The 114,505-nt window shown below is 53.2% G+C and carries 106 protein-coding genes, 3 tRNA genes, 4 pseudogenes and 1 riboswitch (1 of these 114 cut by a window edge); of the genes and pseudogenes, 66 read left to right on the top strand and 47 right to left on the bottom strand.

Translation table 11 applies throughout. From position 1 onward, the window contains the following. Positions 1-1,007 carry the 3' portion of a glutamine synthetase family protein gene (locus tag AC2FC2_RS18295; protein WP_490659684.1) on the top strand. Its footprint begins 412 nt before the window's first position, so only the last 1,007 of its 1,419 coding nucleotides appear in the window; the start codon falls outside the window, past its left edge; the stop codon is at positions 1,005-1,007. Between the two features lie 534 nt (positions 1,008-1,541). After that, complete coding sequence (locus tag AC2FC2_RS18290) at positions 1,542-2,909, top strand: APC family permease (protein WP_209636036.1); 1,368 nt, start codon at positions 1,542-1,544, stop codon at positions 2,907-2,909. Positions 2,910-3,035: 126 nt separating this feature from the next. On the opposite strand, the gene sbcB is transcribed toward AC2FC2_RS18290, so the two are convergent. The 3 genes from sbcB to AC2FC2_RS18275 all read right to left on the bottom strand — a co-directional run bounded on the left by sbcB (position 3,036) and on the right by AC2FC2_RS18275 (position 5,028). Further along, positions 3,036-4,463, bottom strand: coding sequence for an exodeoxyribonuclease I (gene sbcB / locus AC2FC2_RS18285; RefSeq protein WP_490659683.1), 1,428 nt, complete (start codon positions 4,461-4,463; stop codon positions 3,036-3,038). A 91-nt stretch (positions 4,464-4,554) separates the two neighbouring features. Next, the gene (locus tag AC2FC2_RS18280) at positions 4,555-4,743 is read right to left on the bottom strand and encodes a DNA polymerase III subunit theta (protein ID WP_265556558.1); all 189 of its coding nucleotides are present in this window, start codon (positions 4,741-4,743) and stop codon (positions 4,555-4,557) included. Positions 4,744-4,818: 75 nt separating this feature from the next. Beyond that, positions 4,819-5,028 (bottom strand): hypothetical protein, encoded by a 210-nt coding sequence (locus tag AC2FC2_RS18275; protein ID WP_209636030.1) that lies wholly within the window; start codon positions 5,026-5,028, stop codon positions 4,819-4,821. Positions 5,029-5,285: 257 nt separating this feature from the next. Here AC2FC2_RS18275 and AC2FC2_RS18270 point away from each other — a divergent pair, with 257 nt between their 5' ends. After that, entirely contained in the window at positions 5,286-6,395 is a 1,110-nt protein-coding gene (locus tag AC2FC2_RS18270; protein ID WP_130381403.1) for an SDR family oxidoreductase, read from the top strand. Positions 6,396-6,437: 42 nt separating this feature from the next. On the opposite strand, the gene AC2FC2_RS18265 is transcribed toward AC2FC2_RS18270, so the two are convergent. Further along, the gene (locus AC2FC2_RS18265; RefSeq protein WP_209636028.1) at positions 6,438-7,184 is read right to left on the bottom strand and encodes a LexA family transcriptional regulator; all 747 of its coding nucleotides are present in this window, start codon (positions 7,182-7,184) and stop codon (positions 6,438-6,440) included. Between the two features lie 215 nt (positions 7,185-7,399). On the opposite strand from AC2FC2_RS18265, the gene AC2FC2_RS18260 reads away from it, so the two are divergent. The 3 genes from AC2FC2_RS18260 (at position 7,400) to tmaR (ending at position 9,813) form a co-directional block, all read left to right on the top strand. Next, entirely contained in the window at positions 7,400-8,167 is a 768-nt protein-coding gene (locus AC2FC2_RS18260; protein ID WP_209636026.1) for an N-acetylmuramoyl-L-alanine amidase, read from the top strand. 99 nt (positions 8,168-8,266) lie between these two features. Next, the gene (locus tag AC2FC2_RS18255) at positions 8,267-9,334 is read left to right on the top strand and encodes an FUSC family protein (protein ID WP_265556557.1); all 1,068 of its coding nucleotides are present in this window, start codon (positions 8,267-8,269) and stop codon (positions 9,332-9,334) included. 161 nt (positions 9,335-9,495) lie between these two features. Then, a complete protein-coding gene (gene tmaR, locus AC2FC2_RS18250; RefSeq protein ID WP_209636023.1) occupies positions 9,496-9,813 on the top strand; it encodes a PTS system regulator TmaR in 318 nt (105 codons plus the stop codon). Positions 9,814-9,875: 62 nt separating this feature from the next. On the opposite strand, the gene AC2FC2_RS18245 is transcribed toward tmaR, so the two are convergent. Both AC2FC2_RS18245 and AC2FC2_RS18240 read right to left on the bottom strand, forming a co-directional pair. Then, on the bottom strand, positions 9,876-10,664 hold the full coding sequence (locus tag AC2FC2_RS18245; RefSeq protein WP_209636021.1) for an ABC transporter substrate-binding protein: 789 nt from the start codon (positions 10,662-10,664) through the stop codon (positions 9,876-9,878). A 36-nt stretch (positions 10,665-10,700) separates the two neighbouring features. Continuing rightward, the gene (locus AC2FC2_RS18240; protein ID WP_265556555.1) at positions 10,701-11,870 is read right to left on the bottom strand and encodes a M20 aminoacylase family protein; all 1,170 of its coding nucleotides are present in this window, start codon (positions 11,868-11,870) and stop codon (positions 10,701-10,703) included. Between the two features lie 140 nt (positions 11,871-12,010). Between AC2FC2_RS18240 and AC2FC2_RS18235 the strand changes: the two genes are divergently transcribed. Then, positions 12,011-12,964 (top strand): LysR family transcriptional regulator, encoded by a 954-nt coding sequence (locus AC2FC2_RS18235; protein WP_265556554.1) that lies wholly within the window; start codon positions 12,011-12,013, stop codon positions 12,962-12,964. A gap of 110 nt (positions 12,965-13,074) precedes the next feature. Here the strand turns inward: AC2FC2_RS18235 and AC2FC2_RS18230 are convergent, their stop codons facing one another. Then, entirely contained in the window at positions 13,075-14,049 is a 975-nt protein-coding gene (locus tag AC2FC2_RS18230) for an AraC family transcriptional regulator (RefSeq protein WP_490659682.1), read from the bottom strand. Between the two features lie 133 nt (positions 14,050-14,182). Here AC2FC2_RS18230 and AC2FC2_RS18225 point away from each other — a divergent pair, with 133 nt between their 5' ends. The 4 genes from AC2FC2_RS18225 (at position 14,183) to AC2FC2_RS18210 (ending at position 17,494) form a co-directional block, all read left to right on the top strand. Beyond that, entirely contained in the window at positions 14,183-14,929 is a 747-nt protein-coding gene (locus AC2FC2_RS18225) for an SDR family oxidoreductase (RefSeq protein ID WP_245209873.1), read from the top strand. A 246-nt stretch (positions 14,930-15,175) separates the two neighbouring features. Further along, complete coding sequence (locus AC2FC2_RS18220) at positions 15,176-15,880, top strand: GNAT family N-acetyltransferase (protein ID WP_490659681.1); 705 nt, start codon at positions 15,176-15,178, stop codon at positions 15,878-15,880. Between the two features lie 357 nt (positions 15,881-16,237). Next, entirely contained in the window at positions 16,238-17,056 is an 819-nt protein-coding gene (locus tag AC2FC2_RS18215) for an AraC family transcriptional regulator (RefSeq protein ID WP_490659680.1), read from the top strand. A gap of 75 nt (positions 17,057-17,131) precedes the next feature. Next, complete coding sequence (locus AC2FC2_RS18210) at positions 17,132-17,494, top strand: cupin domain-containing protein (RefSeq protein WP_490659679.1); 363 nt, start codon at positions 17,132-17,134, stop codon at positions 17,492-17,494. A gap of 322 nt (positions 17,495-17,816) precedes the next feature. Here the strand turns inward: AC2FC2_RS18210 and AC2FC2_RS18205 are convergent, their stop codons facing one another. After that, the gene (locus AC2FC2_RS18205; RefSeq protein ID WP_490659678.1) at positions 17,817-18,515 is read right to left on the bottom strand and encodes an RluA family pseudouridine synthase; all 699 of its coding nucleotides are present in this window, start codon (positions 18,513-18,515) and stop codon (positions 17,817-17,819) included. A 121-nt stretch (positions 18,516-18,636) separates the two neighbouring features. Beyond that, positions 18,637-18,819, bottom strand: a complete 183-nt coding sequence (locus AC2FC2_RS18200; protein ID WP_490659677.1) for a hypothetical protein — start codon at positions 18,817-18,819, stop codon at positions 18,637-18,639. A 150-nt stretch (positions 18,820-18,969) separates the two neighbouring features. On the opposite strand from AC2FC2_RS18200, the gene AC2FC2_RS18195 reads away from it, so the two are divergent. After that, entirely contained in the window at positions 18,970-19,185 is a 216-nt protein-coding gene (locus AC2FC2_RS18195) for a DUF1737 domain-containing protein (RefSeq protein ID WP_490659676.1), read from the top strand. 332 nt (positions 19,186-19,517) lie between these two features. Here the strand turns inward: AC2FC2_RS18195 and AC2FC2_RS18190 are convergent, their stop codons facing one another. Next, positions 19,518-19,925: a RidA family protein gene (locus AC2FC2_RS18190; RefSeq protein ID WP_209635998.1), complete on the bottom strand. Its 408-nt coding sequence runs from the start codon at positions 19,923-19,925 to the stop codon at positions 19,518-19,520. 144 nt (positions 19,926-20,069) lie between these two features. Between AC2FC2_RS18190 and AC2FC2_RS18185 the strand changes: the two genes are divergently transcribed. Both AC2FC2_RS18185 and AC2FC2_RS18180 read left to right on the top strand, forming a co-directional pair. Beyond that, positions 20,070-20,672: a TetR/AcrR family transcriptional regulator gene (locus AC2FC2_RS18185; RefSeq protein WP_490659675.1), complete on the top strand. Its 603-nt coding sequence runs from the start codon at positions 20,070-20,072 to the stop codon at positions 20,670-20,672. Positions 20,673-20,873: 201 nt separating this feature from the next. Next, positions 20,874-21,011, top strand: coding sequence for an HNH endonuclease (locus AC2FC2_RS18180; protein WP_490659703.1), 138 nt, complete (start codon positions 20,874-20,876; stop codon positions 21,009-21,011). 109 nt (positions 21,012-21,120) lie between these two features. Here the strand turns inward: AC2FC2_RS18180 and AC2FC2_RS18175 are convergent, their stop codons facing one another. After that, positions 21,121-22,329, bottom strand: a complete 1,209-nt coding sequence (locus AC2FC2_RS18175; protein WP_490659674.1) for an MFS transporter — start codon at positions 22,327-22,329, stop codon at positions 21,121-21,123. A gap of 103 nt (positions 22,330-22,432) precedes the next feature. On the opposite strand from AC2FC2_RS18175, the gene AC2FC2_RS18170 reads away from it, so the two are divergent. Beyond that, complete coding sequence (locus AC2FC2_RS18170) at positions 22,433-23,350, top strand: LysR family transcriptional regulator (RefSeq protein ID WP_490308807.1); 918 nt, start codon at positions 22,433-22,435, stop codon at positions 23,348-23,350. A 113-nt stretch (positions 23,351-23,463) separates the two neighbouring features. Here AC2FC2_RS18170 and AC2FC2_RS18165 read toward each other — a convergent pair whose 3' ends face one another. Continuing rightward, positions 23,464-24,078: a TetR/AcrR family transcriptional regulator gene (locus AC2FC2_RS18165; protein ID WP_490659673.1), complete on the bottom strand. Its 615-nt coding sequence runs from the start codon at positions 24,076-24,078 to the stop codon at positions 23,464-23,466. 58 nt (positions 24,079-24,136) lie between these two features. Between AC2FC2_RS18165 and AC2FC2_RS18160 the strand changes: the two genes are divergently transcribed. Further along, positions 24,137-25,171: an MDR family NADP-dependent oxidoreductase gene (locus AC2FC2_RS18160; protein ID WP_490659672.1), complete on the top strand. Its 1,035-nt coding sequence runs from the start codon at positions 24,137-24,139 to the stop codon at positions 25,169-25,171. Positions 25,172-25,387: 216 nt separating this feature from the next. Continuing rightward, entirely contained in the window at positions 25,388-26,050 is a 663-nt protein-coding gene (locus tag AC2FC2_RS18155; RefSeq protein ID WP_209635987.1) for a dTMP kinase, read from the top strand. Positions 26,051-26,557: 507 nt separating this feature from the next. Here the strand turns inward: AC2FC2_RS18155 and AC2FC2_RS18150 are convergent. Then, a tRNA-Asn gene (locus AC2FC2_RS18150) sits at positions 26,558-26,633 on the bottom strand. A 546-nt stretch (positions 26,634-27,179) separates the two neighbouring features. On the opposite strand from AC2FC2_RS18150, the gene AC2FC2_RS18145 reads away from it, so the two are divergent. The 5 genes from AC2FC2_RS18145 (at position 27,180) to AC2FC2_RS18125 (ending at position 32,314) form a co-directional block, all read left to right on the top strand. After that, positions 27,180-28,298 carry a branched-chain amino acid ABC transporter substrate-binding protein gene (locus AC2FC2_RS18145; RefSeq protein ID WP_490659671.1) on the top strand — a complete coding sequence of 373 codons (1,119 nt, stop codon included), beginning with the start codon at positions 27,180-27,182 and terminating at the stop codon, positions 28,296-28,298. A 219-nt stretch (positions 28,299-28,517) separates the two neighbouring features. After that, positions 28,518-29,432 carry an ABC transporter permease subunit gene (locus AC2FC2_RS18140; RefSeq protein WP_044552474.1) on the top strand — a complete coding sequence of 305 codons (915 nt, stop codon included), beginning with the start codon at positions 28,518-28,520 and terminating at the stop codon, positions 29,430-29,432. A gap of 10 nt (positions 29,433-29,442) precedes the next feature. Beyond that, complete coding sequence (livM, locus tag AC2FC2_RS18135) at positions 29,443-30,729, top strand: high-affinity branched-chain amino acid ABC transporter permease LivM (RefSeq protein ID WP_209635982.1); 1,287 nt, start codon at positions 29,443-29,445, stop codon at positions 30,727-30,729. Then, complete coding sequence (locus tag AC2FC2_RS18130) at positions 30,726-31,601, top strand: ABC transporter ATP-binding protein (protein ID WP_209635980.1); 876 nt, start codon at positions 30,726-30,728, stop codon at positions 31,599-31,601. The genes livM and AC2FC2_RS18130 overlap by 4 nt, the downstream gene beginning before the upstream one ends. Continuing rightward, entirely contained in the window at positions 31,598-32,314 is a 717-nt protein-coding gene (locus AC2FC2_RS18125) for an ABC transporter ATP-binding protein (RefSeq protein WP_209635978.1), read from the top strand. Before AC2FC2_RS18130 ends, AC2FC2_RS18125 begins: the two co-directional genes overlap by 4 nt. On the opposite strand, the gene AC2FC2_RS18120 is transcribed toward AC2FC2_RS18125, so the two are convergent. Beyond that, entirely contained in the window at positions 32,311-32,997 is a 687-nt protein-coding gene (locus tag AC2FC2_RS18120; protein ID WP_490659670.1) for an aspartyl/asparaginyl beta-hydroxylase domain-containing protein, read from the bottom strand. The genes AC2FC2_RS18125 and AC2FC2_RS18120 overlap by 4 nt on opposite strands. 249 nt (positions 32,998-33,246) lie before the next feature. On the opposite strand from AC2FC2_RS18120, the pseudogene AC2FC2_RS18115 reads away from it, so the two are divergent. The 3 genes and pseudogenes from AC2FC2_RS18115 to AC2FC2_RS18105 all read left to right on the top strand — a co-directional run bounded on the left by AC2FC2_RS18115 (position 33,247) and on the right by AC2FC2_RS18105 (position 36,765). Continuing rightward, a pseudogene (locus tag AC2FC2_RS18115) lies at positions 33,247-34,432 on the top strand (sugar transporter). Positions 34,433-34,721: 289 nt separating this feature from the next. Next, entirely contained in the window at positions 34,722-35,150 is a 429-nt protein-coding gene (locus AC2FC2_RS18110) for a DoxX family protein (protein ID WP_209635972.1), read from the top strand. Next, positions 35,143-36,765, top strand: coding sequence for an MFS transporter (locus AC2FC2_RS18105; RefSeq protein ID WP_490659669.1), 1,623 nt, complete (start codon positions 35,143-35,145; stop codon positions 36,763-36,765). Before AC2FC2_RS18110 ends, AC2FC2_RS18105 begins: the two co-directional genes overlap by 8 nt. A gap of 23 nt (positions 36,766-36,788) precedes the next feature. Here AC2FC2_RS18105 and AC2FC2_RS18100 read toward each other — a convergent pair whose 3' ends face one another. Further along, entirely contained in the window at positions 36,789-38,318 is a 1,530-nt protein-coding gene (locus tag AC2FC2_RS18100) for an MFS transporter (RefSeq protein ID WP_209635969.1), read from the bottom strand. 174 nt (positions 38,319-38,492) lie between these two features. On the opposite strand from AC2FC2_RS18100, the gene AC2FC2_RS18095 reads away from it, so the two are divergent. Then, a complete protein-coding gene (locus AC2FC2_RS18095; protein WP_209635966.1) occupies positions 38,493-39,380 on the top strand; it encodes a LysR family transcriptional regulator in 888 nt (295 codons plus the stop codon). Positions 39,381-39,429: 49 nt separating this feature from the next. Here AC2FC2_RS18095 and katG read toward each other — a convergent pair whose 3' ends face one another. From katG to amiA, 3 genes are all read right to left on the bottom strand, one after another. Next, complete coding sequence (gene katG, locus AC2FC2_RS18090) at positions 39,430-41,628, bottom strand: catalase/peroxidase HPI (RefSeq protein WP_490659668.1); 2,199 nt, start codon at positions 41,626-41,628, stop codon at positions 39,430-39,432. A 321-nt stretch (positions 41,629-41,949) separates the two neighbouring features. Beyond that, positions 41,950-43,002, bottom strand: coding sequence for a porin (locus AC2FC2_RS18085; RefSeq protein WP_490659667.1), 1,053 nt, complete (start codon positions 43,000-43,002; stop codon positions 41,950-41,952). 169 nt (positions 43,003-43,171) lie between these two features. After that, positions 43,172-44,020, bottom strand: coding sequence for an N-acetylmuramoyl-L-alanine amidase AmiA (amiA, locus tag AC2FC2_RS18080; RefSeq protein ID WP_209635960.1), 849 nt, complete (start codon positions 44,018-44,020; stop codon positions 43,172-43,174). A gap of 340 nt (positions 44,021-44,360) precedes the next feature. Here amiA and AC2FC2_RS18075 point away from each other — a divergent pair, with 340 nt between their 5' ends. The 8 genes from AC2FC2_RS18075 to AC2FC2_RS18040 all read left to right on the top strand — a co-directional run bounded on the left by AC2FC2_RS18075 (position 44,361) and on the right by AC2FC2_RS18040 (position 51,428). After that, a complete protein-coding gene (locus tag AC2FC2_RS18075) occupies positions 44,361-45,716 on the top strand; it encodes an MFS transporter (protein ID WP_490659666.1) in 1,356 nt (451 codons plus the stop codon). Between the two features lie 27 nt (positions 45,717-45,743). Next, positions 45,744-46,145, top strand: coding sequence for a hypothetical protein (locus tag AC2FC2_RS18070; protein ID WP_490659665.1), 402 nt, complete (start codon positions 45,744-45,746; stop codon positions 46,143-46,145). Positions 46,146-46,199: 54 nt separating this feature from the next. Next, positions 46,200-47,279, top strand: coding sequence for an ABC transporter substrate-binding protein (locus AC2FC2_RS18065; protein ID WP_490659664.1), 1,080 nt, complete (start codon positions 46,200-46,202; stop codon positions 47,277-47,279). A 63-nt stretch (positions 47,280-47,342) separates the two neighbouring features. Continuing rightward, a complete protein-coding gene (locus AC2FC2_RS18060; protein ID WP_209635955.1) occupies positions 47,343-48,353 on the top strand; it encodes a FecCD family ABC transporter permease in 1,011 nt (336 codons plus the stop codon). Beyond that, positions 48,340-49,107: an ABC transporter ATP-binding protein gene (locus AC2FC2_RS18055; RefSeq protein ID WP_490308844.1), complete on the top strand. Its 768-nt coding sequence runs from the start codon at positions 48,340-48,342 to the stop codon at positions 49,105-49,107. Before AC2FC2_RS18060 ends, AC2FC2_RS18055 begins: the two co-directional genes overlap by 14 nt. 115 nt (positions 49,108-49,222) lie before the next feature. Further along, on the top strand, positions 49,223-50,098 hold the full coding sequence (gene hchA / locus AC2FC2_RS18050; protein WP_490659663.1) for a glyoxalase III HchA: 876 nt from the start codon (positions 49,223-49,225) through the stop codon (positions 50,096-50,098). Next, entirely contained in the window at positions 50,095-50,814 is a 720-nt protein-coding gene (locus AC2FC2_RS18045) for a PA1136 family autoinducer-binding transcriptional regulator (RefSeq protein WP_490659662.1), read from the top strand. The genes hchA and AC2FC2_RS18045 overlap by 4 nt, the downstream gene beginning before the upstream one ends. 167 nt (positions 50,815-50,981) lie before the next feature. Continuing rightward, positions 50,982-51,428: a universal stress protein gene (locus tag AC2FC2_RS18040; RefSeq protein WP_265557180.1), complete on the top strand. Its 447-nt coding sequence runs from the start codon at positions 50,982-50,984 to the stop codon at positions 51,426-51,428. Between the two features lie 221 nt (positions 51,429-51,649). Here AC2FC2_RS18040 and AC2FC2_RS18035 read toward each other — a convergent pair whose 3' ends face one another. Next, positions 51,650-52,129, bottom strand: a complete 480-nt coding sequence (locus AC2FC2_RS18035; RefSeq protein ID WP_490659661.1) for a hypothetical protein — start codon at positions 52,127-52,129, stop codon at positions 51,650-51,652. 661 nt (positions 52,130-52,790) lie between these two features. Continuing rightward, positions 52,791-54,494 (bottom strand): protein YfjW, encoded by a 1,704-nt coding sequence (gene yfjW, locus AC2FC2_RS18030; protein ID WP_265716957.1) that lies wholly within the window; start codon positions 54,492-54,494, stop codon positions 52,791-52,793. Between the two features lie 135 nt (positions 54,495-54,629). Between yfjW and AC2FC2_RS18025 the strand changes: the two are divergent. Together AC2FC2_RS18025 and AC2FC2_RS18020 are read left to right on the top strand one after the other, a co-directional pair. Next, a pseudogene (locus AC2FC2_RS18025) lies at positions 54,630-55,397 on the top strand (ArsB/NhaD family transporter); the annotation flags it as partial. A gap of 105 nt (positions 55,398-55,502) precedes the next feature. Beyond that, on the top strand, positions 55,503-55,868 hold the full coding sequence (locus AC2FC2_RS18020) for an ArsC/Spx/MgsR family protein (RefSeq protein WP_265554165.1): 366 nt from the start codon (positions 55,503-55,505) through the stop codon (positions 55,866-55,868). Between the two features lie 127 nt (positions 55,869-55,995). Here AC2FC2_RS18020 and AC2FC2_RS18015 read toward each other — a convergent pair. From AC2FC2_RS18015 to dpiA, 3 genes are all read right to left on the bottom strand, one after another. Continuing rightward, positions 55,996-56,071: transfer RNA gene (locus AC2FC2_RS18015), tRNA-Asn, on the bottom strand. A gap of 119 nt (positions 56,072-56,190) precedes the next feature. Next, the gene (locus tag AC2FC2_RS18010; protein ID WP_490659660.1) at positions 56,191-59,274 is read right to left on the bottom strand and encodes a beta-galactosidase; all 3,084 of its coding nucleotides are present in this window, start codon (positions 59,272-59,274) and stop codon (positions 56,191-56,193) included. A gap of 113 nt (positions 59,275-59,387) precedes the next feature. Then, the gene (gene dpiA / locus AC2FC2_RS18005) at positions 59,388-60,074 is read right to left on the bottom strand and encodes a two-component response regulator DpiA (RefSeq protein ID WP_209635947.1); all 687 of its coding nucleotides are present in this window, start codon (positions 60,072-60,074) and stop codon (positions 59,388-59,390) included. Positions 60,075-60,387: 313 nt separating this feature from the next. On the opposite strand from dpiA, the gene citC reads away from it, so the two are divergent. From citC to AC2FC2_RS17960, 9 genes are all read left to right on the top strand, one after another. After that, positions 60,388-61,461, top strand: a complete 1,074-nt coding sequence (gene citC / locus AC2FC2_RS18000) for a [citrate (pro-3S)-lyase] ligase (RefSeq protein WP_209635946.1) — start codon at positions 60,388-60,390, stop codon at positions 61,459-61,461. Beyond that, entirely contained in the window at positions 61,458-61,766 is a 309-nt protein-coding gene (gene citD, locus AC2FC2_RS17995) for a citrate lyase acyl carrier protein (protein WP_209635944.1), read from the top strand. The genes citC and citD overlap by 4 nt, the downstream gene beginning before the upstream one ends. Beyond that, complete coding sequence (locus AC2FC2_RS17990) at positions 61,750-62,670, top strand: aldolase/citrate lyase family protein (RefSeq protein WP_490659659.1); 921 nt, start codon at positions 61,750-61,752, stop codon at positions 62,668-62,670. The genes citD and AC2FC2_RS17990 overlap by 17 nt, the downstream gene beginning before the upstream one ends. Continuing rightward, positions 62,670-64,175 carry a citrate lyase subunit alpha gene (citF, locus tag AC2FC2_RS17985; RefSeq protein ID WP_490659658.1) on the top strand — a complete coding sequence of 502 codons (1,506 nt, stop codon included), beginning with the start codon at positions 62,670-62,672 and terminating at the stop codon, positions 64,173-64,175. Before AC2FC2_RS17990 ends, citF begins: the two co-directional genes overlap by 1 nt. Before the next feature lie 4 nt (positions 64,176-64,179). After that, complete coding sequence (gene citX / locus AC2FC2_RS17980; protein WP_265554155.1) at positions 64,180-64,728, top strand: citrate lyase holo-[acyl-carrier protein] synthase; 549 nt, start codon at positions 64,180-64,182, stop codon at positions 64,726-64,728. Beyond that, positions 64,709-65,590, top strand: a complete 882-nt coding sequence (gene citG, locus AC2FC2_RS17975; RefSeq protein WP_490659702.1) for a triphosphoribosyl-dephospho-CoA synthase CitG — start codon at positions 64,709-64,711, stop codon at positions 65,588-65,590. The genes citX and citG overlap by 20 nt, the downstream gene beginning before the upstream one ends. Before the next feature lie 29 nt (positions 65,591-65,619). Beyond that, positions 65,620-67,083, top strand: coding sequence for an anion permease (locus AC2FC2_RS17970; protein WP_209635936.1), 1,464 nt, complete (start codon positions 65,620-65,622; stop codon positions 67,081-67,083). Between the two features lie 150 nt (positions 67,084-67,233). Then, a complete protein-coding gene (agp, locus tag AC2FC2_RS17965; RefSeq protein ID WP_490659657.1) occupies positions 67,234-68,463 on the top strand; it encodes a bifunctional glucose-1-phosphatase/inositol phosphatase in 1,230 nt (409 codons plus the stop codon). Positions 68,464-68,567: 104 nt separating this feature from the next. Continuing rightward, a complete protein-coding gene (locus AC2FC2_RS17960; RefSeq protein ID WP_490659656.1) occupies positions 68,568-69,263 on the top strand; it encodes a 4'-phosphopantetheinyl transferase family protein in 696 nt (231 codons plus the stop codon). 49 nt (positions 69,264-69,312) lie between these two features. On the opposite strand, the gene rarD is transcribed toward AC2FC2_RS17960, so the two are convergent. Further along, positions 69,313-70,194 (bottom strand): EamA family transporter RarD, encoded by an 882-nt coding sequence (gene rarD / locus AC2FC2_RS17955; RefSeq protein WP_209635930.1) that lies wholly within the window; start codon positions 70,192-70,194, stop codon positions 69,313-69,315. Between the two features lie 138 nt (positions 70,195-70,332). On the opposite strand from rarD, the gene alkB reads away from it, so the two are divergent. Then, on the top strand, positions 70,333-70,980 hold the full coding sequence (gene alkB, locus AC2FC2_RS17950) for a DNA oxidative demethylase AlkB (protein WP_209635927.1): 648 nt from the start codon (positions 70,333-70,335) through the stop codon (positions 70,978-70,980). Here alkB and AC2FC2_RS17945 read toward each other — a convergent pair. After that, the gene (locus tag AC2FC2_RS17945; protein WP_490659655.1) at positions 70,963-71,898 is read right to left on the bottom strand and encodes a LysR family transcriptional regulator; all 936 of its coding nucleotides are present in this window, start codon (positions 71,896-71,898) and stop codon (positions 70,963-70,965) included. The two genes, alkB and AC2FC2_RS17945, sit on opposite strands and share 18 nt — an antisense overlap. A gap of 84 nt (positions 71,899-71,982) precedes the next feature. Here AC2FC2_RS17945 and AC2FC2_RS17940 point away from each other — a divergent pair, with 84 nt between their 5' ends. Beyond that, on the top strand, positions 71,983-72,612 hold the full coding sequence (locus tag AC2FC2_RS17940) for an alanyl-tRNA editing protein (protein ID WP_209635923.1): 630 nt from the start codon (positions 71,983-71,985) through the stop codon (positions 72,610-72,612). Between the two features lie 16 nt (positions 72,613-72,628). On the opposite strand, the gene AC2FC2_RS17935 is transcribed toward AC2FC2_RS17940, so the two are convergent. Next, positions 72,629-72,877, bottom strand: a complete 249-nt coding sequence (locus AC2FC2_RS17935; protein WP_490659654.1) for a hypothetical protein — start codon at positions 72,875-72,877, stop codon at positions 72,629-72,631. Positions 72,878-73,118: 241 nt separating this feature from the next. On the opposite strand from AC2FC2_RS17935, the gene AC2FC2_RS17930 reads away from it, so the two are divergent. The 8 genes from AC2FC2_RS17930 to AC2FC2_RS17895 all read left to right on the top strand — a co-directional run bounded on the left by AC2FC2_RS17930 (position 73,119) and on the right by AC2FC2_RS17895 (position 82,657). Next, a complete protein-coding gene (locus AC2FC2_RS17930; protein WP_490659701.1) occupies positions 73,119-74,678 on the top strand; it encodes a TIGR04028 family ABC transporter substrate-binding protein in 1,560 nt (519 codons plus the stop codon). A gap of 10 nt (positions 74,679-74,688) precedes the next feature. Beyond that, entirely contained in the window at positions 74,689-75,633 is a 945-nt protein-coding gene (locus AC2FC2_RS17925; protein ID WP_209635917.1) for an ABC transporter permease, read from the top strand. Continuing rightward, complete coding sequence (locus AC2FC2_RS17920; protein ID WP_404759289.1) at positions 75,630-76,520, top strand: ABC transporter permease; 891 nt, start codon at positions 75,630-75,632, stop codon at positions 76,518-76,520. The genes AC2FC2_RS17925 and AC2FC2_RS17920 overlap by 4 nt, the downstream gene beginning before the upstream one ends. Then, positions 76,517-78,175, top strand: a complete 1,659-nt coding sequence (locus AC2FC2_RS17915; protein WP_490659653.1) for a dipeptide ABC transporter ATP-binding protein — start codon at positions 76,517-76,519, stop codon at positions 78,173-78,175. Before AC2FC2_RS17920 ends, AC2FC2_RS17915 begins: the two co-directional genes overlap by 4 nt. Further along, complete coding sequence (locus tag AC2FC2_RS17910; protein ID WP_209635911.1) at positions 78,165-79,211, top strand: putative FMN-dependent luciferase-like monooxygenase; 1,047 nt, start codon at positions 78,165-78,167, stop codon at positions 79,209-79,211. Before AC2FC2_RS17915 ends, AC2FC2_RS17910 begins: the two co-directional genes overlap by 11 nt. Continuing rightward, on the top strand, positions 79,208-80,329 hold the full coding sequence (locus AC2FC2_RS17905; protein WP_490659652.1) for an alkylhydroperoxidase domain protein: 1,122 nt from the start codon (positions 79,208-79,210) through the stop codon (positions 80,327-80,329). Before AC2FC2_RS17910 ends, AC2FC2_RS17905 begins: the two co-directional genes overlap by 4 nt. Positions 80,330-80,589: 260 nt before the next feature. Continuing rightward, positions 80,590-81,498 carry a sugar glycosyltransferase gene (locus AC2FC2_RS17900; protein ID WP_265554198.1) on the top strand — a complete coding sequence of 303 codons (909 nt, stop codon included), beginning with the start codon at positions 80,590-80,592 and terminating at the stop codon, positions 81,496-81,498. Continuing rightward, complete coding sequence (locus AC2FC2_RS17895) at positions 81,476-82,657, top strand: O-antigen ligase family protein (protein ID WP_490659651.1); 1,182 nt, start codon at positions 81,476-81,478, stop codon at positions 82,655-82,657. The genes AC2FC2_RS17900 and AC2FC2_RS17895 overlap by 23 nt, the downstream gene beginning before the upstream one ends. Here AC2FC2_RS17895 and AC2FC2_RS17890 read toward each other — a convergent pair. After that, positions 82,643-83,737 carry a glycosyltransferase family 9 protein gene (locus AC2FC2_RS17890; protein WP_490659650.1) on the bottom strand — a complete coding sequence of 365 codons (1,095 nt, stop codon included), beginning with the start codon at positions 83,735-83,737 and terminating at the stop codon, positions 82,643-82,645. The two genes, AC2FC2_RS17895 and AC2FC2_RS17890, sit on opposite strands and share 15 nt — an antisense overlap. 318 nt (positions 83,738-84,055) lie before the next feature. Between AC2FC2_RS17890 and AC2FC2_RS17885 the strand changes: the two genes are divergently transcribed. Both AC2FC2_RS17885 and AC2FC2_RS17880 read left to right on the top strand, forming a co-directional pair. Then, complete coding sequence (locus AC2FC2_RS17885; protein ID WP_490659649.1) at positions 84,056-84,643, top strand: nitroreductase family protein; 588 nt, start codon at positions 84,056-84,058, stop codon at positions 84,641-84,643. A 154-nt stretch (positions 84,644-84,797) separates the two neighbouring features. Continuing rightward, positions 84,798-85,091: a DUF2623 family protein gene (locus AC2FC2_RS17880; protein ID WP_209635900.1), complete on the top strand. Its 294-nt coding sequence runs from the start codon at positions 84,798-84,800 to the stop codon at positions 85,089-85,091. Positions 85,092-85,118: 27 nt separating this feature from the next. Here AC2FC2_RS17880 and AC2FC2_RS17875 read toward each other — a convergent pair whose 3' ends face one another. Beyond that, complete coding sequence (locus tag AC2FC2_RS17875) at positions 85,119-85,688, bottom strand: helix-turn-helix domain-containing protein (protein WP_209635898.1); 570 nt, start codon at positions 85,686-85,688, stop codon at positions 85,119-85,121. 39 nt (positions 85,689-85,727) lie between these two features. Here AC2FC2_RS17875 and AC2FC2_RS17870 point away from each other — a divergent pair, with 39 nt between their 5' ends. Continuing rightward, a complete protein-coding gene (locus AC2FC2_RS17870; protein ID WP_209635896.1) occupies positions 85,728-86,246 on the top strand; it encodes a GNAT family N-acetyltransferase in 519 nt (172 codons plus the stop codon). 18 nt (positions 86,247-86,264) lie between these two features. Further along, complete coding sequence (locus AC2FC2_RS17865) at positions 86,265-86,714, top strand: DMT family transporter (RefSeq protein WP_490659700.1); 450 nt, start codon at positions 86,265-86,267, stop codon at positions 86,712-86,714. A 48-nt stretch (positions 86,715-86,762) separates the two neighbouring features. Here AC2FC2_RS17865 and AC2FC2_RS17860 read toward each other — a convergent pair whose 3' ends face one another. After that, positions 86,763-87,650 (bottom strand): SDR family oxidoreductase, encoded by an 888-nt coding sequence (locus AC2FC2_RS17860; protein ID WP_245209868.1) that lies wholly within the window; start codon positions 87,648-87,650, stop codon positions 86,763-86,765. 140 nt (positions 87,651-87,790) lie between these two features. Here AC2FC2_RS17860 and AC2FC2_RS17855 point away from each other — a divergent pair, with 140 nt between their 5' ends. Next, on the top strand, positions 87,791-88,723 hold the full coding sequence (locus AC2FC2_RS17855; protein WP_265554114.1) for a LysR family transcriptional regulator: 933 nt from the start codon (positions 87,791-87,793) through the stop codon (positions 88,721-88,723). Positions 88,724-89,045: 322 nt separating this feature from the next. Here the strand turns inward: AC2FC2_RS17855 and AC2FC2_RS17850 are convergent, their stop codons facing one another. The 4 genes and pseudogenes from AC2FC2_RS17850 to AC2FC2_RS17835 all read right to left on the bottom strand — a co-directional run bounded on the left by AC2FC2_RS17850 (position 89,046) and on the right by AC2FC2_RS17835 (position 91,950). After that, positions 89,046-90,077, bottom strand: coding sequence for a methionine synthase (locus AC2FC2_RS17850; protein WP_404759297.1), 1,032 nt, complete (start codon positions 90,075-90,077; stop codon positions 89,046-89,048). 27 nt (positions 90,078-90,104) lie between these two features. After that, entirely contained in the window at positions 90,105-91,082 is a 978-nt protein-coding gene (locus AC2FC2_RS17845; RefSeq protein ID WP_490659648.1) for a DUF1852 domain-containing protein, read from the bottom strand. 333 nt (positions 91,083-91,415) lie between these two features. After that, positions 91,416-91,773, bottom strand: a pseudogene (locus AC2FC2_RS17840) (pseudouridine synthase); the annotation flags it as partial. Positions 91,774-91,874: 101 nt separating this feature from the next. After that, positions 91,875-91,950, bottom strand: a tRNA-Asn gene (locus tag AC2FC2_RS17835). Positions 91,951-92,299: 349 nt separating this feature from the next. Here AC2FC2_RS17835 and nac point away from each other — a divergent pair. Further along, positions 92,300-93,223: a nitrogen assimilation transcriptional regulator NAC gene (gene nac, locus AC2FC2_RS17830; RefSeq protein WP_209635883.1), complete on the top strand. Its 924-nt coding sequence runs from the start codon at positions 92,300-92,302 to the stop codon at positions 93,221-93,223. Between the two features lie 71 nt (positions 93,224-93,294). On the opposite strand, the gene AC2FC2_RS17825 is transcribed toward nac, so the two are convergent. The 7 genes from AC2FC2_RS17825 to tenA all read right to left on the bottom strand — a co-directional run bounded on the left by AC2FC2_RS17825 (position 93,295) and on the right by tenA (position 102,050). Further along, positions 93,295-94,212 (bottom strand): bestrophin family protein, encoded by a 918-nt coding sequence (locus AC2FC2_RS17825; RefSeq protein WP_209636133.1) that lies wholly within the window; start codon positions 94,210-94,212, stop codon positions 93,295-93,297. 465 nt (positions 94,213-94,677) lie between these two features. Next, on the bottom strand, positions 94,678-96,138 hold the full coding sequence (locus tag AC2FC2_RS17820) for an AMP nucleosidase (protein WP_209635881.1): 1,461 nt from the start codon (positions 96,136-96,138) through the stop codon (positions 94,678-94,680). 211 nt (positions 96,139-96,349) lie between these two features. Beyond that, positions 96,350-98,653 (bottom strand): phosphatidylglycerol--membrane-oligosaccharide glycerophosphotransferase, encoded by a 2,304-nt coding sequence (gene opgB, locus AC2FC2_RS17815; protein ID WP_490659647.1) that lies wholly within the window; start codon positions 98,651-98,653, stop codon positions 96,350-96,352. A 248-nt stretch (positions 98,654-98,901) separates the two neighbouring features. Continuing rightward, complete coding sequence (locus tag AC2FC2_RS17810; RefSeq protein ID WP_209635878.1) at positions 98,902-99,837, bottom strand: ABC transporter substrate-binding protein; 936 nt, start codon at positions 99,835-99,837, stop codon at positions 98,902-98,904. A 16-nt stretch (positions 99,838-99,853) separates the two neighbouring features. After that, a complete protein-coding gene (locus tag AC2FC2_RS17805; RefSeq protein WP_490659646.1) occupies positions 99,854-100,621 on the bottom strand; it encodes an ABC transporter permease in 768 nt (255 codons plus the stop codon). Further along, positions 100,618-101,373 (bottom strand): ABC transporter ATP-binding protein, encoded by a 756-nt coding sequence (locus AC2FC2_RS17800; RefSeq protein ID WP_490308870.1) that lies wholly within the window; start codon positions 101,371-101,373, stop codon positions 100,618-100,620. Before AC2FC2_RS17800 ends, AC2FC2_RS17805 begins: the two co-directional genes overlap by 4 nt. Then, positions 101,370-102,050: a thiaminase II gene (gene tenA, locus AC2FC2_RS17795; RefSeq protein ID WP_490659645.1), complete on the bottom strand. Its 681-nt coding sequence runs from the start codon at positions 102,048-102,050 to the stop codon at positions 101,370-101,372. Before tenA ends, AC2FC2_RS17800 begins: the two co-directional genes overlap by 4 nt. A gap of 62 nt (positions 102,051-102,112) precedes the next feature. Further along, a riboswitch (TPP riboswitch) is annotated at positions 102,113-102,215 on the bottom strand. 180 nt (positions 102,216-102,395) lie between these two features. On the opposite strand from tenA, the gene AC2FC2_RS17790 reads away from it, so the two are divergent. The 3 genes from AC2FC2_RS17790 (at position 102,396) to gap (ending at position 105,549) form a co-directional block, all read left to right on the top strand. Then, a complete protein-coding gene (locus tag AC2FC2_RS17790; protein WP_209635868.1) occupies positions 102,396-103,418 on the top strand; it encodes an LLM class flavin-dependent oxidoreductase in 1,023 nt (340 codons plus the stop codon). Positions 103,419-103,485: 67 nt separating this feature from the next. Then, positions 103,486-104,460, top strand: coding sequence for a GlxA family transcriptional regulator (locus AC2FC2_RS17785; RefSeq protein WP_265554098.1), 975 nt, complete (start codon positions 103,486-103,488; stop codon positions 104,458-104,460). 78 nt (positions 104,461-104,538) lie between these two features. Next, positions 104,539-105,549, top strand: coding sequence for a type I glyceraldehyde-3-phosphate dehydrogenase (gap, locus tag AC2FC2_RS17780; RefSeq protein ID WP_490659644.1), 1,011 nt, complete (start codon positions 104,539-104,541; stop codon positions 105,547-105,549). A gap of 114 nt (positions 105,550-105,663) precedes the next feature. Here the strand turns inward: gap and AC2FC2_RS17775 are convergent, their stop codons facing one another. The 4 genes from AC2FC2_RS17775 to AC2FC2_RS17760 all read right to left on the bottom strand — a co-directional run bounded on the left by AC2FC2_RS17775 (position 105,664) and on the right by AC2FC2_RS17760 (position 110,899). Continuing rightward, positions 105,664-106,452 (bottom strand): inositol monophosphatase family protein, encoded by a 789-nt coding sequence (locus tag AC2FC2_RS17775; protein WP_404759305.1) that lies wholly within the window; start codon positions 106,450-106,452, stop codon positions 105,664-105,666. A 24-nt stretch (positions 106,453-106,476) separates the two neighbouring features. Then, positions 106,477-107,538: an ABC transporter ATP-binding protein gene (locus AC2FC2_RS17770; RefSeq protein WP_490659643.1), complete on the bottom strand. Its 1,062-nt coding sequence runs from the start codon at positions 107,536-107,538 to the stop codon at positions 106,477-106,479. Beyond that, positions 107,535-109,763: an ABC transporter permease gene (locus tag AC2FC2_RS17765; RefSeq protein ID WP_490659642.1), complete on the bottom strand. Its 2,229-nt coding sequence runs from the start codon at positions 109,761-109,763 to the stop codon at positions 107,535-107,537. The genes AC2FC2_RS17770 and AC2FC2_RS17765 overlap by 4 nt, the downstream gene beginning before the upstream one ends. Positions 109,764-109,870: 107 nt before the next feature. Continuing rightward, positions 109,871-110,899 carry an ABC transporter substrate-binding protein gene (locus AC2FC2_RS17760; RefSeq protein ID WP_490659641.1) on the bottom strand — a complete coding sequence of 343 codons (1,029 nt, stop codon included), beginning with the start codon at positions 110,897-110,899 and terminating at the stop codon, positions 109,871-109,873. A 218-nt stretch (positions 110,900-111,117) separates the two neighbouring features. On the opposite strand from AC2FC2_RS17760, the gene AC2FC2_RS17755 reads away from it, so the two are divergent. Beyond that, the gene (locus tag AC2FC2_RS17755) at positions 111,118-112,158 is read left to right on the top strand and encodes a LacI family DNA-binding transcriptional regulator (RefSeq protein ID WP_490659640.1); all 1,041 of its coding nucleotides are present in this window, start codon (positions 111,118-111,120) and stop codon (positions 112,156-112,158) included. Between the two features lie 42 nt (positions 112,159-112,200). On the opposite strand, the gene AC2FC2_RS17750 is transcribed toward AC2FC2_RS17755, so the two are convergent. From AC2FC2_RS17750 to AC2FC2_RS17740, 3 genes are read right to left on the bottom strand one after another with little or no spacing between them, the layout of a single operon-like run. Then, entirely contained in the window at positions 112,201-112,539 is a 339-nt protein-coding gene (locus AC2FC2_RS17750; RefSeq protein ID WP_209635852.1) for a DUF6616 family protein, read from the bottom strand. Between the two features lie 13 nt (positions 112,540-112,552). Further along, positions 112,553-113,329: a DNA alkylation repair protein gene (locus AC2FC2_RS17745; protein ID WP_490659639.1), complete on the bottom strand. Its 777-nt coding sequence runs from the start codon at positions 113,327-113,329 to the stop codon at positions 112,553-112,555. Then, on the bottom strand, positions 113,326-113,832 hold the full coding sequence (locus AC2FC2_RS17740) for a MarR family winged helix-turn-helix transcriptional regulator (RefSeq protein ID WP_490659638.1): 507 nt from the start codon (positions 113,830-113,832) through the stop codon (positions 113,326-113,328). Before AC2FC2_RS17740 ends, AC2FC2_RS17745 begins: the two co-directional genes overlap by 4 nt. Positions 113,833-114,152: 320 nt before the next feature. Here AC2FC2_RS17740 and AC2FC2_RS17735 point away from each other — a divergent pair. Continuing rightward, a pseudogene (locus AC2FC2_RS17735) lies at positions 114,153-114,505 on the top strand (LacI family transcriptional regulator); the annotation flags it as partial.

Below are 114,505 nucleotides of genomic sequence, written 5' to 3'. Positions count from 1 at the left end.
ATGTTCTGAACCGAGTGTGGCAGGCGTTGCGCCAGCGAGGCATGTTCCCGGTGGTAGCGGTAGAGTTGGAGTTCTATCTCATTGATCGACAGCGAGATTCTGAAGGCTACCTACAACCTCCTTGCGCACCCGGTACCCAGGAGCGCAACGTGCAAAGCCAGGTTTACTCGCTGGATAACCTGAATCATTTTGCTGAAGTGCTGAACGACATCGATAACCTGGCTCAGATGCAGGGGCTACCGGCGGACGGCGCGGTGGCAGAGGCGTCGCCTGGCCAGTTTGAGGTCAACCTAAAGCATACCGATAACGTGCTGCTGGCTTGTGATCATGCGCTGGGGCTAAAACGCCTGGTACGGATGGTGGCGGAAAATCACCATCTGCACGCGACCTTTATGGCCAAACCTTATGAAGAATACGCCGGTAGCGGCATGCATGTGCATATCAGCATGCTCGACGGTAACGGTAACAACCTGTTCGCCCAAGCAGACGGCGAAGACTCTGCGTTACTGCACCGTGCGCTGGCGGGTATGATCACCTTAATGCCGGCTTCAATGGCACTGTTAGCACCCAATGTTAATGCTTTCCGTCGTTTCCAGCCGGGCATGTATGTCCCCACACAAGCCTCCTGGGGTCACAACAATCGCACCGTTGCGCTGCGTATTCCCTGCGGTGAGCCCGAGAACCATCGGGTGGAATACCGTGTCGCAGGCGCGGATGCCAATCCCTATCTGGTGGTTGCGGCGATCCTCTCCGGGATTTTGTATGGGTTGGACAATGCGCTGCCGTTGCCTGAACCCGTGACCGGTAATGGGCTCGAACAAGAAGGGTTACCGTTCCCCATCCGCCAAAGCGATGCGCTATACGAATTTGAGCATCAGCAAGCGCTGACCCAGTACCTGGGAGAACGTTTTGCGCATGTTTATCATGCCTGCAAGATGGATGAATTGATGCAGTTTGAGCGCTTAGTGACGGAAACAGAGATCGACTGGATGTTGAAAAATGCCTGAGGGGGCGTAAACTAAGGGGCAATAACGGAGTAAGCGACGGTGAGGATTGCGGATTAATTCAACCGTAAGGGCGGTTTTCCGAACAATCGCGAAAAGAATTTGCTTAAGATGCCTTCCTGATCTTGTCATCAGGAGGGTTTCTGGTGCAAAATATCTCTAATGCAGATAGCCGACGTTTTAACGCGTCGGTTATTTTTTTTGCATTTGTGTTTTACAAACTGTGCGTTTCATACACCAAGCGAGGCCGGACACCGATCCGGATAGATAAATAGTTTCGTGCGCGATCAAACAAAACTTTATGGTCGTGACTCATGAGGATAAGAAAGATGGGGCAATTTTTCACTTTAGCACCGGTGCCCGCCGGTTTCCGCTGTGGTCGCAGCGATTATGGAGCAGCCAAGGTAGCCTTGACTCGTTATCCAGCTTCCAATCCCCTTCTTTTTGAATTCAGTCGCACGTTGCGAAGTTTCCCCGCAACCTTAAGTCTTGGCGTGTCTACGCTCCGCAAGGCAGAAGGTAAGGGGGGGCTGCGCAATGTCCGATAACATCTCCAGCACCATTCCGGCGCCACGCGCACAGCTGCGTAAAACCCTGACTTTAGTTCCGGTAGTGATGATGGGGCTGGCTTACCTGCAGCCAATGACCATCTTCGATACCTTTGGCATCGTATCCGGCCTGACCGATGGTCACGTCGCCACTGCGTACGCCTTTGCTCTGCTGGCGGTGCTGTTTACCGCATTGAGCTACGGCAAACTGGTACGGAAATTCCCGTCCGCCGGTTCTGCCTATACCTACGCCCAGAAGGCCATTAGCCCGCACGTTGGCTTTATGGTGGGCTGGTCATCGCTGCTGGACTACCTGTTCATGCCGATGATCAACATCCTGTTGGCCAAAATTTACCTGGAAGCTATCTTCCCGGGCGTGCCTTCGTGGATCTTCGTGGCGGCGCTGGTCGCGCTGATGACGCTCTTTAACCTGCGCGGCATTAAGCTGGTGGCAAACCTGAACTCCATTATCGTGGTGGTGCAGGTGGCTATCATGATCGTGTTCCTGTTCCTGGTGGTTAACGGCCTTTCGCATGGCGAAGGGGCAGGTACGCTGGTTAGCAGCCGCCCATTCTGGTCTGAGAATGCGCATGTAGTGCCGATGATTACCGGTGCGACTATTTTGTGCTTCTCGTTCCTCGGTTTTGACGGCATCAGCTCGCTGTCCGAAGAAACCAAAGATGCAGAGAACGTGATCCCGAAAGCGATCTTCCTGACGGCGCTGATCGGCGGCATCATCTTTATCGTGGTGTCCTACTTCGTGCAGTTGTACTTCCCGGACATCTCGCGCTTTAAAGATCCTGATGCGTCCCAACCGGAAATCATGCTGTACGTTGCCGGTAAGTTCTTCCAGTCGGTGATCCTGGTGTTCTCTTGCGTGACCGTACTGGCTTCAGGTATGGCGTCGCACGCCGGTGTTTCGCGTCTGATGTACGTGATGGGCCGTGACGGTGTATTCCCAGAGCGTTTCTTTGGTTATGTACACCCGAAATGGCGTACCCCGGCATTGAACGTACTGCTGGTCGGCGTGATTGCCTTGTCTGCGGTGTCGTTCGATCTGGTTACGGCGACGGCATTGATTAACTTCGGTGCGCTGGTGGCGTTCACCTTTGTGAACCTGTCGGTAATCTCGCAGTTCTATATTCGCGACAAGATGAACCGTACCGTTAAAGATACCTTCAACTATCTGATTTTGCCGGTATTGGGGGCGTTAACTGTTGGCGCACTGTGGATCAACCTGGAAGCCAGTTCGATGACGCTGGGCCTGGTTTGGGCCGCGATTGGTCTGATTTATCTGGCCTTCGTCACCCGCAGCTTCCGTCTGCCGGTTCCACAGGCTAGCGAAGACGTTGCATAAGCCTTAACAGGTCGGGGCCGAACAGGTTCGGCCCGCGATTTAATGCTTTGATGATGTCATTGGGCGCGGCATACAGCGCCTCTGCCATTAAGTCGTAGGGCGCTTTTAGCGCCCTACGTTTTTCTGTTAGCCTACCAATTCTTTACCGTACTCAAACAGCGCTTTCAGCAGCGCGGTCTTTTCTTTATCGCCTTCGTACAAGTTATACAACGACTCCAGTTGCAGTACGTAACTCTGTACCCGTTCAGCGCTCAGAACTTCCTGACGATGCTGTAACCAGCGGCGTTGCTCGCTGTCATCCAGCGTGTTGGGGTAGTTGCGGGCCCGGAAACGGAACAGCAGTTCCTTCATGCGGTCATCGCTGAAGGTCAGATCCAGTGCCGGCAAGTTTTGCGGTTTGGTTTGCTGGATAATCTTCATTGCTGCTTTATCAGCATCGCTGAAGAAACCGTCGTACAGCCGGGCGTCGACGTCATCAGAGCCTTTAAAAGGTTCGGCTTCAGCAAATAACGCCACCACTTTTTCGCGCACCTGCGGGTGCTGGCGCAGCAGCTGCAGATTTTGCAGGCAGGCTTGGCGATCGATCCCCAAGCGTTCCGCGTTTTCCGGCAATAGGGTCTTGGCGGGTGCCAGTACCGGACATTTGTTGATATGGACCAGCTTGATTGGCACCGGTGATTGGTCAGGTGCCAGCTCGTCTCTGCGGGTATACAGCCGTTCGCGCAATTCGTCGGCGCTCAGCGTGAGCAGTGGCGTCATATCACCGGCTAAATCACACATGATGACCGCATTTTTGTTATCAGGGTGCCATGCCAGCGGCGATACCCAGCTGGTATTGCCACGTGCAGCGCCGAACATACCGGAAACGTGCACCAACGGCGTCATTTCTGCGATATCGATCAGGGCATTGAGCTTATGCTTGTTGCGGTGTTGCAGCAGGAAGTCAAACAGCCGGGGTTGCGTTTGTTTGACCAACTTGGCCATGGCGATGGTCGCGTAAACATCCGACATGGCGTCATGAGCGTGTTCGTGTTCGACGCCGTTGGCGCGAGTCAGGTGTTCCAAACGGAAACTGGGGAACCCATCTTCGTTTTCCGGCCAGACGATACCGTCCGGGCGCAGCGCATAGCAGGCACGCATCACGTCGAGCAGATCCCAGCGGGAATTGCCGTTTTGCCAGCTGTAAGCGTAGGGATCGTAAAAGCTGCGGTAGAAGATATTACGGCTCACTTCATCATCGAAGCGGATATTGTTGTAACCCAGAATGCAGGTGCCAGGCACACTGAATGCCTGATGGATCTGGCGTGCGAACTCGGCTTCGTTGACACCTTTAGCCAGTGCCAATTGCGGCGTGATACCGGTGATCATCACCGCTTCAGGATCGGGCAAGTAGTCGTCGGCCGGGGTGCAATAGATGACCAGTGGCTCTTCGATGATATTGAAATCCATATCGGTACGCACTCCGGCAAACTGCGCCGGGCGGTCCATGGATGGGCTTTTACCGAAGGTCTCGTAGTCGTGAATATAGAATGTGGCCGGTGCCTTGCTGCTCAAAATCGCATCTCTCACGTGGCGTTGGGAATATCTTCCTATTGTAACGGCGAGACGTACGAGTCGTTAGCGTTAATCACTGAAATGCGCGGTATTACGCACTGCGGTAGTAGCTTAGGCGCAGATGAAAGTAGGAACGTAAATAATCAGGCACCTGTTTTTCGGCATGGGCAGCATTGGTGTCAATGCCATAACGTTCGTTATAAATGACGCTGAGCGCGAGCAAGTCGGCTTCAATTTTCTCACGTTCTGCTTGCGGCAAGCGATCCAGCTTTCGACCCATATTATTCTCCCTATGAACCAAGGGGCATCATAAGATCGTTAGGCGTGCTTGTCCCTACCCATTCAGGGGGGCATATCAGGATGTTGGCGTTCGCGCCTGGAGGCTATGGTTCGCTGTTGCAGTGCCATGATAATGCTGAGAGTATCGCGTTGTGAAATCCTGCTGACTTTGCAGGCTTGTGCGCTCGTAGGCTTCATGGACCGAGAAAATACCGCCGATCACCGCCAGCCAGAAGACACTGCACAGGACCAGGATGCCCAACCAAACTTTTTGGTTATAGCTCATAAATACTCCTGATGAAAAAATGTAATAATATTCACCAGTAAATTAAATCAGAGCCTGCATCAATGGCCCGTCAACGGCCGCATTTATTATGGTTTCTTTCTTATTAATGTGTTACCAAATGCCTCACTGATGTTTCAAAACATTCCTTAAGATAATATTAAGAAAAGATAAACAGCTGCCACTGAGTTCCATTTAATATTTGTTTAATTATCTCCGCATACAATCAGCATCATTCAATGCCAATGTGGGTGCATATTATGAAAACTCTGCTGTTGACCGGCGCTACTGGCTTTCTCGGTGGTGCAGTGCTCGAAAAATTACTGAATGAAAATCAGGAAATTAACTATCTTCTGTTAGTGCGAGCTGAAAATGCGCAGCAGGGGCTGGAACGTATTCGGATTAATATGGAGAAGTTTAATATTGAATCCGATTTATTCTCCAAAATCACGATAGAAAATATATTGTTGGGTGATTTAAGTGAGCCTGCTAATTTTTTAGCGGACACACGTATTAACAATGTAACGCACGTTATCAATTGTGCTGCGGTTGCTTCATTCGGCAATAACCCGCTTATTTGGAAGGTTAATGTTGAAGGTACACTGGCCTTTGCCGAAAGAATGGCGCAGGTACCGGGATTGAAACGTTTTCTGCATGTGGGTACCGCAATGTCGTGTGCCCCAGAACCGGGCTCGCTGGTGGCAGAAAGTGGTGAGTTTGAAGAAACGGCTGAGCATCTGGTGGAATACACCCGCTCTAAATCCACGATTGAACAGTTAATGCGTCAACACTGCCCGCAATTGCCGCTGGTGATTGCACGTCCTTCTATCGTTGTTGGGCACACGCGTTTAGGGTGCCAGCCATCCAGCAGCATTTTCTGGGTGTTCAGCATGGCGCTAATGTTGCGTAAATTCATGTGTTCACTGCAGGACAATATCGACGTTATCCCGGTCGATTACTGCGCTGATGCAATGGTGATGTTGCTGAACAGCGAAACGCTGGATAATGACGTTTATCATATTTCTGCCGGTGAAGAGAGCAGCGTCAGCTTCGCGGATATTGATCGCGCCATTGCTGCCGCGTTGGAAAAACCGCCGCTTGGCGACCATTACGCGCAGGTCAGTTACGAAGCACTGCTGAAAATGCGCAAGCAACTGAAAGATATCTTCGGGCCGTGCAACGAAAGACTGATGCTGAAGGCGATGCGTTTGTATGGATCTTTCGCCATGCTTAACGTGCGTTTCAGCAACGACAAAATTCTCAAGCTGGGCATGCCTAAACCGCCGCGCTTTACCGACTACATCGCCCGTTGCGTGCAGTCTACCCGTGGTTTGTCTATCCAGCAGCAGATGGTCGTGGATTTCAAATAACAGGAGGGTGCCGCCAAGCGGCACCCGATTGTGTCCCGGCCATTACCAGGACGAAGACGACCAGAAAACGCGGCCCAACACCACCAGTTGGTCTTTACGCTGCGGATAACTCAGGTGTTCGTCCTGGTATTCTTCCCGGTTCAGGGAGCGAATAGTGACACCGCCGTCAGGCTGTTCGATCAACACTTTTACCCGCAGTAAATTACCGTGGCGAATCGCGTAGGTTTTGCCTTCGCGGATGCGTGTGTCATCGGTATTGATACCCACCACGTCGCCGTCTTGCAGGCGTGGTTCCATGCTGGAGCCGGAAATGCGGATGATACGTGCCGCATTGACCGCCACCCCCATCTTGTGCAGATAGTAGCGACGAAAAATCAGCGAAAACTCTTCACGATCAACGATTTCATAACAGCCATCGCCGGCAGAAAAATTAATGTCCAGCAGGGGAATTTCCACAAACTCTTCCTTGTCCTGTTCGGTATCTTCCCACACTACCGGCTTCAGGCGGGCAGGTTGGAAATCCGATTCTGCCGCCACGTTATCGAACGGGCGCACCAGCTGTTTTTCATGGAAAACGTCGAACCAGCCTTTGGGCAGATCCAGCTTGGCCTCAATCCGCCTGGCGAGGTTATCGCCAAGGTTGCGGGAGGATTTTTCACCGGTAATCTGGCTGAGCGTTGGCGAGGAGGATTCAACCAGCACGGCAAAATCGTTCTGGTTGATGCCCTGTCGGGCGTAGCTGGCCATCAGCTCGCGCAAATTATTGCGTCTTATTTCTTTGGTTTCCATCCTTGGATGATCGCATTCTTTAGCAAAAAGGTAAATATCGTTTTTGCTAAATTTATCTTGCTTTAAATTTAGCAATTAGCTAAACATTAAAGGGTGGACAAGAGCCACGAAGGCATTGTAGGGTCACTGCATGCAGCGACCGCGTGACGCGGGACGAATATCTTTGTCCCCTACGGTGAAAGAGGCACGCGAGTTTAACTAACAAGGAATCTACGATGTTCAGTATTGATTACAATAGCTACCGTTCGGTAGCCAGCTTTGGCCACCGGGTACGCTTTTTGGTGCTGCATTACACGGCGCAGAATTTTGCCGATTCCGTGCAGTCACTGACAGGTAAATCGGTCAGCGCCCATTACCTGGTGCCGGATCCGGAAGATCAAACCTATCAGGCGGCCGGTTTCAGCGGTGTACGCATTTTTAACTTGGTGGATGAAGATGAACGAGCCTGGCATGCCGGTGCAAGCCAATGGGGTAATCGTTCTAATCTCAACGATACGGCGATTGGCATTGAGATCGTCAATCTGGCGAGTGGCGATGGTGAAGACATTACTTTCCCACCGTTTAATCCGCAGCAAATTGCGGCGGTGACTCAACTGGCGCAAAACATCCTGCAGCGCTATCCGGATATCACTCCCGTTAACGTGGTGGCGCATTCCGATATCGCGCCGGGCCGAAAGAGCGATCCAGGTCCGCAGTTCCCGTGGCATCAGCTGTATCAGGCCGGGGTGGGCGCCTGGTATGACGACGCGGTGAAACAGCGACATCAGCATGCATATCAATGCCATGGTCTGCCTGCACAGTCTGATGTGTTGGCGTTGTTCGCCAAATATGGCTACGACACCTCGGCAGCGGTTGACGCTGAAGGTTATCGCCAACTGGTGCGTGCCTTCCAGCTGCATTTCCGTCAACGGCAGTATGATGGGGTGATGGATGTAGAAACCGCCGCCATTTTGCAGGCGTTGGTGGATAAATATGCCGCTTAAGGACTGACTGCGGGTGAGGGACGCCTTATCCGCCTTTTCTCCGCTGCTCTTCCTCCGCTAAACTAATGGACTTTCTCGCCATTCATAACGGGATGCATTGTGCGCCTCGACAGAAAAATATCGTCGTTTGAACGTTTGACTTATCGTCATTACCGCATTGTGCACGGTGTGCGCATTGGGCTGGCGTTTATCCTGACCTTCTTGCTGATTCGCTTGCTAGACGTCCCTGAAGGGACCTGGCCGCTCATTACCTTGGTGGTGGTGATGGGGCCGATTTCGTTCTGGGGGAATGTGTTGCAACGCGCGTTGCAGCGTATCGCCGGTACGGTATTTGGCGCAGCCTCGGGCCTGATTGCCCTGTATCTTGAGCTCTACTCGCTACCGCTGATGTTAGCGTGGTGCGGAGTAGTGATGTTTTTCTGCGGTTATCTGACGCTCGGTAAGCGTCCCTATATGGCACTGTTAGTGGGGATTACACTGGCGGTGGTGTGTGGCGCGGGGGCAGGTGACATGCATACTGCGCTGTGGCGTAGTGGGGACGTTATTTTTGGTTCGTTGCTGGCGCTGTTGTTCACCAGCATTTATCCACAGCGTGCCTACATTCTGTGGCGTATGCAGATGGCGGATTGCTTGCAAAGCGCGAGTAAAATCTACGGTGCTTATCTGTCGCCGAACATGATCGAACGGCCGCGACTGGAACCCCAGTTGAAAGATCTCTTGAATCAGGTCGTCAAATTGCGCGGCCTGATTGTTCCCAGCAGTAAAGAAACCCATATCCCTCTGGCGGTATTTGAAGCGGTACAAACACTGAGCCGCAATCTGGTCTGTACTCTGGAACTGCTGGCCGACGCGTATTGGGCCTCGCGTGAAACCCATTTTATTATGCTGAATGCGAAAACGCTGCGCAGCGCACAATTGCTGACGCTGCGGTCGCTTGAATCATTGGCAGACATGATGCATAACGGCCCGCAAACGCAACAATCCGTAATGGCAGGGCAACTGAGCGAAATCGCCGCCGAACTGAAAACCCTGATGCAGGAGGCGAGCGTCAGTCAACACGGCGAGGCACCTATTTATGGTTATGTTTGGCTGAGCATGGAACTGACGCAGCAGTTGGAAGAACTGGGCGACCTGCTCAAGGTCTGTACTGCTACCGGGCGCGAATAGGGGGTCAGATCATGAAGCGGGCGCTTCTAGTTTTTGTCCAGGCAGCAAAGTGGGTAAGATAGGGCGATGAGTGTTGTGCCTGACCGCCACAAACCTGTATCTTGGTACCATTGTGGCCGTAAGCAAATGAATCTGTGTATTACTAAAGCAAGGGTATGAAGATGGATAATGCAAATAAGCCGAGTTTCCAGGACGTTCTGGAGTTTGTGCGTATGTTCCGCCGTAAAAATAAGCTGCAACGCGAAATTATCGACAACGAAAAGAAAGTTCGTGATAACCAAAAGCGTGTGCTGCTGCTCGACAACCTGAGTGAGTACATCAAACCAGGTATGAGCATTGAAGATGTTCAGGGCATCATTAGCAACATGCGCAGCGACTATGAAGATCGCGTTGATGACTACATCATCAAAAATGCCGATCTGTCTAAAGAACGCCGTGAGCTGTCCAAAAAGCTAAAGGCTATGGGCGAAGTGAAGTAACCCTTTTTATCGGGCCAGGCATTTGCCTGGCCCTTTTATTTTTTGTTTCCCGCCAATCGCCGTTATTGCGCTGTACCGTATACGTCAAAATCAAAGTATTTATCGTTCACTTTCTTGTAGGTGCCGTTGGCAATGATCGCTTTGAGCGCGGCATTGAACGCATTGAGCAACGCGGTATCTTCTTTACGCAACCCAATGCCGTCGCCGATACCGAAATACTTGCTGTCATTAAGCTCGGCACCGGTAAAGGCAAAATCCTTTCCGGCAGGCGTATGGAAAAACTCACTGGCGCTGACGCTGGCTAACAGCGACGCATCCAGGCGCCCGTTGACCAAATCTTCATTGGCCTCCTGTTGGCTCTGGTAGGACACCACGTTAACCCCGGCTGGCCGCCATAGAGCGTTGGCATAAGTTTCCTGGCTGGAGCCCTGTTGCACGCCAATGGATTTACCTTTTAGCGAAGCCGCGGTAGGTTGCAGATCGCTCCCTTTACGGGCCACTAACCGTGCTGGGGCATTGGACACTTTATCCGAGAAGGCAATTTGTGCCTGGCGCTGTGGCGTAATGGTCATTGACGAGGCGATGGCATCGAACTTTTTCGCCTGTAATCCGGGGATCATCCCATCCCAACTGCTTTCGACCCAAACGCATTTGGCCTGCATTTGCTCGCACATTGCCTGTGCAATGTCGACACCGAATCCGGTCAGAGCACCCTGCGGCGTCTTGTATTCCAACGGCGGATAGGTAGGGTCGACGCCCAGCTTAATGACTTTGCCGCTGAACTCCCCACCAATGGCCGCGAAACTCAACGCCAGCGGCAGCAATAAAATCAGGCTACTTTTTGTTTTCATTTCATTTTCCTCAGTGTTGTGGTGTTCAAAAGGGCATTAAGCCAAAAAGCGTTCAACCAACTTGACCCAATACGTCGCGCCGATCGGCAAGCACGCGTCGTTGAAATCGTAACTGGCGTTATGCAGTGAATTGCCGGGCGTACTTTCACCGTTGCCAATCGAGATGTAGCTGCCGGGGCATTGCTCCAGCATAAAGGCGAAGTCTTCGCTGGCGGTAAATGGCCGCAGCGAGGGGATCAACTGCTGTTCACCCGCCCAGTCCAGTGCCACTTCACGCGCCAGATCGGTTTCCGCTGCGTGGTTCACCAGCACAGGGTAACCCTGCTGATAGTCAATCTCCGCACGGGCACCAAAGCTGGCAGCTTGCGCTTCAACCAGCGCGATAATGCGGTTTTCTAGGCGTTGACGTACCCCGGCATTCAGGGCGCGCACGCTCAGCGTCATGGTGGCGGTAGCGGGGATCACATTGCTGGCAAGCCCTGCCTGGATCGCGCCTACGGTGATAATCGCCGTTTCCTGTGGGTCTATATTGCGGGATACGATGGTTTGCAGGCTCATCACAATGGCAGCGCAGACCACAACCGGATCGACCGTGTGTTGTGGGACTGCACCATGGCCACCGTGGCCGTGCAGGATGATATTGACCGTATCGGCCGAGCACATGAAAGGACCACTGGCAAAACCGAGTAGACCCGCCGGGAAGCCGGGTACGTTATGCATGGCAAACACCGCGTCGCAAGGGAAGCGCTCAAACAGGCCATCTTCCATCATCACTCTGGCTCCGCCACCGCCTTCTTCTGCCGGTTGAAAAATCAGGTGCAGAGTACCGGTAAAGTCAGAATGCTGTGCCAGATAGCGCGCTGCCGCCAACAACATCGTTGTGTGGCCATCATGACCGCAGGCGTGCATCACGCCGCTGTGGGTGCTGGTATAGGGCAACCCGCTGGTTTCCTCAATGGGCAGCGCGTCCATATCGGCACGTAAACCGAGAGTTTTCCCTGTGCCACGTTGAAGGGTGGCGACAACCCCGGTTTGTCCTATGTTGCGTGTGACTTGATAGCCCCATTCGGTCAGCAATTTTGCGACCAAATCACTCGTAGCGAACTCGTTGAATCCCAATTCAGGGTGCGCATGAATATGGTGGCGGATAGCGACCATTTCATGCTGAACGGCGGCTATTTCAGGTAAAATAAGCAAATTTTCCATTGTGGCATCCCGATTGAATGTTCAATCCCCGACGCGAAGGGACGCCGGAAACCAGGTTATTCCGAGACTAGCAAACAACCTTTTGGCCGGGGAGCCGTCGTTCAGTTATGCTGACAACAACAGGTTGTCATGGAGGTGTAATGAAACTGCATCAGTTACAGGCTTTGGTTGCCAGTGCCGACGGTGGCAGCATTCGCGCCGCAGCGCGGCAATTGGGCCTTTCACAGGCCGCAGTGACACGGGCCTTACGCGAGTTGGAACAGCAACAGGCGCTGCCTTTGCTGATCCGCACGCCCGCCGGGTTGGGTTTCACGCCCTATGGGAAGACGCTGTTGGCGCATGCCCGCTTGGTGTTGAACCAACTGGAACAGGCCAGCAATGAGATGGCGGGCCTGCGCGGGCTGGCGCAAGAGCAGGTTAAAGTGGCGATCACGCCATGGCTGATGTTGACGGTGTTGCCAACGGCAGTAGTGGCCTTTCGTAAAAAGATGCCGAAGGTGAAACTGGAGCTGTTTGAAAGCCTGATGGCCAACGCGCAATCTCAACTGCGAGAGGGCACGATGGATTTTGCCATCACGCCGCTGCCGGCATCGATGGCACCGCAGGAGTTTCATTGCGAGCCGCTGCTGGATTATGAAACGGCGGTGATGGTGCGGCATGGGCATCCGTTAAGCCAAAGTACCTCGATCCATCAGTTGCTGGATCAAGACTGGGTGCTGAACTATACCCCAGACAATTATGGCGATCTCATCCACCACCTGTTCAGCCGACACGGTGCCCAGCTCGATCCTAACCGCATCATTCATGCGCATTCACTTGGCATGTTGCAGGCAATGGTAGAGTCGGCGGATATGTGTACCTGGAGCCCGGCTCCGTTGCTTGGGTTACCGCAATTTGCCGGACGTCTGCAACCGCTGGCGCTACGGGAGGGTTGCGATCTGGCGCGGTTGAACATCGTTACCCGGCGCAATAGCATTCTCAGCACCGCTGCCCATGCCCTGATTGATAACCTGGTGCGCGCCCTGCGTCAGCACGCCCGCTCCGCACGGCAGGAAGACCGGCTGATTTATGATCGGGTACGGCTGTTGATCTAGCTGGGGCAGCACGTTGGGATTGATGCGGTAGAGCCGATCGTTAACGGACACTTTTAGTGTTGGGTTCTTTTGAATGCGTCGTTTGTATCACGGGTTTATAACCAATAAACCTACTCCGTTTGCTGTGACGCAGACGCCTGCTCATTCTCGCACGCCCGAAATGCCCGGGGGGTATGGCCGCTCCATTTTTTAAATGCCTTGCTGAAAGCCACGTCAGATTCATATCCATACTGCCCGGCCAGTTGACTAAGGCGGATCTGCGAATGCCGTAGCTGCTCTGCAGCCAGATACATTCGCCATTCTGTCAGGTAGTGCATGGGGGTCTGGCCTATCAGCATCTTAAATCTTTCAGCAAAACGTGAGCGAGACATGCCAATCGCATGGCCGAGCCCCTCGATACTCCAGGATTCACCGGGGCTCTGGTGCATCAGCGCGAGGGATTTTGCTATCTGTGGATCGGTCAAGCCATTGAGCCACCCAGCGTTGAAGTGGTGACGCTGGGAAAGAGCGTGGCGGATTGCCTGCACAAATAAAATATCGGCCAGACGAACGGCAATCGTGCTCATACCGGGGAGCTCTGAATCTAATTCTTCGCTCAACAGCGTCAATGAAGGAGGGAGCCAGGGATTGTCCTCCGCGCTGAGATGAAGATAATCCGGCAGCGCAGTAACCAGCGGGTTACGCAGGGATTCGCCAAAGTTAAATATGCCGGTCACCAGTTTTGTTTGGTCTTCTCCGGGCTGGCCGACTGCAATACGGGTTGCATGGAAACGGGCATTTGAACCAGCACAGGTATGCCCGTGGCTTGCCAGCAACTGCGTAAACTCTACCGTCCTGGCATCTGGTTTGCTCAATAGGTCATGTCGATGCCCTGCGGGGATCATCACCATGTCTCCTTCCCTGAGGTGAATAAGTTGTTGTTCCCCAGGCAAACGCAACCAGGCGCCCCCCGACAATAGCAGGTGAAATGGAGCGCCATGCGGATGCGGCGCTTTGGCTACCCCCCAATGACCATTAAGCGTCAACTGGCAGAATATTGAGCTCTTGAGCTTTAACTGTTCCAACAGGTAATCGAGTGTATTCATGGTCTTAATTCCTGGACGATATGTCTGTTATTTTGGATTTTTAGTGATAAATAATCCAGTCATTGTTTCTATAATCTGACTCGCACAGTTTCACGGGCACCAGCTATTCACTCAAAACACAGCGAGATTCAACATGATGAAATTAAGCGGGAATACCATTCTGGTCACGGGGGGTGGCAGCGGCATAGGGCGAGGTCTGGCTGAAGCGCTCTTTCGCTCTGATAATTCAGTGATTATCGCCGGGCGACGCGAGTCAGCGCTAAAACGGGTGTGCGAGGCAAACCCGGGTATGCAATACCAGGTAATGGATATCAGTGAGGTGGACAACCTGGCTGAGGTGACTCAACATTTGGTGACCCGTTTCCCTGAACTGAATGTTCTTATTAATAATGCCGGTGTGCAGTTTGCCGAGGATCTCACCCACCTGGAACCGTTAACGATGCTGTCATCAATCGCCACGAACATGACGGGGCCGATGATACTGACCAGCACACTATTGCCCCATCTACTGACACAGTCAGAAAGTGCTGTCATAAACGTCACGTCTGATTTGGCATTTATGCCCTATACACGGGTGCCGTCATACTGTGCCGCCAAGGCCGGGCTTCATTCTTGGACTGAATCTTTACGCTTCCAGTTGCGTGAATCTCGTATTCACGTCATTGAAATTACTCCGCCGATGGTACAAACCGATCTGCACGGCAGTAAAGACAGCCAGATAGCAATGCCTCTGGATGACTTCATCGAGGAGGTCATGGTTTTGCTTCAGTCCGACAGTCAGTCAAAAGAAATCAACGTTGAACGCAGTAAATTGTTCCGCTTCGCTGAACGAAACGGGAAATACGATGAGATTTTTCTGGCGTTGAATAGTCACCAGTAAAGCTCCGCGCCTAAGCACATTCCGTGCAGCGATACCGCGCGGAATTTATCTGACGCAAAGCATACGGCACCCGCATCCCCGATTTATCGTGGTGATCGGCTTGGTGACGGAAGCGGACGTACAAACCTCCGTGAAAATATCGTAGTATCCTAAGCCATGGAAGGCTTGGCTTCTGTCAGCTATTGCAACGTCGACCCTTGCTTCACTATCTTCTTATACGCTTTCAGACACCGCGGGTAACTCATTTTGAATATCAATAAGTATGGTCAACCTGTAGGTTTCCCGCTGCCAGACTGGCAGCCTCTTGCCTTTCCTCCACGGACTCAGCTAAGTGGCCGTCACTGTAACCTTTTACCTCTGGAAACCCGTCATGGCGAGGCACTGTTTCAGGCATATTCGCTGACCGAAGATGACAGGGACTGGACCTGGCTTGGCGCCGAAAAGCCCGCGAGTCTGGAAGAAATGATGTTATGGATTACCGGCAAAGTTAACGATTTCAGCCTGGTTTCATGGGTCGTGGCAGATATAAAAAACAACCGCCCGGTGGGTGTGGTCTGCTACAGCAACGTTGATCCCGTAAACGGAGCGATTGAGATCGGACATGTTACCTGGTCGCCGTTGATGCAAAAAACCAGCATGGGAACGGAGGCTCTCTTTCTGCTGATGAAAAATGCCTTTACCTTGGGCTACCGGCGGATTGCATGGCGTTGCGACTCACTCAATCAGGCATCAAGGAACGCAGCCGAAAGAGTCGGGTTTACGTTTGAAGGGCGTTTTCGTCAGGCCATGACACGTAAGCAGCGCAATCGTGACACTGACTGGCTTTCCGTCATTGACACAGATTGGGCGAATATTGAAAGAGCGCTTGAGGGCTGGTTGTCGCTGGAAAATTTCAACCAGAACGGTGCACAAAAGCGCAGGCTGGAAACCTTCTTTCTGGATAGCCGATAACAGTGAGGAGCCGGATCGGCATACCTGGACTGGACAAAATCTGGCTGCTCAAAAACGTTGTGTTCGCCTGCATATGCGTCAGGAGGCCTGTTTTACAACGTTTATCGCGTTTATAACGGAAGAGGGTGAAAAGAAAGACGAGGATACCTTTGTCTACGCACTTCTCAAACAAGAGTGGGAGTCAAAGGTGTCGCAGTAGTAGATGTATGCCTGCCGCTTGCTCGCCGCTGGCCTCGATTATCGTTATCGGTGATGTGGGCCAAAAGAAAGTGAACATGCATGAGTAACCCTGCGGCTTAATGAAATTCAAAAGATTTTTGCCCGCTATCTTTCATCGTTCAGAATGGGGTTTCAGAAATGGACAGAGAAAAACTCAAAAAAGACTGGGTGAAAATCGCGCCGCCTTCTGCCAAAGTTGAACGCATCGAAGCATATTTTAGCGGCCACGGCTATGAACCTCATCGCCATGACACCTATGCTATTGGCAGGACATTATCAGGCGTACAAAGTTTTAATTATCGCGGCAGTAAACGACATAGCTTACCCGGTAATATTATGGTTTTACATCCGGACGAAATTCACGATGGCGAAGCAGGAACGCTGGATGGGTTCCAATATCGGATGATTTATCTCGACCCATCATTAATTCAGAACATACTGGGTGGGAGACCTTTGCCTTTCATTGCCGGTGGGGTTACTGCTGATCCACGTCTTTTTTCTGCTACCGCATCGTTGTTAACAGCGGTAGAGGATTCTTTTGACATGCTTGAAGAGGATGATGCCCTCTATGATTTGGCCCAAACATTGGCCATTGTCAGCGGGCAGGGTTATCACAGGCGGGCATTTGACTATAAGGCAGCAGAAATTGCGCGCCAATATATACACTCTGCATTTAGTGAAAATATAACGCTGGATACGTTATCGAAAGTCAGCGACAGAGACCGCTGGAGTTTAAGCCGAGATTTTCGAGTGCTTTTCGGCACCAGTCCTTATCGATATGTCACCATGCGCCGCCTGGAATACTGCAGACGCCTTATGGTCACGAGCCTATCTCTTGCAGAGGTCGCTGTGGAATCCGGATTTTCAGATCAAAGTCATATGACACGGCAATTTATCAAAACATTCGGAATTTCACCGGGGCGGTGGCTGAAAATCATCAATAAAGGCAGCGGTTAAGTTGCACAATCATTCAAGACTGCTCAAATCCACATGATCTACAGTGTTCTCTCCTTGACCATATGGAGAGTAAAAATGCATTCCCCTATTAATCTGGAAAATAAATTTTCTCTGTTCGATGAACACTGGAAACCGAAAGTCATTACGGAGATGAATGACTACCAATTTAAAATCGTCAAAATACAAGGGGATTTTGTCTGGCACTCGCATACCGATACTGATGAGGCATTTATCGTTATCGATGGTGTTTTGCGCATCGACTTTCGGGATGGGCATGTGCTGGTTAAGTCAGGGGAGATATATGTGGTTTCTAAAGGTGTCGAGCATAAAACCTCTGCCGAGTCGGAAGTTAAACTTATGATGATAGAACCGCGAGGCGTATTGAATACGGGGCATGAGGGGGGCGAACGCACCGCGGAGAACGACGTTTGGATTTAATGAATTAATGTGGCTGTATTATTGCGATGCCTGTAAAACCAGAGGTTAAATTCTGGTTTTATATTTTTGGTTTTCTTGAGAATATATTTGAATTCAATAAATAATGATTCCTTACTGAATTATTCAATGGGAATCTACTTTGGTTGAGTCATTGAGCGTCCACTGTATGATTTTAGGTGCGCTGATGACGGGCCCAGAATAGTTGCCGATAGCCGAGGACCAAAAGCTGACACAACGCCAGGGGCATCGATCCTCAGGATGCCGGTCAACCTCAACGAGCACCTGTAATCACGAGAAGTGAGCAGGTTCCAGCGACAGGTTTTCAGAACGGGCTGGCATGACGGGCTCTGATCCACTCTTCGCCAATAGGATGTACAAAATGCAGTTCACTGGCATGTAGCATCAGCCGCGGAGCCTGTTCGGTTCCTGGCAGCAGGCGGCCGCCATACAGGTCGCAGCCCAAAATAGGGTGGCCAAGTTGCTGACAGTGAATGCGGAGCTGATGCGTGCGCCCGGTTTCCGGGGTGAGCTGTACCCGCGTTAATGGCAATAACGTCCCGTCTTCCAGCGTATGTTCAACGCGTTCAACGACCTGATAATGGGAACGGGCGGGCTTACCGCGGATTGCGCAAATCGACATTAGCGGAAACAGTGCCGGGTCTTTGGCAATGGCTGCGTCTATCACCCCGTGGTTATCGTCAAGATGTCCGCAAAGCAGTGCGCTATACACTTTGGTTACGGCGCGCTGGCTGAACTGTTGGCACAGGGCGGCATTGATCGTTTTATTGAGGGCGATCACCATCAGCCCGGATGTACCGAAATCTAATCGATGGACGAGGGTGCAACCGGGGAAGATCTGTACCAGCCGGTGATGCACCGAATCCAGATTTTGCGGGTTTTTCCCCGACAGGCTAAGCAACCCGGCAGGCTTATTGATAAGCGCCAGGTGCTCGTCCTGATAGAGAATCTCTATCTTGTTGTGGCAGGGTGGGGCAATAAAGGTATCGATAATTGTAGACATCAGGCTGCCCGGATGGAGTGTGGGGGCGGATAATAACCAATTTTAAGACGGCTGACGAATGGTGGCCGCTTTTCGCCATCAATCGAAAATGACGCAAAGCAAAACGCCCGCTTAAGTTTCCTTAAGAGGGCTTCTCTGATTTGGCTCCTCTGACGGGGATCGCCTTTGCCAGTAACTGGCTAATAAATAATCCAATTCCGAGTTCCTCTCTTGTCAAGACCACCACAATGACCACCAATCGAAGCTGGTTATATAAAACTGATTTGAGTTGTCTCGTGCATGTGGTGATCGTAACTATGATCATATCTAGAAGGGCAGTCTGCTCTTGCGGAGCGGACGTTGTTATGTCTCTCTATGGTGAACTGGTTAGGAGTATTGTAAGGTTTAATGGCTTTCGGCCGATGAGAATCGCGACAATGACAAAAATGCAATATCTTAGACAGGGTCACTTATTATGATAAATCCGGAAATAAAAAATGGTGGCATACATGTACCTCCTGATGGCCTCCCTCGTTATCGCCTTCTGACTGGCAAGGACGACGCTAAATTTTGTCATCGTGTTTCAGAGGCGCTAGCCCTTGGTTATCAACTATATGGCTCCCCCGCCGCGACGTTTAATGGCCAGGATGTTATTGTCGCACAGGCCATCATATGGCCAGAAATACAGTAGAGTTAGGTTTGAAAACGTTGACCTTCATAAGTTAACTGACAGTGTCCGGAACCCAGCCCGGCGCTGTTCCAAACTACCGATAGGTGCTGAACGAAAATCCCATCACTAGCCTCAACAAGTTTTTTGTTCACGCGAGGCTTTCTCCTGCCCGGAGTGAGAATGTCGCTCCTCGTCGTATTTGTCAGTAACTTCCGTTCCTCGCTCATAGCAGTCTGTCCACGCCCTTCGGGCGGCTTTGTGCCAGAAGCGGACGTTATGTCGGTTCTGAAACAACGCTTTTTATGGTGACGTCCTCATCTCGTTGATGAAGACGTCACTAACATTGCGGCCTGTCAATCTGCAGAGGTTGATGTTGGAATTCGGGCAATGACCTTAATTTCAAAATCGAATCCCGCAAGCCAGGTCACTCCAACGGCTGTCCAGTTCGGGTAAGGGGGCTGCGGGAAAATAGACTGTTTCACCTGCATAATTGTCGGAAATTGATTTTCCGGGTCGGTATGAAAGGTGGTGACATCAAGCAGGTCGTCAAACGTACAACCCGCTGCTGCAAGAGTCGCTGCCAGGTTATCAAACGCAAGTCGTACCTGCGCGGCAAAATCCGGCTCCGGCGTACCGTCGGCGCGGCTGCCAACCTGGCCGGAAACGAACAACATATCGCCAGAGCGGATCGCGGCAGAATACCCGTGTTCTTCATAGAGGGCATGGCGGTTAGCAGGAAAAATAGGCTCACGCTGGATCATGGAATTTCCTTTCTTAAGTCAATGTGTGATGCGGGATGCGCGGTATGCAAAATTGATTTAATATACGCGGCGTATGTTAAATTAATCACACATACGCCGCGTATGTCAAATGACATCCGTTCTGTATGTCTAAAAGGAGATCGTATGGCCGCCAAACGCCGCGCCGAAACAATGGAAGAGAACCGAGCCAAATTGATTACGGCAGCGCGGAAGTCCTTTGCCGAAAATGGTTTTGCTGCCGTATCGATGGATGAACTAACCGCCAGCGTTGGCCTGACACGGGGGGCGCTATACCACAACTTTGGTGATAAAAAGGGGCTGCTTGCCGCTGTTGTTGCTCAAGTAGACGGCGAAATGGCACAGCGAGCCAAAGCCGCTGCCGCGAATGCCGGTGGCGACTGGGAAAGGCTGCTGGCTGAAGGGATTGCCTATATTAAGATGGCGCTGGACACAGAAGTACGGCGTATCGTTCTGCTTGATGGCCCGGCTTTCCTTGGGGATCCAGCGCAATGGCCGAGCCAGAATAGTTGCCTCGAGTCTACCCGTCAGATCGTCATAAATTTGATCGAACGCGGCGTACTTAAATCGGTTGACGCGGATGCCGCTGCACATCTGTTAAACAGTGCCGCGCTGAATTCCGCACTTTGGATTGCTGCGAGCGACGATCCGCAGCGGGCGCTGCCAAAAATTATAGAGGTGTTTACTCAACTGGCAAGCGGCTTACGGAATAGTTCCAATAAACTATGATGAGACATTTATAGGGGGAGTGAGCTAAAATCTTTCAGTACGCACGGGGAGTTTAAAGCCACGACTTCTTCATCTCATCAGACAAAATACTAAACAACGAAGGCGTCAGGAAACAGATCTCTTCTATCGCTCATCAGAATGGCGCTCATTAAGAAACCTGCATGCTGCGCTTGTTGTGGTCGCTCACCTAGAGCGCATTGAATTGTATTATCTGTTGATCATATTTTTCCTCATTCAAAGTTTCCGCATTTTGCATTAGACAAATCAAAGTTGCAGGTACTGTGTGATGACTGCAACTTGGCGAAATCGAATGCCACTTTTGATGATTGGCGAGAATGAACGCTATCCTGAATCAGGATAGCGTTGCATCGGCCCGTTGAACGCATAGCTTAAAGCGTTCCTTAAGCTCAGTGAACCTGTGTACCTCGTGCCAAGGGCGGACGCTATGCTAATCAATGGCGAGGTAGTCAGGCTGGATAGGACGTTTAGCCAGTTTCTTTTGGAGTATTATGACCATTACGGGAAATCCAAATGCGGCTAATGCACTTACAACCAGCAGTATGTTTAGATTTTGCGTTGTTATTCCCAGGCCAGGGAGTAATAAGGAAGACAGAAAGAATGCGAGAGTTGTTACCAGGTGCATAATTGCTGTCTGTAGTGAAGAAAAACTGGCTCGTTGTTCATCTTTAGGATAGTGGATAATAACCGACGAAGCGGACACAAGTCGGCTATATGAGGCTCCAAGAAATAAGGTTATAAATAAAAATGTATTATGATAGCCCACCGCAGGAATCAGTAGACTTGCTACGAATAACAGCGTTGAAATTGTTGCCAGCATCAGGGCAGATAAACGTGATGTCAGGATGCCTGTTATTTTTGTAGACAGATAACCTACAACTCCTCCACTTAAAAATAATAAGGGTAAAAGGTTTTGTTGTGTTCCCATATACTGCGTCATTAACGGAGTCAAAATGGGAATAATGAGCATTGGACTAAATTGAACCAGTGCAGTACAAGAGGCGAAAAGTAAGGTTTGCATGTCAATAGACAGATTGACCTTTACGCGTGATGGGGCCGTATCCTTTGGAAGGAAAAATACTATCAACGGTAAAGACACCAGACAAAGGGAACTGATTAACCACAGCGCAGTATGCCAACCATAGTGTGTGCACAAAAATAATATAGCGGGCATTCCGACGATACTGACCATCGAAAATGATGCAATCACCGTTGCCAGTATTTTTCCACGTAAGTTTGCTGGGGCATAATTTATCAAAATACTCATACCCACGCCCATAGTCGTACCACCAACCAATCCTGCGCAAAATCGTATTGCCAGAAGAGTGTGAAAATGAGTAGTGAGTGTTGACAAAAAGGTGAGTGCTCCGAGCAGTAACATATTCTTGATTAAGAATTGTTTTTTATTAAACAGGTCGATCCAATAAAACGCAGCAACTCCAGAGAGAACAGCACCCAGTGTGTACATACCCGAGACATAGCCAGAAAATGATACAGGAACCGCGAACCCGTCTGCCATAAAAGCAAAAACAGGCGTTAATGCCATATATTCCAATGCATTAGTGAACTGGACAAAAGCGATTACAATAGCTATCTGCATGAGGGATTTATGCTTAAACGTCGGTGTGACCAGTGGCATAGCAGGCAACCTATGGATGAAAGATATCCGAGTTTAACCGCTATCAATGGTGTGCATTAGATGGTAAAAATGGCACTTATTATTATCATATATGGGATAGTTGATGCGTCCGGCTCTTGATTTTAATACCCTGAAAGTGTTCATTGCAGTGGTTGAAAGCGAAAGCTTTGTTGGGGCATCGAAAGTCCTTGAAATGCCGACATCAAATGTTAGTCGTTGTATTTCTCAGTTAGAAGACAGGCTGAATCTTCAGCTCATCGAGCGCAGTACCCGACATATGAAGCTCACCCAGGCGGGGCAGCTACTCTATACCCGAGCGAAGCCATTACTGGAGGCGCTTGAGCAAACTGAGACAGAATTAACGTTGCGGCAAATGCAGCTCAAGGGCCCATTACGTATCTGTATTCCCAATGAAATAGGCCCTGCATTGCTGGGTTCTGTTGTTGCCGATTTCGCCTGTCAGCACCCGGATCTGGAGATAAGCTGTGTCACAAATTTGTCAGGTTTCGAATCCCTGCGGGACGATCTGGATTTAGCTGTTATTATTACCCGTGGTCAGATGGATGACAGTGACTACATCGCCCGCCATCTGGTGACTATCCCATGTACTATTGTTGCAGCCCCCTCCGTTATTCAGCGTTATGGCACCCCTTTGCATATCCAACAATTTGAAAAACTACCCTGTATTACAACGGTAAGCGCACTGAAAGGTGCTCCCTGGCAGTTTGTCAATACAAAGGGGAGATTCGAGACGGTCAAGGTTAAAGGGCATTACCGGGTAAACAGCGGAGAGATGGCAGGGCGAGCTGCGGTAGCAGGCGTCGGTTTTGCAATTCTGTCGAAACAAGCCTGCCAACCCTACATTAACGATGGACGGTTAATCGAGGTTGAATTTGAACAATCGCCAGCCCCATTGCAATTGTTTGCACTTTATTCAGATCGGCGTTACCTACCCGCTAAAACAAGAGCACTCATTGATTTCATGCATCAGAAATTGAGCAATATATCCTTCGCAACCTAAAGCAGCGTTGAATCATCGCAGAGAGTCCAGTTGGCACAATGAATCTCTACAGCGTCCGCTTCTCGCTGTGAGTTAAACGGGTCGATGCAACGCAATCCTAAATCAAGGTGAAATTAACCCGTCAGATAACGGGTCACCAACAAAATCAATTCACATTTTATATCTGATGACATTAATTGGCCGCGCCGCGATGCATCGTGTACGACACCTTCAATTGCTGAAGCCAGCACATGGCTGGCGACCTGTGCCCGCGCCGAACCTAGCTGACGGGCAGTAAAAGCAGCATAGTATTCAGCATAGCGACGTTCAAACTCCTGATGTGCATCACGTCCGGAGAGCGGCACTTCATCAAGCAAAACGCGATGCAAACGCGGATTAATTAAATGCGCAGCGATGATGCCATCAATCATTCGCTCAACCTCCACTGTTAATGAGTCAGCCTGCGTCGACCCGTTAGCATTGACGGTTTCAAAAACCCGCAATATAGACTCGAGATGTTGCTGGCGTATCGCTTCTGCCAGAGCCAACTTATTGGGAAAATACTGGTAAAGCGAGCCAATACTGACCCCAGCGATGCGCGCCACTTCATTGGTATTAAATTTTGCCCATCCTTTTTCAGCCAATATGCGAGTAGCAACATCCAGGATGATGCCGACCAAAAATCGTGAGCGGCTTTGCTGCGGCTTTTTGCGCATGTTTCGCTTTGCATCTGGAACACGAGTATTCACGTGGTGGCTCTCCGATTGATAATGCGAGCATTAACTCACATATCAAAAAGGAAATAAAATGGCCCTTACAGCGCAGTACAACAGAAAAATTAATTTGCTTAAACGCTCTTCTGGCATGCCAGGACCCGATAATTTTGAGATTGTTGAGCATCCTGACATGGCGTGCAGTGACAATGAGGTATTGGTTCGCAATTGTTGGTTTCGGGTCTCAATTTCTACCCGCCTGATGATGAGTGAAGAGGCCGGAAGTGTAAAAGGCATTCCGTTTCCTCCCATCAACGTTGGCGATACGCTGGCAGATGCGGCCATTGGTCAGATTGTGTCTGCGCCTGCGCCTGCGGCTAGCGGTTTGCAACCGGGTGAATTCGTACTTCATCCGTTTGGATGGCGAGAATATGCTGTTGTCGGCATAGAACTCTGTACGCGATTAGGCGACAAGCTGTTGAATCCAGCCGCCTATTTGGGACATGGCTGGACGGCGTATGCCGCTCTGACGCGTGCGACTCAGGTTAAACCTGACGATGTGGTTTTTGTTTCTAGCGGAGCGGGGGCGATTGGCTCCATGGCAGGACAAATTGCCCGTAAGCTTGGCGCCAAACGAATCATTGGCAGTACTGGAACGCCAGAAAAAGCGTCTTGGATGAAGCGGGAATTGGGTTATGACGAGGTCATCATTCGCGGTGACGGTAATATCAGCGAGCAACTGCACCGCTATGCCCCCGACGGCATTGATTTATTTATTGATATTGTGGGCGGTGAGCAATTGGAGGCCGCAGTTTCTCACTCTCGGGAAGGTGCGAGGCTTGTTCTGCTTGGGGCATTATCCGCTGAACTTGCAGATGCAAAGTCGACCAAATATGCCCCTGTGGAAATAGATGCTTTCGCTATTATCGTCAAGGGCGTTAGGATACGCGGATACAGCGCTGACGAAAATCCGGAAGTATTTGCCGAATGGCTTTCCTGTTTGTCACAACCTTTATGGGCAGACATCGCGTTTCCCATGACCCGGTTTAAAGGACTGGAATCAGCACCATTGGCACTGAAAGAAACGTGCTCCGGTAAGGCGCGCGGTCTGGTACTCGTTGAGCTTTAAACAACATTTAAGGCCAGATTGTATTGGCTTAAAGGCTGACGCGAGTTCAACCGAAATCTAGAGGTCACAAGAGAAAAGACGGCTATATTCGGTTCGCGCTGGTGCGCCAAGCGGCCCCAACGAACGAAGCGCGGGCAGCTATTCATACGAAGGAAGTAAGATGCTTTTGCCAGATTCAAGCTTTATAAAAACCCTTTATCAATCGTCATGTGAAGAATGAGTCGTCCGCTATTTGTTTCTCTGGATGGGCCCAAGGGAGCCGGTAAAACCACACTGTTGGAAGCCATCACGAAAGTACTAAGGGCAGAGAACAAGAAGGTGATCCGGCTTTGCGAGAAGAAAAGCGATCCCTACAGGGGGGAAACAATGGCCCTTGTTAACAAACTCGTCAGAAACCCCACCCTGGAGTTGGAACTGGAGGTTTGTGAGCGCTTTGCTGATAGCCGTGCTTGGATTTCCCAGCACGTGCTGACTAAACAGCCACCGGACAGCATTATCTTGATGGATCGCTGGTACCCGTCGGATGCCGCATTTCGCCGGATGGTTCCATTTGCAGAGATTTTACAGCTTAACATTGCACGAAACGTGCGAACGCCAGACCTGCATGTCGGGGTTGTTACAGCGCCTGATATTTCATGGGCGAGGGCTGCGGCCCGATCGCGTGGGCTAAGTAGTACTGTGATTCATAAGCTGGAAGAACATGTCGCTTGTACCAAAGCGTTCGAGCGAGAAATTGCAAATCACGGCTGGGTTCTATGCCGCAATGAAGGAACCATCGAAGACGCAACGATGCAGGTGATTTCTGAGATCTACAGAGTGCTTGCATGCCCCATAGGCATCGATTTTGCGGACAGAACCTCCGCTGCAGGCCGCCAGTAATTACGGTAACCTTATTGTGTCACTCTCTACCCAGTGTGAACCTCCGATGGGTGTTGCGTCTAGAGAATCGAAACCACTCAGTATTTTCAGTCTTTGACACGGAGAAAATATTGTCGGTGAGCCCAGCTTTTTGTGACCAAAAGGGTTAGCCGGCATTTTCTTTGGGGCAAGTTCAGGAGGTTGCGTTATGTTTTTGGGCAGCCAGTAGCAGGAACACCGACGTCATCAGCAGAGGTAAAGTCACCTTGGTCGATGTTGGGAGCACTAAAATCCCTTCGTTATTATTGTGTCAGGCAGTATCCATGCTGCCCGTATTGATCCTCTGCGGCAACATTGTTCAGGTTTGAAATAAAAACCTCACTCTGCCTGGATTGATTGAGTCTCCACGTTCGATCCGCTGAGACCAGGAATGAGTTTTTTTGTTCTAACTGCTGATCTTCGTCACCGTCCAACAAACTGAAAAAGCAAAACGCCCGCTTAAGTTTCCTTAAGCGGGCGTCTCTAATATGGCTCCTCTGACTGGACTCGAACCAGTGACATACGGATTAACAGTCCGCCGTTCTACCGACTGAACTACAGAGGAATCGTGTGAACGGGGCGAATAATAACGGGGTGGTGCGGCTTTGTCAAAGCACTAAACTGCGAAAAAAGTGCGTTTGCTGTCGTAATGAGCATGTTGCGTTGTTTTTCGGCACTCATCTTGTTTATTCGCGCGGTTTATCATCCAACATTGCTGTCGTCGTTATTGCACCGATCATTGCACGTTTAAGGTGCGAGAGGCGGTATACGCGTGAACGCGCGGTGAAAACGATAGCGATGTTTACCCTGAAATCCCCACTGGAAACCTCCTGAGGGTGCTGAAACCTCGCATTTTCCCTCCGATATGTAGGATGAATGAACAGAAAATATGTATTGGCCGTCACAATGGCTAGATTTTTGCTTGTTTAAATGCGTGGAATGCGACTGCGCTCTCGCGCAAATTATTTTCGCCGTCTACACATAAAGTGACTGGTGCACGCCCCTGGGCGTTCCGCTATACCCGTCAGACTTGAAGCCGTATCGGTGTTATCGCCGCTTTGATACAGCGCCAATTATTTGGGGTCTAAAAACAGTGCTGAGGAAAACAACAATGTCATCTAAATTGATTAAAAGTCCGCTCGCTGCTCTGCTTATCGGTTGTTTAGGTTCTGCTTTTTATGCTCAGGCCGATATCGTTATCGGCGTCGCCGGGCCGTTCTCTGGGCCGAATGCGACCTATGGCGATCAGTACTGGCGTGGTGCTTCGCAAGCGGCAGCGGATATTAACGCCGCCGGCGGGATTAAAGGGGAAAAAATTAAACTGGTTCAGGGGGATGATGCCTGCGAACCCAAACAGGCGGTCGCCGTTGCCAACCGCTTGGTGGATCAGGACAAGGTCGCTGCGGTAGTGGGCCACTTCTGCTCATCCTCCACCATGCCCGCCTCCGAGGTGTATGACGAGGCAGGCATCATCGCCATCACGCCCGGGTCCACCAACCCGCAAATTACCGAACGCGGCATGGCCAACATGTTCCGCATGTGCGGGCGTGACGATCAGCAAGGGGTGATCGCCACCAACTACATGCTGAACACCCTGAAGGCCAAACGCATTGCGGTCATCCACGACAAAGACACCTACGGCCAGGGGCTGGCGGATGCCGCCAGGGCGGAGATGAATAAGCGCGGCGTGAAGGAAGTGCTGTATGAGGGGCTGTCGCGCGGCGAAAAAGACTTCAACGCGCTGGTGACCAAGATTGCGTCGGTCAAACCTGACGTGGTCTATTTTGGCGGTTGCCACCCAGAGGCAGGGCCATTGGTGCGCCAGATGCGTGAACAGGGCGTGACCGCCAAGTTCTTCTCCGGTGACTGCATCGTGACTGAAGAGCTGGTGACCGCTGCCGGTGGGCCGCAGTACACCAACGGTGTGCTGATGACCTTCGGTAACGATCCGCGTCAGATCCCGGAAGGCAAAACGGTGATCGCCAAGTTCCGCGCCAGCGGTTTTGAACCTGAAGGTTACACCCTCTACTCCTACGCTTCTATTCAGGCGATCGCTGCGGCGTTCAACGCGACCGGAGGCAAAGACAGCGCCAAGGCCAGCGAATGGCTGAAGTCGCATGATGTGGATACCGTGATGGGTAAAAAGGCCTGGGACAAGAAGGGCGACCTGAAGGTATCGGATTACGTGGTCTATCAGTGGGATGATAAAGGCAAATATCACCAACTTTAAAATCCTCTGCGTCTTTCAAGCCACAGCGTTGTTGGCTGCATACGTTCACCCCAGTCACTTAGTGGACCTAAGTTTCTGGGGATTCACGTACTTGCCGCCTAACTGTAACTTGAAATCCATTGAGGATTAACGCATAAGCGGATCCGCGGATCCGCGCCGATACTTCCCTTGGGCCGCGTCTGCATGTGCTTGCGGTCCCACCAGGCGAGACTGCTCATTATGGATGTTTTCTTTCTGCAACAGTTGATCAACGGCCTGACGCTCGGCGCAGTTTACGGCCTGATCGCCATCGGCTACACCATGGTTTACGGCATTATCGGCATGATTAACTTCGCCCACGGCGAGGTCTATATGATCTCCGCCTATCTGTGTGCCATCGGGCTGGCACTGTTGTCATTCTTTGGTCTGCAATCCTTCCCATTACTGATCCTCGGCACGCTGGTGTTTACCATTGTGATCACCGGGGTATATGGCTGGGTGATCGAGCGTATCGCCTACAAACCTTTGCGCAACTCTACGCGTCTGGCGCCGTTGATCTCCGCTATCGGTATGTCGCTGATCCTGCAAAACTACGCGCAAATCAGCCAAGGGCCACGCCAGCAGGGGATTCCGACATTGCTGGATGGCGTATTCCGCCTCAACTTTGACGGCGGGGTGATCCAAATCACCTACACCAAGGTGTTTATCCTGGTCGCCTCACTGTTGGGCATGGCCATCCTCACGTACATCATTCAGCACACCCGCCTGGGGCGTATTTGCCGTGCGACCCAGCAGGATCGCAAGATGGCGTCCATTTTGGGTATCAATACCGATCGGGTCATCTCCCTGGTGTTCGTGATTGGCGCTGCGATGGCCGGTTTGGCCGGGGTGCTGATTACCATGAACTACGGCACCTTTGACTTCTACGTCGGCTTTATCATCGGTATTAAAGCCTTTACCGCCGCGGTGTTGGGGGGTATCGGTTCGCTGCCCGGCGCCATGCTGGGGGGCTTGCTGCTGGGCGTCGCGGAGGCGCAATTTGCCGGCATGGTGAACTCAGATTACAAAGACGTATTTTCCTTCGGCCTGCTGGTGGTGATCCTGATTTTCCGCCCTCAGGGCCTGCTCGGACGCCCCATGGTTGCTAAGGTTTGAGGGATAAATTATGTCGCAATCTAGGGTTCACCAAGGGCTGAACGTTAAACGCAGCCTGCTGGATGCCGTATTGGCAGGGCTGATCGCCCTGATCGTGTTCGGGCCGATCGTCGGTATTGTTCTGAACGGTTACAGCTTTAACTTTGAGCCACGCCGGCTGGTGTGGATTATCGCGGCGGTGATGGCTGGGCGGCTGTTGCTCAGCCTGTTTTTGCAAACCGCGCCGGGGCGCAAGCTATTAACGCGCTTTGACGGCGGTAATGACGGTGTCTATGTCCGGCCGATTGGGGCCAAAACCAGCCTGCGTTGGATCATCCCGTTAATGGCGGTGATCGCGCTATTGTTCCCGTTTGTAGCCACTAAATATCTGCTGACGGTAGCGATACTGGGACTGATTTACGTGTTGCTTGGGCTGGGGTTGAACATCGTTGTTGGCCTGGCTGGGCTGCTTGATCTGGGCTATGTGGCATTCTACGCCATTGGCGCCTATGGATTGGCGCTGGGCTACCAGTATCTCGGGTTGGGGTTCTGGGCGATGTTGCCGCTGGGGGCATTGATGGCGGCGTTGGCCGGTGCGCTGCTGGGGTTCCCGGTATTGCGCATGCACGGCGACTACCTGGCGATCGTCACGCTGGGATTCGGGGAAATTATCCGCCTGGTGCTGAATAACTGGATGTCGTTGACCGGTGGGCCAAACGGTGTCTCGGTACCGGCTCCAACGATTTTTGGTCTGGAGTTTGGGCGGCGGGCGAAGGACGGCGGCGTGCCGATCCACGAATTCCTCGGCATTGCCTATAACCCTAATCTGAAGTTTATTTTTATCTATGCCGTGCTGTTCCTTGTGGTGCTGTTGGTGCTGTACATCAAGCACCGGCTGACGCGCATGCCGATCGGTCGCGCCTGGGAGGCATTGCGCGAGGATGAAATTGCCTGTCGATCGCTCGGGCTCAACCACGTATTGGTGAAGCTGTCGGCCTTTATGATGGGGGCGTCCACCGCCGGGCTGGCCGGGGTATTTTTCGCCACCTATCAGGGCTTCGTTAACCCAACTTCATTCACCTTCTTTGAATCGGCGTTGATTCTGGCAATCGTGGTGCTGGGGGGCATGGGATCGACGATCGGTGTGGTGCTGGCCGCGTTCGTGCTCACGGTGGCGCCGGAGCTGTTGCGGAGCTTCGCCGAATACCGGGTACTGCTGTTTGGCGTGCTGATGGTGGCGATGATGATCTGGCGGCCGCGTGGGTTGGTGCGTATCAGCCGTACCAGCTTTGCACCGCGCAAGGGGGTGGAGCCATGAGCGATCCTATCTTGCAGGTTGAGCATCTGATGATGCATTTCGGCGGCATAAAGGCGCTGAACGACGTGAATCTGGCGGTGGAGCGCGGTTCGATTACCGCATTGATCGGCCCTAACGGCGCAGGTAAAACCACGGTGTTCAACTGCCTGACCGGTTTTTACCGCGCGACCGGCGGGGCGATTCTGCTTAATACGCACAAGCGGCCGACCGACGTGATCCAGGTGCTGGGGCAGAAATTCCATGCGGGTGATTGGATTAACCCGAAGCGGCTGGGCTCGCGTGTGTACTACAAAATGTTCGGCGGCACCCATTTGGTCAACCGCGCCGGGCTGGCACGCACCTTCCAAAACATCCGCTTGTTCCGCGAAATGTCGGTGGTCGAGAACCTGCTTGTCGCGCAGCACATGTTGAGCAACCGCAACCTGATCGCCGGTGTGCTCAATACGCCGGGTTACCGCCGGGCGGAAAGCCAGGCACTGGATCGTGCCTTTTACTGGCTGGAGGTGGTGGAGCTGGTGGATTGCGCCAACCGGCTGGCGGGCGAGATGTCCTACGGCCAGCAGCGGCGGCTGGAGATTGCCCGGGCAATGTGCACCACGCCGGAAATGATCTGCCTTGACGAGCCTGCCGCCGGGTTGAACCCGGTAGAAACGGCAACGCTGAGTCGCATTATCCGTTTTCTGCGTCAGCATCACGGCATCACGGTGCTGTTGATCGAACATGATATGGGCATGGTGATGGAGATCTCCGATCGGGTGATCGTGCTCGATCACGGCGATGTGATCGCCGAAGGTACGCCGAAAGAGATCCAGCATAACGATTCGGTGATCGCCGCTTACCTTGGTGCGGATGAAGAGGAGCTGGCGGGATGAGCAATGTGATGTTGGAGTTTCGCAACGTGGACGTGTTTTACGGCCCGATCCAGGCGTTGCAGCAGGTCTCGTTACAGGTGAACGAAGGGGAAACGGTGGCGCTTATTGGCGCCAACGGGGCGGGTAAGTCGACGTTGCTGATGTCGATCTTCGGCCAGCCACGTATCAGCGGCGGGCAGATCCTGTTCCGTGGCGAAGATATCAGCCAGCGCTCTACCCACTACGTTGCCAGCAGCGGTATTGCTCAGGCACCCGAGGGGCGACGAATTTTCCCGGACATGAGCGTGGAGGAAAACCTGCTGATGGGTACCATCACCATTGGCAATCGCTATGTGGACGAAGATTTGCTCCGTATGTTCGATCTGTTCCCCCGCCTGAAAGAGCGGCGTAACCAGCGGGCGATGACCATGTCCGGTGGCGAGCAGCAAATGCTGGCGATTGCCCGGGCTCTGATGAGCCGGCCAAAACTGCTGTTGCTGGACGAACCGAGCCTGGGGCTGGCACCGATCATCGTTAAACAGATTTTCAGCATTTTGCAGGAATTAACCCGCGGCGGCATGACCCTGTTTCTGGTGGAACAGAATGCCAACCATGCGCTGAAGCTGTCCGATCGCGGCTATGTGATGGTCAACGGGCAAATCCGCCTGACCGGCAGCGGCGCAGAGCTGTTAAACGACCCTGAGGTGAGGAAAGCCTACCTGGGCGGTGCTTAGAACTGGCGCTGGATCCAGCGCACGTTCAGCCGCACCAGTGCAATGATGCCACTGGACAGGATCCGCAGCCCGGTGGATAAATCGCGGCGGCGGATATCCAGCAGCAGCACGGTACGCACCTTATCGCTGTCGTTCCATACCTCGTGTTCGAAGGTATCGTCCCACAGCATAAATTCTCCTTCGTTCAGCCGGTATTCTTGCCCGTCCACTTTTAACACGGCGGCAGGCAGGCCATTGGCACCTTTAGGCATCGATAACACCAGATAGCCACGCAGAATGCCCCGGAACGGGCCACGGTGTGCCGGCACCTGTTTGCCGGGCGCCAGGAAGGACAGCGAAGCGGAAAGAACGTCGGGGGATGAGGCAATCAGACCCGCCAGCGTTGGGCAGCGTGCAAGATTACGCGTAATCGGCTGGCCATAGGCTTTCATGATAAACATCCGCCAGTCGCGTGCATCGTTGTCGGAGATCGACGCCTGTTCGATCATAATCTCGTGAAATCGCGGGATATTACGCAGATCTTCCGCCACGGTCAGCGCCTCTTCACGGATCTGTGGCCACTGGTCGGTAAAGCGTTGTGCATCAGGAAACAGGCGTGTGATGTCGAGCACGGGAGCGCCCTTGATGCGACGATCGTAAATACGGCGTAATGACAACACGGACCAATCATAGATAGCTGACATAGTGACCTCAATAGAGTAACCAGATTTCTCGCCGTCTCTTGATATTATTATTGTTTAATATGCGCCTGCCGGATGATTAATTCTTCGGTATAACACGTTTGTCCGCTAAAGGCTTGCCGACCAATAGGCCATAAGTGGCAAAAAGCAGTTGAAAAAAACACCCCAATAAAAGTGTGACGCGTATCGCATTTACCCCACCAATTGGTTAAAATATCGCTACTTCCCGCACCTGCCCGGATCCCGTTTAACATGGAACACACTCAGGTCTCTCGCTCAACCGCCTGGTTGCGCGTGGTCATTCTTGCCGTGTCGGCCTTTATCTTCAATACCACCGAGTTTATTCCGGTAGGGTTACTGAGCGATATCGCCCAAAGCTTTTCGATGCAGACCGAGCAGGTGGGGTTGATCATCACGATTTATGCCTGGATTGTTGCTGCCTTCTCACTGGTGTGCATGCTGCTGACCAGCAAGATTGAACGGCGCAAGCTGTTGATCGGCGTGTTCATTCTGTTTATCGCCAGCCATGTGTTGACCGCCGTTGCATGGAACTTCACCACGCTGGTGATCTCCCGTGCCGGTGTCGCCTTGGCCCACGCCGTATTCTGGTCGATCACCGCTTCACTGGCGATCCGCGTCGCACCCGCAGGCAAGAAAGCACAGGCGCTGAGCTTGCTGGCGGGCGGTACCGCACTGGCGATGGTACTTGGCCTGCCACTGGGGCGTATCGTTGGCCAGATCCTGGGCTGGCGTATGACTTTTATCGGTATCGCCGTTTGTGCCACCCTGGCGTTGGTGCTGTTGTGGCGTCTGTTGCCGGTGCTGAAGAGCGAACATTCTGGCTCACTGGCCAGCGTCCCCATGTTGTTTAAGCGCCCGGCGCTGGTCAGCCTGTATATGTTGACCATTATTGTGGTGACGGCGAATTTCACCGCTTACAGCTATATCGAACCCTTTATTCAGACCGTGGCTGGGCTGTCAGAAAACTTCACGACGCTGATGCTGCTACTGTTCGGTGCCGCCGGTATCATCGGCAGCCTGCTGTTTAGCCGCTTTAGCGAACGTTTCCCGTCGGGCTTTTTCATCGGTGCCATCGCGTTGCTGATGTTGAGTCTGCTGTTGCTGTTGCCGGCCTCCGGCAATGAAAACCATCTGACGCTGCTGTTTGCCGGGTATGGCAATCATGGCGATTGGCCTGTCGATGCAGGCCAAGGTATTGAACCTGGCACCGGACGCGACCGATGTCGCTATGTCTATCTACTCGGGGCTGTACAACTTCGGTATCGGCGGCGGCGCGCTGCTGGGTAACCAGGTCAGCCTGCATCTGGGTATGGGCAACATTGGCTTTGTCGCAGCTCCGCTGGCGTTGATTGCTCTGGGCTGGTGTCTGCTAAACTTCTATCGCAGTGAGCGGTTCCAACACCATCACATCCGTTAATGGCCTTCTTGCTGATAGTGGCCCTGTGACGCTTTATCGCATTGCTGGCGCTTATCGTTGCCAGCATGCAGATTGTGATGGTGCTCATTGGGGTATTCGGTCCCAAAACACGCAGCAGCGATCTGGAAAATATCTGACGGGCTTAACCGGCGTTGTGCACTGAGACAAGGCCGGTATCTTCAGTAAAAAAACTGGCGATCATGCGAAAATAATTCCGTTATCACGGCTTTCTCTCCTGCCTTAATCTTGACCCGGAAAATGTACTCATACCACGACTGGGAGACGATCTATGAGCCCGCCGACCACGCAAGATGGCACCCGAATTTCCTTTCTTAATACCCCCTTTATCCGCGGCTTAATACTCGCGGCAATTTGTGCCGCCTACATTCAGGGCGGTTTGGTCAAAGTGCTGGATTTTAACGGGGCGATGGCGGAGATGGCCCATTTTGGCCTGCAGCCGGCGGCGTTGTTTGCCAGCCTGGTGATTGTGCTTGAATTGGGGGCCTCGGCACTGATCCTGACGGGTTTTTACCGCTGGCTGGGCGCGTTGGCGCTGGCCGGATTCACCTTGGCCGCCACGCTGATGGCCAATCGTTTTTGGGAAATGAGCCCGCCGGAGCGCTTTACCGGAATGAACGGATTTTTTGAACACATTGGGCTGGCGGGCGCATTGCTGCTGGTGGCACTTTACGACCTCAAGGAGCATAACGATGGCTGAACCGGTTGAGAGCAAAGCAGCACCCGGCGGTTTCGCGCCGCTGAAGATCCCGGTATTTGCGGTGCTATGGGGGGCCACGGTATTGGGCAACGTTGGCAGCTTTATGCGTGACGTCGCCAGTTCCTGGCTGGTGACGGATTTATCCTCTAATCCGTCGGCAGTAGCGTTGATGCAAACGGCTGCCACGCTGCCCGTATTCCTGCTGGCGATCCCGGCTGGGGTGCTATCAGACATTCTCGACCGTCGTCGTTTCCTTATTTTTGTCCAGATTCTACTGGCCTGCGTCAGTGGCACCTTATTACTGCTGTCGCAAAGTGGTGCGCTGACCGTTGAGTATTTGTTGGTGCTGACCTTTATCGGCGGTATTGGTGGGGCACTGATGGGGCCGACCTGGCAATCTATCGTGCCCGAGCTGGTGCCGCGTGCCGATCTCAGAAATGCGGTTGCACTGAACTCGCTCGGGATTAACATCGCCCGTGCCATTGGTCCGGCGGCGGGGGGCTTGTTGCTGGCGAGCTTTGGCGCTGGCGCGGCCTACGGCGCGGACGTGCTTAGCTATGTGTTTGTCGTCGCTGCCCTGTTGTGGTGGCGCAGACCCAAGGTCGAAGATAACGGCCTTTCCGAGCATTTCTTTGGCGCTTTCCGCGCCGGCATACGTTATGCCCGCGCCAGCCGTGAGCTGCATGTGGTGCTGTTACGGGCGGCGGTGTTCTTTGTGTTCTCCAGTTCGGTTTGGGCGCTGTTGCCATTAGTGGCGCGCCAGATGCTGGGTGGTACCGCCGGTTTCTACGGCATCCTGTTGGGTGCCGTGGGGGCCGGTGCGATAGGCGGTGCGGTGTTGTTGCCGCGGCTGCGCCAGCGGTTGAATGCCGATGGCTTGGTGCTGTTGGCGGCGGTGATTACTGCGGCGGTGATGGCACTGTTGTCATTAGCCCCTCCACAGTGGCTGGCGGTCTTGCTGCTGTTGGCGTTGGGCGCGGGCTGGATTATCGCGTTGACCTCACTGAATGGGGCCGCGCAGGGGGTATTGCCAAACTGGGTACGTGGGCGTGGGCTGGCGATTTATCTGATGGTGTTTAACGGTGCGATGGCTGCCGGTAGTTTGCTGTGGGGGTTAATTGCTCAAGAGATCGGCGTGGCCGCCACGCTGCTGACGGGCGGCATTGGATTGTTGGTGATTTCAGTGGCATTTCACCGTATTCGTTTGCCGGAGGGCGAAGCCGATCTGCAACCGTCCAACCATTGGCCGGAACCCTTGCTCAACACGCCGGTAGAGAACGATCGCGGGCCAGTGATGATCCAGATAGAGTACCGCGTGCGGATGGAAGATCGTCCACAGTTCCTGCGGACGCTACAGCAGCTTTCACGTGTGCGCCGTCGCGACGGTGCCTATGCCTGGGGCCTGACCGAGCATACCGCCGATCCTCTGTGTGTTATGGAGTGGTTTATGGTGGAGTCCTGGGCTGAGCACCTGCGTCAGCATCAGCGGGTTTCACATGCTGATGCTGATTTACAACAAGCGGCATTACAGTTCCATATCGGTCCGGAAAAACCGCAGGTCCATCATTTCTTGTCACTCGACTTGCGGCACCTGGCGCAGCAAACGGCGAAGTAATCAACGGCTGCGGCGGGGGCTATTTACTCCGCCGCACCGTCGTGGGCATGTAAGCGCCCCAGGAGCATAAAGATCAAGAGTGCCGTTGCGGCAGAGGCGATCGCCAGTATATACAGCAAGTGACGGAAGGCCTGATCGTAGATTTGCAGCGTTAATTGGCGCTGTCCAGGTAGCAGGGTGGCTGCGCTGTTCAAGTCGCCGAGGGCGGCGCGGTTAGCCGCCTCTATCATCTGTTGGGTGTCGGTAACGCCGGGGAGTGCAGCAAACAAGCCGCCCTGAATAAGTATGGCAAGCACCGCGCCGGTGATTGCAATGGCGATGCCGTCAGCCGAAACCCGCACTGCGTTGAAAATGCCGGTCGCCATACCTGCCCGTTCTTTTTCCACCACGCTGACGGCCATTGCATCCATCAATCCCCAGGGCAGGCCAATACCGATACCAATCAACAGCATTGGTGCTATCAAGTCATGGCTGCCATTTGCCGCCAACGCATGGCCCAACCAGCCCAGCCCGGCAGCGGCCAGCAGCAGTCCAATCCCTGAAAGTACGCCGGAAGTAAAACGGTGTGCCAGTAGTGCGGCAAGGAAGGGCACGAACAGCAGGGGAGCCGCCAGCGCAATCATGTTTTTACCGGCTTCGAGGGCACTCTGCCCATCAATGCCAATAAAACGCCCGGGCAACAGGACGATCAACACCACAAAAAAGAAGGCCGGTGTGGTTGCCAGCACCTGAACCCCAATAAAGCGGGTACTGCGGAACAACGTCAGATCGAGCATCGGCCGTGCGACTCGCCGTTCAATCAACACAAAAGCGATAAAAATCCCCAGCGACAGCAACAGTGAACCGGCCACCGACAGGCTGCCCCAACCGTTTTCAGGGGCGAGCAGGATCGCGTAGGTGAACAAGGCCAAGGCAGCGGTAAAACTGACGGCACCGGGCCAGTCCAGCCCTGCCGCATTGGGATCGCGGGACTCTGTTGCACTGAATGCCACTAATACCAACCCCGCCACAGCAATCAGTGCCGTAGCGAAAAACACCCATTGCCAGCCTGCCGTCACCACTAACCAACCCGATGCTAACGGCCCGAAAGCCAGACCAATGCCGAATGTGGTGCCCAACAGGCTGAAGACCCGGGTGCGCACCGCGCCATGAAACGTCTGCGCCAGTGACGACATCGCCCCGGCAAAAGCCCCCGCGCCTGCCAGACCTTGCGCCAGCCGTAAAATATCGATTCCCACCACCGAAGGGGCTAGGGGGATCATCATCGTCAGAAGGCCGAATGCAGCCAACCCGAAGAGCCAGACGCGTTTACGGCCATAAATGTCGGTCAGGCTGCCGGCGGCCATCATTGCGCTGCCATAAGTGAGGATATAACCATTTACGACCCAGCTCAGCTGCACGGCGCTGCCACCCAGTGAATGACTGATGGAGGGCAACACCACGGCGGGGCCGGTGAAGCTCAGGGGAATAAGGATACCTGTCAGGCAGGCGGCCAATAATTGTAGCCATGCCCGAATCTCAGTGTGCTCTGCGGTGGAGGTTATTTGCGTCATGGTGCTCATCTGCATGGAGTAGGAAAGCCCGCAAGCGGGAGTTGTGCAGTGTCAGGGGCCGTGTCACGGCGGTGACTGCGTTGCCATCAAGGTAATCTCTCCCGCATCGAAGAAAAATAGGCTAAATTTCCATAGATATCGGACAAAAATGTCCTGAATAAGGAAGCGTATGTGATGGACAGTCTTAATGGCATTCAGGCGTTTGTGCAGGTCGCAGAAACGCGCAGTTTTTCCGATGCAGGGCGGCAGTTAGGCGTATCGTCATCCGCGGTGGGCAAGAGTGTGGCGCGTATGGAGCAACGGCTGGCGGTGCGTCTTTTCCACCGGAGTACACGTAGCGTGACGCTGACGGCAGAAGGCGCGCTGTTTCTTGAGCGTTGCCGCCGGATCCTGGCAGAGATGGCCGCAGCCGAACTCGAACTGGCCGACAGCCGTGGCACACCCAGCGGCAAGCTGCGTGTCAGTTTGCCGCTGGTCAGTGGGCTGATGATGCCGGTGCTGACCGATTTTATGCACCAGTACCCGGACATTGCGCTGGATGTCGACTTTTCCGATCGCATGGTGGATATCGTTGAAGAAGGATTTGACGCGGTAGTACGTACCGGTGAGCCGACGGATTCGCGGTTGGTGTCGCGGCGGCTTGGCGGCTTTCAGTTAGTGCTTGTGGCGTCGCCAGCGTATTTAAAACAACGCGGTCAGCCGGAGAAGCCGGCAGATTTGCTCAATCATGCCTGCTTGCAGCACAAGTTCCCTACTACAGGGCGGCTTGAGCCCTGGCCACTGCGGGATCTTGCCTTGTCTGAGCTGCCGGCGACCATGATCTGCAATACCTCAGAAGCGTTGCTGCCGGTGGTGCAAGCCGGGTTGGGCATCGCTTGCCTGCCGGATTTTATGGTGAAGGTGGCGTTGCAACGTGGTGAACTGCAAAAGGTGTTGGAAGGTTTCGTTGAGCATCAGGGATCTTTCCGGGTCATCTGGCCCTCCAGCAAATACCTGGCCCCCAAACTGCGCGTTTTTATCGATTTTCTTAGTGAACGGTTATTCCCGGTAAAAAAGGAATAAAAAGCCCGCCTAAGTGACCTTAAGCGGGCGACGTTACTGCGGTGTGAGCTTAGGCGAGGTCGAAACGATCGAGGTTCATCACCTTATTCCAGGCGGCAACAAAGTCCCGCACAAAACTCGCTTGGGCATCTGCGCTGCCATAGACTTCCGCCAGTGCTCTCAGTTGAGAGTGCGAACCGAAGATCAGGTCTGCGCGGGTTGCCGTCCACTTGAGCGCTCCCGTTTTGCTGTCGCGGCCTTCGAACACGCCTTCCTCGCCCACCGGTTTCCAGGTGGTGTTCATATCGAGCAGGTTGACGAAGAAATCGTTAGTCAGCGCCTGTGGCCGTTGGGTGAATACGCCATGCTGGCTTTGGCCCACGTTGGCATTCAAGACCCGCAGGCCGCCCAGCAGGACCGACATCTCCGGTGCCGTTAGCGTCAGCAGTTGCGCTTTATCGACCAGTAATGCTTCGGCCGGCACGTTGAATTGACGCTGCAGGTAGTTACGGAACCCATCTGCGACGGGTTCCATCGCTTCAAAGGAGTCGACATCGGTCTGTTCCTGCGTGGCATCCATACGGCCCGGGGTGAAGGGCACGCTGACAGGATGGCCGGCGTTGATCGCCGCCTGTTCCACGCCTGCCACACCGGCCAGTACGATCAGATCCGCCAGAGAAACACGTTTATTGTCCGACTGTGCGTGATTAAACGCCTGCTGGATCCCTTCCAGCTTGGCCAGCGTTTGCGCCAGTTGAGCGGGTTGGTTGATGGCCCAGTCTTTCTGCGGTGCCAGACGAATGCGTGCACCGTTGGCTCCGCCGCGCTTGTCGGAACCGCGGAAAGTGGACGCTGAAGCCCAGGCGGTGGATACCAGTACGGAGATCGGCAAACCGGAAGCCAGAATCTGGGTTTTGAGCGCGGCGATATCCTGATCGTTGATCAACGGATGATCGACTTCGGGGATGGGATCTTGCCAAATCAGCTCTTCTGCCGGCACTTCTGGACCGAGATAACGCGCACGCGGCCCCATGTCGCGGTGGGTCAATTTATACCAGGCGCGAGCGAACGCATCGGCAAGCTGCTCAGGGTGTTCATAGAAGCGGCGTGAGATTTTCTCGTACGCGGGATCGAAGCGCAGCGAGAGGTCGGTCGTCAGCATGGTGGGGCGCTGTTTTTTGGCGGGATCAAACGCATCGGGAATGGTGTCCCCGACGTCTTTGGCTACCCATTGATGGGCGCCTGCCGGGCTTTGCGTCAGCTCCCATTCGTATTCAAACAGGTGTCTAAAGAAGTCGTGGTTCCACTGGGTAGGGGTGGTTGTCCAGGTCACTTCCAAACCGCTGGTGATCGCGTCTTTCCCCTTGCCGGTGCCGAAGCTGCTCTGCCAGCCGAGCCCTTGCAGCTCTAAGCCCGCAGATTCTGGATCGTCGCCGACATGTGATGCCGGGCCTGCGCCATGGGTCTTGCCGAAGGTGTGACCACCGGCGATCAATGCCACGGTTTCTTCGTCGTTCATCGCCATACGGGCGAAGGTTTCGCGGATATCGTGGGCGGCGGCAACGGGATCAGGGTTGCCGTCCGGTCCTTCTGGGTTGACGTAGATCAGACCCATCTGCACGGCTGCCAGCGGGTTTTCAAGGTCGCGATCGCCGGAATAACGGCTGTTAGCGCCGCCGCTCAGTTCCAGCCAGATTTTTTCCGATCCCCAATAAACGTCATCCGGTTCCCAGGTGTCAGCGCGTCCCCCCGCATAGCCAAAGGTTTTAAAGCCCATGGATTCGAGAGCCACATTACCCGTCAGGATGATCAGATCAGCCCAGGAGATTTTGCGTCCGTATTTCTGTTTGATGGGCCACAGTAAGCGACGGGCTTTGTCGAGACTGACGTTGTCAGGCCAGCTGTTGAGTGGGGCGAAGCGTTGCTGACCTTCACCTGCACCGCCCCGGCCGTCACCGATACGGTAAGTCCCGGCGCTGTGCCAAGCCATACGGATGAACAGGCCGCCATAGTGGCCAAAGTCTGCCGGCCACCAGTCTTGCGAATCGGTCATAAGGGCATGCAAATCTTGTTTGACGGCGGCCAAATCCAGGCTGTTGAAGGCTTTGGCGTAATCGAAGTCAGGGTCCATCGGATCGGAAAGGGGGGAATGCTGGTGCAGTGGCTTTAGGCTAAGTTGGTTTGGCCACCAGTCCTGATTGGAAGGGCCGCGACGTGGTGCATTCAGTTTACCGCCGCCGGAAAACGGGCATTTACTTTCAGTTGTCATGGTGCGCTCTCTGCTTCTGTAGGTTCGCTCGTCAGGCCCTGTCTGTCCTATACCTGAGGAGCGGTTAACGTGACATCGCGGGCCAATGCACGCGTCGGGTGTTGCGCTAAATAACATAACCTCATTGAATACATTGGATTTTCATCTTCTGAGCCGGTAAAGAGCGAAGAAACACTCATGGATAAGCTTAGTCAGCGGCTGCGGATAGATAAAATAGGTATAGTTGAATGTTGTGATAGTCCCTGACTATTCATTACCCGAGCATTGATAGCCATGAATGCGTTTGAAACAGGACGCTGACCCTAAGCTGTTGTTCTTCACTTACCAGTGATAGCTTATGCCCACCTCGAATTTGTCAGACACATCGACGTCGGCGCCGTTTTTACTCATGTTATTGAATTCATAATTGATAAATGCCTGCATGTTCTTATTAAAGAGCCAACTGAAACCGATTTCTTCGTAATTCAATACACTCTCGTGTTTTCCCGAGGAGTTTTGTATAAGGCGCGTATAGCCAACGTTGGGCTGGAACTTGTCCGTCAGCCGGTATTTAGCGAGGATTTCATAGCTGGAAGATGAGCCACAATTATCGGATGTTTGTGGTTTTATGGCACTATCGCTTTGTGTAAACACGGCAGCGAGATAGGTTCTTTTTTTTGCATATTTCACCCCTTCTGCCAGAGTATTTATTTTTCTTCCGTAATCGGCATTATTATTCTGCTGCTGAGTAGATAAGGATGATGATGCTGCAAAAATAGTGGTGATCGCCGGCGTCAGTGCGTAACTGAAGGAGGCGGCGATACCATTACCATTCTGCTTACTTATTGTCTGTTCATCACTATTGCTTTTGAATTGATACTGGAGTGCGATAGCGGCGTTACGCTGTAAAATTTTTAATTTTTTACGGTAAGTCAGTAGGTTGAGTGCTCGGCCACGCATAAAATTGTCTATATAGTTGTAAGACATTTCTCTGAATAATGGTGAACGGTCAGTAAGGGAGGTTACGTCATATAAGGCGCCCCAATTCCTACCTATATTTATACTGCCCAATGCTGGGTTTTCCATACCTAAGTAGGCGAGTCTGGTGCTGTTCCTGCTGGCGTCGGCAAAACTGACGGTATATTCCCAGTGCGCATAGGCTCTCCAGTGCTGGCCGAGATTTCTTTTTCCTAACAGACCAAAGTAGATATAACTACGGTCACCATCGTTGCGAACATTACTGCTGGAATAACGTCTGGCAATAATGGTGCCGTAAAAATCCAACCGCTCCTGACCATTGTCTTTGAGTGTAATCGCAAAGGTGTTTGAGCAAAAAAATATCGATAGTGCACAAAGGCACTCGGCTAACTGGCGGGGATAAATGCGTACTAACATCAGCGGAAAAATCCTTTATCTTCAGAAGTTGAAGTGAGGAAATTGAGTGAATAGCATTTTTTGCTATCGTAAGTGAACGCTCAATTCCCCTCTTATTTTTTTGCTCAACATATTGCTTCTGAAAGTAAAAGTATTTTAGGGTGGGGTGATATTTTATTATTGTATTTTATCAAGCATTTTGTATATGAGTGAAGTAACTCAAGATGCCGTTGGTAATCGCTGTGGCGATTTTATGTCTGAATACCGCCGTTCCAAGCAGTTTTTCCTCTTGAGGATTGGTAATGAACGAGGTTTCAACGAGCACAGAGGGAATATAGGGCGATTTCAATACCACAAATGCCGCCTGTTCCGTGTTTTTGGAATGCAGATGATGCATTGGCGCAATGTGTTTAATGATGTGAGAACCCAGGAGAAGGCTTTCTTTTACTGTTTCCGTCTGTTCCAAATCGAAAAGTATTTCTTGTAAATAATGATCTTTTTTAATGACCGCAGGGCTGGCGAGATCGTCGGCCGCATTTTCACTGTTCGATAAGTACTTTGCCATCGCACTGCTGGCGCCTTTATTAGATAGCGCGAAAACGGAAGCACCGCAGGCGGAAGGACAGGTGAAGCCGTCCGCATGGATTGACATAAAAAGATCGGCATTGTGTTGATGGGCAATTTTTACGCGGTCATAAAGCGGAATAAAAACATCGTCGGTACGTGTTAGGTGAGCATTAATTCCATGCTGAATGAGCAAGGCACGAACGTTTTTTGCAATATCCAACACCACATGCTTTTCCTGAGAACCCGCGTGTCCAATGGCGCCCGAATCAATACCTCCATGACCCGGATCAAGCACGACCAGATATTTCTTGTGTGGTTTTTTAGCGTCTGGAGCCATCGGTACTTTCCTTGCATGCTGCAGGCCCTGTGCATGAGCTTGCGAAATCTTGATATTTGATGCCAAGACCGCCAGACCGGCCAAAATAACCGTGCGTCTGGATGCTGTGATTTGTAATGATTTTTTCTTATTCATTGGGCCACCGTAGAGGATATAAGTTGATATAACGTTATAACATAACAATTTTAGCGGCTCGACTTATCGACTGTTAGCACCCGTTAATTTCTATTTCATTTCATGAATTTCCCTAGTCTTATAATCCGTATTTTTCTGTTTAATTGGTGTTGTTATCTGTGTTTTTTATGTTTTTAAATTGTTAATTTCAAATTTGAAACATTATGCAATCAATTATTTCAAATGATAATTTTTATCATTTGAAAATGTTATGTTATAACGTATAAATCAAGGGTGATCCTCAGCAAGGAGCAACGATTGTCTTTGGCATAAATGCAGTTTCTCTTCCAGGGGAGGTAAAATGAATATAAAACCCTATAAAAAAGACAAATTGAATGTTGTGGCTGTGCTTGCCGTATCCCTGAGCACCGTCATCGCCATGCTCGATAGCACTATCGCAAATGTGGCGCTCCCTATCATCGCAAAAGATTTTGCCGTGTCGGAAGCGGCTTCAATATTGATCATCAATGCATATCAATTTGCGGTTATTGCTTCTCTATTGCCATTTGCCGCATTGGGGAGAACTATTGGTAATAAAAACATCTTCATGGCCGGCGTAATTCTATTTGCATGCTCTTCTATGGGATGCGCGTTGTCAGAAACGCTAGATACGTTGACGCTATTCAGAGTTGTGCAAGGCTTTGGCGCAGCGGCTATTCTCAGCGTCAATGCGGCACTGATTAAGGAGATCTATCCGGACAAATTATTGGGCCGGGGGCTGGGGATAAACGTCATGGTAGTTTCCGTATCCGCAGCGGCAGGGCCATCGATCGCCTCAACAATATTGTCTCTGGCCAATTGGAACTGGTTATTCACTATTAATGTTCCTATTGCTTGCCTTTCACTGTTGCTGAGTGTTATCTCCTTAGCCCCTAAGCCCCAGCGCAATGTAAAGTTTGATACAGGAGGCGCTCTTTTAGTTTTCGCGCTGTTTATTTTTTTCTCGTCATTTACGTTGAGCATGACGAAGAGTTCTTTCTTGTCGGCAGCAGCTAGCTTTGTAGTTTTCGTTGCATTGGCAGTACTGCTTTACCTGAATCAACGGCGGAAACAAGCTGCGGCGATGATTCCAGTGACGATATTTCGTAACGCTACGCTGACGCTGTCACTATTGATGTCGATGTTTTCTTACAGCACACAGTTGCTGGCCTACGTGTCGCTGCCTTTTTATTTTCATAGCATATTGCAAAGAAACGTAGTGGAAATCGGTTTACTGCTGACTGCATGGCCATTAGCGACTATGGTGACATCCTTGATTTCTGGCGATCTTATCAAAAAATATGATCCCAATATTATTGCAGTAGCAGGACTATTTTTCTTGCTTATGGGCATGGTGTTGATGGTTTATCTGCCAGATGTTCCTTCAAATACGGCGATCGTTTGGCGTGTAGCGATTTGCGGCATCGGTTTCGGGTTGTTTCAGTCACCCAATAATTTCTTGATCATGACGGCGGTATCACACGAGAACAGCGGTATTGCCAGTGGATTATTGGGCAGTTCGCGGTTAGTGGGGCAAATCGTCGGTTCCGCCATGGTAGCAATATTCTTTAATTTTTATGGCTGTCAGGCAACGAGCATAAGTTTGGTTTCGGGCGCTGTTTTTTCATTTCTTTCCCTAATGGTTAGCTATATGCGTTTTAAATCAATACGCTCTTAATCATGCATAAATAAGTTAGAGGTTTCAATGAAATTGGCAAATTTGGCTCCATTTATCCTCGGATTGGTGATGATGTCGCTTTGCGGTTGTACCACATACAACCCAGTAGCCTTACAGCAAAAGGCTATTGGACAAGAGGGGGATTATTACCATCTTCAGCCACAGGTCTATATTGGTGACCACCTGAAGTATGGATTAAAGGATGGCAGTGGTGGCGAGATGAACGTGGCGAAAATTGAACCCCATGCCATTATTGCCGATACGGGGGAAATAATACCTTTTACACAGATTTCTTTCCTTGAACGGCAGGATATTTCTAAAGGCAAGACGGCTGCGCTGGTTGGCGGTGGGGCTGTCGCCACAACCGCAATTGTTATTGTGGCCGGATTAACCATTCTGGCAGCGGGCATCACTGCTTCGGTAGCCTAATGACGCTGAAGAGGCTAAAACAAAAAATTGTATCAATGAGACAATGCGAGGGGAATGATGATCAGTAAAATAAAACTACTTGCTACCATCTTGTTGGCGGCATTTTCATTACCGACGACTAGCAGCGCCAACGGAGATATTACGACAAAAATTGCCGGAAAAGACACTGAAGTATTGCATCCGGTTTCTGATAAATATAACCGTATTGTTATCACCGGCAATTGTCCATTTGGTGTGATATTGGCTAATGATTCAGCCTATAAACATGTCATCGGCGTTGGCCCTTGGGCTTTTACGCATTCCGACATGAATGTACTGAAAGATATGAAACCGGATATCGGCAGGATCACCACAGACTTTATCAATAATGACTATACGGTCAATATGGAATCGTTGATGAGCCTTAAACCGGATATTATTTATTACTATGGTAAAAGTCAGGATGATCACTTGGAGCGGGCAGGGGTGCCCGTCATTAATCTCGACGCTGGCGGGAAAACCAAGTATGAACCGATGGTAACCCAGGTTTATTGGGAGAATAAGTTTGCGGAAACGCTTGGATTACCCCATACGCATAAATTCAAAAGCGCTTGGGAAAACATGTTGACAATGATCCAACCTTATGCTGCTGATATCAGGCAGCAACATGTCAAAGCATTGTATCTTGAAGAAAGCGATGGCAAACAGCTCAAGGTGAGTGGCCCTCACACCTATGGCGATACCTACCTAAAAATGGCAGGAATGGAGAATGTTGCTGGTAGTTTACAGGTCAGCGGTGATGCTGGGCGTTACATAAATGTCTCGATGGAGCAGATAATGCAATGGGATCCTGACGTGATTTTTGTTGTCTTCGGCAGTGCCAACGCTCTGTTGGAAGGTAAAATCCCAGGTCAGGACTGGAAAGATCTCCGAGCAGTAAAAAACGGCAAGGTTTACTCAACGCCGGTAGGGATACATAACTGGGGGGGACTCTCTGCAGAAACATCGCTGTTGCCATTATTTATGATCAGTAAATACAATCCAGAATATATTAGTGCTGAAAAGCTGAAGGATATAACACGAGATTATTATGAAAAGATGTTCTCTTACGCCATACCGGAACGTTTATTGAATGAGGTTTTGGCTCAGAGATAATTCGCGTAAATTATTTTATGGTGAAAAATATAATAATTAAACCTCTCTATGGAAGTAATGGTTATGCCTGATAGAAAAAAATATGCCGCCATAATGGCTGGGCTATCTGTGGTTTTATGCCTTGTTGCCGTCGCCTCATTATTTGTCGGTAGATACTCTTTGTCGGTTGACGAAATAATGCAGGTTTTATTACATGCGAAATTGTCTGCAAAGGATGAAGCCAACTACTCCGTTATTTTTAGTTTGCGTATGCCAAGAGTCATCGCGGTGATGATGGTCGGTGGGGGATTATCGGTTGCTGGTGCCACTTTTCAAGCCGTGTTGAAAAATTCACTGGCTAGCCCGGATGTGCTGGGAACCTCCTCGGCCTCTGCTTTTGGCGCAGCTCTTGGCATACTGTTTAGTTTTCCTTTTGCGTTGAGTTCGTTATGTTCATTATTTTTTGGCATATTGAGTCTAGTGCTTGTGTTTGGTATCTGCCATTTAAAAAAACGGCAGGATGAACTTACCACTATTCTGTCAGGAATTATCATCGCTTCGGTATTCGTGTCTTTTATATCAATAATTAAGTATGTGGCCGATCCACAGGATACATTGCCGGCCATCGTTTTTTGGCTGATGGGCAGTTTTGCGTCAGTGCTTAAAGAGCAAGTTTACTGGCTTATTCCACTGTATGCGATCAGTTATTTTGCAATCTATACGTTAAGGTGGAAAATGAATATTATCTCGTTGGGGGATGATGAAGCAAAAATCGCGGGTCTTAATCCGCAGCGGATAAAAGTAGCATTACTTTTTTTATCCGCAGTATTGGTCTCTGCTTCAGTCACTATTGCTGGTGTTGTCGGTTGGGTTGGGCTGGTTATCCCTCATCTGATTCGAAGCGTGCTCGGTTGTAACCACGGTAGGCTGATTCCTGCTTCGGCGCTTGGTGGGGCATTATTTCTGTTGATTATTGATAATATTGCCAGGAGCGCCACTTATGCGGAGATCCCTATCGGAATTTTGACCGCGCTCATTGGGGCTCCGTTATTTGCACTGCTTTTCATTATGAGTCGTAGATATGATAACAGTTGAACAATTGTCCTTTGGTTTTAAAGGCTCAAGAAAAGTTATAAACAATATTAGCTTCCATCTTGAAAAAGGAGACATCCTTTGTGTGATGGGGCCAAATGGCGCAGGGAAAACGACACTGTTGAAAAGTCTATCGGGTATCTATCAACCGGTATCCGGTGCCTGCGTGATTGAGGATATTGATAACAGAAAAGCACGGCTCGCTTACGTTCCTCAGGCGAAGAAATTACATTTCTCTTACAGCGTTCTCGATTTTGTTTCTTTTGGTTGCTCACAGCGAAAAGGTTTTTTTTCGAAACCAGGTAAAGAGGATTTTGATAGATCCTCAGAAATTTTGAATAGGCTTGATGTTGGTAGGCTCAGAGGGAAATGTATTAATCAGATCAGCGGCGGTGAGTTGCAAATGTGCTATTTTGCTAAAGCGTTAGTTGCGGAACCTGATGTGATTGTTCTTGATGAGCCAGAATCTAATTTGGATTTTCAAAACCAAGCGAAAGTTATTGATATGCTGTGGGCGTTATCAAGAGAGAGAAAGGTAACTGTAATTTTTAACACGCATTTTATCAACTACGCGGAGAGTATTTCTGATAAATGCTTATTAATGGATAAAGAACACTATATATTTGGTGAAAAAAATGCTCTTCTTCAAGAGGAGTATCTGGAAGAATATTTCCAGGTGCCCGTAAGAAAATATCGTTATGAGGGCGAAGGAGGGCCTGATGAAGCGTTTGTCATCAGGCCACATAAGTTGAACTGACATGTGATATCAAGGTCGAAAAGTTTTATTAAGGGATATCCCTCATTGCGGTTCGGGTTTCTCTTAATTAAGCTGAAACAGCAGCACAAATCGTAACCCAAATAAGGAGATAATCATGACTGATTTACCCTCTGCGGATCGTAATCCAACCCCTGATATCGCGGAAGAAAATGCTTTCTTCCCATCACCTTACTCACTGTCGCAGTACACGTCGTCAAAAACTGATTTTGACGGTGCCAGCTACCCCAACGCGTATCGGGGGGGAAAATGGAAGGTATTGATGATCGCCTCGCAGGAGCGTTATTTGATGATGCAAAACGGCAAATTCTTTTCTACCGGCAACCATCCGGTCGAAATGTTGTTGCCGATGTACCACATGGATCTTGCCGGTTTTGAGATAGATATCGCCACGCCGTCGGGCGATCCGGTCAAACTGGAAATGTGGGCCTTCCCTGGTGAAGATGAAGCGGTCAAAGCCACATATGAAAAATACCGTAGCCAGCTCAAGCAACCAAAAAAACTCTCTGATGTGGTGAAGGACTTGGACGCCGGCAATTATATTGCCGTCTTTATTCCGGGTGGTCACGGGGTGCTTAATGATATCCCCTTCAGTGAAGACGTTAAGAAAACCCTGTTCTGGGCGCACGACAATGATCGTTACGTTATTTCGCTTTGCCACGGCCCGGCCGGTTTACTGGCTGCTGGGCTTGGTGAGGGCAAAGACGATTTCTTGTACCGTGGGTACGAAATGTGCGTGTTTCCTGATGCGCTCGATACCGGCGCTAATATTGATATCGGCTATATCCCAGGCCCGATGCCTTGGCTGGTGGGCGAGCGATTGCGTGAATTGGGCGTTTCAATCCTTAATACCAATATCACCGGTATGGTGCATAAAGATCGGCGGCTGTTGACCGGTGACAGCCCACTGGCTTCCAACAATCTCGGCAAGCTGGCTGCACAGACGCTGTTGGCCGATGTCGCTGGGCGATGAGCGTGGACATTGCTCAAGAGGCCTTTCTCACTGCACTGGCTATTGAGCGTGCGGACACCCTCTCTGTCATTCAGGAGAGGGTTCGCGCCTTCGCAGCTCCGCAGGGTTTTGATCGCTTCGTGTTATTTTCTACTGCCGCCAGGGAAGATGAGGGGGTTGATCGCATCTACTGGGTCGAAGGCAATTGGTTCGGCGATGGCGAAGCGGTGGATGCCGTAACCTATCTTCGGCACTGTCCGGTAACCCGGCATATGCTGCAGGCAACAGAACCTTTTTTCTGGAGCAAGGCGCAGACGGAAAAGGGGAGCTGCTATCAGATTGTTCGCACGCCTCGCGGCCGAGGCGTTCATGGAGTGCAGATCCCGATATTCGGCCCGTCCGGGTTGGAAGGTGCGGTCAGTTTCGGCGGCGAGTGCATTGAAAGCTCTCCGCCAATTCGGTTGGCGATGCTAATCGTGGGCACGGCGGCTTTTGTCTCTGCGCGCAGGTTACTTGAGTTGCCAACAGAGGCCACGCTTGGCAAGTTGTCGGCGCGTGAGCGTGAAGTGTTGGCATGGACGGCTGCCGGGCGGCGCCAGGCCGACATCGCTGCCACGTTGGGGCTGTCGGAGCGAACGGTGGAAAACCACCTGCGCCGAATACGCCGGCGGCTCGGCGCAACCACGACCGCTCAGGCGATCGGTGTAGCGATCCGCAACGGTGAGATTGAAATGTGATGCCAGGCCAAAAAACCAGTTGGGTTTATCCCGGTGGATTTTTCTGAGCATTAAATACGCGTTTATACTTGTAAGGCGTAAGTGTATTAAGGATTGCCGGTTTTGACTGGCAGACATCTGGAGGGTAAAGACGCAACTGCCGGAGTGATGCTGTTGAGAGGTGATGTATGCACATTTACAAGCATGCGTTGTTGTTGATCCAAAATGAGACGGACGGTCAGCTCATGTTGGCGCATGCCGAACGTCTTGCGAAAGAAATGGGCACCTGTATCACGTTAGGGCATATCAGCGAAGATTATAGAGAGTTGGATTACACCAGCGATGCCTTAACCAAGGATCGTCAATCACATGAAGTGATTGAAGCTAAGGCGATGCTTAGCCGTCTGGCTGGGTCTGCCACTTTTGGCGTCAAGGTAAAGTCGATCGTCAGTATCCATAGATTCAAAGACGTTCAGGCAGTGATCGACAGTGAAGGGATAGATCTGGTTATGCTGGGTCATGAAAACCGCTTTTTGGGTGTTTACACCTCCTTTTCTTTCGAATTCATCAACCGTTTAACCGTTGATGTGCTGATTGTTCATGTTCCCCCCGAGCCAATAATTTCATCGCCTTGAGGGCGCGGGTGAGCAGGTGGGTCTTATCTGTATGTGAGGATAAGCGGCAGACAGAGTCACGCCGCACCAGGCTTTTGCCACCGTGTTTCAGATAGACTTAAAATAATGTCTGCTTTTTGCTCCTGGGTAACCTGATGCGTTTGTATGCAGAGAATGGGGTAAATACCCGGCGCGTAACGGTGTCGAGTATTTTTGCACCTAAAATGAAGGTTTAGCTATCTTCAAGGCTGGCTGTCCGTCAGCATGATGGAATAGTGAATCCCCTGTGGCAGATTGATTGAGAATGGCTTATTGAGTGTCAGTGGGATGATCTGTGGCGCAACCGGTATTGTCTTGACACTGTCACCTACTAGGCGGCCATTTACGTATCGCTCGAGATGATAGTAATTTATCTCACCACTGATCTCAGCCGTTCTGTTTCCTTTACCTGGAGACAAATCGATATACATCGTCGCTGCGGCAAATTTTCTGTCCAACTCAGAGGCGAATGCTTTTCCAGACAACGGACGGAGTGCGTACGTCATCAAATGACGGGTATTTTCTTTTTTCAGAAGGCTTTCTGCGGTTACGGTTACTGTGGTTGGCTCTGAAACTGGCGACTGCATTTCCGTTCTTAGGTACTGGGTTTTGTTTTCTGAGGGCACAGAACTACATCCCATCAGCACTAAACATAAAACAGCGACTCCTGTCATTCTGTTCAATTCAAATTTCCTTTTTCATTATCAATAAATGATGGTTGTGCTGTCAGTATCGGCAGGGTTCAGAAATAGTTGATACTGTTATGCCCTAAGGGTATGAAAAGGGAAAAATATCTTGCTCATGAGATAAATGTTGCTAGTCGCCACTGCGTTGGTAGTTATCATTTACGTTGGCTACTCTGCCCCTTAACGATTGATGACAAAGTGCAATTTCTGCTTTTAGCTTAGAGGAGACTACGAGTCGTTCAGCCGTCTGCTTGGTGCCAAAAGCGGAAGTTGGAGTGCCAGACGCCCTCTAAAAATAATGGTTCGTTTTGTAGGGACATTTACAGTAGCTATTCACCACTAAATGTTAGATACAAGAGAAGGGATGGGATAGACAGAACCTTTCAGTACGGAAGCCGGCTACGGCGCCATTTGCCTACGGTACTCTATTCAACAGCTGCTGGCGCCTCCATGCCGCTGACGCGGCATAATTCTGGCTTTTCAACCGCTCAGTTCTGGCAGTTAAACAACAGAAAATATAGGTATGGGTAACGACAAAAACGCCAGTTTAAAGCAGGTATGAGTGTCCGCTTCACGCTCAAGCCTGCTTTAAAAACAGGCTTAACGTAGGATATTTTAATAAATAGTCATAAAAAGGCTCCAATTGGAGCTAAATGCGTTACAAGAATAAATTTTCATTCACATCATTCTTAAAGTAAGAATGAATAAACTTTATAGAAATTGCTAGCAGACCCAAACCAAATATATACTTTAATATATCCATAATAGAAGAACCAAAAATTTCCAGCTTAGATTGCAAATAAGTTATTTTACGAAGGTTCATTATCTTGTTATCAACAAAAACAAGATCTGCCGTGCCATATATTTTAATTTTTTTGCTTTTATTAACTAGTCCATACAAACTCCCTTCAGAAATAATAATCTCCGATTCTGGCCTTAACGACAAATTTTTCCCGTTGATACTAAACTGGGAGATACCTGTTGCTCTCAGTGAAGATAATTTCCCATTGCTTATGTCATCATATATTTTATCAAGCTTCTGGTATATTTTTTTATAGAAAGCAAAATCAGTCTTGAGTAGTACGGAAGGGCTATTGTTGTAATTAATAATATCATCTGGTTTTAGGACGAGTAAAAAACCCGTTAAGTAATTTGCATTAATGCTATAAGTATTTTTCAAATCCGATATTTGCTGGTATTCACACTTCATCTTCTTATTTTTATCAAGACTAGATAGAGGTGCAACATGATTTTCAATTTTATATTTTTTATCATTTATTATTATATCGTATGTATAATCATGTAAAATACCATTCGTTGTTATTGGCATAAATGCGAAAGCAACCATCAATTGTGCATTGTTTGATTCAAATTTTATTTGAGAGTCAGTAACACTTGAGGCTAGCATAAATTCATCATCTTGCTTGCTCAAACTTAACCTTGATGCTGCTTTAGGCATCACATCCGCGGATTCACCTTGTATGAACCCCATCATTGGAAGTTTCTGTGTGATTTCTAGCTTTTTTACATTCAGAAAAGATTTTTTAGCATCAAGCGGTACATTGCGAAGTAAATCTGGAAGGGCATAACAACCGGAGACAATATAAATATCAGCACCACTTAAACCCTTTATATCATTATATATCAAACTGCCATTTTTAATTACATCCAGATACGTTGGCGTGTCTGTTTTTTTATCATTTAAAAACCCAAATGATTTCTCTTTATCTTTTACACCTACATAGGTGATGTCTGAACCTTCAGATATATCCATCTCAATCTCTACCGCCTGCCGGGCAAACAATAAATATATAATGGCGGTTATAAGTACGGCTATTATTATTGCGGAAATTAATGGGATCATTGCCGATAAAATCATTGGAATATGTTTTATCTTATTAAGATGGAAAAGGAGGGAATTTGATAAACACATAAACAGCGACAATAAAATCGCCCCAAAAAGATTATATAGTATATTTAACAAAATATTATTCATAGCTATATCGTCTAATGTGTGTATTAACACCACATCTGTTATTGTTAGTACGATCCATGTAATAGCTAACAATGTTAAATAACCTTTAATTCTATGCTGTATAAAAACAGATGCAATAAATACTGCAACAGCAGATATGAGGTACCATGCGCTTTCCAGTGAAAAATAAAATTGTTTTATGTAATCAAGTTTCATTGAGCATTCATAACAATTACCTTTTGTGAAGGCAGCGGTAAAATATTGAAATAGAACGCCACTACAAAGAAGAAAAAAAATCGAGGAAATATAGAAAAATGCCAAGATCGTAAAGTCAATTTTTTTGCTAAATATCTTTCTTACAATTTCTCTTTCTGATACAAAAGCCATAGCAAATCCATATATAAAGCCTTTAAGGTTGATTTTTAATCATACGCAACAAACCATCGACTTTCTAGCAACCAATTTCATTACTCGATACAGTGTTGATGGCTGAAGACTCTATCTACGACAAAGTTCCTGCCTAGAGCGCTGTTCACCTTGATAGTCTTGCTCGGTGCCGCTGTTGCTGCGTTGTTTGCCAATGACGGCGCCGCGCTGATCCTGACGCCGATTGTGATTGCGATGCTGCTCGCATTGGGGTTCAGCCAGGGCACGACACTGGCCTTTGTCATGGCTGCAGGATTTATTGCAGATACGGCCAGCCTGCCGCTCATTGTTTCTAACCTGGTGAATATCGTCTCGGCGGACTTCTTCTGTCAGGGCTTTGCGCAGTACGCCTCCGTTATGATCCCCGTAGATGCGGCAGCGATTGCGGCCACGCTGATCATGCTGCATCTCTTCTTCCGCAGGGATATTCCGGCAACGTATTAAGTTTCGCTGCTGAAGACGCCTACCAGTGCGATCAAGGATCCGGCAACCTTCAGGGCGGGCTGGATTGTCCTGTTATTGCTGCTTGTTGGTTTCTTTGTTCTGGAGCCGCTGGGAATCCTGATCAGTGCGATAGCGGCGGCTGGCGCAGCAGTGCTGTTTGTGGTGGCGAAAAGAGGTCATTCCATCAACACCGGAAAAGTCCTGCGCGGTGCGCCATGGCAGATCGTTATTTTCTCACTGGGCATGTACCTCGTGGTCTATGGCCTGCGCAATGCAGGGTTCACGGAGTACCTGTCTGGCGTGCTGAATCTGCTGGCAGACAAGGGGTTATGGGCAGCGATGTTCGGCACCGGCTTCTTGACGGCATTTCTCTCATCAGTGATGAACAATATGCCGACGGTGCTGTTTGTCACTCTGGCCGCGCTGGCGTGGCGGCTCTCTGTCACTTTGTAATGAGATACTAATATGAGCAACATTACCATCTATCACAACCCGGCCTGTGGCACCTCACGCAACACGCTGTAGATGATCCGTAACAACGGCAACGAACCGACGATAATTTATTATCTCGATATGCCACCGACCTGTGATGAGCTGATTAAACTTATTTCAGATATGGGAACTACGGTGCGTGTATTACTGCGTAAGAATGTTGAGTCTTATGAACACTTGGGTCTTGATGAAGAGAAATTTAGTGATGAGCAGTTGATTGATTTCATGCTTCAACATCCGATCCTGATTAATCGGCCGGTTGTCGTTACGCCGCTTGGCACTCGTCTTTGCCGCCCTTCAGAAATAGTGCTGGATATTCTACCGGAAGGCCAGAAAGGAGCGTTTACCAAAGAGGATGGCGAGAAGGTCATTGACGAATCGGGGAAGCGGGTTAATTAATCTGCCCACTTCAAAATATCGGACGCCTGTTTACGCTATGCGGGCGTCCGCTTCTCGCTCAAAGCTGCCATTCAAAAAAACAAAAGCAAAAAGCCCGCTTAGTTTTCTAAGCGGGCTTCTCTAAATTTGGCTCCTCTGACTGGACTCGAACCAGTGACATACGGATTAACAGTCCGCCGTTCTACCGACTGAACTACAGAGGAATCGTGTGAACGGCCGGAATCATAACGGGGTGTCGGCAGCATGTCAAAGGTGGATTACGCATTCTGTGACTGTTTGCTTACAGAATGCGCAACCCGTTGAGGTTTTAGCAGATTTAGCCCTATTCTGCGCGTTTTAGACGCAGTTGATAGTGGTAATGGCTGCGGTCAAGCAGGTAATCGGCATTGACACTCGGGCTCCAGGAATCGTCGCCGCCAACCCCCATATGAACGCCGTCCAGATTCAGCCAGGTACCGGCTTCCGGCTTTAGCAGGTGCTGGTGGCTGCACGCCATCAACTGGCGCAGGCCATAGCGGCTGAGAGAGAAGTGGAACAGCCCATCAATCTGCCAGTTGCCATACTGCAGGTTACGGGTGTCACAGCGCATGCCGTTTTCACCGGGGAAGATGTATGGCGTGTGCAGGTCTGCCAGCGGCAGTTGCCAACGGCCAAACTGCGCGGCGAGGCGACGATCCGGGTAGTTCTCATGTGGCCCAAGGCCCAACCATTGTGCCTGCGGGTGGATGTCTGCCAGTTGGCAATTCAGGCCAATACGTGCCGGTGGTGGCAGGCTGGCGGCGATATCGACGTCGACACTGACGCTGAGCACGCCTTGGCTGTCGAACAGCCACTGCTTGCGGCTGCATAACAGCGTTTGCCCATCAACCCCAAACCGATGTTCGCTCACCACGCGCACGCTGTCACTCAAGCGATCGGCCTGTAGCAGCGTGCAGTGCTCCTCCAGACGGTACATTCCCGCCAGCTTCCAACGTTCGACCCAGGCGTTGGGATCAATACGTTCGACTTCGCTGATGCCGATGTCATTATCCAGCGGTGCGCGGATAAAATTATCGCGCAGCGGGGTCAGCAATAGTGGGCTGCCGTGTTGCCACCACTGGGTTAAACAGCCGTTGTCGCGTGTAAACTGCCAGCGTTGGCTGCCATGGCTGATGTCGATCGTCTGGTCATTTTGGCTGAGCTGTGGGGCTACGCCGTTCGGTGCGACCGGTGGAATATGCAATGTGCGGGGGACCAACCATTGATCCCAGGCGCAGCGGTGGTTCGCTTCGGACCAGTCGGTAGCTTGCGGTTGCACCACTTCCACATTCAGCCACAGTTCACCGGGTTGATGAAGCATCGGCAAACGGTCGATCAGGTGAATGCTGGCGCTGCCCTGCGGGGGTAAGGAGAGATCAAGGCTGCCGCTGGCACGCTCTGTGCCATCCAGCTCCAGCCGCCAGTTCAGGCGTTCATTATCGGTATGGCGGAACAGATACTCGCTGCTGACGGTCAGCGTCAGCGTATTGGCGTCGAAGGTAAATTGGAAAAATTGCTGCGCCCGTTGCGCTTCAAACAGCGCAGGGTGTGGTGTGCGATCGGGGAATACCAGCCCATTAAGGCAGAATTGTCGATCGTTCGGCGTATCGCCAAAGTCGCCGCCGTAAGCCCAGTATTCCTCACCGTTTTCATCACGGCGAGTGAGCGCCTGATCGACCCAATCCCAAACGAAGCCCCCTTGTAAACGCGGATACTGACGGAACGCCTGCCAGTAGCGGTCAAAACCGCCGAAACTGTTGCCCATCGCATGGGCGTATTCACACAGGATCAAAGGACGGTGTTCATCCGGCAGGCCGATCCACTTCTTGATCGACCATTTGGGTACGGCAGGGAAAGGTTGATCCTGATCCACGCGGGCATACATTGGGCAGAGAATATCTGTTGCGGCACTGTTGGCTCCGCCACCTTCGTATTGTACCGGGCGGGTGGGATCCTGGCTTTTCACCCAGCGGTAGAGCGCGTCATGGTTGCTGCCGTGCCCAGACTCGTTGCCCAGCGACCAGATAATGATGCAAGGGTGGTTACGATCCCGCTGCACCATACGCGTTACACGTTCGCTCATTGCCGGTAGCCACAGCGGATCGTCAGACAACCGGTTCATTGGCTGCATGCCGTGGGTTTCAATATTGGCTTCGTCAACCACATACAACCCATAGCGGTCGCACAAGCGGTACCAAAGCGGGTGGTTCGGGTAGTGTGAACAACGCACCGCATTGAAATTGTGCTGTTTCATTAACAGAATGTCATGGCGCATCAATGCCTCATCCATGACCTGACCGTGCTGCGGATGATGTTCATGGCGATTGGTTCCGCGGATCAATAACGGCTGCCCGTTAAGTTTCAGCAGGCCATTGCTGATGTCTACCTGACGGAAGCCGACGTCGTAAGCTTCTACCTCGATGATTTCCCCTTCCGCCGACAGCAGAGCAAGCGTTGCACGGTACAGCGTGGGGCTTTCCGCGCTCCATAACGCCGGTTGTTCTACCGGCAAGCGCAGAGTGGTGCGATCGTCATAGGCACCCCGTTCGTCGATAATCTCGCTGCCGAACGCCTGGGTTTTCTCCCCCACGAGCTGGCCATTGCGCCATAGCTGCAACTGCACCCGGTGCTGCGTGGGTCGATTGACCTGTACTTCTGCCACCAGTTCGCCACGGCGAAAACTGTCGTAAAGCGGGGTGGTAATGCGAATATCGCTCAGATGCGTGGCCGGCTTATGCAGCAGGGTAACGTCGCGGAAAATCCCGCTCATGCGCCACATGTCCTGATCTTCCAAATAGCTACCGTCGCACCAGCGCAACACCATCACCGCTAGCCGGTTTTCGCCCGCCTGCAGCCAGGGGCTGAGGTCAAACTCGGCGGGCAGGCGGCTGTCTTGTGAATAACCAACCCAATGGCCGTTGCACCACAGATAAAACGCCGAGTTAACGCCGTCAAAAACTATGCGCGTTTGTCCTTCAGCCAACCAAGCGGGTTCAACCGTAAAGAGCCTGGAATAGCAGCCAGTCGGGTTCTGTTCCGGCACTAGCGGCGGATTAACCGGAATGGGATAACGCACGTTGGTATAGATTGGCGCGTCATAACCGGCAAGCTGCCAGTTGGATGGGACGTTAATCCGGTCAGCGTTGCTCAGATCCTGCCGCAGCCAGGCTTCGGGCACCGCCTGTGGGCGGGTGAAATAGCTAAAGTGCCAGGCGCCGTTCAGCGTTTTCTGGCTGTTGCTGGGGCTATCGTCACGCGCCGCGTTCAGATCGCGCCAGCTCGCAAAAGGCGGGTGCGCAGCCAGCCGTTGATAATGGGTGCAGGCCGGATTTTGCCAGTCACGGCGGGCAATAAGGTCTTTCAGGGAAGGCGGGGGCAGTGCACTCATCGGCGATCGTCCTGTCGGCGGTTTAGAGGGACATCATGCCAAATAAGATGCTGAGGAGTACCAAAAAAGTAAAGCGGTTACATTCAAGCTTGCAGGGCCGATCAAATAACCGCTTATTCAGGGGGCGGCAAACGGTAAATCCGCTGTGGGCGGCCCACCTTGCCGTAAATGATTTCTGCGCGTAGCTGCTGTCTGGCGGTGCAAAACTCCAGATAGCGGCGTGCAGTTGTGCGGCTTAACCCCATTTTTTGCGCAACGCTTTCAGCCGTGTGGCTCTCCGAAGGCGTCTCAAACAAGGCGCGGATTTTAACCAGCGTCAACTCATCGATGCCCGCCGGCAATGCCGTCTGAGGCTCACCACGGGCATAGGTATTGAACATCTGATCGATACGACGTTGATTAAGGCGTGCCTTATCCTTCAGCGCCTGATGCCGCTGGCTAAAGCGTACCAGCGTGTGGGTCAGACGATCATAGGCCAGCGGTTTGATCAGGTAGTCAAACACCCCATGGCGTAATGCTTCGGCGACGGTGTCCATATCGCTGGCGGCGGTGATAAATACGATACCGCCGGTATACCCGTTCAGCGTCAGTTCGCGCAGTAGCTCAATACCCTGGCCATCAGGCAGGAAATTATCCAGCAGGATCAGATCCGGTTTGAAGCGGTCGGTCATCATGCGGGCCTGCGCCAGGGTGCCGGCCAGCCAGATTTGCCGGCAACCGCCGTTCTGCCGGATAAATTCTGCATGCATCTCCGCCAACGGCGTTTCATCTTCAACGATCAGTATGTTCAACCATTCCATAGTCAACCTACGATTGAAATAAATATGCTAAGTAAATGTAAGTGAATTGCACCATCAAATAAAGATTTTCTCAGTAATAAACACCATAAAAATAATTAAGTAAATAAAGAACATTAAATAACTTATTAACCGGAAGGTGTTTGTGAAATAGGTCAATAATTCGCTATTTTTTTCTGTTTACCATTGTTTTATTAAATGCTTCTTATGATTTTATCTTCATGGTTTTTAAGGTTTTAATTGCCTTTAAAAATGTTAATTCACATTATTTTTTGTATTTTTTTTGTTATTTAATAGTTAACCCAGAGAGCGTGTTATGTTGGGCGACACCGTATTTAATCGAGTCAAAAGGTCAGATCACAAAAGTATCGCGCAGATTAATGCTTTCCTGCGCAGTAACGATCTGAATATTGACACCACGGTTGAAATATTTATTACCGTTACGCAAAACGATAAGTTGGTCGCCTGCGGCGGCATTGCAGACAATATTATCAAATGCGTCGCCATCAGCCCGCAAATGCGCGGTGAAGGGCTGGGGCTGACGCTGGCAACCGAGCTGGTGAATCTGGCGTATGAACGCCATCACACCCAACTGTTTATCTACACCAAAATACAAAATGAGCCGCTGTTCCGCCAGTGTGGTTTCTACCCGATTGCCCAGGTGCCGGGCATCGTGGTGTTGATGGAAAATAGCCCGTGCCGTTTAAAACGCTATGCAGCACAGTTGGCAGAGCAGCGTCGGCCGGGCAATACCCTTGGCAGCATCGTAATGAACGCCAACCCCTTTACGCGTGGGCATCAATATTTGGTGCGCAAGGCGGCAGAAAAGTGCGACTGGCTGCACCTGTTTTTAGTGAAGGAAGACACCTCACGTTTCAGCTACGAAGACAGACGGCGGTTGGTGTTGGCGGGCACGGCGGACATTCCCAATCTGACCGTGCATGAAGGCTCCCAGTACGTCATTTCACGTGCCACATTCCCCTGTTACTTCATTAAAGATCAGGGCATTGCCGACGACTGCTACACCGAAATCGATCTGAAGATCTTTCGTCAGTATCTGGCACCCGCGCTGGGTATCACCCACCGTTTTGTCGGCAACGAACCCTTCTGCGCCGTCACCGCAAAATACAACCGCGATATGCGCTACTGGCTTGAAACCCCAGCCTTGCCCAGCCCGCCTATCACGCTGGTAGAAATTGAGCGTTTGCAATATCAGGGCGTGGCGATCTCCGCCTCTTGGGTCCGCAAACTGCTGGCCGCGGGCGACTTTCACGCTGCCGCGCCGCTGGTTCCGCCAGACACCCTTTACTACCTGCAAGATTTGCAAACGCAGCGCCGGGCCAAACCGGCGGCAAAACCCTTTGAATCCGCACAATCAGGTGAAAGATGAAAATTATCCGAGAAGCAATGGCCGGCACGCTGGAATCCAGTGATGTCATGGTACGCATCGCGCCCGCAGAGGGGCCGGAACACGATCTGCTGATCGCCAGCAGCGTGGAAAAACAGTTCGGTGAAGCCATTCGACAAACGCTGCTGGAGGTGTTGCAGCACTACCAGGTGGAGCCGGTGCAGGTAATGGTTGACGACAAAGGCGCACTGGACTGCGTGCTGCGGGCCCGGCTGGAAACCGCGCTGATGCGCGCCAGTGACAATGGTCAATTGCCGTGGGGGGTGCGCAATGAAAACGCTGAATAAACACCGCGTGCGCCGCAGCATGCTGTTCGTGCCCGGCGCCAATGCGGCGATGGTAAGCAACGCCTTTATCTATCAGGCCGACGCGCTGATGTTTGATCTGGAAGACTCGGTGATTCTGCGCGAAAAGGACGCGGCACGGCGGCTGGTGTATCACGCGTTGCAACACCCGCTGTATCAGGAAGTGGAAACCATAGTGCGCGTTAATGCACTGGATTCTGCCTATGGGCTGGCGGATTTACAGGCGGTGGTGCGCGGCGGGGCGGACATCGTGCGCCTGCCGAAAACGGACAGTGCACAAGACGTGGTGGACATGGACCGTGAAATTGCGGCTATCGAGGCCGATTGCGGCCGCCCGATGGGCAGTACCGGTCTGCTGGCGGCGATTGAATCGGCGGCGGGTATCACTCAGGCGGTGGCCATTGCCCATGCTTCGCCACGCCTGATAGGCATCGCGCTGGGGGCGGAAGACTACGTGCGTAATTTGCGTACCGAACGTTCGCCAGAGGGTATTGAACTGCTGTTTGCGCGCTGCTCGCTGCTGCAGGCGGCACGGGCTGCCGGTATTCAGGCCTTCGACACCGTGTATTCCGACGCCAATAACGAGGCGGGTTTCTTGCAGGAAGCGGCGTTGATCAAACAGCTTGGCTTCGACGGCAAATCTCTGATTAACCCTCGGCAGATTGAACTGCTGCACAACCTGTATGCGCCTACGGCCAAAGAAGTGGCCCATGCCCAGCGGGTGGTGGATGCCGCCGCAGCGGCAGAACAAGAAGGGCGCGGGGTGGTGTCGCTCAACGGCAAAATGGTCGACAGCCCGGTGATTGGACGTGCGCGGCTGGTGTTGCAGCGCGCAGCGCTTTCCGGCATTCGCGAAGCGTCGGCTCAGCACGGAGAGGAAGCATAATGAAACGTCAACAACGACTGATGACTCTGAATAACCTGGCGGATCTTCGCTGCTATCAGGATGTCTCCAAGGCCAACCAACAGGCGCGCAAGCCGCGTGATATCAAACGCTGCGACACGCTGGAACAGGCGGTGCGCCGCAGCGGTTTGCAGGACGGCATGACCATTTCTTTCCACCATGCGTTTCGCGGCGGCGATCTGGCGTTGAATCAGGTCATGGAAACGCTGGCGGCGATGGGCTTTCGTAACCTGACGCTGGCCTCCAGCTCGCTGAGCGAATGCCATGCGCCGCTGGTGGGTCATATCCGTAATGGCGTGGTGAACCGTATTTACACCTCCGGCCTGCGCGGTCCGCTGGCGGATGCCATTTCACGCGGCCTGCTGGCCGAGCCGGTGCAAATCCACTCTCACGGTGGCCGGGTAAACCTGATCGAATCCGGTGAGTTAACGATAGATGTCGCTTTCCTCGGCGTGCCGGCGTGCGATGAATTCGGCAATGCCAATGGCTACAGCGGCGAAGCCTGCTGCGGCTCGCTGGGCTACGCCAAAGTGGATGCCGACGCTGGGGGCACCGTAGTGCTACTCACTGAAAAAATCGTGCCATACCCGCATCATCCGGCCAGCCTGGCGCAGGATCGGGTTGATCTGATCGTGCAACTCGAGCGAGTGGGCGATGCCGACAAGATTGGTGCTGACGCGACGCGGATGACCTCCAACCCGCGTGAATTGCTGATTGCCCGCCGTGCCGCTGAGGTCATCGCCGGCTCCGGCTACTTTACGGAAGGGTTCTCGCTGCAAACGGGTACCGGCGGTGCCTCATTGGCGGTGACGCGTTTTCTGGAAGACAAAATGCGCGCACGCGGCGTGCGGGCGGGTTTTGCGCTCGGTGGCATCACGTCGACCATGGTGGATTTGCATGAAAAAGGGCTGATCGCCAAATTGCTGGACGTGCAGAGCTTTGACCGCGCGGCGGCGATGTCGTTAGCGCGTAACCCGAATCATATCGAAATCAGCGCCAACCAATACGCCAATTTCAGCTCGAAGGGGGCCTCGGTCGATCGGCTTGACGTGGTGGTGCTGAGCGCATTGGAAATCGACACTGGCTTTAACGTCAACGTGCTGACGGGCTCCGACGGCGTGCTGCGTGGCGCCTCCGGCGGTCACTGCGACACCGCCGCGGCTGCTCGGCTGGCAATCATCGTGGCGCCGCTGGTACGTGGCCGCATCCCAACGCTGGTAGAGCAGGTGACCACCTGTGTGACGCCGGGTTCCAGCATTGACATTTTGGTTACCGATCACGGTATTGCCGTTAACCCGGCGCGACCGGAGCTGGCACAGCGGCTGCAAGAGGCCGGGCTGCCGGTGGTTGGCATCGACTGGCTGCGGCAGCGCGCGCTGTTGCTGACCGGTGAGCCGCAGCCGATCACCTTTACCGACAAGGTGGTGGCCGTGGTGCGCTACCGCGACGGTTCGGTGATCGACGTGGTGCATCAGGTGGCGGAGTAACCCTATGTCTCGTGTCCCGCCCGAACTGGCGGCCAACCGCGCAGTGAGCCTGCCGGAACTGCTGACCAGTCGCGAATGCCGCCAGGCCCGGCAACAGGCCTGGCTGTCGCAACATCAATCCACACTGTTGGTGCTCACACTGGTGGTGCCTGGTGCGATAAAAGACAGCGGGCTGACGCGCAATATCTTCAACCTGGGGTGGCTGGCGCTACAGCAAATGTGGCGCCAGCAGGGCTGGCAGTGCCTGCATGCAGAAACGCTGGCGCTGTCTACCGGCTGCGAAGGTTTTATGGCGCTGGACGCCGATGCCCAACGGGTAAAGGACTGCGCCATTCAACTGGAGGTGCAGCAGCCGATAGGCCGCTTGTGGGATATCGACGTGCTGGACACCCAGGGACGCATTTTGTCGCGTCGCAGCCTGGGATTGGCGGAACGCCGCTGCTTGTTGTGCAGCCAACCGGCCAAAATCTGCGCCCGTCAGCGGCGGCACAGCAGTGACGAGTTACTGCAAGAAATGGAAAGGATGCTCAATGATGCGCTCGCAACCCGTTGAACACGCCAGCTGCACGCCTCAACCCGCAGTTAGCGGCTTCGCTCATACCGCCTACCGTGCGCTGTTGGTGGAAGTGAACCTGACACCCAAGCCGGGGCTGGTGGATCGCCATAACAATGGTGCCCACCGGGACATGAATATTGGCCATTTCTACCGCAGCGCCCGCGCTATCGGCATCTGGCTGCCGCGTTTTGTCCGTCAGGGCCGTGATGATGCATGTCGTCCGGTTGCCGAGCAGCTCCTACGGTTGCGCCCACTCGGCTTGGCCTGCGAAAACCACATGTTCCAGGCCACCGGCGGCGTTAACACCCATAAAGGCAGCGTATTTTCGCTCGGCCTGTTGTGTACCGCTTTCGGTCGCCTGTCCCAGCAGCAAAAAATCATCGACGCCGCCACCTTGTGCGCCGAAGTGGCGGCAATCTGCCGCGGTTTGGTGAGTAGTGAACTGCAACAGCACAACGCATTGCAGACCCCGGGCCAAAGGTTATTTGCCCTGCACGGCCTGAGCGGTGCGCGCGGCGAGGCTGAATCCGGCTTCGAACGGGTGATTAACGGCGCGCTGCCGTTGTATCTGCAGCACCTGATTGCCGGGTGCGATGAGCAGACGGCGCTGATGGACAGCCTGCTGTGGCTAATGGCCAACAACGATGACACCAACGTGGCTTCGCGCGGCGGTATCGAAGGCTTGCGCTGGTTGCAACAGCGTGCCGCTGAACTGTTGCAACAGGGGGGCGCGCAGGGTGAACAGGGTATGGCGCGTCTGCGGCAGTTCGATACGGACTGCATCGTACGCAACCTCAGCCCCGGTGGCAGCGCCGACCTGTTGATCGTCACCTGGCTGCTGGCTCAGTTACCGAACTAAAAACAATAACTCGTCTTCAGGAGGATCTTATGTCCGAAACCAAGGAAAAAATCTGGAAAGCGCTAACGCCTCTACTGGTGTTGGCGATCCTGCTATGGATACCCACGCCCGACGGTATGCCGCCGCAGGCATGGCGTTATTTTGCCATCTTCGTGGCGATGATTGTCGGTATGATCCTGGAGCCTATTCCGGCGACGGCGATCAGCTTTATCGCCGTGACCCTGAGCGTGCTGAGCGCCAACTGGGTGCTGTTTGGTGCGCAGGAATTGGCAGAGCCCGGTTTTAAAGCCGGTAAAGAGGCGCTGAAATGGGGGCTGGCAGGGTTCTCCAGTACCACCGTCTGGCTGGTATTCGGTGCGTTTATTTTTGCACTCGGGTATGAAGCTACGGGGCTGGGACGACGCATTGCCCTGTTTTTGGTTAAGTTTATGGGCAAACGAACGCTGACGCTTGGCTATGCGGTGGTGATCATCGATATCCTGTTGGCACCTTTCACCCCATCCAACACTGCGCGTACCGGTGGTACGGTCTTCCCGGTGGTGAAAAACCTGCCGCCGCTGTTTGACTCCTTCCCTAACGATCCCTCTTCGCGCCGCATCGGCGGTTACCTGATGTGGATGATGGTAGTGGGTACCAGCATCAGTTCCTCAATGTTCGTTACCGGTGCCGCACCCAACGTGTTGGGGATTGAGTTCGTCAGTAAGATTGCCGGGGTGCATATCAGTTGGATGCAGTGGTTCCTGGCGTTCCTGCCGGTGGGACTGTTGCTGTTGATCATCGCGCCGTTGATCTCCTATTACCTGTACAAACCGGGCGTAACCCACAGTAGCGAAGTGGCGACCTGGGCGGATACCGCGTTGGGTGAAATGGGCAAGTTGACGCGCAAGGAATACACGCTGATTGGTTTGGTGCTGCTCAGCCTGTGCCTGTGGGTGTTTGGCGGTAAGGTGCTTGACGCAACAACGGTTTGCCTGTTGGCGGTCTCACTGATGTTGGCGCTGCACGTGGTGTCCTGGAAGGAGATCACCAAATACTCCAGCGCCTGGAACACACTGGTTAATCTGGCGACGCTGGTGGTGATGGCCAACGGCTTAACGCGCTCCGGTTTTATCGACTGGTTTGCCCAGACCATGAGCACCCACCTGAACGGCTTTTCGCCCAATATGACGGTAGTGGCGCTGGTGCTGGTGTTCTATTTTGCTCACTACCTGTTTGCCAGCTTATCCGCACACACCGCCACTATGCTGCCGGTGATCCTGGCTGTCGGCAAAGGCTTGCCGGGGGTACCGATGGAGCAGCTCTCGATGTTGCTGGTGTTGTCGATCGGTATCATGGGCGTACTGACACCCTATGCGACCGGCCCAGGGGTGATCATCTATGGCTGTGGCTACGTGAAGTCGAAAGATTACTGGCGTATGGGCGGTATTCTCGGCGTGGTGTATATCGCGGCTCTGCTGTTGATCGGTTGGCCAATCATGCGTTTGTGGCTGTGATGTCCTAAATTCTCAGCGGCCATCGGGGGATGGCCGCTGAGCAGACCTGTGCCTGTGATGCCCATCACACACTTTCAGCGTTAACCTCTCCATCATAGCGAAGCAATAGCTAACACATTAAAAATAATCATAATCCTGGAGCCTCTGCGGATGAAAATAAAAACCTTATTGCTGTGCTTGCCGTTATTAATGACCGGGACTGCCCTGGCGGAAACCAACGACTATCAGCTGGAACAGGTATTGGTGATGAGTCGCCATAACCTGCGAGCCCCGCTGGCCAACAACGGCAGCGTGTTGGCCCAATCCACGCCTAAAGCCTGGCCGGCCTGGGAGACGCCGGGTGGCCTGCTGACCACCAAGGGCGGGGTGTTGGAAGTGTATATGGGGCACTATTTTAATGCGTGGCTGAAGCAGGCCGGGTTACTGCCGCAGGAAGGCTGCCCGACCGCCGGCAGCGTTTACGTCTATGCCAACAGCTTGCAACGCACGGTCGCGACCGCGCAGTTCTTTACCAACGGTGCTTTCCCGGGTTGCGATGTCGGCGTGCATCATCAGGACAAGATGGGGGAGATGGATCCGACCTTCAACCCGATCATCACTGACAACAGCGAGGCATTTAATCAAAAGGCGCTGGGTGCCATGAATGCCGAACTGGCCTCGTTGAAACTGGACGCAGCCTATAAGCAATTGGAAAAAATCATTGATTACAAAGACTCCAGCGCTTGTAAAACCGACAAGCACTGCGATCTGACCAAAGAAGTCAGCAAAATGAGTGCGGTACCGGGTAAAGAGCCGGGCGTGGCCGGGCCGTTGCGGGTGGGTAACTCGCTGGTGGATGCCTTTATGCTGCAATATTACGAAGGCTTCCCGATGAAGGAGGTGGCTTGGGGCAAAATCACCACGCCACAGCAGTGGAAGCAGTTGGCGCAGTTGAAGGACGGCTATCAGGATTCGCTGTTCACCTCGCCGGTGGTGGCACAGAACGTCGCCAAGCCGCTGCTGACCTACATCAATGGCGCATTGATTGGCGAACGCAAGCCGGACTCGCCGAAGGTGACGGTGCTGGTGGGCCACGATTCCAACATTGCGTCCTTGCTGTCGGCGATGGAGTTCCAGCCGTACCAACTGCCGCACCAATACGAGAAAACGCCGATTGGCGGCAAGCTGGTGTTCCAGCGCTGGCACGATAAGAAAAACGATCGCGATTTGCTGAAGATTGAGTACGTGTATCAATCTTCCGATCAGTTGCGTAATGCCACCCCGCTGACGCTGAAAACCCCGCCGCAGCGCGTGACAATGGCGTTAAAAGGTTGCCCCGTTGATAAACAGGGCTACTGCGCCTGGAGCGACTTCGAAAAAACCATGAAAGACATTCTGTAATCCTGCCGTTCCTCTCCTTCGGTTGCGGGGGAGAGGAATAATCATTGTTGCCCTTGGGTTCGGCGTCTAAAATTAGCGGTCGGCGTACTCACCATGGATGACACGTGTTCTCATCTTTTATCCCCAGTATTGAATGGTTGCACCTGAACGATTATCCGGGGCAGGTCGCGCGCTGCCGATTTTTATTGGCAAACTATCAGGACAGCTGTTTCGCTGATATAGGCATGACGATCCCCGATCATTTAACGAAAGCGGTGCCAAAAAGGCGGGCTGAGTATTTGGCCGGGCGTTATTTGGCGCGGGCATTGTTGGCGCCGCAGGGATTTGCTGATTTCACCTTGTTGCGCGGTGAAGACCGTGCGCCGCAGTGGCCACCGGGTATTGCTGGCGCTATCAGCCATAATGCGGATACTGCGCTTTGCGCCGTGCATCTGGAGCCTGGGCTGGGGGGGGTAGGTGTAGATGTCGAAACGCATATGCCCACTGCGCGGGCTGAAGAACTCTGGGGCGCTATCGTGAGTGAAGCAGAGTACGACGTGATACGCACTCTGCCATTGCCCTTTAACCATGCGTTGACGCTGGTATTCTCTGCCAAAGAAAGCCTGTTTAAAGCCTTGTATCCGCAGGTGCGCAGCTATTTTGATTTTCTCGATGCGCGGCTGGTGGCACTCGATACACAACGCCAGGCCTTTGAGTTAGAACTGCTCAAACCGCTCACACCGTCCTGCCATATCGGCCGCCGTTTCAGCGGGCGTTATTGGCAAGACGGTGACGACGTCACAACCTTTATGTTTGTATAAATTGTAATTTAATCAATTAATTATGTGCGTTGCACTGTCACGTCAGGCGCTAGATCCGCCTTCTGCGCAACAGATGGCGGGCACCTTCCGACACCAATAACAGCACCGCCAGCCAGATGGGGATATAGGTCAGCCATTCATCCCGGCCGATGCTCTCGCCCAGCAACAGTGCCACTACCACCAGCAATACCGGTTCCACATAGCTCAGCAGACCGAACAGGCTGAACGGCAGCAGGCGGCTGGCGAGGATATAGCATATCAGCGCAGCGGCGCTGATGACCCCCAGCAACGGAATTTGCCAATAGAGTGTTGGGCTGATACTCAGCGCCGCCAACGGCCCGTCTCCGCCGAAGGCGAACCCGGCCGCGACAGGTAGCATCAACGCCAGCTCACACCACAACCCACCAAGATTATCGGTGCCGAAACGGCGGCGCAGAATAAAGTAAACCGGATAGCCCAGCGCCACCACCAGTGTGGTCCAGGAGACGCCGCCGACCTGGTAGAGTTCATTACCGACGCCGATAATGGCGCAGGCTACCGCCAGTTTTTGCAGCAGCGAAAGCCGGTCACGGAATATCAAGCGGCCTGCAAGCACCATTGTCAGTGGCAGCAGGAAATACCCCAGCGAGACTTCCAGCGCTTTGCCATGCAGCGGTGCCCATAAAAACAGCCAGAGTTGAACCCCCAACAACGCCGAGCTCAGCGGCAAAAACAGCAGGCGGCGCGGCCGTTGTTTTATCCAGCGTAGCGTCTCGTTCACCCTGCGCCAGTCGGCGGAAAACACCATAAACAGCGTTAAAAAGGGGACCGTCAACAGCGTCCGCCAGCCAAAGACTTGCTCGCCGTTGAGCGGTGTGAGGGTCGACGTGTAGTAATACATCACGCCGAACAATATCGAGGCGATGACGGAAAGCACTATCCCTTTGATCACAAGCATCCTGAAAAGTTATTGATTTGATTGCCGGTACTCTAGAGAAGTTTAGCGCCGACAACAATGCTGCGTATCACACTGGACAATTGCCGGTGACGGGGTAGAATTGATACTGTGTATTAATACAGGCGTTTTACAATGACGCTCGATCTTTTTGAAGACGCTGTACCGCCGCCGTGGCGCGAACAGATCGCCCCGGGTGCGGTAGTGATGCACGGTTTTGTGCGCGATCATGGCCCGGCGTTGCTGGCTGCGGTTAATGGGGTGATCGCCCAAGTACCCTGGCGGCATATGACCACGCCGGGCGGCCACGTGATGTCGGTGGCAATGAGCTGGTGCGGTAACGGCTGGAGTAGCGACAGCCGCGGCTACCGCTATTCTGAACGTGACTCGCGCAGCGGTAAACGTTGGCCACCGATCCCGGATATCCTGATGGCGCTGGCAGATGAAGCGGCGCAACAGGCGGGCTTTGCCCCCTTTGTCCCGGATTCTTGCTTAATGAACCGCTACGATCCAGGCAGCAAACTCTCATTGCATCAGGACAAAGACGAGCATGATTTTGGCTCGCCGATCGTCTCCGTTTCACTGGGGCTACCGGCGGTGTTTCAGTTCGGCGGCATGCAGCGCAGCGATCGGGCTCAGCGCATCCCCTTGGCGCACGGCGACGTGGTGGTGTGGGGCGGTCCGTCACGCCTGTGTTTTCACGGCATAATGCCGATCAAAGAGGGCTACCATTCATTGGTGGGGCCACACCGTATCAATATCACTCTACGCAAGGCGCTTTAACTGTGGCTCTTTAGCCAGACACGCGACCAGATAATCGATAAACACCCGCAGCTTGGGTGGCAGGTGTTGATTGGGCGCATACAACAGCCACAGGCCACCGTGGTAACTGCTGAGGAAGTCCCATTCCGGCAGTACTTGCACCACCTCACCGCTGTCCAACGCCTGTCGGGCCGTAAAGTACGGCAGGCTGCCAATGCCAATATGCTGTTTTACCGCATCCAACCTTACGCCAGTATGGTTAGCGGCATAGCGACCGCGCACATTGACCGCTACCGTTTTACCGGCTCGTCGGAACTTCCAGCGGGCATCGTTGGGGGTTTCCCCCAGGTAAATGCAACTGTGGTACGCCAGATCTTGCGGGTGTTGTGGCGTGCCATGCTGCGCCAGATAGGCGGGCGTGGCACACAGCAGGTGTTCGATAGTCATCAACTGCCGGCCGATCAAGCCGGGTGACGGCCGCTCGGTAATGCGCAGAGCCAGATCGACCCGATCGTCAATTAAGTCCATATAACGGTCTTCCAGCCGCAGGCGGACGTCCACCTTGGGATAACGGCGTAAAAATGCCGGTATATGCGGGTGCAACACAAAGCGGCCCACGGCCTTGGGCACGCTGACGCTGATCAGCCCCTCTGGCTCTACCGTTCCGCGTCCGCTGAATTCCATCACCGATTGGGCGGCGTCCAGCATGCTGCGACAGCGTTGAAACACCTCTTCACCTTGCTCACTCAGGCGTAGCTTGCGCGTGGTGCGGTGCAGCAGTTGTAATGCCAACGCCTGTTCCAATTTGGCCAGGCTACGGCTGGCGGCAGAAGGGGAAGTGCCTAATCGGCGAGCGGCGGCGGAAAAACTGCCGCTCTCTACGACCTGAACAAATACGGCCATTTCGGCCAGCAGCGAATGAGAGAGATTTGTGCTCACAGCGCAAAGGTCCATTGTAATGTTGACGGATTATCCTTTGATTATGGCACGAATATAATAGGCTCTCTATTCAGGAGAAAAACCATGACCGAACGGCTTTATTATTACAGCGACGACTTACAAGGCGAAGCGCAGGTGCTGGCCTGCACCCCGATTGAAGAGGGTGGATACGCGATAGAGCTGGACGCCACGCTATTCCACCCGCAAGGCGGTGGGCAACCGGCCGACGGCGGTCAACTTGGTACTGTCCCGGTATTACGCGTGGCACAGCAGGGCGACAAAGTGCTGCATTTTACCGCTGAACCCTTGCCCACAGGGCCGGTGAAGGTACAGATTGAGGGTGAACTGCGCCGATTGCATACCCGTTGGCACTCTGCCGGGCACCTCATCGGTTGGTTGGGTGAAACGCGTGGTTGGCAACCGGTGAAGGCACACCACTGGCCAGGCGAAGGGCGGATCACCTTTGCACCGGGCGCGGAGCCGCAAACGTTGGATCAGGATTTCCTGCAAGCGGAACTGGCGCGGCTGATTGCGGCAGATTTACCGCGTAAGCAAGTGGCGGTTGATGGCCTGCGTCAGGTGGGGTTTGGCGCGTTGCCAACCTATGGCTGCGGTGGTACCCATGTGTCTTCGCTGGCCGCGCTCGGCACCGTCAACATCACTGCGCTAAAAGTGAAAAAAGGGCAACTGATTGTGCAGTACGAATTGGCTTAAAACCCTTTCCGGGCGGCTATTTTGCCGGCCCGGCCTGCCGTAGCATGGTGCAGAAGGCACACTGGCATCCCGCCTGCGGCAGCGCTGCGCAGGTGCCGATGTTGACTGCTTGCGCGTCCATTGCGTGAAAACCATAAAATATATTCTCAATATTATTTTCCGCTGTGTGCGCCTGTTCTGGCTGCGGTTCAGGCACTTTGGACTGAAACGCGTCTGCCCGTCCGGCCAACAGACCAAGGAACAGCAGCGAAAGCTGAATCTTCATTTTGCATCTCCCGGTTTGGTTTCTGATACGTTATAACAAAACACCCTTTCTGCCAACCGTCGTCGCCTTGTGCATTTTCCACCATTGGTTAGCGAAATTAGTTCGTTCAACTCACCGCCGATTTGGTTTGTTATCTAACCCATAACATTCCGAAATAAAGAAGGCGTGACATACGATGTTTAATATCTTTTTCAATAGATTAACCAGCGGAATAGCCGTGGCACTGGGCTTGCTGACAGCCATGACACCAGCACTGGCGTCGGTGCAGGGCGGCACGCTTGTCTACCTGGAACAGCAGGCGCACACCAACCTTTATCCGCCTTCCGGCGGCTTCTACCCCAACGGCGGCATCCTCAACCAAATCACCGACAAACTGACCTACCAGAATCCCAAAACGCTGGAGATTGAGCCGTGGCTCGCCGAGTCCTGGAGCAGTAACGCCGACAAAACTGAATACACGTTCAAGCTGCGACCGGGCGTGACGTTCTCTGACGGTACGCCGTTGGACGCCAACGCAGTGGCGAAGAATTTCGATACCTATGGCTTGGGCAACAAAGAGAGGCGTTTGCCGGTATCCGAGGTGATCAATAACTACGATCGCAGCGAAGTGATCGACTCGCTAACCGTCAAATTTTACTTCAAACGCTCATCGCCGGGTTTTTTGCAGGGTACCGCCACCATTGGTTCCGGCCTGGTTTCTCTCAGCACCTTAAACCGTAACTATGACGAGCTGGGCGATGCGCGCCATATTATCGGTTCCGGCCCGTTTGTGGTCAGCGGCGAGACGCTGGGACGCGAAGTTGATCTGAGCGTGCGCAAGGATTACCGGTGGGGCCCAACCAAACTGGCCCAGCAAGGGCGCGCTAATCTGGATAGCATTAAAGTGATCGTAACCGGTGAAGACAGCGTGCGTATTGGTGCGCTGCAGGCCGGGCAGGCGGACTTTATCCGCCAGATCCAGGCCTACGACGAGAAGCAGACGCAAGATCAGGGCTTCATTATCTACGCGGCCCCAACGCGTGGCGTCAATGACAGCGTCGCCTTCCGCCCGGACAACCCATTAGTGAGCGATCTGCGCGTGCGTCAGGCGTTGCTGCACGCCACGGACAGCAAACAGATCGTCGATACGCTGTTCTCGGTTAACTACCCGCAGGCCAAATCGGTGATTGCCTCTTCCGCCGCCGGTTTCGTCGACCTGTCCGCCAAGCTGAAATTCGACCCGGAGCTGGCCAACCGTTTGTTGGATGAGGCGGGCTGGAAAAAGGGCAGCGACGGCCTGCGTGAGAAGGGCGGCAAAAAACTGCTGCTGAACATCTATGAATCGCTGCCGCAGCCGCAGAACAAAGCGGTGCTACAACTGGTTTCGCAGCAGTGGGGCAACGTGGGGGCGCGGCTGAACATTCTGGCAGGCGACGCTGGCAGCAAGGTAGCCGATAACCTGGATCCACAAAAAACGCCCGCGGCGGTAGTGGAAGTGGGACGGGCCGATCCCGACGTGATTAAAAGTCAGTTCTACCCGACCAACCGTGATGCGTTGTTGCAGCAAGGTGGGACGGGCAAAAACAGTACGTTCAACGATGACAAGCTAAACGCATTGCTGCTGGGTATCGCTTCTGAGGTGGATGCACAAAAACGCCTGCAAATTGCCGGCGAAGCGCAAAACTACCTGCTCGATCAGGCCTATGTGATCCCGTTCTTCGAAGAACCGCAGGTGTTTGCCGGCGCGCCTTATTTGAAAGGGATCAGTTTTGAAGCGGTCGGCCGTCCGAGTTTTTACGGCGCCTGGTTAGAGAAACACTAAGGGGGCCACGATGAGCCGATATTTGGCACGGCGTATTGGGCAGGCGCTGCTGGTACTCTGGGCGACTTTTAGCCTGTCGTTTATCTTGCTGCAGGTGCTGCCTGGCGACGCCATTTTGATTAAATTCCAGAACCCGGACATGGGCTTAAGCCCTGCGCAGATCGCCGATATGCGTGCCGCCTATGGTGCCGACGTGTCGCTGTGGCAACAGTATTTACACGCACTGGGCAACGTGCTGCGTGGTGACCTGGGCTATTCCATCCAGGCCGGCGTGCCGGTCACCGAACTATTGGCCACTCACCTGCCTGCTACGCTGCAGCTGGCGATACTGGGGTTTACATTGGCGCTGATTCTGGCATCGGCCATTGCCTTTCTTTCCAATTTGACCGGTTTTGGCTGGCTGAGAGCGATACTGCAGTCGTTGCCGTCGCTCTTTGTGTCGGTACCCACCTTCTGGTTGGGTATCGCGCTGATTCAGGTTTTTTCGTTCCAACTCAAACTGATCCCGGTAATTAATCCCGGTGAGTGGCAAGGGCTGATTCTGCCGATTGTCACGCTGGCCGTGCCGATCTCCGCGCCGTTGGCACAGATCCTGATCCGCAGTATTGATCAGGTGCAGACCCAGCCGTTTGTCGCCGTAGCCCGTGCCAAAGGTGCCAGCCGCAGCAGGGTGCTATGGCGTCATGTCGCCCGCAACGCCATGCTGCCTACGCTGACGATTGCGGGCATTCTGCTTGGCGAGCTGATTGCGGGGGCATTGATCACCGAAACCGTATTTGGTCGCAGCGGGTTGGGTCAGCTCACCTTGCAAGCGGTACTTAATCAGGATGTCGCGGTGCTACAGGCCGTTGTGGTGATTTCGGCCGCCGCTTTCGTCACCCTTAATCTGCTGGTGGATCTGCTGTTCCCGCTGTTGGATCCCCGCCTGAAAACCCACACAGGAGCCGCCGTATGAGCAGTCTCTCTTTTGAGAAAGCTATCGTGCCGGAGCGTGATCTGGGCAGCATGGAAAGCGAAGGTTCGTTACCGGCCAGCCGGCCAAGCCGTCGCCGTGTGTCGTTGACGTTGCTGCTGGCCTGGGCCGTGATCGTCATTGCGGTATTGTGGGCGCTGGCTCCACAGTTATTTACCGCGTACAGCGGTACCGAAGGCATTGCCGGTGCTCAACGGTTGGCGCCGGGAGGCGCGCACTGGCTGGGTACCGATCAACTGGGGCGCGATCTGTACGCACGCATTGTCTACGGCGCTTCGCAGACGCTGTCCGCCGCGCTGGTGGCGGTCGCTCTGGGCTTGTTGCTGGGTACATCGCTTGGGTTGATTGCCGGTGCGCTAGGGGGGATCGCCGATGAGGCCGTGATGCGCTTCATCGATGTGTTGCTGTCGATCCCCGGTCTGCTGCTGTCGCTGAGCATTATTATTTTGTTGGGGTTTGGCACGGTTAACGCGGCAATTGCCGTCGGGATCACGTCTGTCGCCAACTTTGCTCGGCTGGCACGCGCAGAAGTGGTGCGGGTACGTCACAGCGATTACGTTGAGGCGGCCTATGGCAGTGGCGGCAGCTTTTGGGCCGTGCTGTGGCGGCATATCTTGCCGAACTCACTGACCTCGGTTATCGCTTTCTCGGCGCTGCAATTTGGCAGCGCCATTCTGGCGATCGCCACGCTGAGCTTCCTGGGCTACGGCACCCCGCCGCCAACGCCGGAATGGGGGCTTTTGATCGCCGAAGGGCGCAACTACATTTCGACCGCCTGGTGGCTGACGGCCTTCCCGGGGCTGGCGGTGGTAGCGGTGGTGTTGGCAGCCAACCGCATCAATCGCGCATTAGGGAGACCCCAAGCATGAGCCTTCAGACTGCATTACAGCGATCGTCGGTTGTGCCGGTGTTGGAATTGGATCAGGTATCGATAGCCTACGGCAGCCAGCCTGTGGTTCATCAGGTATCGTTCTCCATTCAACCGGGAGAAGTGGTGGCGCTGGTGGGCGAGTCAGGGTCGGGAAAAACGACCACCGCGCAGGCGATCATGGGTTTGCTGACAGAAAATGGTCGTCTGGAGCAGGGGGCCATCCGTCTCAACGGTACCGATATCAGCAACTGGTCGCCACGGCGTTTGGACGCTGTGCGCGGCGCGCAAATCAGTTTGATCCCGCAGGATCCGTCCAGCTCACTCAACCCGGTGAAAACCGTTGGCGAACAGGTGGCGGAGATCCTCAACATTCATTGTCGGTTGCCACGCAAACACGTCCAGCAGCGGGTGGTGGCATTGTTGACCCGAGTAGGGTTGACGCACCCTGAATTACGCGCTCGTCAGTACCCGCACGAACTTTCCGGTGGCATGAAACAACGCGTTCTCATTGCGATTGCCATTGCTTTGCAGCCGGCGTTGATTATTGCCGATGAGCCAACCAGTGCACTGGATGTGACGGTGCAAAAACGCATTCTCGATCTGATTGATGAGTTACGTCAGGAATGTGGTACGGCGGTGTTGTTGGTGACCCACGATCTGGCTGTGGCGGCGGAGCGTGCCGATCGGCTGCTGGTGTTTCGTCATGGCCGGGTACAGGAGCAAGGGGCGACCGCCGAGGTGCTGCGTGCACCTGCTTGTGATTATACCCGCCAGCTGTTTACCGACGTACCGTCGTTGGCCCGCGCCGCGCCGCCACCTGGCCATGTCTCGCAAGAACTGGCGATCCAGGTCAATGGGCTAGTGAAACATTTCCGCCTGGATGGCACTGGTCGCAAAACGCACCCTGCGTTGGATCAGGTGTCCTTCAGCGTACCGCGCGGCACCACGCATGCCTTAGTGGGGGAATCCGGGTCAGGCAAGACCACGCTGGCACGTTGTTTACTCGGTTTTCAAAGGCCGGATTCCGGGCAAATTATGATCGATGGCGTCGATTTCACCCAGTTGAAAGGCGAAGCGTTGCGGCAGTTCCGCCGCCGTATTCAACTGGTGTATCAGAATCCATTCGGCTCGCTCGATCCATCGCAAACCCTGTATCAGGTGATTGAAGAACCGCTGCTGAACTTTGAACCACTGAGCAAAGCAGAGCGTTATCGCCGGGTGCGGGATTTGTTTGAACGGGTTGCGCTACCGAATGAATTGCTGAGTCGTAAACCCCGTGAACTCTCCGGCGGTCAACGACAGCGGGTGGCTATCGCCCGGGCGCTGGTGTTGCAACCCCGCGTGCTGGTGCTGGATGAGGCGACGTCGGCATTGGATGTCCGGGTACAGGCGCAAATCTTGCGGCTGTTGCAGGATCTGCAGCAGGAGTTGGGGCTGACCTATTTGTTTATCTCACACGATCTGGCCACGGTGCGGCAGATCTCACACAGCGTTTCGGTCCTGCACCGCGGTGTTCAGGTGGACAACGGTGCGACCGGCGATCTGTTCGCCATGCCGGGCAGTGATTACACCCGGCAGTTGATTGAGGCCATTCCCGGTCGGCAGTTTTATGCCGAACCGCCTAAGGTTGAGGATGCAGTCTATGAGCAGTAAAAGACTCGGTTTTTTTACACGGTTACTGGATCAAGGCAGTGCGCAGCAGCGCTATCGGCTCGCGACCGAACAAATCGTGCATGCCGAACGGGCCGGGTTTGATAGCGCCTGGGTGGCACAACACCATTTTCATGAGGATGAGGGGGGCTTGCCTTCCCCGTTGGTATTTCTGGCGCAGGTAGCGGCGCGTACCCGCGATATTCGGCTGGGAACGGGGGTGATCACGCTGCCGATGGAGTCCGCCATTCGAGTGGCAGAGGACACCGCGGTGCTGGATCTCCTGTCCGACGGCAGGCTGGAAGTTGGCATTGCGGCCGGCGGTACGCCTTCTTCGTTCAGTGCCTTTGGTTTCGATGCCACGCAGCGCCACGCGGTATTTGCGGATAATTTCAACACGCTATTGCGCGCCTGGCGAGGAGAGGACTTGGGGGGCGGGGACAACCGCCTGTATCCGGCTGCACCGCAGTTGGCGGAACGGGTCTGGCAGGCCACGTTTTCGGTGGAGGGGGGCGAACGCGCCGGACGGGCCGGTGACGGTCTGATGCTATCGCGCACGCAACCGCGCCCGGCGGATACCCCCGACTTGCCGTTAGACGAATTGCAGAACCCGATTATTGACGCCTATCTGGCAGCGTTACCGGCGGGCATCGCGCCGCGCATCATGGGATCGCGCACCGCATTGGTCACTGACAATGGCCAGCTGGCGCGCGATCTGGCCGCGCAGGGGCTGGGCCGTGGGCTTGAACGCCTGCGTGCCAGCGGCCATCGACCGTCCGATGAGTCGCTTGATGGGCTGATCCGTGCCTTTGACGTGCATCTTGGCAGTCCGGATCAGGTCATTGCTTCGTTGCAGAAAGACAGCGCGCTGGCGCGGGTGACGGACCTGGCGTTTCAGGTACATTCCATCGATCCGCCGCACGCCCATATTTTGCGCTCGATTGAACTGATCGCTCGCCATGTCGCCCCTGAACTGGGTTGGCAACGCCGCACACCCGCGACGGTCTCCTATGAACATCACGCTGAGGAAAAGGTATGACTGCAACATGGAACAACGACGATCTGCTGGCCGTGTTGGCAGAGATTACGCCCGGTTCTGCGCTGGCACAGGCAAGAGCAACACGGCAGGCGGCAACAGACGCGATTCAGGCCAGTTACCTGGCGCTGTTTTTCCCCGCAGACGCGGGGGGCTTTTCCGTAGCGCAGCGGTTGCACATCGCGCAGCGTATCAGCGAATGGCATGCAGACAAGCGACTCTCCGCGCATTATGCGGCGTTGCTGCAACAACGGGATGGTGCAAAGGAGGGGCCGTATTTGCAGGCCGCCCTGGATCATGCCGAGCGGCTGGCGTTTAAACCCGCCAGCGCCGACGCGCAGCATCTGCAGGGGCTACAACAGGCGGGTTGGACGCTGGACGCTATCGTCACCCTGTCGCAACTGATCGCGTTCGTCAGCTTCCAAAGCCGGCTGCTGACGGGGTATAGGTTGCTTGGCGGTAAGCCGGTAGAAGAGGACAGTGTGGGTGCGCCAGTCAGAGCAGGCCGTTGGCGCACCGAATCGGCCACGCTGAGTGGTCGCCATGCGCCGCCGGCGTTTACTCGGCAGGAACTGGGGTGGGAGCCTTGGATCGCCGCTAAACCACTGGCAGAATTTGACGCATCAGGCCAGGCGCTGTTGACGCGCTTTGGGCATAGCGATTCAGAATATTTCCGTCTGTTGGCCCGCAATCATCCGGTGTTGGAACAGCGGACGCTGGCGGACCGCGCGATTTTCTACACCTCGGGCGGGCTGGATCGTAAAGATCGTGAACTCGCGGCGACGGTTGCGAGCAAGGTCAATGGCTGTATCTATTGCGCGTCGGTACATGCTCGCAAGGCAGCGCAATTGTCTAAGCAGACGGATGAGGTGCAGCGTTTGCTGGACGTCGCTCCGGGAGAGGTATTGAGTGAAGGGCAAGGGGCGTCGTGGCGCGTGCAAATAGACTTTGCCGCGGCGTTGTCCGCCACGCCGCCACAGGCTAATGCCGTTCATCTGGCGCAACTGCGCGGGCTGGGGTTGGATGAGGTGTCTTTGCTGGATCTGGTGCAGTCAACGGCCTTCTTTGCCTGGGCGAATCGGCTGATGCTGACCCTTGGAGAACCCTTCGACGATCGGTAAAGCAAGTGCAAAACTCACGTTGAAATAACCGGGGATACGTTATTCGCCCCGGTATAATTAAAATAATAATTACCGTTCCCTACAGATTATTAACCTGATTAACAAATGCACACATCTCTTGTCATTATCATGACGAATAATTCAAATTGAAAAAATTGCTCCATCCCCCTCAATGCTTAGATACTCAGCCCATCAGTGAATTTAATTCAAAAATAGACAGTTAATGTTGGCTGGACGCATTTTCGATGGGATACGGCGCGATGGGAAGTTTTTTTAAGCAGGTATATCGTTATTCTCATGCACGGCCTTATCGGCATAATGAAAACCTCTGGCCGTACGTGAAAATTGAGCGTGCAGAGAGCGGAGAAATTGCGGTATTAGCGTATAAAAGACAGACAGTGCCCATAGCGACGTTGTCAGCATTGAAAGACAGTTGTCAGGGGCCGGTATTGCTCACCGCAACAGGGCCTTCGGTAAAAACAATGTGCTTTAGCAACATCCCAGATATGCCGGCGATCGGCGTCAATGGTGCCTATTCCTTAAGCAAACAGGTCCGCTTCCGCTTTTACGTTATTGTCGATATGGGCTTTATCGATCGGCGGCCGGATATTATCCAGGATATTATCACTGAGCCTGACTTAATCCTGTTTACGACGGTACACGGCGTGGCGAAAATAATCGACCGGTTCACATTGACCGGGGTGAAGTGCCGGTTTGCCGTGGTTGAGGATGCAGCCTTCAAAATTTATAACCCGAAAATCAATCCGTTGGCGCTGTGGGAACATTATCGCCACGATCCGAGCGTTGATTTCTCGCCTGCATGTAAATCCATCGCATTTAGCCATGACATTCGGCATGGTATTTTCGATGCCGGGACCGTGGTGTATTGGGCCTTTCAGATAATTGCCTTTTTGGGCTTTAAACAGCTCTTTATTGCAGGGCTGGATATGAACAATTTCCATTTGCCACGCTTTTATGAAACCCCCGAAAACCAATTGCCAACCTTTTTACCAGAGAAGGTTGATGATTTGATTATCCCGGCTTTTAGCCATGCCGGAGAAAGCATGAAAATAAAAAATATTGTTATAAGAAATTTTTCTTTGAGCAGTGCCATTGACACCAGTATTTTTGAAAAGGTTGATTGCAATGATTTTTTCAAGAAGAACTGATGTCACGGCATTGATCTCTGTTTACGCTTTTCTGGCCTTCTCTTTTTTCAGCGCGATTTTCTGCGGTTTTACCCGGGTTAATAATTTATTCCATATCGCGGCATTTTTCTTCCTGTTTACGCTGTGCACCAGGACAGCGTTTCGGCAAGCCTGGCATAAAAGACGATCGGCCGTCGTGGGGATCGTGTTGGCCGCATGTTTTCTCACCTATTACTCGGCCAGCAATCTCTGGGGGGGCACACCGGGTAATATGGTCTCCACCTTGACGCACAGCGTTTATATTCTGATTTATCTTGCTCTGTTGGTCACCGTGTTGGAGAGCCCTCAGCGTACTCTTTTGCTGTGCTGCGTGATCGCTGGCATCACTGTGCTATGTCTTTACCTGACCTGGGTTGATTACCGGGCAATTTATGCCCTAAGAGAAACGTCAGACGCCAATCCCGGCCCGCGCAATGTGATAGACCTTGCCGGTTATGCCGCGTTGGGGATTATTTTAAGCCTAGTGGTATTTCGTGATACCCAACAAAAAAAGGTGCTGCTGTCGATCCCGGTGCTCTTTGCTTTTATGGTCTTAACGCAAAGTCGTGGGCCTTTAATCGCGCTATTGTCCTCGCTGGCATTAACCACATCCTACCTGGCGCTGAATAAAAAAACGGCTGTTTCCATTGTGGCGGTGCTGATACTTGCCATTGGCGCGGTTGTGTTTTCACCGATTGGCGAGTTGCTGATTACGCGTTTTGGTGAATTGTATCAGCAGAGTTTTGTACGGATGAGTATTTGGCGACACAGCGGGTTGCTGATAGCGCAGGCGCTCTTTTTTGGCTATGGGTTTGATAAAGAACTGACCTTCACCAATTACACCGGCGAGTTTATTCATACCACACATAGCCTGTACCTGGGGGCATTACTCAAGGGTGGGTTAGTCGGGTTTGGCTTGTTTGCAGGATTATTGGTGTTTGGTGCGGGGCTTGCTGTCCGTCATCTCAACGCCGGGCGACGCCTGGAAGCCACATTGTATTTCTTCATGCTGATTTTCTATTGCTCACAGGGCATGTTTGTCATCGCCAATCCGGCCGAGTTTTGGTACCTGTTTTGGTTCCCGCTGGCCACGGTGTTTGCCCAGCCTGTTCCACCGGACAGCCGATCAACCGAGTTGTAACGCGTTCGTCACTTTGTCAAAGACCTGCTGCTCTGTGATGATGCTAAGCGGCTGGCGGCGTTGGGCGGCACTGAGCTGTACCCTATCTGTAGGGACGTACATGACCTGGTGCAACGCGCTATTTTGATAGGGGCCGGTATGCTGCGGATTGGCCGTGACAAACAGGCTGACGGTGGGGGTTTTGAGGGCAATGGCCAGATGCAAGGGGCCGGTATCGCCGGTGACCAGAACTTGCAGGTTTGACATCACCCCCAGCAGCTGCGGCAGGGTCGTTTTGCCCATATGGCTGACCACGCGTTGTTGCTCTGAGGCAGTCAGGCCGGCCATAAATGCCTTTTCGATAGCGAGCTCTTTCGGGGTGCCAATTAACTCAATCTGGTTGTGTGGCGAGTGCGCCAACAGCAGCTTTGCCAGTTGGGTATAGCGCTCGACGGGCCAGCAGCGCAACGTCTCGGAAGCCCCCATTTGGAAACCAATCAGGGTGTTACCGGCGGTTTTATTCACCGCTGGAAACTCAACGGGGATAAACATCTCGGTATTGTCTGTACGGCAACCCAATTGCGCCACCAGATCCAACTTGCGCTGAATTAAATGCCCGCCAGTGCTACGGCTGACTCCGCTCAACCAGGGTTCCATGCCGGTGGCTTTGTTGCCGTAAGCGTCTTTGAAGACATATTGGCAACCGGCAGTAATGGCGGCAATGACATCGTAAGGCGATTTGGAGTGGAGGATGATCGCCAGTTCAGGCTTATGTTTGCGCAGTTGGTGAATAATACTGAGGATGTCTTTTGCTTTATGATCCCAATAAATAACATCATCAAAGTATTGGCTTGTCGCGACCAGCTGTTTGTTTTTATGGCTTGAAATAAGGGTGAGGCGTGCCGCCGGGTAACGTTCACGCACGGCGCGAATAGCGGGCGTATTAAACATGAGATCGCCAAGTGCGGTGGTAGAGAAAATAACAATGCGATTAAACGTCAGGTCAGGATGAAAACCGGCTTTATCTTTAAGGTTGCCACCAAACCGGGTGTAGACCTGCAAAAAGGCGTTGGCCGCCGTTATTTTCCATTGTTTTGACATCTTATTTCACTTTGAGTTGATTGGCGTACCGGCCTGACGGGCACATCATATGATGTTTATCCTGACGGGCCAATGGGCGGCAATATATTGCTACATATACTTGCGCAACCTTAATAAAGGGGCAGCGGGCTGCCCCTTTACCGCATCAACGTTGCCAAACTTGCGGGCCGGGAACGACACCCGCCCTGGAGGGCATGCCTGGATGGGCTGCAACAGGAACTCCTGCGCTGCGCGATAGCACAAAATAAAAGTTTTGCTGGCGTGAGTCGTGGGAATATCAGATAACGTTGCTATTCCCTACCCATGAGAGAGATGTCCATGAGCCAGCCAAGAATTTCCGATCACCCGATTGATGCGCAGTTTATTGAACGCTGGTCGCCGCGCGCGCTGGCGAATGATCCTATCGACGATGCAACCCTGCTGAGCTTCTTTGAAGCGGCGCGCTGGTCGCCTTCAGCGTATAACGTTCAGCCATGGCGCTTTGCCTACAGCAAGCACGGTTCGGCCAGTTGGGACACCTACCTGGATTTCCTGGTTGAATTCAACCGCGGTTGGGCGCAACACGCTTCAGCGCTGGTGGTGATCATCTCCAAAACCACCAGTCTGAACGGTGAAAAAGAAGTGAACAACCCAAGCCACGCCTTCGATGCCGGTGCCGCATGGGCCAATCTGGCGCTACAGGCGCATTTGAAAAGCTGGTTGACCCACTGCATGGGGGGCATCCATCACGATAAAATCAAGGCTGCACTCAATCTGCCGGATAACTATCAGGTGCATGGCATCGTGGCTATCGGTAAAGCGGGGGACAAATCCCGTCTGCCTGAGTTTCTGCAGCAAAAAGAGATCCCTTCAGGGCGCTTGCCACTCGAGCAGACCGTGGTGGAAGGGCTGAACTTTACCCTGTAAACATTCTGTCAGAAACTCATCGGCCCGCAAGATCGCCTTCTGCGGGCTTTTTTATGCCGTAAGACGATGAGTAAAACTTTGTGAGTATGTTCATGACCACAATCATCGTTATATAATATTTTATATATCGAAAGTGAAGAGAAAAGGGAGGGGCATGAACAATCACTTTGGCAAGGGGCTGATGGCCGGTTTGAAAGCGCAAGACGCCAGCCCACCTGGCCAACTATCCCGGTTCTGCTGTGACTACAAACGGGGTTTCGTGTTGGGATATGCCCACCATTTGGCAGAAAGCTTGGGGGACGAAAATCAGGCGGCGTTCGAGGCCGGGTTACTTTGCCGGGCCTACGATCTCAACGGGGAACTGATGAGCGAGTTCTTCTCGGGCGGTGCCAATCGCCTGGCCGAAAAGTTTTTCTGCGCAGGGTATAACCGGGATCCGCAAAGCTAAGCGCAACACGCCTAAGGCCTGACGGGCTCAGGCCTTGTTCATCACCACCACCAGGTAAATGCAGGTTTCAGCGCTCTCATTTTTGAACACACAGTCGGTGGGCGGGCCAAGTTCAAGGCAATCACCTTCAGCCATCTCATGGCGAATTTCACCTTCCTGAAACACCAACGTACCTGACAACACCCAAAGCAATTGCCGCATAAACGCGTAGGCCGAGGCCGGCATGGGGATCTCTGCGCCCGCAGGCAATTCGATGCGTACCAGATCGAGCGGCATATCAGACTGTGGCGACACGTGGCGACGGATGTAGCCGCTGTCAGGATCGACCCAAATCGGCTGGTCCTGCTGGCGCATCATCCGGCCTTCCTGCGTTTCCGCCCGGGCAATCAATTTGGACATGCTCAAACCGAACGCGCCGGAAAGCCGCCCGAGCAACATCGCGGTAGGGCTGCTGTCGCCACGTTCAATTTTGTGCACCATGGCGCGCGAAACGCCGGCCCTCTCGGCCAGATCGGACAGCGACCAATGGCGTGCTTCACGTTCGATGCGGATCCGCGCGCCGATGCGTTGATTTAGGTTGTCTAATTTATTATTCATATCGTAGTATGATAGTAGACGGTCAACCAAGAGGTCAACATGCTTATACGTAACGCGACTATAACCGATAGTGCAGGCATTGCCGCTATCTATAACGACGCCGTGCTCAATACCACGGCAATCTGGAATGAACGTAGCGTCGACGCGGCGAACCGTGAGGCATGGATGGCGGAACGGCAGGCCGCGGGCTATCCGGTGTTGGTCGCGATTAATGAGGCGGGCGAGGTGATGGGTTATGCCTCATTCGGCGACTGGCGGGCTTGGGACGGTTACCGTCACACTGTCGAGCACTCGGTTTATGTCCGCAAAGATTGCCGTGGCGGCGGAGTAGGCAAAACGTTGTTGATCGCACTGATTGAGCATGCGCGGGTGATTGGCAAGCATGTCATGGTGGCGGGTATTGAATCCGGTAACCAGGCGTCCGTCCAGTTGCACCTCAATCTGGGCTTCGAGATGGTCGGACGGATGAGCGAAGTCGGCGCCAAGTTCGGCAAATGGCTGGATTTGACCTTCTTACAGTTAAAGCTCGATGACAGCAACGCGCCGCCGGCCCGCTAATCGCGCCGTAAATCCAGGATCGCTATGAATATCATGCTATTGCTGCTGGTGGCTGCCGGGATCAGTTTGGTTATCCAGAACCTGTTAATGGTGCGCATTACTGAAAGCGTGTCGACGGTGTTGATTACGCTGGTCATCAACTCTAGCGTCGGCCTGTTGCTATTGATGGGGCTATTGTTCGCCAAAAATGGCGTGAGCGCGTTAGCGGAGGTGACTGGCGCGCTCAGGGTTTGGATGCTGTTGCCCGGTTTACTGGGATCATTTTTTGTTTTCTCCGGCATCCTGGGCTACCAGAAGCTGGGGGCGGCGACCACCATTGCCGTATTGGTTGCCAGCCAACTGGTCGCAGGGTTGATGGTGGATATCTACAAAGCCGGGCCTGCCGCGTTGCGCGAAAATTTGCCAGCGCTTTTGGGCGGCGTGTTGTTGGTCATTGGCGCTTTTCTGGTGGCGAGACGAAGTTTTTGAACGTGGCAAGGCCCGCCCGGTTTTCCGAACGGGCCAGCCGAAAAGGGGCTAATAGGTGAAAGCGGCCCGGTGTTTGCGGATAAATTCAGGCCAACGAACCGGTTCTCTGCCGGCTATCGCCGGGAAGTTGTCGAAAGTCTCTTCGACACCGGGAATATCGCGTTCGGCAATGCGCCGCAGGTTGTCGCCCACGCAGTTCATATAGGCCATTTCGGCACCGGACTGCCGCATATTTTCCAGGAAAATCCGGGGGTCAAGTGCTTCATAGCGGAACGGCTGGCCAAGTATTTCAGTCATCATGGCCGCGATCTCGCCATAAGACTTGGCGTCATAACCCAGACGATAGGTTTTACCCGCGTGCTCTTCAGGGTGCAGCAGTGAACAGGCCGCTGCCCGTGCAACGTCCTCACCATCCACCCAACTGAAGGGGGCATCGCCGGTGTATTGCTGAATGACGCCATTGACGACGGCCGGAACGCCGCCGTAGCCGATCACATTTTGCATAAAGCACTCCGGCCGCAAATGCGTAAAGGAGAAGCCCAAAGCTTCAATATAGCGTTCGATCAGCTGATGCCAAGCCCAGTGTGCAATCGTGGTGTCGTCACGACCGCAGGCGCCCAGGTGCACAATATGCTGTACGCCGGCTTGTTTTGCCTTATCGAGAAACACTTTGCTCTGGCGCAACATATCGACGGTGTAGCCGGTTGCCAGAAAGACACGGTCAATGTTTTGCAGCGCGGGCGCCAGCGTGTCTTCTTTATCAAAATCCATAATGACAGTGCGAATGTTTTGCGCCTCAAAAGGCGCCGCTTTTTGCGGGGAGCGCACGGCAGCGATCGGCGTGATGGAAGGATCCGCCTGGAGAAAGCGCAGAGTATCACCCCCTATCTGGCCGGTGGCACCGGTAATCAGCACCCTGGGTTTCGTTATGCTCATGAGTAAACTCCTTTTGTGTGTGACTGAATAAGGCATGGGCCTCATGCCTGGCGATAGAGAGGAGTTTACTGAGAAAAATATTCCTATTTAGGCTATAAATTACCAAGTTTATGGAATTAAATTCATTAATGTGGCGGGTTATGTATTCTTCAGAAAGACTGAAAGGTATCGACTTATTTGTCTGCGTGGCGGATATGGGCAGCTTTACTGCTGCGGCTGAACGCATGAATTTGACCACCTCGGCCATCAGTAAAGGTATTGCACGTTTAGAAGCGCGGTTGCAGGTTCGTCTGTTTCATCGCACGACGCGGCGATTGTCACTGACCGATGCCGGGGTGAGGTTTTATCGCACCTGTACCGGTGTGCTTGGCGAACTGGAAGAGGCGGAGCTTTCAATGCAGGCCGAAAGCACCCAACCACAGGGAAAGGTGCGTATTGATCTGCCTGCTTCCTACGGCCGTCTGCATGCGTTGCCGGTGATCCTTAAACTGATCGAGGATCACCCATTGTTGATGCCGCATATCTCCTTTTCCGATCGCTTTGTTGATCCTGTAAGAGAAGGCATCGACATTATCGTGCGTATTGGTGGCGCGGATATTTGGCCAAATACCTTGGGGCATTGCTATCTGGGCGCCCAACGGCATATTTTCTGCGCTTCGCCAGCCTATTTGAAAAAGCGTGGCGCGCCGGCAACCGCACAGGATTTAGAGAATCACAGCTGCGTGGTTTACGGTGAGGGAAACGGTCTGCCCACGCCTTGGCATTTTGCCGGCGTACACCCCAATAGCAGCGAGAAAAAGGTGTTGCCCGGGCGGGTGGCAATCGGCGATGCGGAAGGCCAGCTTACCGCAGTATTGGCCGGGCACGGTATTGCACAATTGCCCACCTGGCTGGTGAAGCGACAGCGTGAAGAGGGCACTTTGGTTGAAGTGTTGCCCCATTTGGCAACCGATGGGCTACCGATTAATTTGGCCTGGCTCAAAAGCCGTCAGGCATTACCTAAAGTCCGTGCTTTGTTGACGATCCTGACCGAGAATTTGGGCCCGTCAGGCAGTCAGTTGAGCCCAGTATGAGGCAGAGTAACCTTTCATTAAGCCCTTAGGAGAAGGATCAGGAGACGGTGAGTTTTTTTACTTCCCTGAATCCTATTTTATTCCTTAATTTTTACGGTACTTACCGTACATTCAAGTCACTTGGTCAATTTCATAGCAACTGAATCTAACGGTGAGGAAGCTAAGTGGTGCAAGCATGTCTCGGGAATAAAGACGAAAAGGCGGAGTGTTACGCAGACTGATGCAACGAACACTAACGATTGCGGGTGGAAAAGCGAAAGCCCACTCAGGTTTTCCTGAGTGGGCTCAAAGGGGAGTCTCTGGACGTAAACGCCGGGTGACGTTATTTCGCCGAAAGCTCTCTCCGGACGATTTCTGCTCCTGCGCTTAAGGCGTTGAGTTTGCCCGTGGCGACCTGACGAGATAAGGGAGCCATGCCGCAGTTGGTAGAAGGATAAAGCTTGTCGGCATCTACAAACTGGAGTGCTTTGCGCAATGTATTGGCGACTTCTTCCGGTGTTTCTATGGTATTGGTTGCCACGTCAATGGCCCCAACCATCACCTTTTTACCGCGAATCAGTTCAAGCAGGTCCATTGGGACATGCGAGTTATGACATTCCAGCGAGATGATATCGATGTTAGATGTCTGCAGTTTGGGGAACGCCTCTTCATATTGCCGCCACTCTGAGCCCAGCGTCTTTTTCCAATCGGTATTGGCCTTGATGCCATATCCATAGCAGATATGTACGGCTGTTTCACATTTAAGTCCCTCAATGGCCCTTTCTAATGCGGCGATCCCCCAATCGTTCACCTCATCAAAAAATACATTAAAGGCCGGCTCATCAAACTGAATAATATCGACGCCGGCAGCTTCTAATTCTTTTGCTTCTTGATTGAGAATTTTTGCAAATTCCCAGGCGAGTTTTTCGCGGCTTTTATAGTGGTTGTCATAAAGCGTATCTATCATCGTCATAGGGCCGGGCAGGGCCCATTTAATCGGCTGCTTGGTGAGCTGACGTAAAAACTTGGCATCTTCGACAAAAACAGGTTTTTGACGAGCCACCGCCCCCACGACAGTCGGCACACTTGCATCGTAGCGATTACGAATTTTAACGACCTGACGCTTTTCAAAATCAACGCCGCTGAGGTGTTCAATAAACGTAGTGACAAAGTGTTGGCGCGTTTGCTCGCCGTCACTGACAATGTCGATGCCTGCACGCAGTTGATCTTCCAGAGATAAACGCAGAGCATCTTGTTTCCCCTCAACTAACTCTTCATTTTGCAACTTCCAGGGGGACCAAAGTGTCTCTGGTTGTGCAAGCCAGGAAGGTTTAGGCAAACTGCCAGCCGTTGACGTGGGGAGTAATATTTTCATAGTAGATGACCTTTTATTTTCTGTTAATCAAAGCGCGCAGTTAGCGGACCATTTTTCAAGAATATTTTTGTAGGGTTTGATAAAGTGCTCTTCAGTAAATTTTCCCTGCTCAATAGCTAACTGGCTGCGTTCTTCCCGGTCATAAACAATTTTTGTTAATGAATGATCCTGGTGATTCAGGCTGGGTTGATAATATTGCCCTGCCGCAGAATTACTATTATAAATCTCAGGTCGGTAAATTTTTTGGAAAGTCTCCATCGTACTGATAGTGCTGATAAGCTCAATATCAGTGTAATCACTCAGTAAATCACCAGAGAAGTAAAAGGCCAAAGGTGCTACGCTATTTTTAGGCATGAAATAACGAACCTGCAACCCCATTTTGTTGAAATATTTTTCAGTTAAAGATGAATCATTCTGCTGGTATTCGATACCTAATACAGGATGCTGGTTCCCCGTCTGGTAGTAGGTGTCTTTGCTTGAGACACTTAAACATATCACAGGCGATTTTTTAAAGTTCTCTTTGTACTCATGTGAGTTAACGAAGTATTTAAATATGTTCCCGTGCAAGCTACCAAAATCATCTGGGATGCTAAAGTGGGGTTGGTTATTATTATGTTCTAACAGCAATACGCTGAAGTCATAATCCCGCACGTAAGAAGAGAAATTGTTCCCCACAATGCCTTCAATGCGTTCGTTATTTTTCTTGTCAATAACATTTGTTTTCAATATTTCAATCACAGGGAAGGTATTGCCATTGCCTGCAATATTCATCTCAACAGAAATGATTTCAAGTTCGACCGAGTAGCGATCCCCTTTGGGGTTATCCCAATGCGCTAATGTATTGAAACGATTATTAATCATCACCAAGGTGTTGCGTAAATTCTCTTGGCGATTTTTCCCTCTGGCCAAGTTAGCAAAGTTGGTCGTAATACGCGTACCTTCTGAAGGGTTATAGTTCTCATCAAAAGGAGTGCTCTTAATCGTAAATGTGAAGTCTTTATTCATCCTAATCTTGCACCCTGGTTCTGACATGAAAAATGAATTTATTTCTTGATTAGCCCGAGGTTACCGGCTTTCTCATTCATCAGTCTTTATGTTGTCAATACGTTAATATTGTATAATTTATGCCAGAGCCATGAGATGAGTGAAAGCGAGTTAATTTCATTACGACATGAGTCATATTCATGATCTGGGGGATGGGTGGGGCTGACACCCTCGCAGAAGCCCCTGGCCTGAAAGATGCCCCGCGGGGAGCGGTGGCATGTGCGTGCGCAGCCATGCGCAAAAGCACACTCTTTGCATTATCACCCCAGGTCCGCGGATTCCCGTCAAACGCGTTTAGAACGGGCTGGTATTGTGGGCTTTGATCCACGCATTGCTATGGATGAATAAAATGCAGCTCACTGGCGTGCAGCATTAGTCGTTGCGCCTGTTCGGTGCCTGGTAACAGGCGGCCACCATACAGGTCACAACCTAAAATAGGGTGACCCAACTGCTGGCAGTGGATGCGGAGTTGATGAGTACGACCGGTTTCCGGGGTGAGCTGTACCCGCGTCAATGGCAGTAACGTCCCGTCTTCCCATTCATGACAAAAGCGCTCAACCACCCGATAATGGGAGCGCGCGGGTTTACCCTGGATTGCGCTAATCGACATCAGCGTGAAAAGCGCGGGATCCTTGGCAATTGCTGCGTCTATTTTTCAGTCTGCTGACGAATGACGATCGCCTTTTGCCGACGATCGGATATTACGCATAGCAAAACGCCCGCTTAAGTTTCCTTAAGCGGGCGTCTCTAATATGGCTCCTCTGACTGGACTCGAACCAGTGACATACGGATTAACAGTCCGCCGTTCTACCGACTGAACTACAGAGGAATCGTGTGAACGGGGCGAATAATAGCGGGGTGGCTCGGGCTTGTAAAGCCTGAAAACGCCTTGCCGTTTCGTTTGCTGCAAGATTATTCAACTTGCTGCTTTTTATCGCTTTTATTGGTGCACGGCTGTGCGATGATCCAGGGATGCCCCTTTGGCCCCCCTGTTATGCCTTATCTTGGTGCACGCGTTTGTTTTTTCCTGCCGCGTAATGTGGCGATTTTATCGACGGTAGCATCATTTTTTCTTATTTTTCCGTCGATTAGTTCATGCATCCTCTTATTGTGTCGGCCTGGCCCGGATTTTGCTGCAGTTCTTCTCATTCGCAGTTAAGGGGTATGACGGAGGCAATATGAATTTCAGACGTCTGAAGTATTTCGTGAAAATCGTCGATATCGGCAGCCTGACTCAGGCGGCAGAGGTGCTGCATATTGCTCAGCCAGCGCTCAGCCAACAATTGGCCACGTTGGAAGGGGAGCTGAAACAGCAACTGCTGATCCGTACCAAACGTGGCGTGATGCCGACCGAGGCCGGCAACATTCTTTATGCGCATGCCCAGACCATTTTGCGTCAGTGCGAACAGGCGCAAAGTGCGGTCAACAGTGCCGGGCAGGCCATGAGCGGTCATGTTTCCGTTGGGTTGGCACCGGGTAGCTTGGCGTCTCAACTGGCGTTGCCGTTGTTACAGGCGGTACGCGATCAGCACCCGGGTATTTTGCTCAGCCTGAACGAGAATATCGGTTCGACGTTGGCCGGGCAGGTCGCCAACCAGAATCTGGATATGGCGGTCATTTACGGCACTAAAATGCCTGCGGGCCTGCAGGCCACGGCATTGATACGGGAAGATCTCTATCTGGTGGCGACGCGGGCGGTCCCCAATCCCGGCAACAGTGTTGATCTGCTGGACGTCGCACGACTGAATTTGTTCCTGCCACGCGAAGGGGATGTGGTGCGAAACCAGGTGGATGAAGCCATGGCGGTGCGCAAGCTGGCTGCCAACGTGATTGGTGAAATTGAATCCTCCGATACCCTGAGCGCGGCTATCGCCAGCGGTCTCGGTGCCACCATTTTGCCGGAGTCGGTTGCGCGCGCAATGATTGGCCCCGCGAAGGCGTGGATGGCACGCATCAATGCCGCCTCGCTAAGCGTACCCTTGTCGTTGTGTATTTCCGGCCAGCAGTCGCTGTCGGCGCCCGCGTTGGTGGTGAAGGATATTTTGCTGTCAATCGCCGCCAGCCGCAGTCAGGAAAAACGCGTGCTGGCGTTGGTGCAGTAAATCAGGACCGGCCCCGATGGTGAGCGTGCCGTTTCAGGTGCGGTTTTCACCGCCCCTGACATTGTCGCCAACTAGCTGAGTTGATAATGGCTGTCCGGCCGTGCCGCTGGCGGTAAATCGGTCTCGTCGTTCATCTCGCGCAGGTTGATCTCAATGGCGTTGCACATGGCATTAAGTGGCAGATCGTTGGCGGCGGTGCCGAACGGATCTTCCAGTTCTTCTGCCAGGGAATCGAGTGAGATGAAGGTATAGGAAATGAATACCGACACCAATGGCGTCATGTAATGCAGATCCGGTACCAGTGCGAAAGGCAACAGCGTACAGAACAGGTACACCGTCCGGTGAACGATCAGGCTGTAGGCGAAGGGGATCGGCGTATTGGCAATGCGTTCACAACCACCGAGGATCTCGGACAGTCGATTGAGGTTCTGATCGATACTGTGAAACAGCACGTCAGACAGCTGTGCCGATTGCCGCTTCTCACCCAGCCATTGGCCCATCATCAGCAGCAGCCTGTTGCAGGGGGACGTGCTCGTCTCAATCGGCCGTAAATCAGCGTTGGGTAACAGGCGTTGCAGATCGGCACTGATATCGGTGCCGCGCAGTTGGTGTTTCAGGCAGTAGCTGAACGCCATCAGCAGGGCCGCAAATTCACGCGCAGCCTCATCTTGCTGAGGCAACAGGCTTTTAATCTGGCGTAACAGCGAGCGCTGTACGATCAACAAGCTGCCCCATAACAGCCTTGCCTCGGTGAATCTCGCATAGCTGACGCTGTTGCGAAAACCGAGGAAGATGGCGATCGCCACGCCCAAAAGACTGAAGGGGGCCAGCGTGAGTTTGACGCCCAGATGTTCGTACCATTGAAAACACAGCACGGCAACGATCGACATGGCAATGTTAAGGCTGAGACGAAACAGAATTTTGGAGAGCACCGAACCGTGCCAGACGAAAAGCCGTCTGAACCAGTGTTGCTGAGGTCTGACAATCATATGAGTGGTAACGACTGGGGAATGGGAGCCGCTGTTGTAACAGATATGAGGCGTAGACATCAACGATCTGCGGATGAAAAGTTAAAGATCCGCATTCTGCGTAATGCGGATTACTTACGGTGTTTTTGAGAGCGCTCAAGGCTATTTCGGTCGATAAACGTCAGATGTACTATGAAGCTCATGCGCCCCGACCGAGCAAGGGGCCGTAAACGCGGCCCCTTGCAACCCGCGCTCTTGCCCACTCAGACGGTTGGCTACGCCAACGGCTCTCACTTCATCACACCGCATCACCGGCTGCCGGGGCCGCGCCTTCGGCTCCTCCAATTGCCATTCATTGCGGTGGCAGAGAAAGGCAGGATATTTAGGGCAATGCTACCTGCACTGAGCCTGCAGAAGCCGAAAAAAATGCCGACCAGGCTTAACCGATCGGCATTGCGCAAAAGCGGGCTTTTCATCGCCTGTCAGTTAACGGAACGGCGGCTCGTTAAAGGTCCGCAGTTTACGGGAGTGCAGACGATCGCCTTCGGCACGGAGCAAATCAATGGCGCAAATACCGATTTGCAGGTGTTCTGAAATTGCCCCTTCATAAAAGCGGTTGGCTTGGCCCGGAAGCTTGATTTCGCCGTGCAGCGGCTTGTCCGATACGCACAGCAGCGTGCCGTAGGGCACCCGGAAACGGTAGCCCTGAGCGGCAATGGTGGCACTTTCCATGTCGACGGCGACCGCACGGCTGAGGTTAAAGCGCAGCGCCGAAGCAGAATAGCGCAATTCCCAATTGCGATCGTCGGTGGTCACTACGGTGCCGGTACGCAGACGCTGTTTAACTTCTTCACCCGGCATGCCGCTGACCATTTTTGTGGCGTCGTACAGGGCACGTTGCACTTCGGCAATGCTGGGGATAGGGATATCCGGCGGTAACACGGAATCCAGCACATGATCATCGCGCAGATAAGCATGAGCCAATACGTAGTCACCGATCGACTGACTTTCACGCAGGCCGCCGCAGTGGCCGATCATCAACCAGGCGCTTGGTCGCAGTACCGCCAGGTGGTCGCAGATGGTTTTTGCGTTGGACGGACCGACACCGATGTTGATCAGCGTGATGCCCTGACCGGTACGTGAGATCAGATGGTAGGCCGGCATCTGGTGGTTTTTCCAGGCCAAGTCGGAAACGGCCTGATCTGGCGCGGTCGTTTCCGGCGTGATGTAGATGCCGCCGGCACTGGACAGCGCAATATAAGGGCTGGCCGGATCGGCTATTTCGGCGCAGGCCCAGCGGACAAACTCGTCCACGTAGCGGGTGTAGTTGGTGAACAGCACGAAGGGCTGAAAATGCTCTACCGGGGTGCCGGTGTAATGGCGTAACCGCGCCAGCGAGAAATCGGCGCGTAAGGCATCAAAATGCGACAGCGGGAAGGTGCTGGTGGCGTGAAACAGGCCGTCGGCGGTTTCATCGCCTATTTGCGCCAACTCGGTTGTCGGGAAATGCTGCGCCAGGCTGGCACTCATCGAACGATCCAACATCAGGTTGGAACCGTCAATCACGTAAGGGAAAGGAATTTCCTGCTGTGAGGGCCGCACTTCAATATGCGCATCGTACTCACCCGCCAGCATCGTCAATTGCTCGGTCAGATAATGGCGAAACAGCTGCGGGCGGGTAATGGTGGTGGTGTAGCAGCCGGAATGGGTGAAGCGGCCGAAGGCGCGGGTTTTGCTCTGGCCAGACTTTTGCCCATCCCAACTGACACGCAGTTCGGGGTAAACAAACAACCCTGCGGCGCGGGTCTGCGCGTCGGGTAACCCGCCGTGATTGATAAAATCCCCCACTGCCTGGCGCAGTGCTTCAACCGAGGCGTCATACAGCGCTTCCAGTTGTTCGATCGCCTGAGTGGGGGTGAGGCCGGTGCCGGATTGCTGACTGCTCATACTCTCTCCTTGGTTCTCCCGCGATGCGGCGGGAGGCAGGCGGATGCCAATATCAATTCACAGCAACAGGTTAGCTGAATATGGGCGAATAGAATACGGGGAAAAGAAAAAGCAGCGTTCGCATTTACTCCCGGGGGATTTGCTGCAGGGGGCGAATACATTCGCCCCGATTAACGCGGGCGCCGCATGCGGCGCCCTTACAAGGTGAGGCTCAGGAGGCGGGGGCGGTTTGTTCTATCTTCAGCGACACCAGGCCAATGCCCAGTTTCTTCGGGGTAAAGCCACCACTGGCACCTTCCTGCGGTTCAGTCGGCGTCGGTGGCGTGATACTGATGTTCTGTGCGCCGCCGGGGTTGTCGAAGCGCAGGGTTACGGTGGTGTCCTGCTCGGTGAGCGTCACAAACTGTTCCTGCTCGCCAACGCGCACGGAGATCGGCTCGCCAACGTTTTTACCGTAGGCGCGAGCGCGTAGCACCAGATCGAAGGCGGGCGGCAGAGGGGCGACATAATCGATATTCACCGCCGGTGCCAGATTGGCATCTGACCAGCGGCCCCAGTCTTCAACGCTGGAAACCCCGGTGATGGCCTTCACGTATTCCGGCATGCCCGGCAGCATAAATGCGATGGCATCTGCCTGATATTTAACGGCGGCATCGTCCACATTCAACCGTTCTATGGCGCGTTGATAAGCGGCAACGCTGTCTGCTTCTGGCCCGCTAAAGTTGACCTTGCCGCGGTAGTTCCCCCCTTTGGCCTGTACGATCTGCGGCGGGGCGGCCAGATTGCCTGATGCGACGCAGGTTTCGGTGCTCAGTGCCATTTCAGGTGCCCATACCCGGCCAATTTCATAACATTTGTCGACCCAAACGAATTTTTCACCTGCGCCCAAGCCAGCAAGCTGCTTTTTCAGCGGCGTGGACAGATAAACGTTAAACATCGGCTCAATTTTGTTATCTGCCACTTTCAAGATAAATGGCACCTTAAAGGTGATACCGGAGAAGGTAAAACTGTTGCCTTGGTTACCCAGGGTGAAGTTGTCAATGCGGTTTGGGAAGCCCCATTGTTTCACTACCGCCGGTTTCCAGGCGTTGATCTTCTCATCGATATTCATGAAAACAGTAGACAGCGTTGGGCTGGAGAAGCTGCTGCGGCCTAGGCCTATGTAGTTATCGCCGCCCATCACGTCCAATACCGTGGCGCCGTTGTCCAACGTGCTGCGTTTTTCGTTATGCAGCGCGGTCTGTGGGCGAGTGCCGTCAATGATAAAGAACAGGTTACGGCGTTTCTGTTTGGTCAGAACGTCATAGGCGGTGTTATTCATCGCCAGATGATCCGAAGACACCACGATGACGGTGTTTTTGAAATAGTCGGATGCCTTGATTTTATCGATCAGCGCCGCGATATGCTGCTGGCTACAGGCTACCGCGCTTAATGAACGGTTCTCTTTGTTCTGCCAGCTGAATGTGTTTTTGCTGCAACTGGCGGAGATAAACCCGTCCGGGTGATGGGTGTCGACGGTCAGTGTAAACAGTGAAAACGTTTTATTCTGCTTAGACAGTTCAACAAATTTGTCGAACACCACATCCAGAACGGTATCGTCGTACCAGCCCCAGTCATTTTTGTAACTGGGATCGCTGACCTGCCCACGCAGTTCTTTGAAGCCGTAGGCATGATCGAAACCGTGCGATTTCAGAAAGGTGTCTTTACCGGCGAAGGCCAGATCGGCGCCCTGATAAAAGTAGTTATCATAACCGGCGGACTTCAGTACATCGCCCAGACAGACGTTTTCCGGGTAAAAGGTAGACACGGCGCTGGAGGCGTTACCGTCGAAAGGGGCAAACAGCGGGATGCCACACTGTGAGGCCACCATGCCGGCAATGGTATAACCGGTGCCTGGCAACTGTTGGGTGTTGCTGAAGTCGATGCTGTTTTCACGATGTTGGTTCAGTTCGTCAGCGAGGCCGGGGAAAAGTTGCTGATCGAAGTAGGTTCTTTCCAGGCTCTCTGCATAGATATACACCAGGTTCGGCGCTTTGCCCTGTACGCTTCTTTTGGGGGCTTTGTAATAGGTATCAAAATCGCTGGTGTCCCCGCTGATCTGGCTTCTGACCAGTAGGGAGATATCCTGAAAGGCGGGAGTAGTGCCGACGGAAAACAAGGCCAGCAACACGGCGATCACACTGTATACCACACTGCTGCTTTTCGCTTTGCGTCGGACCAGGCTCCAGGTGAGTACGGCGAAGATCAGCGCCAGTACCGCCAACAGGCCGATAAACGGCAGCAGGTATTTGCCGACGCCGGCACCTTTCAGGCTGCTGGTGAGGGTGTAAATTACCGCGTCGGTGATGCCGTCACCGGTAAAGTAGTTGCTGGCGATCAGGACAACGTTGAGGATCAGATAGCTGCCCAGCAGCGTCAGCAGAGTGGCAAGCCACCAGCGGTTGGCAGCGCCCCGGGTCCGGTAGATTAAAATTGAGGCGATAAAAAGTGCAAACGAGATTAATGCTGAAACCATCCACCGTACCCTGTCTGATTAAAAAGAAAAACTTTAGTGCTCTGGTCAACGCCGCTGACCGCTGCCGCCGCGAGAAAGAGGAGGGTATAGCGCATTGAAACCGTCAGAGCAATGCGTGTTTGCATCGCTCTGCTGGCTCAGAGTGTGATTGGCGATTTTTGTGACAATAGTGTGACACTAATCACGCCAGCGAAAAGGGAGGGCATCATAGAGAAGGGCGCAGTTCATAGGCTGAGCCCGATAACGGCTTAATGCAGTTCCACCGCGTATTGTTCCACGGGGGTGATTTTCTTGATCAACTTGTTGTCGAACAGGAATTGTTCGTAGGCTTGATAGCGCGCTTTATCCAGCTTGGCCGGATCGCGGGCAAACAGCGGCAAGCTGGCTTGCCATGCCTGTTTGTTCAGCGCGGTATTCAGTTCCGGATGGGCTTTGGCGAATGCTAGCCAGCTTTCCTGCGGATGGGCGTGCAGGTAGTCGCCGCCTTTTTTTAGTGCCGCGAGGAATTTTTTGATTTTCGGCTCAGTGATGGTGTCGCGATTGGCGACGATGATCAGTTCGTCGTAGGCGGGGACGCCATAGTCTTCCACGTTAAACACCACCGGATCTTTCCCCTGTAATTTCAATTCTAGCGCTTCAATATTGCGGTACCCGCCGATCACCGCATCGACCTGGCCTGCCAGCAGGGCGCTGGTCAGTTGGAAGTTAACGTTAATCAGTTTGGTGTCATTGGGGTTGAGATGCTCATGTTCGAGCATGGTTGCCAGCGTGGCCTGTTCAATGCCGCTGACCGAATAACCGATTTTTTTGCCCTTAAGCCCTGCCGGGGTGGTGATGCGCTTATCCAGCGTAATAACGGTATTGAGTGGCGAATTAATCAGGGTTCCTATGCGCACCAGCGGCAAGCCCTGGTCAGCGAAGAAGTGCAACTGCGGTTGATAGGTGATGGCAAGATCGGCCTGTTTTGCCGCCACCAGACGTGGCGGTAGCGCCGGGTCGGAAGGTGGCACTATCTTGACGTCGAGGCCCTCGGCCTTGAAGGCACCGATCTGATCGGCCACCATTATCGGCGCGTGATCGGGGTTGATATACCAATCGAGCACCAGCGTCAGTTTTTCAGCGGCGGTTGCTTGCCCGGCCAGCGTAGCGCTGAGCAGCAGCCCGCAGAGGGTCTTTTTAATCATGGTTGGTTCCTTATTATCAGTTATTTTCCGGTGCCCAATCGATCAGGCGCAGCAGCAGCGCGTCCACGGTCACCCAGAGCAAGACGGTCATCAGCACCAGAATAAACAGCGCGGCAAAACAGACGTCAGTCTGCATGCGCGCATTAGCGTTAAGCATTACGTACCCCAAACCTTCCGCCGAGCCGACCCATTCGCCGATGATGGCCCCTATCGGGGCGACGGCGGCGGCCATGCGCAGCCCGGAACCGAAGGCCGGCAGCGCCGCCATCAGCCGAACGTGCCGCAGTTGGGCCCAGGGTGAGGCGCGCAGGGTACGTGCCAGATCGAGATAGTCGTTATTGACCCGCCGCAGTCCATCAAAGAAGGCGGAGGTTACAGGGAAGAAAATCACCAGTACCGCCATCACCACTTTGGCGCTCATGCCAAAACCAAACCACAGCACCAACAACGGGGCCAACGCAAACACCGGGATCGCCTGGCTGGTCAGCACCAAGGGCATCAACCAGCGTTGCAGGCGGGGGGAAAAAATCATGCACAGTGCTAACACGGCCCCCAGCAATACCCCTGCCAGCAGGCCGCAGGCGATTTCTGACGCCGTAATCAACGTGTGATAAGCGAGATAAGCCCGGTCATTCCAAAGTGCCTGCGCGACCGCAGAAGGTGAGGGCAACAAAAAGGCGGGAATATCACCCAACGTTATCCCTCCCCACAGCAGTAACAGGCCGGCAAATACCGTCAGGCTGCGGCGCATCCGCGACAGGCGGCTTTCACTCGGCGGCTTCATTCGGCGGCCCTCACCAGTTGTAGCAGTAGCTCGCTTTGGCTTTTCAGCAGTTGAGGGTCGTCCGGTGCCCGTGGCGGCAAGCCTTCAATGACATGGCTGTCGTCAATGCCGGCGGGATAGCGTGACAGGACCAGCAAGCGGTGACTAAGGCGGCAGGCTTCCATCGGATCGTGGGTGATCAGTAACACGGTATGCTGCGCAAGCAGATCGGCGGCAAGCTGCTGGATTTTGGCGCGGGTAATGGTGTCCAGCGCCGAGAAAGGTTCATCCATCAAGACGATCGGTTGACGTTCATACAGCGTGCGGGCGATGGCTGCACGTTGGCGCATGCCACCGGACAGTGCCGCAGGCAAGGCGCTGCCATAGCCGCTCAGGCCCACGCGTTCCAGTAAATGTTCTGCCCAGGCGCGGTCGACTTTTTCACCCCGCAGCCGTGCACCGAGGCTAATGTTCTGATCAATGGTCAGCCATGGATAGAGCAGATCCTTTTGCCCCATGTAGGCGATGCGTCCTACGATCGGTAAGCCATCGCTGCCGGTGACCGTACCGGACGTGGGTTTCGCCAACCCGGCAATGATCTTCAGCAAGCTGGTTTTACCCGCACCGCTGGCGCCGAGCAACGCCACAACATTGCCGCCTGCAATATCGAAATTTAGCCGGTCGAAAATCACCTGCTGACCAAAACGCAGGGTCAAATCCCGGACCTGAATTCCTGGTCTGGTCCCCTCATTCGGGGCCTTGCCGATGCTCATTGGGCATTCAACCCCATTTGCCAGAAGGCAGATTCCAGCCGGGTGGCGGTGGTGAAAATGGTCGACAGTTCGGCCAGGCGGCTTTCAGCCCCACGTTGGTGGCCCACGTTTTCCAGCAGGTCGAGTGCGGCCTGCACCCCAGATAAATAGGCGGGGTCACCATAGTTACGGATCCATGAGGCATAAGGGTTGCCTTCCATCACGGTGGCGGGATCGTTAAGCAGCCGCAGGCCTATTTCGGCATAGCCGGCGACGCAGGGCATCAGAGCGGCCAGCAGATCGAGTGCATCACCGGCGTGGCCGATATCGAGCACATAGCGGGTGTAGTTAAGGGTTTCCGCGGCCTCTGGTTCGGCGGCAATGTCGGGTTCGCTCAGCCCCCAGTCTGCGCAATAGGCCAGATGCAAAGGCAGTTCGGCGACAATGGCATTGAGTGAGGCGGTGGCTGCACGCATCTCCGGCAGAGTACGCAGTTTGCTGACCAGCAGCGCATAGGCGCGGGCAAAGTGAATCAGGAACAGGTAATCCTGTGTCAAATAGCGACGGAATGCCGGGTCAGGTAGGGTGCCTGCGGCCAGTTGCTGAATAAAAGGGTGTTCGACGTAGTCCTGCCAGTGGCGACCAGCCTGCTGGCGCAGCCGTCCGTAAAGACCATTTTCAAATTGAGGGGTAAACATGGGACCTCCAAAAGTGTGTGGAGATCCGGGCGCGCTGAGGTATGAACAGGCAATGACTGATGGTGTTATTGCCGACCCGTCCCTTCGCTGGCATGACCCAGATCAGGTTCAAAGGGTTCGGCTTGCGCCATCTCAGCCCGTAACAGGACACCCCTCGGAGGAGCTTGTTATACGATATTTACTTTTTGATTACAACGGGCGGGCGGTTGCGTTGGGCAACGATGAGGGCATTTTTCGGCAGCCAAAAACGGTTCGTTTAGTGCGGTCGCACACAATTTTTCTGGCCTGAGGAGGGGCATTTTTGTCACTGTAACTCGGTCATAATTGAATCTAAGGGCTACTCCTATGAAGAAAATTGGATTTCTCTCGTTTGGTCACTGGACGCCGTCGTCACAGTCGGGTACCCGGTCTGCTGCGGATGCGTTATTGCAATCCATCGATCTGGCCGTCGCGGCAGAAGAGCTGGGGGCGGACGGGGCTTACTTCCGTGTGCATCACTTTGCCCGCCAGCTCGCTTCGCCGTTCCCGCTGCTGGCTGCCATTGGGGCAAAAACGCAGCGTATTGAGATCGGCACCGGCGTGATCGACATGCGCTATGAAAACCCGCTTTATATGGTCGAAGACGCGGGTGCTGCTGATTTGATCTCCGGTGGACGGTTGCAACTTGGGATCAGCCGCGGCTCACCTGAGCAGGTCATTGAAGGCTGGCGTTACTTTGGCTACACGCCTGCAGAAGGCGAGACTGAAGCCGACATGGCGCGTCGCCATACCGACGTGTTCCTCGATGCGCTGCGTGGTGAAGGCTTTGCCGAACCGAATCCGCAGCCGATGTTCCCCAACCCGCCCGGTCTGCTGCGTGTTGAGCCTTTCTCCGCGGGTTTGCGGGATCGGATCTGGTGGGGGGCCAGCTCGAACGCCACGGCAGTCTGGGCGGCGAAACTGGGGATGAACCTGCAAAGCTCAACGTTAAAAAATGATGAGACCGGCGAGCCGTTCCACGTGCAGCAGGCCAAGCAGATCCGTGAGTACCGTGCGGCCTGGAAGGCAGCAGGGCACCAGCGTGAGCCGCGCGTGTCGGTCAGCCGCAGTATTTTTGCGCTGATGAACCAGCAGGATCGCAGCTACTTCGGCAACAGCGGCCAGGATAGCGATCAGGTGGGGTATATCGATCAGCAGACGCGGGCCGTATTCGGCCGCAGTTATGCCGCCGAGCCGGAGTTGTTGATCAAACAATTGGCGCAGGACGAAGCGATAGCCGAAGCGGACACCTTGCTGTTGACCGTGCCGAACCAGTTGGGCGTCGATTATAACGCCCATGTGATTGAATCCATCTTGACCCATGTCGCCCCGGCGTTAGGGTGGCGCTAAACGCCAGAACGCTTCTCAGCGAGAGAAGCGTTGTTGACTTATTTTGTCTTATTTGTATTTTAAGGACATGCATACATTCCTGATCATCGTCCCTGAAGGGGGCATGTTGTTTGAGTCGGCGGGCATCGCCGATATTTTGATGCAAGCCAACCGCTTGAGGCCTGATGACGCGCCGCTCTACCAGATGGCGATAGTCACCACCCAGTCTCACCGGGTGGTGCATGGTTCCTCCGGCTTGAATCTGTTGGCCGATCACCGCCTGGCCGATCTCGAACCTGAGGAGGAACGCGATACCATCATCGTGACCGGCAAAGGGGCGACAGCGGAAGAAAGTGCCTATGTGGTCGATTGGCTGCGTCGTGCAGCCCCTAAAGCGCGACGTGTGGCGTCAGTTTGCGGCGGGGCCATGCTGCTGGCCGAGGCCGGCTTGCTGGATGGGCGCCGGGCAACCACGCATTGGCGACTGCTGGAAACGTTGCAGGCTCGTTTCCCCAAAGTGAAAGTCGAAAATGGGCCGATCTACGTGCAAGATGGCGCTGTCTGGACCTCCGGCGGGGTCAGTTCCGGGTTCGATCTCACCCTGGCATTGGTGGAGGATGATTACGGATTCGTGCAGGCCCGTGAAGTGGCGCAAGATCTGGTGATGTTCCTGCGCCGGCCCGGGGGGCAGGCACAGTTCAGCCGTTATCCCTTGAATCAGGCCAAAACGCCCGGCCCGATTCGTGATCTCCAGTCCTGGATCCTGGAAAACCTGTCCAGCGATCTTGGTGTCGAAAAACTGGCAGAACGGGTCGCCATGAGTCCGCGAAACTTTACCCGCGTGTTCACGCGTGAAACCGGCATTTCACCCGCTAAATTTGTTGAAGAAGGGCGTCTGTATCTGGCTCGACAACGGTTGGAGCAGAGTGCTGAAGGTATTGAGCAAATCGCCATGAACTGTGGGTTTGGCAATGGCCTCAATCTGCGGCGCGTTTTTGAACGGCATTTGCACCTCACACCGACCGAGTACCGCGAACGTTTTCATTCACGCATTTTGGCGTAAATTGATCTATAAACGTCATTTACGACAATGTCTCTCCGGCTTAAATTTACAGCAAAGCCAATAACGAAGGAGTAGAACATGGTCAAAGTAGGCATTAATGGATTCGGCAGAATCGGCAGGAATGTTTTGCGTGCTGCGTTAGGTCGCAGTGACTTTGAGGTTGTGGCGATCAACGATTTGACCGACAGCAAAACCTTGGCGCATTTGCTGAAATACGACTCGCTGTCGGGTACCTTGGCAGCCAGTGTCGAAGCCGGTGAAAACCAACTGCTGCTCGATGGTCGGCCAATTCATGTTTTCTCCGAAAGAGATCCGGGCGCAATCCCATGGAAAAGCGTGGGCGTTGATGTCGTCATCGAAGCGACGGGGTTCTTTACGGACAAAGCCAAGGCCGAAGTGCACATCACGAAGGGTGGGGCCAAGCGAGTGATTATCTCGGCGCCAGGCAAGGACGACGATATAACCATAGTGATGGGCGTTAATCAGGACCTGTACGATCCGGCCAAGCACCGCGTGGTCAGCAACGGCAGTTGCACCACCAACGGTTTGGCGCCCGCGGCGCAGGTGCTGCATCAGGCCTTCGGGATTGAATACGGCCTGATGAATACCACGCATGCTTATACCAATAGCCAGGCATTGCATGACCAACCGGAAAAAGACTTGCGTGGCGCTCGCGCCGCAGCAGAGTCGATTGTGCCTTACTCCAGCGGGGCGGCCAAAGCGCTCGGCAAGGTGATCCCTGAACTCGATGGCCGTCTGACCGGTTATTCGCTGCGGGTGCCGGTGCCGGTGGTGTCTATCGTTGACTTAACGGTGACGTTGAAACGCGACGTGACGGCTGAAGAGATCAACGCCGCGTTCCGTCAGGCTGCGCAGTCGGGCCCTCTCAAAGATATTTTGGGCTACAGCGATGAGCCTTTGGTATCGAGCGATTATAAAGGCGACCCGCGCTCATCCATTATCGATGGGCTGTCAACGTTGGTTATCGGTGGCAATCTGGTCAAGGTTTTGGCTTGGTACGACAATGAATGGGGCTTCTCCAACCGTTTGGTTGATCTGGCGGTGTTGATGGAAAAACGCGGCTTGTAGGCTCTAAAAGTAAGGGCGCTGCATGCTGCGCCCTTGAGCATACTCAACGGGTTAAATCGGGTCGAACATGTTCGACCCGATTTAACCCTTAAACATATTTGTTAGCAGTATCAACTACAGCTGCGCGATCTGCATTAAATCTTGTTTGGCCCCTGGAGCCACCGCCAGCACCGGGCCACCCCGGAGAAAATGTTCCCCTTCGGTGTTAAATGGATGCGTCCAGCCGCCGGCTTCGTTGACCAGGCAATATCCCGCCAGACAATCCCAGGCATGCATATAAGGTTCGTAGTAACCCACCAGACGCCCTGCTGCAACCCAAGCCAGCATCATGGCACCCGAACCATTGCGGAAGAAATTGCCACCGGCCGCGGTGATCCCGGCGGCGATCTCACCGACGCGTTCAGGCGTCACATAGCTGTTGGCACCAAAACCGGTGACGTGGTTTTGCATCGTGCGTTTTGGGTCTACGCGCAGCGGTTTGCCATTGAGAGTGGCCCCCGCGCCGCGCGCCGCGATAAAACATTCTTGCTGGCAGGGTGCGACGATCACGCCGATCACCGGTTCGCCGTGGTGAATCACGGCAATAGACACACACCAGTTTGGCATACCGTTAACAAAAGGGCTGGTGCCATCGATGGGATCCACCACCCAGGTGTAACCCGACTCACCGGGCTGCAGGCCAAACTCCTCCCCCAAAAAACCGTCCTGCGGAAACTGGCTGGCGATCTGTTCGCGGATCAACAGTTCAACTTCGCGGTCAGCAATGGAAACCACGTCCTGCGCATCGCGTTTGGTTTCAATCACCAGGCTCTCGCGGCGGTTAAAATAGTCCAGCGCTTTGCTGCCTGCGGCGCGTGCCGCCTGTTCGGCCAACAACAGGCGCTGGGAAATGGGCTCATTCATGTTTGATCCTTAACGTTGTGAGGCTCACTGGGCAATCAGTGCCAGCCCCTGAGATTTGAAATCAATGGCCACGCGTGTGGCGGGTGCCAACTGGCGTTCCATCTGAACGTCGACAATAAATAGCGCACCGAGATCGGTCTTCACTTCATATTCAATATGGTCCCCAAGCCAGGTACTGTGGGTTATCTCCCCGTTCAATGCGCCATCTTGCTCCGGCTGCAGGGTAATAAACTGCGGGCGCACCGACAGTTGCGCGGTGCCGGGACGTGCTTTGGCACCCGGTACCCGATACTGGCGACTGCCGAGGGTGATCAGCGCCTGACCATCTTCGACGCGCTCAATGTCACAGGGCAGGATATTGGCCTCGCCCATAAAGTCGGCGATAAACACGGAAGCTGGTGAATGATAAAGCTCCTGAGGTGCGCCCTGTTGGGCAATATGCCCTTCTTTCATGACGATAATCTTATCGGAGACCGCTAATGCCTCTTCTTGATCGTGGGTGACGTACACCGCAGTGAAACCAAGGCGCTGCTGCAAATCACGAATTTCAGTGCGGACACGGCGGCGCAAACGTTCGTCAAGGTTGGATAATGGCTCGTCGAGCAGCAACACCTGCGGTTCCAATACCAGCGCACGCGCTACGGCAATACGCTGCTGCTGTCCGCCAGAGAGTTCGGCGGGGAGACGTTGGCCCATCTTTTCCAGACCGACCAGTGTGAGCCCTTCGCGTGCCCGGTCCTGCGCTTCTTTACGCGGCAGACCGCTGGCAAGCAGGCCATACATCACGTTGTCCAACGCGTTCATATGTGGGAACAACGCATAGGATTGGAACACCATTGCGACGTCGCGTTCGTTGGCGGGCAGGTGCGTGACGTCCTTGCCGCCGATCAGAATACGGCCAGAGGTTGGATGCTCCAGGCCTGCCAACAGGCGCAGGGTAGTGGTTTTGCCACAGCCAGACGGACCGAGCAGTGTGACCAGCGTGCCAGGTTCGACGGTGAGTGACAGGCCGGGTACGGCGGTGAAATCGGCAAATTGTTTGGTGACGTTTTCAAACACCACCGAGCCGGAACGAATGGCAGTCATACGGCATTCTCCTGATGTAGAGCCGGTGGAGGCGTCACCGGCGGTGTGGTAATACGGATTGCGCGACGCAGGCGGCGTTCGCCGACCAGTAACTGGAAGGTGAGGATCACCGCCAGCATCACAACGATAAGCACCGAGGAGTAGGCGATAGCCACGCCGTATTCCCCATTTTCGACCAACCCAACGATGTAGGACGTGGCCATGTTGTACTGGGCGCTAACCAGGAAGATCACCGCGCTGATGGAGGTAATGGCACGCACGAAGGCATAGACCAGAGCCGCGCTGATCGCCGGTTTCAACAGCGGCAAAATCACTTTGCGCAGGGTGCGGAAACTGCTGGCGCGCAGCGTCAGTGAGGCTTCATCCAGGCTACGATCCAGCTGGCTCATGGCGGCAATGCCACCGCGCACACCCACCGGCATGTTGCGGAACACAAAACAGGCGACCAGAATCAGGGCGGTGCCGGTGATCTCCAGGGGGGGCAGGTTGTAAGCCATAATGTAACTGACGCCGATGACCGTGCCGGGAATGGCAAAGCTGAGCATCAATAAAAACTCAAAGGTTTGGCGACCGGCAAATTTCTGGCGCACGATCAGCCACGCAGTGAGCAGGCCAACGATGGCGGTGAGCGGCGCGGCGATCAGCGCGATTTCCAGCGTCGTCCAGAATGAGTTCCAGGCGACACCGGTCCAGACTATCTGGCCATTGTTCCACTGGAAGCCAAAGGCGCGCGCGTAGTGGCCCAGCGTCAGGCTGCTGTCGAGCCCCCATGACTGGACGAAACCGCCGATCAGGATCATGCCGTAGATGACCAGCGTGAACAGGCCCCAAGGGATCACCAGCGCGTATACGCCGTAACGCAATCCACGCGGCAGCCCGCAATGCATCCCGGAATCCCCTTTACCGGTCACGGTCGCGAAGTTTTTCCCCGTTAACCACAGGCGTTGCAGAATAAAGGCGCTAAGGGTGAAGCACAGTAGGATGATGGCCAGCACCGCGGCACGGCTCGGATCGTTCTGTGCACCCACCACCGAGAAGAAGATCTCGGTCGACAGCACACCGTGGCTGCCGCCAAGCACCATCGGATTACCAAAATCCGCCATGCTTTCGATAAAGCTAATGAGAAAAGCATTGGCCAGACCGGGTGCCATCAGCGGCAGTGAAACATAGCGGAAGGTGCGCCAGCGGTTCGCACGTAGCGTTTGCGAAGCCTCTTCCAGCGAGGGGCTGACCCCTTCCACCACGCCAATCAGCACCAGAAAGGCTATAGGGGTGAAGGACAGTACCTGGGCAATCCAGATACCGGTCAGCCCGTACAACCAACGGCCGGGCTCAATGCCAAACAGGCTGGCGAGCAGTTCGGTGACGACGCCAGCGCGGCCAAACAGCAGCATCAGCGCCAGGCCAATCACAAAGGGGGGCGTAATGATTGGCAGGACGGTGAGTAAGCGCAGTCCTTTCTTGAATGGCAACGGCGTGCGCGTAGCCGCCAGCGCAAAAGCCAGACCGAGCAGTGTGGAACCGCTGGCCGTCATGAGCGCTAACGTCAGGGTACGCCAGGCGGTTCCGCAGCTGCCGCCTTTCAGGCAACTGAGGCTCCAAATCGCGGGGTCTTGCATATTGGCGATCAGGCCATCGGGTTTAAAGGAACCGTCCACGTCCTGCACGGAAGCGACAAACATGCTCAGCACCGGGTAAAGTACAAAGGTGGTTACCAGTGCGACCAGCAGCACAATGGCCGCGACCACAAAAGCATCGCCTTTCAGGACGCCGCGTTCGGCAAGCGCAAAAGAGAACAGCAGCAGAAAGGCGGTGATGAGCAAAATAGCACCTGCGCCAAACGCAGGTTGGCCGTCGCTGAGCGCCCCAAACAGATGTTCGCTCCATTGCCAATTCCAGCCGCTGTAGCCGATGGCATGGCCTTCAAACAGCAGAAAAACGACGCCGACAGCACTGGCACACAGCAGTAATTGTGAGCGCAAGCGGCTCACTGGCAGCACACGCGCCAGTGCGCAAATCAGTAACATCAGCAAGGCAATGGTCAGCCAGGGGCGCTGAAATACCATAATTTGCCACAGTGCCGGTGCGCTTGCCTGATCCTGCCACAGCGTACTTAGCCAGCCAAAGTCGAAGAACCCGGCTTCCAGGCTGTACCAAGGCAGTAGCAGCAATGCCAATGCGCCCAGCACAAGAGCCCCGTTAAGGCGGCGGTTTTGAGCATTCATCGTAACCTCGAGAGTTCATATTTCCTTCACCCTGCGTTACACGGGCGAGTGTTGCCTCGCCCGGCCTATTGCAGAGCGCATAACATGTGTAAGGAAAAGGACGTGAATTATTGGGCGCTGGCGCCGATCTCTTTATCCCAGCGGCTGAGCAGTGCTTTGCGTTTATCTGTCGCACCGTAGGTTTTGAAGTCGTAATCGATCAGTTTGATGTTCTCAAAACGTGGCGCATATTCGGAAATCGCCGCGTTGCGGTTAGAAGGCAACTGGAAAGATTTGGCATCTTTCATATGTGACTGTGCGTCTGCACTGAGCGCCCAGTCGTACCACACCTTGGCCTCACTGAGGTTACGTGCGCCTTTGACGATAGACATGGAGCCAATTTCAAAACCGGTGCCTTCGCAAGGCGCGACCGCTTTGATCGGGAAACCATCGACCTGCATCGCCACGGCATCATGCATAAAAACGATGCCGATGGTCGTTTCACCGCGCGCGGCTGCTTTCACGGGTGCCGAGCCAGATTTGGTGTACTGCGAGATATTGGCGTTGAGTTTTTTCAGATAATCGAAGGCCGGTTCTTCCCCCATGATTTGCACCAGTGTGGCGAGGGTGTTGTAGGCGGTACCGGACGAGTTCGGGTTGGCCATCTGGATCTCGCCTTTATAGGCAGGATCCAGCAAATCGCTCCAGCAGGCGGGGACCTTGAGCTTTTTATCTGCCAGTAGCTTGGTGTTGTAACCCCAACCCAGCGCCCCGGCGTAGACGCCAACGGTACGGTAACCGGCACTTTCGGCCTGTTTGCGCGCCCAGTCGTGCTGTTGATCAAGCAGTGGGGATTTATAGGGTTGGGTTAAGCCTTCGTCGGCGGCCTGCATGTGCGGATCGCCGGTGCCGGCCCACCACATATCGGTGCGCGGGTTGCGGGCTTCGGTACGAATACGCGCATAGGCTTCGCCAGCGGAAAGGCGCACCATGCTGACTTTGATATCCGGGTGTTGTTTCTCAAAAAGAGTGGTCATCTGTTCGCAGACCACAACATCGGCGGAGCAGATCATGTTTAATTTCCCAGCGGCGAAAGCAGGTGAAGCAGAGAGTGCAGAGCCAGCGGCGAGAGCCGCTATCAGAGTAACGCGATGCATGGTGTTCTCCTTGGTTGTGTAGGGTGGCGATACGTTGTCGCCTATTTTTTTTGCACGTGTGTGCAAATAACTAGAGGATAAAAATTGTGCTGTCAATCGCGTGATGAAACAATTCAACCTTTGCGTCACAAAAATGAAACATTTTAACCGATAAAAATTTGCACAGCTTTGCAAAGTACGGCAAACTTTTCTCAGAGCACAAACGGATGGATGTGAAAATGACAGCGGACAAGGCGATGATCAGTGCGAAAGACGTGGCGGAATTGGCCGGGGTCTCCCGCTCGGCAGTCTCACGGACTTATACGCCCGGCGCCAGCGTGTCAGCAACGACCCGTGAAAGGGTGATGCGAGCGGCGGAAGAGTTGGGTTATCACGTGAATCATTTGGCTCGGGGGCTAGTGCGTAACCGTAGCGGCATTGTCTGCCTGATCGTTTCAGAACTGGCGACGCCTTATCGTGCCAGCCTGGTACGGTTGCTGACCCAGCACCTGCAGGATGTGGGGAAAATCGCCATGTTGATTAACACCGATCGCTCTGATGACAGTGTTTCCCAGGCATTGCAGCAGGCAATTAACTTCCGTGCAGATGCCTCTTTTGTGCTGTCCGGGATGCCGGACAGTGGCATCGCCCGTTTGTGTCACAAACACGGTCAGCGACTGGTGCTGATTAACCGTAACGACACCTTACCGGGGTCACTCAGCATCCGGCTGGATAACGAAGAAGCGGCAGGCAGGATTGTGATGGCCTTTGCCCGTGCGGGCTGCCAGCGCATTGCTTTTGCCAACTCATTGGCCGGTACGCCAAGCCTGATGGCGCGTGAACGCGGTTTTCTTCAGGCGGCAGAAGGCGTGGGCTTGCAGGTGAGCGTTGAGCGTTTTGGCACCACATCTTATGAAAGTGGTCAGATCCTGGCGCACCGGCTGTTGACCCGCCGCGAGCGGCCGGACGCGGTATTCTGCGTGACCGATCTGCTGGCCTGCGGTTTTATGGATGAGGCGCGTCATCGCTTTGGGTTACGTATTCCAGAGGATTTGTGCGTTGCCGGTTACGATGATATTCCGCAGGCGGCCTGGTCCTCTTATAACCTGACTACCTTTACTCAACCGGTGGCGTTGTTTGCGCAGGATGCCGTTGCGTGGCTGATGGCGGAAGAAAAGAAAGAAGAGAGCATGATGCCAGCATTGGGGCAGGAGATGCCGGGTGAAACCCGGCTATATCATGCCGATTTTGTCTGGCGTGGGACCATTCGCGGGGCCTGAAACCGGCGTAATATCTTGTTTTATTGCGGCGCTGCGACATTGTTATCCGGCGGCCAAGGCAACTAAATGAGCCTCGAAACCGTTGTCGCTTCCGGCTGCATTGACATGGTCGAAGTAGTTATACCAGCCGCTGGCTTTAATGCCTGCGAGCAACATCTCCCGCGTTTGAATGTCAGCAAAACGCCAGACACCCACAAAACGATGGCCTGTAGATTTGTCGATAGTGCTGTCCGTTTCACTCAACGTCAGAATTTCAACACCAAGATGGGATAGGTTGCCCATCGCAAGCTGAACGTTGTCGACGAACTGCTGACGTTCTGTGGCGGATAAAGCGCCCCATTGAGTGTTGGGGGAATATAGTTCAATCAGGTAATGAGACATGGTCGGTTTCTCCTTATTTCAGATTACGCATAGCGCGTTGGCAGATACGCTGGGTCGCTGGAGAGGGAGGGGGTTGCAACCATTGCTGACACAAGCCCATTACCCAGTCAGGATGACTTTTGGCGGCGTCGTTGAGCCAGTTCGCCAGCGAGTCTTGTACATACGGGGACGGATCGGCCCGCAAAGGGGAAAGTATTGGCAGTGCTCGTTCAGGCTGTTGTTTTAGCGCAGCAATATGCGCAGACCAGACGCCGCGTGGCCGTAATGCTTCGCTGGCAAAACGACGAATACGTTCGGAGGGTGACCTTGTCCATACGGCCAGCTGTTCGATAGCGTTATCGAGCTCTAGCACCAAAGCTGGACGCACCGCCAACCAAGCCCATTCACGGACACCGAAATGACCGTCGTCAGCCAGAAGACGGATAGCGTCTAGCCTTTCGGTTACGCGCATTTCAGTCTGTGCCCCAATCATAAAACAGGCCCAACCACGCACGGTATCCGAGCGGTGTGACATGCATTGTTCGATGCCGGCCATACCCAGTTCAGCCAATAAAATGTCGCCAATGCCTGCCATTCGCTTGACGATTCCCTGTTGGCAAGTCACCTCGGCCGCTTGCAGCGATTGAGGTGAGAGGGTAGGGAAAACGGTGCGTAGCAATAGGATTTGGTCAAGAGCCAATACTTCGACCAGCGTAGCGCTCTGTTGCTCACCACGGGATAATGCAGTCAGAATGTCGGGAGCAATGTCTGAAACGCGGATTGCCCCTTTACGCGTGGGAGAGTGGCTCATATCGCTGACTCCTCTTTGGCTGGCGTTACGTTGGCTGCGACTTTTTCGAGTAACAGACCCAGTTGAGTTTGTTCGCTAGCGGAGAGGTTCCCAAACAATCCTGCTATCCAGCGGCTATGCTGCTCAAAAACCTGTTTGGCAACCTGTTCGCCCTTGTGAGTCAGCCGAACACGTAACGCCCGGCGATCGCTGATATCGGCGTGGCGCTCAAGCAAATGTTCCCGCTCAAGGCCATTGAGCAGACCCGTGACGGTGGCACGCGTTACGCCCGCTTTTTCCGCCAGCGCATTCGGTGCCAGCCCTTCTTTGGCTGCATCAAGCAAGAACAGCATCACGAAGCGGCCTTCAGACAGGGCATAAGGTGCCAGCAGTGAGGCACAGTCCCGATCGATGGCTGAAGCCAGCGAAAGTGTTTGAAAGCATAATCGAATATTCTCCAGGTCAGGAAGCTGGCGTTGGTGGGCTTCCTGGAGCAGGGAGAGGTATTTTTGCTCAAGTTTCATGTTCGATCTCACCATGTAGTATGGCGCCTAACTATATGCAAAGAAAAACAGAAGATCAACAGGCTGAGGTAACTATGAACGGAGGGGACGGCTGAATAGCAAAACGCCCGCTTAAGTTTCCTTAAGCGGGCGTCTCTAATATGGCTCCTCTGACTGGATGCTCCATTTAATATATCTTGTTGAAATTAAATTTATTTAATTTTTTAAATTGAAGAGAAGCCCTTAATAAGGTCCCAAATGTTGTTGCTTTTTTAAATGTGATGTATGTCACGTTTGTGATTGTTGTTCTGTCCTAAAAAGCGTGTCAGGTTCGGGAATGAGCGGCAGAGGAGTTGGGTTATCACGTGAATCATTTGGCTCGGGGGCTAGTGCGTAACCGTAGCGGCATTGTCTGCCTGATCGTTTCAGAACTGGCGACGCCTTATCGTGCCAGCCTGGTACGGTTGCTGACCCAGCACCTGCAGGATGTGGGGAAAATTGCCATGTTGATTAACACCGATCGCTCTGATGACAGTGTTTCCCAGGCATTGCAGCAGGCAATTAACTTCCGTGCAGATGCCTCTTTTGTGCTGTCCGGGATGCCGGACAGTGGCATTGCCCGTTTGTGTCACAAACACGGTCAGCGACTGGTGCTGATTAACCGTAACGACACCTTACCGGGGTCACTCAGCAT

The sequence above is a fragment of the Serratia sp. CoH_122_TC_1 genome (assembly GCF_058191755.1).
This window is presented reverse-complemented; position numbering and strand designations above follow the sequence as displayed.

Bases quoted from the DNA above. Each gene is read 5' to 3' on its own strand.
- AC2FC2_RS17785 (WP_265554098.1), top strand. From the start codon at position 103,486: ATGCATACATTCCTGATCATCGTCCCTGAAGGGGGCATGTTGTTTGAG.
- AC2FC2_RS18160 (WP_490659672.1), top strand. From the start codon at position 24,137: ATGGCCCTTACAGCGCAGTACAACAGAAAAATTAATTTGCTTAAACGC.
- AC2FC2_RS17755 (WP_490659640.1), top strand. From the start codon at position 111,118: ATGACAGCGGACAAGGCGATGATCAGTGCGAAAGACGTGGCGGAATTG.
- AC2FC2_RS18185 (WP_490659675.1), top strand. From the start codon at position 20,070: ATGGCCGCCAAACGCCGCGCCGAAACAATGGAAGAGAACCGAGCCAAA.
- AC2FC2_RS18155 (WP_209635987.1), top strand. From the start codon at position 25,388: ATGAGTCGTCCGCTATTTGTTTCTCTGGATGGGCCCAAGGGAGCCGGT.
- AC2FC2_RS18140 (WP_044552474.1), top strand. From the start codon at position 28,518: ATGGATGTTTTCTTTCTGCAACAGTTGATCAACGGCCTGACGCTCGGC.
- AC2FC2_RS17875 (WP_209635898.1), bottom strand. From the start codon at position 85,688: ATGAATAATAAATTAGACAACCTAAATCAACGCATCGGCGCGCGGATC.
- AC2FC2_RS18235 (WP_265556554.1), top strand. From the start codon at position 12,011: ATGAAACTGCATCAGTTACAGGCTTTGGTTGCCAGTGCCGACGGTGGC.
- AC2FC2_RS17805 (WP_490659646.1), bottom strand. From the start codon at position 100,621: ATGAAGCCGCCGAGTGAAAGCCGCCTGTCGCGGATGCGCCGCAGCCTG.
- AC2FC2_RS17810 (WP_209635878.1), bottom strand. From the start codon at position 99,837: ATGATTAAAAAGACCCTCTGCGGGCTGCTGCTCAGCGCTACGCTGGCC.
- AC2FC2_RS17930 (WP_490659701.1), top strand. From the start codon at position 73,119: ATGACACCAGCACTGGCGTCGGTGCAGGGCGGCACGCTTGTCTACCTG.
- nac (WP_209635883.1), top strand. From the start codon at position 92,300: ATGAATTTCAGACGTCTGAAGTATTTCGTGAAAATCGTCGATATCGGC.
- AC2FC2_RS17880 (WP_209635900.1), top strand. From the start codon at position 84,798: ATGAACAATCACTTTGGCAAGGGGCTGATGGCCGGTTTGAAAGCGCAA.
- yfjW (WP_265716957.1), bottom strand. From the start codon at position 54,494: ATGGCTTTTGTATCAGAAAGAGAAATTGTAAGAAAGATATTTAGCAAA.
- AC2FC2_RS18040 (WP_265557180.1), top strand. From the start codon at position 50,982: ATGCACATTTACAAGCATGCGTTGTTGTTGATCCAAAATGAGACGGAC.
- AC2FC2_RS18260 (WP_209636026.1), top strand. From the start codon at position 7,400: ATGTTCAGTATTGATTACAATAGCTACCGTTCGGTAGCCAGCTTTGGC.
- AC2FC2_RS18210 (WP_490659679.1), top strand. From the start codon at position 17,132: ATGCATTCCCCTATTAATCTGGAAAATAAATTTTCTCTGTTCGATGAA.
- AC2FC2_RS17800 (WP_490308870.1), bottom strand. From the start codon at position 101,373: ATGAGCATCGGCAAGGCCCCGAATGAGGGGACCAGACCAGGAATTCAG.
- AC2FC2_RS18105 (WP_490659669.1), top strand. From the start codon at position 35,143: ATGGCTGAACCGGTTGAGAGCAAAGCAGCACCCGGCGGTTTCGCGCCG.
- AC2FC2_RS18225 (WP_245209873.1), top strand. From the start codon at position 14,183: ATGATGAAATTAAGCGGGAATACCATTCTGGTCACGGGGGGTGGCAGC.
- citG (WP_490659702.1), top strand. From the start codon at position 64,709: ATGCGCTCGCAACCCGTTGAACACGCCAGCTGCACGCCTCAACCCGCA.
- AC2FC2_RS17910 (WP_209635911.1), top strand. From the start codon at position 78,165: ATGAGCAGTAAAAGACTCGGTTTTTTTACACGGTTACTGGATCAAGGC.
- tenA (WP_490659645.1), bottom strand. From the start codon at position 102,050: ATGTTTACCCCTCAATTTGAAAATGGTCTTTACGGACGGCTGCGCCAG.
- AC2FC2_RS17770 (WP_490659643.1), bottom strand. From the start codon at position 107,538: ATGACTGCCATTCGTTCCGGCTCGGTGGTGTTTGAAAACGTCACCAAA.
- AC2FC2_RS18010 (WP_490659660.1), bottom strand. From the start codon at position 59,274: ATGAGTGCACTGCCCCCGCCTTCCCTGAAAGACCTTATTGCCCGCCGT.
- katG (WP_490659668.1), bottom strand. From the start codon at position 41,628: ATGACAACTGAAAGTAAATGCCCGTTTTCCGGCGGCGGTAAACTGAAT.
- alkB (WP_209635927.1), top strand. From the start codon at position 70,333: ATGACGCTCGATCTTTTTGAAGACGCTGTACCGCCGCCGTGGCGCGAA.
- AC2FC2_RS17920 (WP_404759289.1), top strand. From the start codon at position 75,630: ATGAGCAGTCTCTCTTTTGAGAAAGCTATCGTGCCGGAGCGTGATCTG.
- AC2FC2_RS17870 (WP_209635896.1), top strand. From the start codon at position 85,728: ATGCTTATACGTAACGCGACTATAACCGATAGTGCAGGCATTGCCGCT.
- AC2FC2_RS17860 (WP_245209868.1), bottom strand. From the start codon at position 87,650: ATGAGCATAACGAAACCCAGGGTGCTGATTACCGGTGCCACCGGCCAG.
- AC2FC2_RS17825 (WP_209636133.1), bottom strand. From the start codon at position 94,212: ATGATTGTCAGACCTCAGCAACACTGGTTCAGACGGCTTTTCGTCTGG.
- AC2FC2_RS17925 (WP_209635917.1), top strand. From the start codon at position 74,689: ATGAGCCGATATTTGGCACGGCGTATTGGGCAGGCGCTGCTGGTACTC.
- AC2FC2_RS18175 (WP_490659674.1), bottom strand. From the start codon at position 22,329: ATGCCACTGGTCACACCGACGTTTAAGCATAAATCCCTCATGCAGATA.
- AC2FC2_RS18195 (WP_490659676.1), top strand. From the start codon at position 18,970: ATGATAAATCCGGAAATAAAAAATGGTGGCATACATGTACCTCCTGAT.
- AC2FC2_RS17850 (WP_404759297.1), bottom strand. From the start codon at position 90,077: ATGAAAATATTACTCCCCACGTCAACGGCTGGCAGTTTGCCTAAACCT.
- AC2FC2_RS18190 (WP_209635998.1), bottom strand. From the start codon at position 19,925: ATGATCCAGCGTGAGCCTATTTTTCCTGCTAACCGCCATGCCCTCTAT.
- AC2FC2_RS18240 (WP_265556555.1), bottom strand. From the start codon at position 11,870: ATGGAAAATTTGCTTATTTTACCTGAAATAGCCGCCGTTCAGCATGAA.
- AC2FC2_RS18070 (WP_490659665.1), top strand. From the start codon at position 45,744: ATGAAATTGGCAAATTTGGCTCCATTTATCCTCGGATTGGTGATGATG.
- AC2FC2_RS18205 (WP_490659678.1), bottom strand. From the start codon at position 18,515: ATGTCTACAATTATCGATACCTTTATTGCCCCACCCTGCCACAACAAG.
- AC2FC2_RS17935 (WP_490659654.1), bottom strand. From the start codon at position 72,877: ATGAAGATTCAGCTTTCGCTGCTGTTCCTTGGTCTGTTGGCCGGACGG.
- AC2FC2_RS18265 (WP_209636028.1), bottom strand. From the start codon at position 7,184: ATGGAAACCAAAGAAATAAGACGCAATAATTTGCGCGAGCTGATGGCC.
- AC2FC2_RS18145 (WP_490659671.1), top strand. From the start codon at position 27,180: ATGTCATCTAAATTGATTAAAAGTCCGCTCGCTGCTCTGCTTATCGGT.
- AC2FC2_RS18130 (WP_209635980.1), top strand. From the start codon at position 30,726: ATGAGCGATCCTATCTTGCAGGTTGAGCATCTGATGATGCATTTCGGC.
- AC2FC2_RS17740 (WP_490659638.1), bottom strand. From the start codon at position 113,832: ATGAAACTTGAGCAAAAATACCTCTCCCTGCTCCAGGAAGCCCACCAA.
- AC2FC2_RS17845 (WP_490659648.1), bottom strand. From the start codon at position 91,082: ATGAATAAAGACTTCACATTTACGATTAAGAGCACTCCTTTTGATGAG.
- hchA (WP_490659663.1), top strand. From the start codon at position 49,223: ATGACTGATTTACCCTCTGCGGATCGTAATCCAACCCCTGATATCGCG.
- AC2FC2_RS17775 (WP_404759305.1), bottom strand. From the start codon at position 106,452: ATGAATGAGCCCATTTCCCAGCGCCTGTTGTTGGCCGAACAGGCGGCA.
- citC (WP_209635946.1), top strand. From the start codon at position 60,388: ATGTTGGGCGACACCGTATTTAATCGAGTCAAAAGGTCAGATCACAAA.
- AC2FC2_RS17855 (WP_265554114.1), top strand. From the start codon at position 87,791: ATGTATTCTTCAGAAAGACTGAAAGGTATCGACTTATTTGTCTGCGTG.
- gap (WP_490659644.1), top strand. From the start codon at position 104,539: ATGGTCAAAGTAGGCATTAATGGATTCGGCAGAATCGGCAGGAATGTT.
- AC2FC2_RS17885 (WP_490659649.1), top strand. From the start codon at position 84,056: ATGAGCCAGCCAAGAATTTCCGATCACCCGATTGATGCGCAGTTTATT.
- dpiA (WP_209635947.1), bottom strand. From the start codon at position 60,074: ATGGAATGGTTGAACATACTGATCGTTGAAGATGAAACGCCGTTGGCG.
- AC2FC2_RS18230 (WP_490659682.1), bottom strand. From the start codon at position 14,049: ATGAATACACTCGATTACCTGTTGGAACAGTTAAAGCTCAAGAGCTCA.
- opgB (WP_490659647.1), bottom strand. From the start codon at position 98,653: ATGGTTTCAGCATTAATCTCGTTTGCACTTTTTATCGCCTCAATTTTA.
- AC2FC2_RS18215 (WP_490659680.1), top strand. From the start codon at position 16,238: ATGGACAGAGAAAAACTCAAAAAAGACTGGGTGAAAATCGCGCCGCCT.
- AC2FC2_RS18120 (WP_490659670.1), bottom strand. From the start codon at position 32,997: ATGTCAGCTATCTATGATTGGTCCGTGTTGTCATTACGCCGTATTTAC.
- AC2FC2_RS18270 (WP_130381403.1), top strand. From the start codon at position 5,286: ATGAAAACTCTGCTGTTGACCGGCGCTACTGGCTTTCTCGGTGGTGCA.
- AC2FC2_RS18060 (WP_209635955.1), top strand. From the start codon at position 47,343: ATGCCTGATAGAAAAAAATATGCCGCCATAATGGCTGGGCTATCTGTG.
- AC2FC2_RS17820 (WP_209635881.1), bottom strand. From the start codon at position 96,138: ATGAGCAGTCAGCAATCCGGCACCGGCCTCACCCCCACTCAGGCGATC.
- AC2FC2_RS17750 (WP_209635852.1), bottom strand. From the start codon at position 112,539: ATGTCTCATTACCTGATTGAACTATATTCCCCCAACACTCAATGGGGC.
- AC2FC2_RS18245 (WP_209636021.1), bottom strand. From the start codon at position 10,664: ATGAAAACAAAAAGTAGCCTGATTTTATTGCTGCCGCTGGCGTTGAGT.
- amiA (WP_209635960.1), bottom strand. From the start codon at position 44,020: ATGAATAAGAAAAAATCATTACAAATCACAGCATCCAGACGCACGGTT.
- AC2FC2_RS17745 (WP_490659639.1), bottom strand. From the start codon at position 113,329: ATGAGCCACTCTCCCACGCGTAAAGGGGCAATCCGCGTTTCAGACATT.
- AC2FC2_RS17940 (WP_209635923.1), top strand. From the start codon at position 71,983: ATGACCGAACGGCTTTATTATTACAGCGACGACTTACAAGGCGAAGCG.
- AC2FC2_RS18125 (WP_209635978.1), top strand. From the start codon at position 31,598: ATGAGCAATGTGATGTTGGAGTTTCGCAACGTGGACGTGTTTTACGGC.
- AC2FC2_RS18110 (WP_209635972.1), top strand. From the start codon at position 34,722: ATGAGCCCGCCGACCACGCAAGATGGCACCCGAATTTCCTTTCTTAAT.
- AC2FC2_RS18020 (WP_265554165.1), top strand. From the start codon at position 55,503: ATGATCCGTAACAACGGCAACGAACCGACGATAATTTATTATCTCGAT.
- AC2FC2_RS17990 (WP_490659659.1), top strand. From the start codon at position 61,750: ATGAAAACGCTGAATAAACACCGCGTGCGCCGCAGCATGCTGTTCGTG.
- AC2FC2_RS18055 (WP_490308844.1), top strand. From the start codon at position 48,340: ATGATAACAGTTGAACAATTGTCCTTTGGTTTTAAAGGCTCAAGAAAA.
- AC2FC2_RS18095 (WP_209635966.1), top strand. From the start codon at position 38,493: ATGGACAGTCTTAATGGCATTCAGGCGTTTGTGCAGGTCGCAGAAACG.
- AC2FC2_RS18085 (WP_490659667.1), bottom strand. From the start codon at position 43,002: ATGTTAGTACGCATTTATCCCCGCCAGTTAGCCGAGTGCCTTTGTGCA.
- AC2FC2_RS18170 (WP_490308807.1), top strand. From the start codon at position 22,433: ATGCGTCCGGCTCTTGATTTTAATACCCTGAAAGTGTTCATTGCAGTG.
- AC2FC2_RS17760 (WP_490659641.1), bottom strand. From the start codon at position 110,899: ATGCATCGCGTTACTCTGATAGCGGCTCTCGCCGCTGGCTCTGCACTC.
- AC2FC2_RS18280 (WP_265556558.1), bottom strand. From the start codon at position 4,743: ATGGGTCGAAAGCTGGATCGCTTGCCGCAAGCAGAACGTGAGAAAATT.
- AC2FC2_RS17790 (WP_209635868.1), top strand. From the start codon at position 102,396: ATGAAGAAAATTGGATTTCTCTCGTTTGGTCACTGGACGCCGTCGTCA.
- AC2FC2_RS17890 (WP_490659650.1), bottom strand. From the start codon at position 83,737: ATGTCAAAACAATGGAAAATAACGGCGGCCAACGCCTTTTTGCAGGTC.
- AC2FC2_RS17970 (WP_209635936.1), top strand. From the start codon at position 65,620: ATGTCCGAAACCAAGGAAAAAATCTGGAAAGCGCTAACGCCTCTACTG.
- AC2FC2_RS17765 (WP_490659642.1), bottom strand. From the start codon at position 109,763: ATGAATGCTCAAAACCGCCGCCTTAACGGGGCTCTTGTGCTGGGCGCA.
- citD (WP_209635944.1), top strand. From the start codon at position 61,458: ATGAAAATTATCCGAGAAGCAATGGCCGGCACGCTGGAATCCAGTGAT.
- AC2FC2_RS18275 (WP_209636030.1), bottom strand. From the start codon at position 5,028: ATGAGCTATAACCAAAAAGTTTGGTTGGGCATCCTGGTCCTGTGCAGT.
- AC2FC2_RS18290 (WP_209636036.1), top strand. From the start codon at position 1,542: ATGTCCGATAACATCTCCAGCACCATTCCGGCGCCACGCGCACAGCTG.
- livM (WP_209635982.1), top strand. From the start codon at position 29,443: ATGTCGCAATCTAGGGTTCACCAAGGGCTGAACGTTAAACGCAGCCTG.
- agp (WP_490659657.1), top strand. From the start codon at position 67,234: ATGAAAATAAAAACCTTATTGCTGTGCTTGCCGTTATTAATGACCGGG.
- AC2FC2_RS17905 (WP_490659652.1), top strand. From the start codon at position 79,208: ATGACTGCAACATGGAACAACGACGATCTGCTGGCCGTGTTGGCAGAG.
- AC2FC2_RS18045 (WP_490659662.1), top strand. From the start codon at position 50,095: ATGAGCGTGGACATTGCTCAAGAGGCCTTTCTCACTGCACTGGCTATT.
- citF (WP_490659658.1), top strand. From the start codon at position 62,670: ATGAAACGTCAACAACGACTGATGACTCTGAATAACCTGGCGGATCTT.
- AC2FC2_RS18200 (WP_490659677.1), bottom strand. From the start codon at position 18,819: ATGATCATAGTTACGATCACCACATGCACGAGACAACTCAAATCAGTT.
- AC2FC2_RS17900 (WP_265554198.1), top strand. From the start codon at position 80,590: ATGGGAAGTTTTTTTAAGCAGGTATATCGTTATTCTCATGCACGGCCT.
- AC2FC2_RS18065 (WP_490659664.1), top strand. From the start codon at position 46,200: ATGATGATCAGTAAAATAAAACTACTTGCTACCATCTTGTTGGCGGCA.
- tmaR (WP_209636023.1), top strand. From the start codon at position 9,496: ATGGATAATGCAAATAAGCCGAGTTTCCAGGACGTTCTGGAGTTTGTG.
- AC2FC2_RS18075 (WP_490659666.1), top strand. From the start codon at position 44,361: ATGAATATAAAACCCTATAAAAAAGACAAATTGAATGTTGTGGCTGTG.
- AC2FC2_RS17895 (WP_490659651.1), top strand. From the start codon at position 81,476: ATGATTTTTTCAAGAAGAACTGATGTCACGGCATTGATCTCTGTTTAC.
- AC2FC2_RS18100 (WP_209635969.1), bottom strand. From the start codon at position 38,318: ATGACGCAAATAACCTCCACCGCAGAGCACACTGAGATTCGGGCATGG.
- AC2FC2_RS17915 (WP_490659653.1), top strand. From the start codon at position 76,517: ATGAGCCTTCAGACTGCATTACAGCGATCGTCGGTTGTGCCGGTGTTG.
- citX (WP_265554155.1), top strand. From the start codon at position 64,180: ATGTCTCGTGTCCCGCCCGAACTGGCGGCCAACCGCGCAGTGAGCCTG.